The sequence below is a fragment of the Streptomyces kronopolitis genome, from assembly GCF_050953795.1.
Taxonomy (GTDB): Bacteria; Actinomycetota; Actinomycetes; order Streptomycetales; family Streptomycetaceae; genus Streptomyces; species Streptomyces kronopolitis_A.
Genome location: NZ_CP191850.1, coordinates 576,402 through 691,744 on the forward strand (window position 1 = coordinate 576,402; position 115,343 = coordinate 691,744).

Here is a 115,343-nt window from a genome sequence, read left to right on the forward strand (position 1 = left end):
CGATTCTCCCCGGACACCCGGCAGCGCGTAGAAGTATCCGCCCCCGAAGGGCTTGATGTAGTCCGTCAGTGGCTCACCGGCCAGTCTGCGCTGCACGGTCTCGAACTGGCGGGCCAGGTCCCGCTGGTAGCAGCAGAACAGCAGGCCCATGTCGAGGTTGCCGTTGCCGTCCGTCCCGTTGTCGTAGTTGTAGGCACGGCGCAGCAGGCGCTGGCCCGCGGTGTCGGCGGTGCGCGGGTTGGCCAGCCGGATGTGGCTGTCCAGGGGGATCACATCGCCCTTGGGGTCCCCGGGGTAGTGCGGGATGTCGTGTTCGGCGTCGCCGTCCAGGGGTGCGCCGGTCTCCCGGGCGCGGCCGAACATCCGCTCCTGTTCGGTCAGCGACACCCGGTCCCAGAACTCCACCAGCATGCGGATCAGCCGCACGACCTGGTAGCTGCCGCCGACCGCCCAGTCCGGCTCGCCCGCGCCCCGCCCCACCCACACCAGTTGGTCCATCTCCCGGGCGGAGCCGGCGTCGGGGTTGGCCGTCCCGTCCTTGAACCCGAGGAGGTTGCGGGGCGTCCCGGACGGCCGGGGCGGCGAGGTGAAGCCGTCCAACCGCCAGCGCACCTGCATCCCGCCGCGGGTGTGCCGGGCGAGGTCGCGCAGGGCGTGCAGCACGGTGTCCGTGTCGTCGGCGCACAGCTGGAGGCTCAGGTCGCCGTGGCACCACTCGGGCCGCAGGTCGTCGTCGGGGAAGGAGGGCATGGTGGTCAGGCGGCGCGGTGCCCGGCCGCGCAGCCCGAAGCGGTCGTCGAAGAGGGCGGCCCCCACGCCGACCGTCACCGACAGGGCGCCGGCGGGGACCTGGGGCCCCAGCAGGCCCGAGTCGGCGGGCGGGCCGGTGATGCCGACCGGTGCCGGCTCTCCGCCGCCGGTCAGGAAGCGGGCGCGGGCCGTGACGGTCCGCAGCAGGTCGGCCAGCTCGCTGCGGCTCCCGGCGGTCACATCGAACGCGGCGAACGCCGTGACCCGGCGCGGCGGGGCGGTCACCGATGCCTGATGGGTGCCGTGGAACGGGACCGGCAGCGCGGCGTCCGACAGCAGTCCCGGACCCGGCACGGGCAGCGCCACCGGCCCGCCGTCCGCCGGCGGGGCGTCGGCGGACGCGGTGCCGCCGGCCGCCAGACCGGCACCGGCCAGCGCCGCCCCCCGCAGGAATCCCCGTCGCCCGACACCGTTCATGCCCCTCACACCGTTCTCCGTGCGTCGCACAGCGTCGCCACCGACGCCAACCGTTCCACCAGGTCCCCGAACACCGCGTTGACGTGCTCCCGCGCGGCCCGGTCCAGCCGGCCCGGCGGAGTCCACCGGCCGTCGTGCCGGAAGCCGTCGAGCAGCCGGCGGGTGCGGTCCAGGTCGTCGTCCAGCTTGCGCAGCCCGGGGTAGCGGGTGACCAGCAGCGGGTGCAGCCGGCTGAGGACGGCGCGGGTGCCGTCGATGTTGGCGCGCGCGGTGGCGAGGTTGCTGCCGCTGCCGTAGTCGGTGCGCCCGGTCAGCTCGAACTCGACGGTGTTCTCCAGGATTTCGTGGGCCCGCAGGCCGAGGTCCGCCGGGTCCATCCGCTCCTGGGCCCAGTCGTCCCGGAGCGTGCGGACGGTGGCGAGGAGGGCGGCGGCGGGGGCGCGCAGGGAGGCGGCCGGGGCGTCGTGCCACAGTCCGTATTCGATGCGGTGGAAGCCGGTGAACTCCGGGTCGCGGTCGCCGCGCGGCAGGCCGGCGCCGGTGCCGTTGATCTTCTGGTCCGCGTCGCCGAAGGTGCCGTACGCCGCGCCCAGCCGTTCGTAGGCGAGGTGCGCGGACAGCCAGGCCCTGCGGGCTCCCGCGAGGTCCCCGCGGCCGAGGGCGTCACGCAGCGTTGCGGTCCGGCCGACGAGGTCGTCCAGGCCGCCCGCGACCCACTTCTGGTACTCCAGCGCCGGGGGAATCAGGTCGTGCTGGGTGAGCGGGGCGGCCGCCGGGCCCGGTCGGCCGCCGCCGGCGATCCGGACCGTGGGCCCGGTGACCGCGTCGGCGTCGTCCGGCAGACACATGAAGGCGTAGCTGCCCTGCCCCAGGGTGACCCGCAGCCGGCGGGTGGTGCCGGGGCCGATGCCCTCCGTCTCGCCGTAAACCGCCCCGGTCCGCGGGGACTTGAGGTAGACCTCGGCGGCGGTGCCGGAGGTGTTGTGCAGCTCGAAGACCTGCGTCCCGGAGCGGGGACGGTCCCAGCCGCGGCCGCAACCGCTCGACGAGACCTCGACGGCGGTGTGCGGCAGCCCGTCGGCCGCGGTCCCGGCGTCGCCCGCCGCGTCCCCGGGGCGGCCGGCCAGGACGAGGGTCGCCAGCACTCCCCCTGCCAGGAGTGCGCCCACGGTGACCCGGAAGCGCGCGGACCGCAGCCATGCGGGGCCCGATCGTGGCACTCCCAGCCTCCCGGGGGTCGTTCGCGGCACGCGCTCGCGTACCTGACGCAGACAAATCGCCGCCACGGCTCCGGCGAGTCTCCTGCCGGGCCGAGGGCAACGCTGCACATGCTATGCAGCACACGCCGCCCGAACACCCATTCCCCCGAAGAGATGCCAGAACTTCCCCCGCGGTTCACCGGGCCGTCGCCGCGCACGGCCGCCGGCCGGGCCGCCGGGCGTCCTCGCGGGAGGGTGCCCGGCGGACGGACGGGAGGGGCCCGGAAACCCCGCCGGCCCCCTCCACAGCACCACCCGATTGGCCCAATGGTCCGGCCGCCCGGGCCGGGGCGGTGCGCCGCCGGGAATGCCGGGCACCCCGCACTCCCGGGCCCGCTGGGCCGATCGCGTGGAAAGGCCGTCCGGGGCATCCCTGTGTTTCGATCCTTGGAATGAACGGGCGCTTTCCGCCCGCGGCCGTGTGCTGCCGTGCGTGGGCGTCCCGTGCTCTTCAGCGCAAGCGGTGATTCCGCTCGCCCCCTCCTCACGTCGGGAGTTCGCCATGGAATCCGGTGCGAAGGTATGGAACTGCCCATTCGACTATGCCGAGGCTCTTGAATTCGACCCCACGCTCAAGCGTCTGCTGGAGGAGGAACCGGTTGCGCGTATCCGGCTGCCGTACGGCGAGGGCGAGGCGTGGCTCGTCACCCGGTACGAGGACGTCCGCACGGTGACCACCGACCGGCGCTTCAGCCGCAGCGGTGTCATCGGCCGGGACTTCCCCCGTATGACGCCGGAGCCGATCGTCCAGGACGAGGCGATCAATGTGATGGACCCGCCGGCCAGCAGCCGGCTGCGGAGTCTGGTCTCCAAGGCCTTCGCGCCGCGCCAGGTGGAGCGCATGCGGGCCGGCACCCAGCACGTCGTGGACGAGCTGCTGGAGCGGATGGCCGCGCAGGGCTCGCCGGCGGACCTGATGGAGAGCCTGGCCTCACCGCTGCCGCTGACCACCATCTGTGAGGTGCTGGACATCCCCGAGGCCGACCGCGGCCAGTTGCGCGCGCATGCCCGGACCATGATGAACGTCAGCCTCGACAACCGGGACCGGGCCGTGCGGGCCAAGGCCGATATGCGCGGCTACTTCAAGACGCTGACCGCCAAGCGCCGTCAGCACCCGGGGGACGACCTGATCAGCGCGCTGGCCACCGCGCGTGACGGCGACGAGATCCTCAATGACCAGGAACTCACCGTCATGGCGATGGTGCTGCTCATCACCGGCCAGGACACCACCACCTACGAGATCGGCAACCTCGCCTACACCCTGCTGACCCGGCCCGCGGAACTGGCCATGCTGCGCTCGCGGCCCGAGATGCTGCCGCGCGCCATGGAGGAGATGCTGCGGTTCATCCCGTTCCGCAAGGGCGTCGGCATCCCCCGGGTCGCCACCGAGGACGTGGAGTTGAGCGGGGTGACGATCCGTGCCGGGGACATCGTGCACGTCTCCTATCTGACGGCGAACCGGGATCCGCGGAAGTTCGACCGGCCCGACGAGCTGGACCTGGAGCGTGAGGGCAAGCCGTCCCACATGACGTTCGGCTGGGGCGGGCACCACTGCCTGGGCGCCCCGCTGGCCTTCACGGAGCTCGAAGTCGCCCTCACGGCCCTGCTGGAGCGCTTCCCGGACCTGCGGCTGGCGAAGCCGGCCGAGGAGGTGCGCTGGAACACGACCTCGATCTGGCGCTATCCGCTGGAGTTGCCGGTCGCCTGGTGACCGCGGCCGGCGCAGCGGAATGCAGAACTCACCCGGCCGGCGTACGGTTACTAGTCGGAAAGATGATCCATCTGCACGGGGAGAGGTCATTCTTCGACTGGCCCGCCGTTTCCCTCAAGAGTCGTCGACCCCGGGCCCGTGGGCCCGCCAGCGGTTCTCCTGTCCCGGGTGATCCGGGAATGTGTTCCGCGGCGGTTTTCACCGGCCGAATACGACTCGCCATCCACGAGGGGAATTTCCGAAAAGGCGGTCCCTGGTCTGCAAGGAGTGCATCCCATGGCGGTTCTGTGCAAACCTGCAATCGCGGTCCCTGAGTACGTCATCACCCAGGACGACACCCTCGAACTCGCACAACGGCTGCACAAGGATCATTCGCAGCTGAGACTCGTGCTCCGGCTCATCGAGCACACCGGTGTCCTCAAACGGCATCTGATCCAGCCGATCGACAAGGTGCTCAAGCACCCGGGTCTCGACGCCCGCAACGCGGTGTACGAGCAGGAGTCCAAGGCCCGTGTCCCCGCCGTGGTGCGCACGGCGCTCGACCAGGCCGAACTGGAGCCCCAGCAGATCGATCTGATCGTCTATGTGTCGTGCACCGGGTTCATGATGCCGGCGCTGAGCTCCTGGCTCATCAACACCCTGGGCTTCCGGCCGGAGACCCGGCAGATGCCGATCGCCCAACTCGGCTGCGCCGCGGGCGGCGCCGCGGTCAACCGGGCACACGACTTCTGCACGGCCTACCCGGACGCGAACGTGCTGATCGTGGCGTGCGAGTTCTGCTCGCTGTGCTACCAGCCGACGGATCTGGGCGTCGGATCGCTGCTGTCCAACGGGCTGTTCGGGGACGCGGTCGCCGCGGCCGTGGTGCGGGGTGACGGCGGCGCCGGCATCAGCCTGGAGCGCAACGGCTCGTACCTGATCCCGAACACCGAGGACTGGATCTCCTACGCGGTGCGCTCCACGGGATTCCACTTCCAGTTGGACAAGCGCGTGCCCGGCACCATGAAGCCGCTCGCCCCCGCCCTGCGCGCCATGGCGGAGCAGCACGAATGGAACGCGGGCGACCTGGACTTCTACATCGTCCACGCGGGCGGCCCGCGCATTCTGGACGACCTGTGCCACTTCCTGGACGTGCCGCCGGAGGCGTTCCGGTTCAGCCGCGCGACGCTCACCGAGTACGGCAACATCGCCAGCGCGGTGGTGCTCGACGCCCTGGGCCGGATGTTCGAGGAGGACTCGGCGCTCGACGGTCAGCGTGGTCTGCTGGCGGGCTTCGGGCCCGGCATCACCGCCGAGATCTCCCTCGGCACGTGGACCTCGGCCCCGGTGCCGGCGAGGTGAGCGCGGCCTCTCGGTGCGCCCGGTGGTGTCCCGCCGGGCGCACCGCCGGGTCCGCGTCCGCCGGGTCCGTGCCTGCCGGGTCCGTGCCTGCCCGGTCCGTGCCCGGCCCGACCGGTGGCCGGAAGCGCACCAGAACTGGCACATACATCCCTTTTGCGTTGAATGGGAATATCTTTACAGATATATCGGCACGCTTCATGCAGCGCCGGCGCCCGGTGGCGGGCGGACCGGGCGCCCGCCCCGCGGCGGAGCCCGAGCACCGTACCCCTCCGCTGCCCCCTGATCACGGGCCGCTTCCGGGAGTGGGCCGCAACGCGAGGAGAAGAAGACCATGGCACGTGCAGTGGGTATCGACCTGGGTACGACGAACTCGGTGGTCAGTGTGCTGGAGGGCGGCGAGCCCACGGTCATCACCAACTCCGAGGGCGCCCGGACCACCCCCTCGGTGGTGGGGTTCGCCAAGGGCGGGGACGTCCTGGTGGGCGAGGTGGCCAAACGGCAAGCCGTGACCAACGTGGACCGCACCGCGCGCTCGGTCAAGCGCCACATGGGCGAGGCCGACTGGCGCTTCCCGGAGCACGGGGACATCGACGGCAAGCGCTTCACCGCCCAGGAGATCTCCGCGCGGGTCCTGCAGAAGCTCAAGCGCGATGCCGAGGAGTACCTGGGCGAGGACGTGACGGACGCCGTCGTGACCGTGCCGGCCTACTTCAACGACGCCCAGCGCACCGCCACCAAGGAGGCCGGGGAGATCGCCGGCCTGAAGGTGCTGCGGATCGTCAACGAGCCGACCGCGGCCGCGCTGGCCTACGGGCTCGACAAGGAGAACGACCAGACGATCCTGGTCTTCGACCTCGGCGGCGGCACCTTCGACGTCTCGCTGCTGGAGATCGGTGACGGGGTCGTCGAGGTGAAGGCCACCAACGGCGACACCCACCTGGGCGGCGACGACTGGGACCAGCGGATCGTCGACCATCTGACCAAGCAGTTCAAGAACGCCTACGGCATCGATCTGTCCAAGGACAAGATGGCCACCCAGCGGCTGCGGGAGGCCGCCGAGAAGGCGAAGATCGAGCTGTCCGCGGCGACCGAGACCACGATCAACCTGCCGTATCTGAGCGCCTCGGCCGACGGCCCGCTGCACCTGGACGAGAAGCTCACCCGCTCCCAGTTCGAGCAGCTCACCGCCGATCTGCTGGAGCGCTGCAAGTCGCCGTTCCACAACGCGGTGCGGGACGCCGGGATCGAGGTCTCCGACGTCAATCACGTGATCCTGGTCGGCGGCTCGACACGGATGCCCGCGGTGACCGAGCTGGTCAAGGAACTGACCGGCAAGGACCCGCACAAGGGCGTCAACCCGGACGAGGTCGTGGCCCTCGGCGCCAGCCTCCAGGCCGGCGTGCTCAAGGGTGAGGTCAAGGACGTCCTGCTGCTGGACGTCACCCCGCTGTCCCTCGGCATCGAGACCAAGGGCGGCATCATGACCAAGCTGCTGGAGCGCAACACCACGATCCCGACCAAGCGGTCCGAGATCTTCACGACGGCCGAGGACAACCAGCCGTCCGTGCAGATCCAGGTCTACCAGGGCGAGCGCGAGATCGCGGCGTACAACAAGAAGCTCGGGATGTTCCAGCTGACCGGTCTGCCGCCGGCCCCCCGCGGGGTCCCCCAGATCGAGGTCTCCTTCGACATCGACGCCAACGGCATCATGCACGTCACGGCCAAGGACCTGGGCACCGGCAAGGAGCAGAAGATGACCGTCACCGGCGGCTCCTCGCTGCCGAAGGACGACATCGACCGGATGGTCCGCGACGCCGAGCACCACGCCGAGGAGGACCGCCGCAAACGGGAGACCGCGGAGACCCGCAACCAGGCCGAGCAGCTCGTCTACCAGACCGAGAAGTTCCTCAAGGACAACGAGGGGAAGGTCCCCGGAGAGATCAAGACCGAGGTCGAGGAGGCCGTCGGCGAGCTGAAGGAGAAGCTCAAGGGTGAGTCCGCCGAGGGCGACAACACCGCCGAGATCCGCACGGCCACCGAGAAGGTCGCCGCCGTCTCGCAGAAGCTGGGCCAGGCCATGTACGCGGACTCGCAGGCGCAGTCGCAGGCCGCCGGGGCGGGCGCGGAAGGCTCCGGCGAGGGCGGCGCGGCGGCCGGCGGCGAGCAGGACGATGTCGTCGACGCGGAGATCGTGGACGACGACAAGCAGGAGGGAGGCACCCGATGAACCGCCCGCCCCATGTGCGTGGCTTCCGCCACCCGCCGCTGGCGCTCGTCGGACACGGGCCCGAGGAGAGCCCCGGGCCGCTGCCGCCCCGTCCGGCCGAGGGGGAGGACGCGGCCGGGCGGGAGTCCGGCGGCGAGCGGACCGAGCGGCCGGTGCCCCCGGAGGCGGTGCTCGGCGCGGAACTCCGGGAGCGGACCGCCGATCTCCAGCGGCTGAAGGCCGAGTTCGACAACTACCGCAAGCGGGTGCACCGTGACCGCCAGGCGGTCGGGGAGATCGCCGTCGCCAATGTGCTGAGCCGGCTGCTGCCCGTGCTGGACTCGCTGGCCGGGGCCAGGGAGCAGGGCGAGGTGACCGGCGGCTTCCGGCGGATCGCCGAGTCGCTGGAGAGCGAACTCGCGGCGCTGGGCCTCCAGCCGGTCGGCGCGGCGGGTGCCCCCTTCGACCCGAAGATCCACGAGGCGGTGACCTACACCCCCGACGAGCGGCTGGAGCGCGCCCTGTGCACCGCGGTCCTGCGTCAGGGCTACCGGGTCGGCGACCAGCTGCTGCGCCCGGCGCAGGTGGCCGTCACCGGGCGGTCCGCCGGCCGGCCCGCGGTCACCACGGGAGGCCACAACCACCCGGCGCCGCACGGGCATTGCAACTGACGGCCCGTCACCCTACCCTTCCGGCACACCCCCACCGCACCGGGGCGCTCGTACGGTTCTCACCTCTACGACGCGTACGCGGTGCAGCGGGGCGGCACGCCGCGAGCCGCGTGCCGGAAGGACCGCCATGTCCGACGAGAGCGCTCGCAGGAACTCCCTCACCCGCCGCACGCTCCTGGGCGGGGCCGCCGCCGCGGGCTTCGCGGCGGCCGCGGGCATGCGCCCCGCGTACCGCATCCCCGCGGGCAGCGCCGCGGCCACCCTGACCACTCCTCCCGACTTCCCCGCCGGCGTTCCGCTCGCCCAGCAGGCCTTCCGCAACTGGTCGCTGGAGATCGTGGTCGAGAACGTCTGGACCGCGTCGGCCCGTACGCCCGACGAGGTCGTCACCCTCGCGAACTGGGCCCACCAGCACGGCTACCGGCTCCGGGCCCGCGGCAAGGGCCACACCTGGTCACCGCTGGTGCTGCCCGCCGGGGCCGACACCAGCCGTACGGTCCTGATCGACACCACCACTCACCTCACCGCGGTCGATGTGCGCGGCGGCAGCCCCGGCAGCGTCACCGCGCAGACGGGGGCGACCCTCGATGCCATCCTCGCCCGCCTGGAGGAAGCGGGGCTCGGCCTGGCCACCACCACCGCGCCGGGCGATCTGACCCTCGGCGGGGTACTCGCCATCGGCGGGCACGGCACCGGGGTACCCACCGCCACCGAGAACCCGCCCGCGGGCTCCGGCTTCGGCACGCTGAGCGCGCTGGTCACCTCGCTCACCGCCGTGGTGTGGAGCGCGGCGGACGGCCGCTACGTCCTCAAGACCTTCACCCGCGGCGAGGCGGACCTGCGCGCCTTCCTGGTGCACCTGGGGCGCGCCTTCGTCACCGAGGTGACGATGACCGCCGCGGCCAACACCCGTATCCGCTGCCAGAATTGGTACGACGTGAACGTGGCCACGGTCTTCGGGGCGCCCGGCACCGGCGGGCGCACCCTCGGCTCCTACGTGGACCGCACCGGCCGCGTCGAGGCCATCTGGTTCCCGTTCACCGATGTGCCGTGGCTGAAGGTGTGGAGCGTGGCACCGGACAAGCCGCTGTTCGCCAAGCAGCTCGACGGGCCCTACGCCTACACCTTCGCCAACCGCGTCACCGAGGACATGTCCAAACTGCTGGGGCAGATCGCCGCGGGCGGGGGCGACAAGACCCCGGCGTTCACCAAGCTCGCCATGTCCATCGTGGGGTCCGGGCTGATCGTCACCGGTACCTGGGACGTGTGGGGCTGGTCGAAGAACAGCCTGCTGTACGTCGAGCCGACGACGCTGCGGATCGTCGAGGCGGGCTGGGCGGTGCTGACGTCGCGGGCGAATGTGCAGCGCGTGGTGCACGAGTTCCACGCCCGGTACCAGAGCCTGCTCACCACGTACCAGAACCGCGGCTCCTACCCGGTCAACGGCCCGATCGAGCTGCGCATCACCGGGACGGACCCCGTCGACGGGCCCCTGCTGTCCCCGGCGCGGGTGCGGCCGGACCATCCCGAGTGGGACACCGTGGTGTGGCTCGACTTCGCCACCTACCCCGGTACGCCCGGCGCCGGGCCCTTCTTCCGTGAGCTGGAGCAGTGGATCTGGCAGAACTACACCGGCTATGCGACGGTGCGGCCCGAGTGGTCCAAGGGCTGGGCGTACACGGACGACGGGCCGTGGAGGGACTCCTCCGTGGTGGGCGGCACGGTGCCGGCCGCGTTCGACGACTGGCGCACCGCCCGGCAGACGCTGAACTCCTACGATCCGGCGCGGGTGTTCTCCAACGCCTTCCTGGACACCCTGCTGCCCTGACGGGGGTGGCCGTTGCCTAGGAGTAGGCGGGGCGCAGGGTGAGCGCGCCGCCGGGCCCGGCGGCGGTGCACGGGGCGAAGCCGGCGGCGAGGGAGTCCAGGAGCCCGCGCAGCCACCGGAGGTCCTCCGCGGAGACCGGGCACAGCCGCAGCCGGCGGGACCGCAGCGGGGCGATCCGCAGTTCGCGGAGCCGGCCGGTGTCCGCGTCCAGCGACACGAAGTACAGCAGCCGCAGGTCGTCCCGGTAGTGCTCGTAGCCGGTGATGCCCTCGTAGTCGTCGATGAGGTCGCCGCAGCCGTGGATCACCAGCTTGCCGCGGTAGGCCTCCAGGGCCCGGGGGTGGTGCGAGGAGTGCCCGTGGACGACGTCCGCCCCGCCGTCGAGCAGCGCGTGGGCGAAGGCGGCCTCGTCGCGGGGCACGTGATAGCCCCAGTTGGGGCCCCAGTGGACCGAGGCCACCACGAGGTCGCCCGGCTGCCTGAGCTGCCGGATCCGGTCGGTGAGGGCGGCCGCGGCGGCCCGGGAGGGCCCGGGCACGAAGGCGACCCCGGAGCGGTCCGCGGTCGCCGCCCAGCTGTCGGGGATGCCGCTGGAGGGCATCCCGAAGGACAGGACCAGCACCCGGCGGCCGCCCGCGACGGGGACGATCGCCGGACGGCTCGCGGCCGCGGCGTCCGCGCCGGCCCCGGCCGTCCGCAGCCCCGCCGCCGCCAGCGTGGCGAGCGTCTCCGCCAGGCCGCGGCGGCCGAAGTCGAGGACGTGGTTGTTGGCGAGGACGCAGACGTCCGGGCGGGCGGCGGCCAGGCACGGGAGGTTCGCCGGGTTCATCCGGTAGTGGATCGCCTTGCCGGGGGCGAACCCGGAGTGCCGGGTGACGCCGGTTTCCAGGTTGAGCACCCGGGCGGCGGGCGCCGCCGCGTCGAGCAGGCGCAGCGCCTCGCCCCACGGCCAGGAGAAGGCCGCCGGGCGGGGAACGGGGCCGTTCGCCGCCTCTGCCAGGGCGACGTAGTCACGGGCGTCGCGGGTGGCGGCCTCGCGCAGCTCCGGGTCTCCGGGATGCGGCAGGATCTGGTCGACCCCGCGGCCCAGCATGACGTCACCGCAGAGGAACAGCGTGAGCACGTCACCGCCCATTCCTCCAGGCTAGGCCCTGACGGGCGGGGCTTCCCGGCGGACCGTGGGGCGCGTGACCGGCTGTCCGGTGAAGAAGTGCACGTACTCGTGGCGCAGCCGGAAGCCGGCGTTCCAGGCGAGGAGCCGGCTGGGGCGGTGGTCGCGCGAGCAGGTCCAGCTCGCGGTGCGGCCGCGGGCGGCGACGTCCCGGCACAGGGCGGTCACACAGGCCAGGGCCAGGCCCCGGCGGCGGTGGTCGGGGGCGGTGAAGCAGGCGAGGTCCTCGTAGGCGGTGCCCCGGACGTGGGTAGCGGCGACGGCGAGCATCCGGTCCCGGTCGAGGGCCGCCCGGCCGAGCCCGGAGGCGGCGAGCGCGGCCGGGCCGCCCCAGGTGGCGTGGATCCACGCCGCGTCCGCGGTGAGGGCGGTGAGCGCCGGCGCGTCCCCGGGTGCCAGCCTGCGCACCGTCACGCCGTGCGGCGGGCGCGCGGCCGGGACCGGGACCTGATGGACCCAGAGCATCCGCTCCCACGGCACGATCCGGCCGAAGGCCCTGCCCAGCGCCGGTCGGAAGGGGCCGGCCGCCCGCACGTAGTGGGCGTCGAAGACCGCGAGGGCGCCGGGGGCCAGGGCGACCGGATCGCCGCGGAGCAGCACCTGGCCGGCGCAGCTCACGGCGACGGTGCGGGGGTCGGCGGCGCGGTCGGCCCACCAGCGGCCGGTTCCGGTGGCCCGCACGTGCTCGGCCAGTGCGGCCGTTCCCGGGGCTCCGGCGGTGAACCAGGCGCAGGGCGCGGGGAGTTGGTCCGGGGCGAGTTCGATCACGGCGTTCCTCGGGTGTCGCGGGGCGGCCCGGGGCGAATCTCCCCGCCGCCCGGTGCGCCGCCGGGCGGTCCACGGGCGGCTCCGGCCATCAGGACAGTACGGGAGGACAAGTACATTTCAGGTGCTCTCCCCGCCAAGGAGGGGGCGCGGATACACCGAACGGACGCCACCGCCCCGGGACGTACGGACCGCTCCCCCGGGCCCGTCCGCTCCGGGGCCCGAAGCCCGTCGTAGCCGTCCGGTTCCGCCCGGTGGCCGGCCCGGCTGGGGCCTGGACTGCTCCACGGTGCGGTGTGTCACAGTGGGAGGTGACTCGGCCGCGCGATCGGTATGGGCAAGAGAGGGCATGGTCATGTCCCTGGATTCGGACCGTCTAGACGCGGTCACCGCGCACCTGCGGTCCCCTCCTCTGCGACGTGAGGAGTACGAGGACCTCTTTGGTCAGGCGCCGGTGATCTTCGCTGCGCTGAGCGGCCCGCAGCATCTCCTGGAGGCCGCCAATCCTGCGTTCTTCGAGACGATCGGGGGCAACCGCGACCGTACGGGCACGCCGCTCGGGGAGCTGGTCCCGGAGCTGGCCGCGCAGGGCGTCCTCGACCGGATCGACGCGGTGTACCGCAGCGGCGTCGCCCACCGGGCCCGCGCCGGACGGCTGATCCTGGGTGCACCGGGAGCGGAGCGGGAGGGGTTCTTCGACTTCACCTACGAGCCGCGCCGGGACGCGGTCGGCAGGGTGGACGGCGTGGTCGTGATCGCGGTGGAGACCACCTCGTACCACCACGCCCAGCTGCTCGCCGCCGAGCAGCGGGTCCTGCTGGAGCGCATCGCGCGCGACGCCCCGCTGGCCGAGATCCTGACGGGCATGGCCCTGGCCATCGAGGAGCTGTCACCCGGCATGCTCGTCTCGGTACTGCTCAGCGACGACGACGGCCGGCATCTGTGGCACGGCACCGGCCCGAGCCTGCCCGACTTCTTCAACGCCTCGGTCGACGGCATCGCCACCGGGGAGAGCGTGGGCTCGTGCGGCACCGCCGCCTATCTGCGGGCCCCGGTGATCGTCACCGAGATCGCCACCGACCCGCTGTGGGAGGGCATCCGCGATCTGGCGGCACGAGCCGGGCTCGCGGCGTGCTGGTCCACCCCGATCATGAGCGCGGACGGCCGCCTGCTGGGCACCTTCGCGATGTACCACCGCACCCCCAAGGCCCCCGACGAGCAGGACCTCGCCCTCAGCTCGGCGTTCGCCCGCACCGCCGCTCTGGCCATCGAGCGCCATCAGGCCACGGAGGCCGGCCGCGCCGCGCAGGACCGCGAGAAGGAGGCCCGCGAGGACCTGGCCTTCGTGCTGGACGCCAGCACCGCCATCACCCGCGAGCCGCATTTCACCGACTGCCTGCAGTGCCTGGCCCGGCTGACCGTGCCGACGCTGGCGCCGCTGTGCACCGTCCATGTGGTCGAGGACGGCCGGACCCGGCGGATCGCGGTCGCCGCCGCCACCGGCGCCGACGAGGACTTCCTCGCCTCCCCCGGCGTGCGCGACCGGATCGACGAGGCGGTGGCGCACGTCCTGGCCTCCGGCAGCACGGAGACCGACCGCTCGGGCGCCCGCTCCGGGCTGCCCGGCACCGCCGGATACGTCTGCGTGCCGCTGGCCACCCGCGGCCGCACCTTCGGCGTGCTGACCCTGCTGGCCACCGGCCGGCCGCTGGACGACCACATCATCGCGCTCGCCGAGGAGCTGGCCAGCCGGGCCGCCGCCAGCGCCGACAACGCCCACCAGTTCTCCGACCGCGTGCAGCTCGCCCGCGACCTGCAGGCCGGCCTGCTGCCGCCCGAGCTGCCCACGATCCCCGGGGTCGAGCTGGCGGCGTCCTACCACCCGGCGGGCGAAGGGCTCGATGTCGGCGGTGACTTCTACGACGTCTTCCCGCTGCCCGACGACCGCTGGGCGGTGATGATCGGCGATGTGCGCGGCCGCGGCGCGGCGGCGGCCACCACCACGGGGATGGTCCGCCACACCGCGCGTGCCGCCGCCCGGCTGCTGCACGACCCGGCGGCCGTGGTCGGCGCCATCAACGACGCGCTGACCGGCAGTTCCATCAGCGCGGACGACTTCGTCTCGCTCGTCTACGGGGAGCTGTCGCCCGGCGCCTGCCCGCTCACCCTGGAGCTGCTGCGTGCCGGGCACGTCCCGCCGCTCGTCCGCCGCACCGACGGCACCGTGGAGCAACTCGCGCAGTCGGGCCTGCTGTTGGGGGTCGCCCCGGAATTCGACGGCACACCGTGCCGGGTGGAGCTGTATCCGGGCGACAGCCTGGTCCTGGTCACCGACGGCATCACCGAGGCGCGCTCGGCCGACGGCGAGTTCTTCGACGAGCACCGGCTGGCCGAGGCCCTCCTGGGGTGCGGCTCCTCCGGAGCCCCGGCTCTCATCGCGGCGATCAATGCCGCGGTGACCGCCTTCGCGGGCCCCTCCACCCCCGATGACCAGGCCGCTTTGATCCTGACCGCGGTCTGAGCCGGCCCGGCACCGGCCGGCGGGCCGAACGCCGCGGCCCGCTCCCCCTGCCGCGGCGGGCGGAACGTGCCTATTTTGGGCTCATGGACCACGCGCTGCGCGACGACTCCGCCGACGCCAACCCCCTGCGCCGGCTCACCCTCGACGAGCTGCGGCTGCGCACGAGCATGAAGTGGCGCACCTACCCGGACGACGTGCTGCCGCTGTGGGTGGCGGAGATGGATGTGCCGCTCGCTCCCCCGGTCGTCCGGGCGGTCGGCGAGGCGATGGCTCGCGGCGACACCGGCTACCCTGCCGGGACGGCGTACGCGCAAGCCCTGGCCGGCTTCGCCCGGGCGCGCTGGGGCTGGGACGGGGTCGACGTGGCGCGCACCGCGATCGTGCCCGATGTGATGCTGGGCGTCGTCGAGATGCTCGGGCTGGTCACCGGCCCGGGCGACCCGGTGGTGGTCAACTGCCCCGTGTACGCGCCGTTCTACCAGTTCGTGACGCACATGGACCGGCGCGTGGTGGAGGCCCCGCTGGGCGAGGATCTGCGGATCGACCTCGACGTGCTGGAGGAGGCCTTCCGGCACGCCCTCGCGGACGGGGGCCGGGCCGCGTATCTGCTGTGCAGTCCGCACAATCCCACGGGCACGGTGCACAGCGCCGGGGAGCTGTCCGCGGTGGCGGCGCTGGCGGACCGCTACGGCGTACGGGTCGTCGCCGATGAGATCCATGCGCCGGTGGTGGCCCTGGACGCCGCCTTCGTGCCCTATCTGAGCGTGCCCGGGGCGGAGCGCGGCCTCTCGCTGATGTCGGCGTCCAAGGCGTGGAACCTGGCCGGGCTCAAGGCCGCGCTCGCCCTCGCCGGGCCCGCCGCGGCCGACGATCTGGCCCGCCTGCCGGAGGAGGTCAGCCACGGCCCCAGCCACGTCGGCATCCTGGCCCACACCGCCGCGCTGCGGGAGGGCGGCGACTGGCTCGACGCGGTGCGCGGTGGCCTCGACGACAACCGGCGGCTGCTGGCCTCCCTGCTGGCCGAGCGGCTGCCCGGGGTCCGCTACCGGCCGGCCGAGGGCACGTATCTCGCCTGGCTCGACTGCCGGGCGCTCGGCCTCGGCGACGACCCCGCTGCGGTCTTCCTCGAACGGGGCAGGGTGGCCCTCAGCCCCGGCCCGCACTTCGGCACGGGCGGCGCCGGTCATGTGCGGCTCAACCTGGCGACCTCCCCCGACCTCCTCACCGAGGCCGTCCGGCGGATGGCGTCGGCGCTCGGCTGACTGCCCCGCGACCGCCTCCCGTACCGCCGGCCGACGGCCTTACGACGGTGCCGCCCCCGTGTCCGGCACGGGAACTCCCCGTCCCTCCCCGGCACTTGACAGTCCCATCCACCGGGACACAGTCTCGGTCACGGGGTTGGTTGAACGCCGCAACTGCTGTCAGTGCCGCACAAGTCCCAGTGACAGGGCCGGAATCGGCTGGCTAGTGTCACCGGGCGAGTCTGCCGCGCAGCACGAACCGGAAGGGCCGAGGGCGACGATGAGCAAGGCAGTGACGCCGGGGTCCGGCCGGGCATCCGACGGCGGCGGCACGGGCGAGCGGGCGGCCGGCACGCTGGACCGGGGGCTGGCGATCCTGACCCATGTGGCGCGCCACCGCGGCAGCTCGACCGCGGAGATCGCCCAGGCGCTCGGGCTGACCCGCAGTACGGCCTACCGGCTCGTCGACCGGCTGCGGGAGCAGGGCTGGCTGACGCAGGCACCGGCCACGACCCGGTGGCAGCTGGGGCCGGCGGCGGTACGGCTGGCGTCCGCTGCGGTGGCCTCGACCACCCTGCGGGACGCGGCCGCGCCCGCGCTGCGCACCCTCGGCGAACTCACCGAGGAAACCGTCAGCCTCGGTGTGCCCAACGGCCTGACCATGGTGTTCGTCCACCGTGAGCGCGGCACCCGGCCGGCCACGGTGACCGCGGAGCTGGGCGCGGCCCGCCCGTTGCACTCCACCGCACTGGGCCGCGCCTACCTGGCCGCGCTGCCGCAGCAGAAGCTGGAGGACAGCCTGATCGAGCTGGTCCGTGACCCGCTGTCCCCGGTGACCGCGGCCACCGTCTCGGACCTGCACGCCGAGATAGAGCGCACCCGCGAGCGCGGCTGGTCCCAGGATCTGCGGGAGTTCGACGAGTCGAGCTGCTGCTGCGGCGCCGCCGTCCACGACCACACCGGGATGCCGGTCGCCTGCATCAGCGTGGCCGGGGTGGCCGAGCGGATGGAGCCGCTGATCCCGGCGTACGGGCCGCTGGTGGCGCGGGTGTGCCGGGAGCTCTCCCACGACCTCGGCTATCTGCCGCCCGTCTGCTGATATCCCGGGCCGCCGGCCCCGGCACCGTGGCACACCGCGGTCCGCACCGGGTTGACCAGGCACCCGATCCCCTCCACCTCCGACTCCAGCACATCTCCCTGCCGCAGCGCGCGCGGCGGGTGCATGAAGTCGCCACAGCCGGCCGGGGTTCCGGTCAGTACCACGTCGCCCGCCCGCAGGGTGAAGAACCGGCTGAGGTAGGCGATCAGCGCGGGGATGCGGAAGACCATGTCGGCCGTCGTCCCGTCCTGCACCGTCTCGCCGTTGACCCGGGTGCGGATCCGCAGCCGGTGCGGGTCGGGGATCTCGTCGGCGGTGACCACCACGGGCCCCAGGGGGCAGAAGGTGTCCAGGCCCTTGCCCCGCAGCCACTGCCCGTCGCGCTCCTGGAGATCACGCGCGGAGACGTCGTTGGCGACGGTGTAGCCGAAGACGTGGCGCAGCGCGTCCGCCTCGGGCACGCAGTGGGCCTCGCCGCCGATGACGACCGCCAGTTCGGTCTCCCAGTCGACGCGCCGGGTCAGTTCCGGATCGAAGACGATCGCCTCACCGCTGCCGATGACGCTGGAGGAGAGCTTGGGGAAGAGGACGGGCTCGGCGGGCCGGTCCCAGCCCATCTCCGCCAGGGTCCCCGGGTAGTTCGGCCCGACGCCGTACAGCGCGCCCGGGCGGTAGGGCAGGGACGGCACCGGATCCGCTCCGATCGGCAGCTCGCTCCACGACCAGGGCAGGACGCCGCCCGCGATGACCTCGGCCAGGGTGACGGAGGGCGGCGCCAGCCGCCAGGGGTGCTGCGGCGCGAGCCGGCCGACGAGCCTGCGGCGCCCCTGATGGATGAGGGTGGCCAGATGCATGGGTGCGCTCCAGGGCGATGGGCGCCCCGCGGCACGGCGGGGCGCGCTGCTCAGTGGGACGGACTACCGGACAACGGGGCACCCGGGCCCGGGGCGTGACGGCGCCCGCAGCCGGGCCATTGGGCCGCTACCGGCCGGGGAGGCGAGGGCCGCGCCGCTCGGGCCGGCGGGGCGAACGCCCGGGACAGCGGGTTTTCGGTCCTCGGGGGCGGTCCTCGCCCGTTCCCCGGTACCGGCCCGCCGTGTGACCTTCCTTGCCATGCCCCCTCCTTCAACACCGCACCGGTTCCCACCGGTTGGGACGTGGGGGCACGAGGCGGGATGTGGTGTGCCGACGGTAAGCGAGACCCCGCGCCGACCGCAATGGCCGACTCCCGTTCCGGGGCAGGGCGCCGGGACGGAAGCACGGCGTCCGGGCCGTCCGGGGCACGGTTGCCACGGCGCCGGGTGCGCCCAACCGGCCGCCGCCGCCCGGCGGGCAGCCGTTTCCGCCACCGGTCCGGCAACCGTTTTGGACTGCGGGAGGTTTCTCCATACGATCCGTCGATGATCACAAGAAAACGGCTGGCGGCCGGGGTGTGCGGGCTGCTCGCCGCGATGACCGTCATGCTTGCCCCCACACCCGCCAGCGCCGGTGAACCGGACGCGAAGTCCTCCCCCAAAGTCGAGTTGACGCTCGATGTGAGCGGCTCGATGCGGGCGCGCGACATCGACGGCCAGAGCCGGATGGCCGCGGCCAAGCAGGCGTTCAACGAGGTGCTGGACGCGGTGCCCGGCGATGTCCAGCTCGGCATCCGCACCCTCGGCGCCAACTACCGCGGCGAGGACCGCAAGGTCGGCTGCAAGGACACCCGGCAGCTCTACCCCGTCGGGCCGCTCGACCGGACCGAGGCGAAGACCGCCGTCGCGACGCTCACCCCCACCGGCTGGACGCCGATCGGCCCCGCCCTGCTGGGCGCGGCCGACGACCTCAAGGGCGGTGACGCGAGCCGCCGGATCGTCCTCATCACCGACGGCGAGGACACCTGCGCGCCGCTCGACCCCTGCCAGGTGGCGCGGGACATCGCCGCCAAGGGCATCCACCTCACCGTCGACACCCTCGGGCTGCTGCCGGACGCCAAGACCCGCAACCAGCTCAGCTGCATAGCCGAGGCCACCGGCGGCACGTACACCTCGGTGGAGCACACCAAGCAACTCCGCGACCGGGTACACCAGTTGGTGGACCGGGCGGCTCGTCCGGCGGCCACCCCCGTGGCGACCGAGGGGTCGGGGCAGTGCGCCGGCGCCCCGCAGCTCAAGCCCGGCCTCTACAGCGACCGCGAGAAGTTCGCCGAGCACCGCTGGTACCGCGTCGACGTCCGGCCCGGCCAGGAGCTGCGCGCCTCGGTGAGCATCGCCGCCGACCGGGCCGTCAACAACGACTACGGGGTGCTGCTGCGGGCCTCGACCGTGCACGGCCGGGAGATCGTCCGCGGCGCGGAGGCGGGCGACGGCCGGACGGACGTGATCTCCTCCGGGCTGCGCTATCCGAAGCCGCCGGACGAGTCCACGGACGACGGCACGCCCGCGGCGGAGACCGTCTGTCTGCAGGTCAGCAACTCCTTCTCGGCGCCCGCTTCGGTCAAGACCGACCCCGGCCTGCCGGTCGAGCTGACCGTCGACGTGGTGGACGGCCCCTCCGACGCCTCCGACGCCGCCTTCTTCGGGCTCGGCCACGGCTGGTGGCTGCTGATCACGCTGGCCCTGTCCGGGCTGGTGGCCGGTCTGCTGTGGGGCTGGATCTCGCGCTGGCGCGTCACCGTCTGGAGGACCAACTGATGCGTACCGTACGCACCCTGATGACCGCCGTGCTGGCGGGCGCCGCCCTGTTCGGCGCGGCGGGCACCGCCCTCGCCGACAGCCCGTCCCCCTCCGCGAGCAGCAGTGCCGACGGGGAGCCGGCCGCGCCGACCGAGGCCGGCACCTCCTTCCGCACCGCGACCGCCATCCGGCCGGACCAGCCGGCCACGGCCGACGCCTCCACCGGCGACTACCTCTACTGGGTACTGCCCGTGGACGCGGGGCAGCGCGCCACCGTCAAGGCCGAGGTGACGCTGCCGCAGGCCGCCGCCCGGCACGGCGCGGCCACCTGGCGGCTCGACGTCTATGACGGGCTGCGCCGCCGCCAGTCCTGCGTCTACGGCGCCCAGACCAGAACGACGGCGGCGGAGTCCGGCTCGGTCGAGCTCTCCTGCACGCTGCGCACGGTCCGCGCCTGGGCGGAACCGTGGGCGAACGACCCGCTGCCGGGCAGCTACTACGTCCGGCTGACGGTGGTCGACCTGCCGAAGGACGACCTCGGCCTGCCGGTGCACGCCGAGGTGAACGCCACCACGGCCGACACCGGTGGCGCCCACGCGGTGGACGGCGCGCTCGCCGCGCCCCTGGTGCCCGGCGCCGCCACCGCCACGCCGCAGGACGGGGAGAGCCCGGCCGGGCAGCAGCCCGTGGCGGCGGACGGGCCGGACGGCGGCTGGTCGTCCGGCCGGTGGTCCGACCGCTGGATCTGGACCGCGGTGGGCGGGCTGCTCGCGGCCCTCGCCGGGATCGCCGGCTATCGGCTGACGCGGGGCTCCGGCCGCCCGTCACGCATACCGCCGGGCGCCTGACCGCGAGGGGGCGGCCATGACACGGTCACGGCCGCCCCCGAGGCCCGTCGGGGTTCAGCAGTCGCAACAACTGCAGCAGTCACAGCAGTCGCAGTCGCAGTCGCAGCAGTCACAGTCCTGGCAGCACCCCTCGCGCTTCTTCCGTGACCACGGCCCCTCGTACTCCGCCGCGCAGCAGAGCTTGCAGGTGCAGCACAGCCCGATGGCGACCGCGCAGCCGGCGAGGAAGCCCCGGGGCTTCTTCGGCTGGTGCGGGAACTTCGGCAGCCCGCCGCCCGCTCCTCCCCCGTGGCCGCCGCCCGCGCCGCCGGGCGGCACCGGACCGCCGCCGTGCGCGTGCTGCGGGCCGTTCAGCTGCTGACCGTGGACGTAGGGGCCGGCGGCGGGCGGCACCTGGCCGTATCCGGGCGGGCCACCGTATCCGTTCCCGTTCGGCCGGGAGCCCTGTCCGCCCTGGGGACCCGGCTCGCCGTGCCCCTGGTGGGCGCAGGCGGCCGTCCCGAAGGCCCGGTCGACCGAGCGGCGCAGCTCGTGCACCAGCAGCGCGTGCACCAGCCGGGCGTCCGCGAACTCCGCCTCGCGCAGCGCGCGCCGGATGCCGTCCAGCGCGTCGTCACACAGCCGTCGGGCCTGTGCGGGGGTGGCGCCGGTGGCGGTGAGCGGATTCCAGGCCCCCTCGGCGGCATCCGCCGCGCGGTCCTCCACGGCGTCGAGGAGGTGCGCCAGCCGTCCGAAGAGCCGGCCCGCCTCGGCCAGCGGGGCGGCGTTGCCGGGCCGGCCCGCCAGGACGGCGGTGTGGGCGAAGGCGGCCGCGGTGGCCGTCTCGGTCGGTTCGGTGACCACCGTCAGCGGGGTGCCGGGACCGGCCGACTCCTCGATGGCCGGCTGCCGGTCGACCGCGTCGACGAGCAGCGCGGTGTCGAAGCCGAGGCCGGCGCCGGTGCGTGCCCCGGCCCGGTCCCACCCCGCGGCGACCCGGCGGGCGGCGGCGGCCACCGGGCGGCGGCGCAACAGCCCGTTCCGGTCGGCGACATGGTCGCGGATCTTCGCCGAGGCGAGCACCAGGGACACCGACGCCGCCAGGCGGGCACCCTCCCCCTTCGCCACCTCGGCGGTCCGCATCCCGCGCAGCGGGCAGGGCCCGGCGGTGCGGCGCGATATCCGAGCGGGTCCGGACTGGGCGTCCGTCAGGACGGAGACGATCAGCCCGTCATAGTTCGTGACGACCCGGGCGAACTGGCCGTGGTCGCCGCGCAGGGCGAGACAGAGCCCGCACAGATGGGCCGTCCACTCGGCTTTGAGCCCTTGGGACAGACGATGGGTGCAGGGCCTGACGATGCCGAACACGTGGAAACCCCCGTAAGACGTCGGCTGGAGCGGCCCGAGCCGGTGCGGCGGGCCTGGGTCGACAACGCAAGAGCGTAGCGAGTGGGTCGCTGAGCTGGACACACACCCCTGGAAGCGGGGAGATGCCGGTCAGCTGACGGGCCGTCATTTCGATTGCCACCAGCGGGCGGTGACGCGGTCGCTCCGCCCTGCCAGGGGAGGGCGCGGGCGGAGCGACCGCCGGGGGCCCAGGTCCACAGGCAGGCCGGGCCGGGCCGGGAATCGGGGAAATCCCTCGGCTCACCACTGAGTACGGACCGCGCCGCGGCTTTGTTCACACGGTTCGCGATCGGCCGGGTCCGGTGGGTGCGGGCCTCATTCCGGAGCCGGCCCGGTGGCCCCCATCCCCGCGTGGGGACGCATCCGCACGGCGAGTGCGGCGACATCGTCCTCGGCGTGCAGCCCGTCGAGGCGGAGCAGCACCTCGTCGAGCACCTGCGCCACGCCCGCCCCGGCCGGCAGCCGCATCCCGGCCAGCCGTGACAGCGAGACGTCGATGTCCTCGCCGCGCCGCTCCACCAGGCCGTCGGTGAACATCACCAGGGTCTCCGCGGGGGTGAAGCGGCGGGTGAGGAGTTCATAGCCGCCCACGCCGGTCCCCAGCGGGGGCCCCACGGGGACGTGCAGCAGGTCGGTGCTGCCCGAGTGGCCGACGACCACCGGCGGGAGATGGCCCGCGCTGGCGAACGCGGCGCTCCGGCGGGCCGGGTCGAGCCGGGCCAGCAGACAGGTCGCCGGGCGGCGGCTCTCCTCCTCGGCCACGGCGCTGTCGAGCCGCCGCAGCACGCGGTGCGGCGGCAGATCGGCCGAGGCGACGGAGCCCAGATGGGAGCGGTAGGCGTTCATGTCGACCGCGGCGTCGAGCCCGTGGCCCATGACGTCGCCGATGGCCAGCAGGGTGCGTCCGTAGTGGAGTCGCACCGCCTCCAGCCAGTCGCCGCCGACCAGGGCGCTGGTGCCGGAGGGCAGGTAGCGGGTGGCGAGTTCCAGATTGGGGTGCGGCCGGCCCGGCGCCGTCAGGAGCGCCCGCTGGAGTTCGGTCGCGGTGCGCTGGACGGTGGCGTGGTGGCGGGCGTGGGCGAGCCGGGCGGCCGCGAAGCGCGCCACGGAGTGCACGGTGGCCGTCTCGTGCGCGGTGAATGCGCCGCCGGCGCGGAGGACCAGCAGCGCGCCTTGGTGCCGGCCCTGCGCGGTGAGCGGCACGGCCAGCGCCTGGACGGTCAGGCCACCGGGCAGCGCCCCCGACGCGGCGACCGGGTGGCCCTCGTCCAGCGCCCGCCGCGCGGGAGGGCCGCCGGACTCCCCGTCCTCGTCCGGGAAGCGGGCGCCGAGCACCTGTACCAGGCCCGCCGTCGCGACCCGGTGCAGTTCCGGCGGGGACGGGGGCCGCTGGCCGGTGCCGTCCCCGGAGAGCAGGTCCACCGCGGCGGCGTCACACAGATGCCGGCAAAGGAAGCGGGTCAGCTCGGTGCAGGTGGTCTGCTCGTCCAGGGTGGTGCCGATCGCCTCGGCGGCTTCCTCCACCGTGTGCAGACGGGCGAGTACGCCCGCCGGATCGGCATCCAGGTCCGATTCCGAGCCGTCCCCGTTCGACACAGGCCACCTCCACGGCGCTGCGGCCCGCCGTGAGCGGGACGCTCCTCCTGCACCCATACCACCAGCATCCCGGCGGCACGGCCCGCCACGGCGGGCGCGCCGCTCCCTTGTGCGGCCGGCCACCCCGTGCGGACCGGCGGCGGCAGGCCGGCCCGGGGGCCCCGCGCCGCCGGTCCTGGGGGCGGTCGTCAGCTGAGGACGCCGGTGCCCAGCAGGCCGAAGAGGAGCACGCCGACCAGGATGCGGTAGACGACAAAGGAGTTGAAGGAGTGCTTGGCCACGAACTTCAGCAGCCAGGAGATCGAGGCGTAGGCCACGACGAAGGAGACCACGGTGCCGATGGCCAGGGGCGCGACGGCGGCGCCGCTGCCGACGGCGTCCTTCAGCTCGTAGATACCGGCACCGGTGAGCGCCGGGATGCCGAGGAAGAAGGACAGCCGGGTGGCCGCGACGCGTTCGAGGTCGAGGATCAGGGCGGTGGACATGGTCGCGCCGGAGCGGGAGAAGCCGGGGAAGAGCAGGGCGAGGATCTGCGAGCAGCCGACCCACATGGCGTCCTTCAGCGAGGTGTCGTCCTCACCGCGCTTGTGCCGGCCCATCTGGTCCGCGGCCCACATCACCCCACTGCCGATGATCAGCGAGCCGGCCACCACCCACAGGGACGCGAGCGGGCCCTCGATCAGCGGCTTCGCCGCCAGGCCGACGACGACGATCGGGATGGTGGCGTAGATCACCCACCAGGCGAACTTGTAGTCGTGGTGGTAGCGCTCCTCGCGGTTGCGCAGACCCCGGAACCACGCGCCCACGATGCGCACGATGTCCTTGAAGAAGTAGACGAGTGCCGCGGCGATCGCGCCGACCTGGATGACGGCGGAGAAGCCGACGACGGCCGTGTTGTCGACGGGGATGCCCATCAGCCCCTCGGTGATCTTGAGGTGACCGGTGGAGGAGACCGGGAGGAATTCCGTCACCCCCTCGACGGCTCCGAGGACGACGGCCTGGCCGATGCTGATGGCGCTCATGTGATCCATTTCTGGGAACGGTGCGGACGGTGGACGCGGGTGCGCCGCGGTGAGCCGGGTGCGGGGCGGTGCGGCCGGGTGCGTGTCGGGTACCCGGGGGCATCGGCGTCGTCGGCGATGTTCCCGGCGGGGCCGGGGCGGGTACCGGGGATGCCTCCGGCGTCGCCTGCACACGGATGTGTCCCGGCACACAGGTCGGTGAGCTGACTGTACTGGGGGTTGCCCCGTACGGCCGAAAGCACCGGGTCCACGAGCCGGCGGCGGGCGGGTGCGGCGGACCGGGAGCGGCTGCGCGGCGGGCCGGCGGGCGACGGCGGGGAGAGAAGGGTCACCACGGCGGGCCGGGGTGACGGACCGCCACCGGGGTCCTGAGCGGCGGCGGGGCGACTCCGACCGGCTACGGCAGGGGCGTGCGCGGCGGGACACGGAGCCATGCGGTCAGTTCCTCCCGTGAGGGGCGGGGTGCGTTCCGCGCCCCGGACGTCTACAGTGCCACCCGGTGGTCTACAACACTGTAGACGAACAGCGTGACGTCCCCGCCCCGGCGGCACCGGCTCCCCGTGTTCCGTGGGCCCCGCCACGGGCGGGGAAGCGCTCGGCGGGGCACGCCGGCGGCCCCGCATGCTCACCTCCGGAGCACTTCACAGCAACGCCTCGTAGGGTGCCCCACCGTCCACAACAGCCCACCGGAGGAGCCAGGATGCCGCTCACCGTGATCAGTACGGCCGTCGCCCCCACCACCACGGCGAGAAGGCCGCGGCGGCCCACTGATCGCTGGGAGGCCGTGTCGTGACCCTCGCTCCCCGCTCCGCTCCCGCACCGCGCGCCGGCGGGGCCGCACCCGAACGGCCCGCCGTCCCCGCGCCCGCCACCACCGCCGCGGGCGACCAGGCGCCGCCCGCCCCGGAGAAGCCGCGCGACGCGTTCTTCGACAACGCCAAATATCTGGCCATCGTGCTGGTGGCTCTCGGCCATGCCTGGGAGCCGCTCTACGCCACCAGCCGCAGCGCCGCCGCGCTGTACCTCTTCGTGTACGCCTTCCACATGCCCGCGTTCACCGTGATCTCCGGCCATTTCTCGCGCAGTTTCGATGTGCGCCGCGACCGGCTCCAGCGGCTGATCACCGGCATCGTCGTCCCCTATCTCCTGTTCCAGACGGCCTATGCGCTGTTCCGGTACGCGGCCGGCGACATCCCGAGCTTCTCGGTCAGCCTGGCCGATCCGTGGTTCCTCACCTGGTTCCTGGTCGCCCTGTTCATCTGGCGGCTCACCGCGCCGCTGTGGCGGATCGTGCGCTGGCCGGTGCCGCTGGCCCTCGCGATCGCCGCGGCGGCCTCCGTGTCGGACCTGGGCAGCGATCTGGATCTGCAACGGGTCCTGCAGTTCCTGCCGTTCTTCGTCGTCGGCATGCGGCTGAAGGCGGAGCACTTTCGCCGGCTGCGCTGCCGGCCGGCGCGCCTGGCCGCACTGCCGGTCCTCGCGGGGGCGCTGGTCTTCGCGTACTGGGCCGTGCCGCGGATGAACGACGCGTGGTTCTACCACACCGACAGCGCGCAGAAACTGGGCGTGCCCTGGTGGTGCGGCATCCTGATGCAACTGGGCATGTTCGCCTGCTCGCTGGTGCTCGCGGCCTGCTTCCTGGCCTGGGTGCCGGGCCGCCGGGCGTGGTGCACCGCGCTGGGCGCCGGCACCCTCTACGGCTATCTGCTGCACGGCTTCCTCGCCAAGGGCTCGCGCTGGTGGAACTGGTACGACGCCGACTGGATCCACACCCCCTGGGGCGCCGTCCTGGTCACCCTGCTCGCCGGCGTGGTCGTCACGCTGCTGTGCACCCCACCGGTCCAGCGCGTCTTCCGCTTCGCCATGGAGCCGGAGATGCGCTGGGCGTTCCGGCCCGCACCCCGGCCCGGCGCGCGGGGCGGTGCGACATGACCCGACGGGAAGGACACCGCTGAATGACGAGGACCGCTCCGCGCATCCTGATCGTCGAGGACGACCACGGCCTGCGCGATGTCCTGGCCCGCGGCCTGCGCGACGAGGAGTTCGAGGTGGTGACCGCAGCCGACGGCGCCGCCGCGCTGCGCACCGTCGACGCGTCGGTGGACGCGGTCGTGCTCGACGTCGGGCTGCCGGACTCCGACGGCCGGGACGTCTGCCAGGCGATGCGGGGAGCGGGCCGCGCCGTGCCGGTGCTCTTCCTGACCGCGCACGGAAATCTCACCGACCGGCTCGCCGGTTTCGCCTCCGGGGGCGATGACTACCTCGCCAAGCCGTTTCACCTCGACGAACTGGTGGCCCGCCTCCGGGCGGTGCTGCGCCGCGGGGGCGGCGACGGGGCCCTGGTCGCCGGCGGCGGGGCGCTGCGGCTGGACCCGGTGCGCCACCGGCTGACCGTCCACGGCGCGGCGGTCGCCCTGACGCCCACCGAATTCCGGCTGCTGGCCTGCCTCATGGCGGATCCCGGCGCCGTCGTCCGCCGCCGGGCCCTGCTGCGGGCGGGCTGGCCGGTGGGCGCCCAGGTCAGCGACAACACCCTGGATCAGTACCTGTGGCGGCTGCGCCGCAAGCTGCGCGCGGCGGACAGCCCGCAGGGCATCGAGACGGTCCGCGGCATCGGCCACCGGTTCGCATGAGGCTCCCCCGGCGCACCCTGCGCGGCCGGCTGGCCCTGATGGCCCTGTTCACCGGCACCGTGTGGGTCGCCGTCCTGACGGCGGGCTTCAACCTGGCGCTGGACAAGCGGCTGCACGAGCAGGCGAACGACGTGCTGCGCACCCGGGCGCAGGCCGTGGCGGCCACCGTGGAGGCACGGCCGGACGGGCGGCTGGTGGTCCACGAGCCCGCCCGGGACCAGGCGCTGGACTCCGGGGTGTGGATCTACCAGGGCCGCCGGATCCGGGAAGCGCCGCCCGGCGCACCCGGCGCGGTGCGGCGGCGGGCGGATCAACTGGCCGGCGGGCACGAGACGTTCGCCGAGACCGGAGCCGGCGACGGATCCGGCGGGACGCGGCTCTACGCCCTCCCCGTGGCGGCCGCCCGAGGCCCCGGGCAGGCCGGCACCGTGGTCGCCTCCGTCAGCCTGGACCCCTACCGCAGCACGGCGGACACCGCGCTGGCCGGATCCGTGGCGCTGGCGGTGCTGCTGCTCGCCACCGTCCACCTCCTGACCCGGCTCGTGGTGCGGCGTGCCCTGCGGCCGGTCGCCGAGATGAGCGCGCAGGCCGCCCGCTGGAGCGAGGCCGGCGCCGTCGAGCGGTTCGGCGCGGCCGGCCGGCCCGCCGAACTCGCCTCGTTCGCCACGAGCCTGGACGCCCTGCTGGACCGGCTGGCCGCGGTGCTGCGCCATGAACAGCACCAGGCCGCGGCGCTCTCCCATGAACTGCGCACCCCGCTGGCCCGGATCACCGCGGAGACCGACTGGCTGACCCGGCGTCCGCGGACCGCGGCCGAGCAGCACACCGCGCACGAGGCGATCGCGCACGCCGCCGCGACGATGCGGCAGATCTGCGACACCCTGCTCGCCGAGGCCCGCACCCGCGGTGCCCCGACCCCCGGCAGCTGCCGCTTCCCCGCTCTCGCACGGGACCTGGCACGGCGCTTCGCCGCGGACCACCCCGAAGCGCCCGCGGTGGCGGTGACCGGCGATGCGGCGACGGCGGGCGTACCGGCGGCGGTGGCCGAGCGGATCCTTCTGCCGCTGCTGGACAACGCCCGCCGCTACGCCGTGCACACGATCACCCTGCACTGCACGGCCGGCGCCGGCCGGGTCACGCTCCAGGTCGGTGACGACGGGCCCGGCGTGCCCGCGGAGTTCCGCGGGGCGCTCTTCACACCGGGCCGCCGCGCCGACCCAGGGGACGGGCACGACGGCGCCGGCCTCGGCCTGGCCCTGGCGCGTCGGCTGGCCCGCGCGGCCGGCGGCGACCTCACCCTGGCCGCCGACGGCCCCGGCGCGCGGTTCGCCGTCACCCTGCCTGCGGGCTGACCTCCTCGCCCGTGGTGACGTCCCGCTTCGTGCGGATCAGGTGGAGGACGAGCCCGAGGATGACGGCCAGGAACAGCACGCTGGTGCCGACGGTGCCCAGGCCGAGGCCGCCGCTGTGCCGCGGCTGGGAGAGGTAGTCACCCATCGAGGCACCGAGCGGCCGGGTCAGCACGTACGCGATCCAGAACGCCCAGATGGTGGGGAGGTCCAGCGTGAAGCGGGCCAGCGCCACGGTCGCGATCAGCGCGGCGAAGACGACGGCGGAGAACCAGTACCCCAGGTCCAGCCGCTCGGCGGTCAGATCGCCCGCCGAGGTGCCGAGCGCGAAGGTGAACAGGATCGCCGACCAGTAGAAGGCCTCCCGGCGGGGCGTGCGGACGGTGTGGATCGACAGGGTGCGCTCGCTCAGGTACCAGGCGAGGAAGGTCAGTGTGAGCAGGACGGCAAACACCGCCGTCGTCGTCTCCAGCGGCACCCCCAGGTTGTCGGTCAGGTTGTCGCTGATCAGCGTGCCGACCACGCTGATCAGGACCACCGCGAGCCAGTACAGCCCGGCGCGGTAGGAGCGCGCCCGGAACTGGAGGACCAGGGCGACGGCCAGCAGGGCGGCCATCAGGTAGGAGGTCTTGGTCAGGCCCATGCCGAGGTTGTCGTTGAGCAGGTCGGCGGCGGTCTCCCCGACCGTGGTGCACAGCACCTTGATCACCCAGAAGTAGACGGTGACCTCGGGGACCTTGTTCCGCATCGGCGGCCGGTGCCGGGCGGGCGGCCCGGCGGGGTGCGGGTGGGTATCGGTTTCGGTACGCATACCGCCGCACGCTGGCAGGTGCCGCCTTAACGCCGCCTGACCGGCGCACGGCCGCGCTGCCCCTGGTGTCACGGCAGATAACATCAGTAACTGTGGCGTGGCTCATACGTGCGGTGGCGGCTCCTTTCCGGGCCGGCCGGGTGCTCGACATCGGCGGGACCGGAGGCGTTGCGCGAGGGCAGTCGGCCCGATGAGCCCGGGCCACCCGAACCCAGCAGAGGCACCACACATGGATCCAGCGGCCGCGGCTTCGTCACCCCCTACGGGCATCAGCCTGCGCCAGCTGCTGATGGCGCTGGGCGAGCCCCTGGTGGAGCTGCAGGCCGCGCCCGCCGGGCTGGACGTCGAGATCCGCAGCGTGGCGCTGCTGGACCCCGAGGACCCGCCGCTGGCCCACCCCGGTGAGCTGGTCCTCGCGATAGGCGCCCGGGGCCGGGCCGCGTTCCCCGCGCTGCGGGCCGGCGGGCGGGACGGCGCCGCCGCCGTCGCGGTGAAGCTGGACGCCCCCGGGCAGGCCGCGGCGCTCAGCGAGACCGCCGTCGAGGCGGGCGTGGCGCTGCTGTCCGTACGGGGCGAGGCCCGCTGGGAGCAGGTGGACGCGCTGGCCCGGGCGGCCCTGGAGAGCGCGCCGCAGGGCCGCCCCGGCGAGGGGGTCGAGGAGGGCGACCTGTTCTCGCTCGCCCAGACCACGGCGGTCCTCACCGGCGGCATCGTCAGCATCGAGGACACCGCCAACCGGGTGCTGGCCTACTCCCGCTCCACCGACTCCGACGAGGTCGACGATCTGCGGCGGCTGTCCATCCTCGGCTGGCAGGGCCCGGAGGCGTATCTGGCGCGGCTGCGGAAGTGGGGGGTCTTCCAGCGGCTGCGCGCCTCCGACGAGGTGATCTGCATCGACAGCCACCCGGAGCTGGGGATCCGCCGCCGGCTCGCGGTGGCCATCCGGTCCGGCGAGCGGCAGCTGGGCACGATCTGGGTGCAGGAGGGCTCGACGCCCCTGACCGAGCAGTCGGACCAGGCGCTGCTGGGCGCCGCCCGGGTCGCCGCGCTGCATCTGGTGCGCCGCCGCCGGGAGCTGTCCGCGGACCTGACGCTGACCCGTACGCTCGCGGCCGGGCTCCTGGAGGGCAGCACCGGCCCGCAGCCGCTGGCCAGCCATCTGGCGCTGGACGCCGCCCGCCCGGCCGCCGTCCTGGGCTTCTCGTACGGGACCGCCGGGTCCGCCACCCCGGAGCTGACCCGCGCCGAGGTCAGCAACCTGATCTCGGTGCACACCGCGGCCCGGCACCGCAGCGCCCTGGTCACCCAGGTCGACGCGCGGATCTACGTGCTGCTGCCGCAGCTGCCGCGCAGCATCGACACCGGCACCCTCCGCGGCTGGGCGCAGGCCATCGCCGAGGCCGCCGGCCGCCATCTGGGCCTGTCGCTGCGGGGGTCGGTCGGCTGCATCGTGCCCGGGCTCGGCGAGGTCCCCGACTCGCGCCGGGAGGCGGACCGGATCCTCGACGCGATGGTGAGCGTCGGTGTGGCCACCACCGTCGCCGCGCTGCCGGACATCCAGGCGGAGGTGCTCGTCAGCGAGGTGCTGGCGCTGCTCGCCGCGCACCCCGAGATGCGCGATCCGCGGCTGACCGCCCTGGTCAGCCATGACAGCCGGAACCAGGGGCAGTTGGCGGAGTCCGTCCTCGCCTATCTGAACGCGTTCGGCGATGTCCGGGCCGCCGCCGCGGAGTTGCATGTGCACCCCAACACGCTGCGCTACCGGATCCGCCGGGCCGAGGACCTGACCGGCCTCGACCTGGGCCGCCCGGACCAGCGGCTGCTGGCGATGCTCCAGCTGCGGCTGCCGCCCGCCGGCTGAGCCGGTCAGCCGGCGCGGACCGCCTCCCGGGCCTCCCCCGCCGCGGGCACGTGCCCGCAGTCGTCCCCGGCCGGCACGGGCCGGCCGACGAGTCCGTGGGCGGGCAGGTCGACGTAGTCGCGGTCGGCGTCGGCCACCACGTGCCGGGGCGCCCCCTCCCCCGGCCCGGACGTCAGATGGGCGGTCACATAGGCCGCGCTCGTCCGCACGACGTCGCGGGTCAGCCCGAGCGGGAGCAGTGCGCGGGTCTCGGCGATCGTCTCGTCCTCGCCGGCCCGCAGCACCACCCGGACGTCGGGCGCCACGGCGTGCGCGGCGACCGCGACCGCGACGTTGTCGAGCTCCTCGGAGCCGACGGCGGCGAGGGCGCACGCGCGGCCCGGCCCGAGGCGCGCCAGCACCTCGCGGTCCTCCCCGTGCGCCAGCACCACGGGTATCCCCATCGACCGCGCGAGGCGGAGATTCGGGGCGGCGGGCTCCCGCTCCACGCCGACCACCGGCACCCCCAGTTGACACAGCGTCTGGCACAGCCGCAGCCCCACCTGCCCGAGCCCCACGACGATGACGTGCCCGGCCCGGGGCAGCACCCGCGGCCCCAGCACGCCGACCAGCCGCGGGCCGAAGAGCCGGTCGACGATGCCCGCGGTCAGCAGCGCGGTGAAGCCCACCGTCACCAGCATCGCCGGCCCGGAGGCCACCTCGTAGCCGGGATGACCGTCGTGCGGCGCGGCCGGGCCCACCCCGGCGACGACCCGGGAGGCCTCCAGGAAGGCGGTGGCGGCGGGCCGGTGGAAGACGGTGACCAGCCAGGTCCAGTCCGGCGCCAGGAGATCGGCCGGGGAGACCGGGACGCAGGAGTGCAGCAGCAGCCGCAGCTGCTGCGCCACGGTGCGGTCGAAGACCGTGACGACGAGGCGGACGCGGTCGCAGACGTGGCGGATGGCCAGGGCGTGGCGCAGCGCGGAGAGGTCGTCGCCCACCAGGACGGCGACTCCGTCGGGCCGCGCGGCGAGGGCGCGGCGCAGCTCCCGGTCGTCGGGTGCGGCGAGGTGGTCGACCCGGTGGCCGCTCGCGTCGAGTGCGGCACAGACCCGGCGCGCCAGGGTGGTCGCCCCGATCACCACGTACCGCCGGCTCCCGGCCGCCTGCGGACCCGTCCCCACCGGCGGCTTCGCAGCCGCGGCGCACGCTTCACCCGGCGTTCCGCCGGCGGACTCCCCGCCGTCGTCCCCCACCGGTGGGATGGGGGACGAAGCGGCGTCCGGGGCGGGTGGCGTCTGTCGGGGCGGGGGGCAGGGCGGGCATGGGGTCCCCTTGCGCGTCGGGCGGCGGTATGACCGAACTCACGCCAGAGAAGGCGCGGTCCGGGGCATCTGTGCCGGAGGCCAAGGCTTCGCGGGCGGCGTTGTCCGCTCGCACCAGCGGCCGCGCGGAGCCCGCCCGCACCAGGCCGATCGCCCGCTCCCATAACGGGCCGAACGTCGCGTGCGGTGAGGTGAGCCGCTTTTCCCGCGTCGGCACATTGGCCGGACGGACAGCCCTGCGGAACGAATTTGTCCGTTCTTACAAATACGCCACGGCGCACCGCCACATACGCTTGCGCAAATCCAATCCGGACGTGATGCGGCTCACCTCTCATGAGGAGGCCGGGCAATAGCGTGGCGGCGCGACAAGCGCCCCCCACCCGCGCAGGCATCCGAAGGCCGCGGACCCGCTCGTCGCGCCTTCGAACTCCGTCAGGGCCATGATCGCCACCTGCCAGCACCCGGCCCTGTCGTGCATCCGGCTACCGAGGCGATCAGCAGTCACCACGTGCATGACCCTCCAACCCTCAATGGATGTCCAGATGACTACTTCTCCCTCCAGCCCTGTGGCTGCCCCGCCCGGACCTCCGGGACACGGGCCGGCTCCAGAGCAGTCCGGTCTGCAGTCGGGCCTCAAGAACCGCCATCTGTCCATGATCGCCGTGGGTGGAGTCATCGGCGCCGGTCTGTTCGTCGGCTCCGCCTCCGGCATCGCCGCGGCCGGACCCGGCATCCTGCTCTCGTACGCCCTGGTCGGCGCGCTGGTCGTGTTCGTCATGCGGATGCTCGGCGAGATGGCGGCGGCGAACCCCACCTCCGGTTCCTTCTCCGCCTACGCGGACCGGGCGCTCGGCCGCTGGGCCGGCTTCTCCATCGGCTGGCTGTACTGGTTCTTCTGGGTCGTGGTGCTCGCCGTGGAGGCGACCGCCGGTGCGGCGATCCTCACCAGCTGGGTCCCGGCCGTCCCGCAGTGGGCCTGGGCGCTGATCGTGATGATCGTCCTCACCGCCACCAACCTCGCCTCGGTCGCCTCGTTCGGTGAGTTCGAGTTCTGGTTCGCCGGCATCAAGGTCGTCGCCATCGCGGCCTTCATCGTCCTCGGCGGCCTGGCGATATTCGGGGTGCTGCCCGGTTCGGGCCACGCGGCGACCGGCTTCGGGAACCTCACCTCGCACGGCGGATTCCTGCCGCACGGACCCAGCGCGATCCTCACCGGCGTGCTGATGGTCGTCTTCTCCTTCATGGGCAGCGAGATCGTCACCCTCGCCGCCGGTGAGTCCGAAGACCCGCAGCGTGCGGTCACCAAGGCCACCAAGAGCGTCATCTGGCGGGTCGGCATCTTCTACCTGGGCTCGATCCTCGTGGTCGTCTCCCTGCTGCCGTGGAACGACCCCTCGATCGCCAAGAAGGGCTCCTACGTCGCGGCCCTGGACTCGATCGGGATCCCGCACGCCGGCGAGATCATGAAGGTCATCGTGCTGACCGCCGTGCTCTCCTGCCTCAACTCCGGCCTGTACACCGCCTCGCGGATGGCCTTCTCGCTCGGCCAGCGCGGCGACGCCCCGAAGGCCTTCGCCCGGACGAACCTCCGTGGTGTCCCGCAGGTCGCGATCCTGGCCTCGGTCCTCTTCGGCTTCATCGCGGTCGGCTTCAACTACCTGTGGCCGGACACGGTCTTCCAGTTCCTGCTGAACTCCTCGGGCGCGGTCGCGCTCTTCGTCTGGCTGGTCATCTGCTTCTCGCAGCTGCGGATGCGCGGCATCATCCTGCGCGAGAACCCGGACAAGCTGATCGTCCGGATGTGGCTGTTCCCGTACCTGACCTGGGCGACGATCGCGATGATCTCGTTCGTGCTGGTCTACATGCTCACCGACGACAGCGAGGGCGGCGGCCGCATCCAGGTGCTGCTGTCGCTGCTCCTCGCCGTGCTGGTGGTCGCGGTCTCGCTGGTCCGCGACCGGCTCGGCCGCGGTGCCGCCGAGAAGGCCGCCGTCACCTCCGGCTAGCCGAAACGGTCCGTGCGGTACGGGCAGAGGCGCGGTTTCCCCGCACCTCTGCCCGTACCGCGCTTCGGCACCGCCGCACCGGACCGCGTACCCTCGTCCGCACCCACGCCCCCGAGCACAGGGAAGTACGCCGCAGACATGCCCGCCTTCAGACGCCGCAAAGGCAACCTTCCCCGCCTGGTCCCCGAGCTCGACGACGCCCCACTGGGCCAGGTGCGCAGACGCGTCGAGACGGCTTGGTCCCGCGGTTCGCTGGACACGGCTGTCATGGCCCTGATGGCGAACCTGATCGACGACGCCGGCGAGGACTGGGACCGCAAGGCCCACCGGCTGTCGGTGCTCGCGCGGTCCGCCGGGCGGTCGCTGCCCGGCATCTGGCGCCAGCACCGCCCCGAGCACCACGGCGCCCTGCTGCTCCACGCCTGGTCGGATCTGATCCAGGCTCGGCAGCAGGGCGCCGTCGTCGATCTGGACGTCACCCGCGAGACCTGCCTCCAGGCGGCCGCGCTGATACCCGCCGACCCCACCCCGTGGACACTTCAACTGGCCGTGCTGCGCCTGGAGCGGCGCCCGTCCACCGAGCTGTCGGCGATCTGGCGCGAGATCAAGGCCCGCGATCCCTGGAACCGCGAGGCGCATCTGCAGGCCCTGGGCTATCTGTCGCCGGACGAGTGCGGCTCCAGCGCCATGGTGCTGGATCTGCTCGACGGCGTCCGCTCGGCCATGCCCTCCGACGCCCCGGCCGCCGGACTGGAGCTCACCGCGTTCGTGCACAGCCATCAGCGGGCGGTCGCCGGCGGCGGGCTGTCCGCCGTGGGGGCCGCGGAGATCTGGCGCCGCCCCGACGCCGCCCGGGCGCTCGACCATGCCGCGCACTACTGGACGAGCCCGGGATTCCTCACCCACGCGGCCGCCCTGGCCGATCTCAACCTGCTGGCCTACGCGTTGCTGAAGTCCTCCCGGACGGCCGAGGCCGGGACCGTGCTGCGCGCCACCTCGGGCGTGGCGACGCCCTGGCCGTGGAGCCTGGAGGGCGAACCGCTGGAGCGGTACGCGCACTACCACGGGCGGTATGCGAGCGAGGACCCCGAAGCGAAGCGCGGGGGCCGGCGGCGCTGACCCCCGCGGACCGCGACACGGCCCGCGGCGGCCGCTGACCCACCACCGAGGGGCGCGAACGAGGGCGCGGGGCATCTGTGCGAGCGCCTACCCGGAACGGGTGTTTTTGTCGGCTCTTGCGGCGTATCGGGACTGCCCGACCCACTTCCCGGGGATCCCCTGACGGAAGAGGGTGGGAGGTCCGCATGCGCGACAGCGTCAGCACAGGCCGCCCGGTGGCACGAGGCGGCCGGCGCGTGCCGCTGCTCCTGGCGCTGCTGGCCCTGCTGTTCGCCGCGCTGACGCCCTGCTGTGTGCACGGCCCGGCCCTCGACCCCACCGGCTGCCCGCTCCGCCCCGCCTCCCCCGCCGCCGCCCCGGCCGAAGGACCCTGCCTCCCCTCGGGGCCGGTGCTCGCGTCGGACGAGAACGGGGGCAGACATCCGGGCGGCGGCGTGCGGCGCCTGTGCGACGCGACGGTCTGCCACCCGCGCCCGCACCCGCCCACCGGCCCCGGCGGCAAGACGCTCGGGGACTCTCCCGTGGCGGAGGTCGGCCCGGCCCCGGGGGGCACCTCCTTCGCGGCGGTCCGCACGGCCGCCGCCCCTGCCGCGCCGAAGCGAGCGGCCGTCCTGCGCTGCTGAGCCGGCCCGTCCGCACTCAACTCCCCCTGTCCGCACGGGACCCGGGGCGAGTGCGGCCTGCCGCCGTCAGCGTTCAGGACTTCCACCGCAGGAGATGTGGCATGCCCCTCGACGTCTTTGCCGCGCTCGGCGCGCTCGTCCGCGCCGAAGCCCGGCGCAGCGCACCGCAGCCCCGGTCCGCACCCCCCGGCGAGACCGCCCCCCGCCCCCCGGCCGGCCCGACTCCCCCGCCGGACGGCCGGGCGCCCACCACCCCCGACGGCCCGTCCCGCGCCCGCGGCTGCCTGCTGGCCCGGATGCTGCGGAGGCTGGCCGCGCGCTTCCGCTAGGGGACTTCCGGACCTCCCGGCACGGCACCGGCGGCCCGGCCCGCGGCACCGCTTGTCCGCCCCTCCCGGGGGCGCGATCCTGGAGTCATGGCCACCGTCGCAGGCCCGGACACGATGCACGGCTGGGCCGTTCGGCGCCCCGGCCCGGTCGCCTCCGGGCCGCTGGCCGCGATCCGCCGCCCCGTGCCGGAGCCGGGCCCCGGTGACCTGCTGCTCCGGGTGGAGGCCTGCGGGGTGTGCCGTACGGATCTGCATCTGGCGGAGGGGGATCTGCCGCCGCACCGTCCGTCGACGGTGCCGGGTCACGAGATCGTCGGCCGGGTGAGTGCCACCGGAAGCGCGGTGACGGGCTTCCGGGTCGGCGACCGGGCCGGCGGGGCGTGGCTGCGCGGCACCTGCGGCGTCTGCCGCTACTGCCGCGCGGGGCACGAGAACCTCTGCCCCGACTCCCGGTACACCGGCTGGGACGCCGACGGCGGCTTCGCCGAGGCCGCGCCGGTGCCCGCGGACTACGCCTACCCGCTGCCGGACGACCGGGACGCCGCGCTGCTGGCGCCGCTGCTGTGCGCCGGGATCATCGGCTACCGCGCGCTGCGGCGCAGCGCGCTGCCCACGGGCGGCCGGCTCGGCCTCTACGGGTTCGGTGCCTCGGCGCATCTGGCCGCGCAGATCGCCCTGGCCGAGGGCGCGACCGTCCATGTGCTCACCCGGTCGCCGCAGGCCCGGGCACTCGCCCTGGAACTCGGCGCGTCCTCGGCGGGCGACGCCTACGACCGCCCGCCCGAACCGCTGGACTCGGCGATCCTCTTCGCGCCGGTCGGCGAGCTGGTGCCGGTGGCGCTGGAGGCGCTGGATCGTGCGGGGACCCTCGCGGTGGCCGGCATCCACCTCACCGACATCCCTGCGCTGACCTATCAGCGCCATCTCTTCCAGGAGCGCGCTCTGTGCAGCGTCACCGCCAACACCCGACAGGACGGCCGGGAGTTCCTGGCGGCCGCGGCCCGGATCGGCATCCGGGTCACGGTGAGCCGCTATCCGCTGAGCCGCGCCCCGCAGGCGCTCGCGGACCTGGCCGCCGACCGGGTACGCGGGGCCGCCGTACTGACGCCGGACTGAGCGGGGACGCGACGGCAGGGGCGGGCGGGCGGCCACGGACGGACGAGCCCTTCCCCGCCCCCACCGCGCCCCGGCCCCCGCCGAGTAGCTCCCGCCTCCCCGCGTGCCGCACCATGGAGACAAGGCGGTAATTTCCGGCTTGTCCGATGAGGCGGTGGCGGGGCTGACGCCCTGGCCCCCGAGGGCGGATACGGCGACCGTGGCTTATGACGACGGCTTCCGGCGTACGGAGGCGGTGCAGGCAGTGACCGCACGAGTCCTTGGGTCTACCGGGGCCGAGCTGACCGCCGTCTTCGTGCCGGCCGAAGGAGGCGGCGAACTCCAGCTGGCCGAGATGGTCGGGGGCTCCGGCGCCCCCTACGGGCTGCCGACCCGCTACCCGCTGGCCGGCGCCTCACCGGTCGCCACGGTCTTCCGTACCGGCGTCCCCCTGTGGCTGAGCCCGGCGGAACTCGCGGAGTACGGCACCGATCCAGGGAGCCGACCCCCCACAGCAGCCGGGACGACCCCCTGGAGCGGTGCCGGCACCCCACCGGCCGAGGTCTCGCTGGCCGTGCTGCCGCTGGGCGGGGAGACCCGGCGGCTGGGGTGCCTGGTGGTGGTGGAACCGGCCGCGGAGGCCTTCGACGCCGACCGCCGGCACCTGCTGGAACTGCACGCCGCTCAGGTGGCCGCCGGGCTGGAGGCCGTGGGGGCCCGGGTCATGGCACGGACCGAGCGGCGGTCGCTGCTGGGGCCGGGGCTGGACACCCTGCGTGGCGGCGCCTTCACCCTGCTGCTGCGCACCGGGCACATGACGGCGGACCGCAGGGTGCTGGAGCTGTTCGGTATCGCGCCCGAGCAGTTCGACGGGCAGGTGGAGACCCTGCTGGCGCACACCGCACCGGACGATGTGCCCGCCCTGATGTCGATCGTGGAGCCGGGCGGGCTGCCCGTCGCCGGCCAGCAGCTGTCGATCCGGATCCGCCGGACCAACGGCGAGCTGCGCTGGCTGAGCCTGCGCTGCCGGGTGCTGGTCGACACCGACGGCGCCCCGGAGCGCATGCTCGGGGTGGTCGCCGACGCCTCGTATCTGCGCCCCACCGCCGACGAGGTCTCCCTCGTGCAGCGACTGTCCGCCGCGCTGGCCGGCGCCACGACCGTGCGGGACGTCAGCCGGGTCGTGGTCGCCACGCTGCGGCTGCCGCTGGCGGCCCGCCGGGTGGCGGTGGCCGAGCTGGAGGCGGACCGGCTGGTGGTGTCCGTCCTCGATCCCCCGGAACCGGCGGACTGGCCCGCCGTGTGGCGCGCCGAGTGGCGGTCCGAATGGCCCGACACCTCGTGCCAGTCGATGCCGACGCTGGAGAGCGTGCTGCGGGCCGGGCACGTGGCCCTGTGGCCGCGCGGGGCCGCCCTCGAACCCGGTCTCGCGGATCTCGGACCCGGTGGCCTCGCCGTCCTGCCACTGCCGGCCGAGGGCCGCGTCGTCGGGGTGTGCCTGCTGGGCTGGGACGAGGAGCACGCCTTCGGGCCGGAGGAACGGTCGCTGCTGACCGCGACCGCCGGCCTGGTGGGCCAGGCCCTGGTCCGCGCCCACGCGCTGGACGCCGGGCACGAGCTGGCCACGATGCTCCAGCGCAGTCTGCTGCCCCGCAAGCTGCCGTCGCTGCCCGGCGGGGTGGCCGTCGCCCGCTATCTGCCCGCCACGATGGGCCTTGAGGTGGGCGGCGACTGGTACGACGTCATCCCGCTCGCGGACGGCCATGTCGCGCTCGTCATCGGCGACGTCGAGGGGCACAGCGCCGGCGCCGCCACGATCATGGGCCAGATGCGGACCGCCATCAGGGCCTACGCGGTGGAGGGCCATCCGCCCGACGTGGTGGTCTCGCACGCCAACCGGCTGCTCCTGGGCATGGAGACCGATCTCTTCGCCACCTGCTGCTACGTGGACCTGGACATGGAGGAGGGCATCGCCTGGTTCGTCCGGGCCGGGCACCTGCCGCCCCTGCTGCGGCTGCCCGACGGCAGCACCGAGGCGCTGGGCATCGAGGGCGGCCCGCCGCTGGGCGTCTCCGCGGAGGGCGAGTTCCCGCTGACCGAGGTCGGGCTGGCCGCCGGCACCGTGCTCGTGCTGCTCACCGACGGCCTGGCCGAGTCGGCCACCCTCCCCCTCGACGAGGGCATCGGCAGGGTGCGGGCGGCGCTCGCCGCGGCCGATCCCGCCGATGCCGGGCGGCTGGCCGATGAGCTGCTCGGCGGCGCCAAGCGGCGCGATGACGACGTGGCACTGCTGGTGCTGCGCTACGACGGGATGCGGGTGCGCCCCACCCGGGTGCGCTGGGCGGTGTGGCGGCTGCCCGACGCAGTGATGCACGCCCGGCGCTTCACCGCCCGCACCCTGCGCTCCTGGGGTGTGACCGACGAGGTCGACGTGGCCCTGCTGGTGGTGTCCGAGCTGGTCACCAACGCCATCGCGCACACCCGGGGAGAGGTCCGGCTGGATCTGACGCTGGCCGCGGACCGGCTGCGGGTCGCGGTGAACGACGCCTCGCCGCGCGCCCCGGTCAAACCGGCCAGTGTGGACTGGGAGGCGACCGGCGGCCGCGGGCTGCTGCTCGTCGAGGCGATGTCGGCCTCCTGGGGTTCGGTGCCGCTGAGCGGCGGCAAGCAGGTGTGGAGCGAGATCTCCCTGCCGCCGGGCGAACGGCACGGCGAGGTGGATCCGTCGGACGCGGCGGCCCGTTCGGACGCCCCGGCGCGCGGCGGGGAGGTGCGCTGAGATGCGTGCGCGGCGGCGCGCGGCCGGGGTGATCCTGGCCGGGCTGTGCCTGGCCGCGGGGCCGGTCGCGTGCGGACAGGCCGGCGGGGTGCACCAGCCGGGCGCGCCGTCCGGCGGGGCCGTGCGCATCGGGGTGCTGCTCCCCGACAACACCTCGCGCTTCTACGAGTTCGACAAGCCGCTCATCGAGAAGGAGATCCACCGGCTGTGCCGCGAGTGCACCGTGGAGACCGAGAGCGCCCAGCACGACGTGGCCACCCAGCAGCAGCAGATGGACGCGATGATCACCAAGCGGGTCGAGGTGCTGGTCCTCGACGCGGTCGACTCCAAGTCGCTGCGCTCCTCGGTCGACGACGCGCACCGGGCCGGGATCCCCGTCGTCGCCTACGACCGTCTCGTGGAGGGACCGGTCTCGGCGTACGTCTCCTTCGACGGCGCGAAGGTCGGCCGGCTCCAGGGCGAGGCGCTGCTCAAGGCGCTGGGCGGCAAGGCGCACCGCGGCCAGATCGTCATGATGAACGGCGCGTCGACGGACCCCAACGCCGCCTGGTTCAAGCGGGGTGCGCTGGCCGCGCTCCACGGCAAGGTGAAGATCGGCAAGGCCTACGACACCGCCGGCTGGCGGCCGGAGAACGCCAACCTCAACATGTCCGCCGCCCTCTCGGCGCTCGGCCCCGACAGCGTCGCCGGTGTCTACTCCGCCAATGACGGGCTCGCCGCCGGCATCATCTCGGCCCTGCGGGCCGCCAAGGTCAGTCCGCTGCCGCCGGTCACCGGCCAGGACGCCGAACTCGCCGCCATCCAGCGCATCGTGCGGGGCGATCAGTACATGACCGTCTACAAGCCCTTCACGCCCGAGGCCGACACCGCGGCCGCCATGGCCGTCGCCCTGGGACGCGGCAAGAACCTCGGCACCCTCACCACCCACAAGGTCAACAGCCCCACCACCCGGAACATCCCGTCCGTGCTGCTCACCCCCATCCCGGTGACCGCGGGCCACATCAAGGACACCGTGGTCAGGGACGGGATGTACACCGTCCGGCAGATCTGCACCCCCAAGTTCGCGGCCGCGTGCCTGCGGGCGGGACTCACCAGATAAGGCAGGTGCCCATGGAGCCCGGCGCGCCCCTCCGGCGACCTACGTCGCCGCCGCTGCTGGCGCTGCGCGGGATCTTCAAGCGGTTCGGTGCCGTGCAGGCGCTGGCCGATGTCGATCTGGAGGTCCACGCCGGGCAGGTGGTCGCGCTCGTCGGCGACAACGGCGCGGGCAAGTCCACGCTGATCAAGGTGATCGCCGGGGTGGATCCGGCCGACGAGGGGGTGGTCGAGTGGGACGGGCATCCCGTGCAGGTCACCCGGCCGCACGAGGCCCAAAACCTCGGGATCGCCACCGTCTACCAGGACCTGGCGCTGTGCGACAACCTCGATGTGGTCGGCAACCTCTTCCTCGGCCGGGAGATCCACCGCTTCGGGGTCCTGGACGAGGTCGAGATGGAGCGCCTGACCCTCGACCTGCTCGACACCCTCGCCATCCGGCTGCCCGATGTGCGCCTGCCGGTCGCCTCGCTGTCCGGCGGGCAGCGGCAGACCGTCGCCATCTCCCGCTCGCTGCTCGGCGCGCCGCGGCTGGTACTGCTCGACGAGCCCACCGCGGCGCTGGGCATCGAACAGACCGCCCAGGTCCTCGACCTCGTGGAGCAGTTGCGCGAACGCGGGCTGGGGGTGCTGCTCATCAGCCACAACATGGGGGACGTCAAGGCCGTCGCGGACTGGATCGCGGTCCTGCGGCTGGGCCGCAACAACGGGTTCTTCGACGTGACGACCACATCCCACGAACAGATCATCTCCTCCATCACCGGAGCCACCGACAACGCCGTGACGCGGCGCGCCTCGCACGGGTGGGAGGCATAGGCGTGAGCCGGACGTGGACGCTGCGCAAGCAGAAGCAGACCGGCGCGCGGGCCGCCGGGGCCGTGACCGACGCCGACCGGCGGCAGCTCGCGGCCGGCGGCACCGGCGGCCAGAACCCCCTGGAGATCCTCAAGCGCCGCTTCCACAGCGGTGAGCTGGGCTCGGTGCCGGTCGTCCTCGGACTGGTCGTGGTGTGGATCATCTTCGAGAGCCTCAACGAGAACTTCCTCTCACCGCGCAATCTGTCCAATCTCAGCGTGGACATCGTCGGCCCCGGCATGATCTCGGTCGGTGTCGTCTTCGTGCTGCTGCTGGGCGAGATCGATCTGTCGGTCGGCTCGGTGAGCGGTCTGGCGGCGGCCGTGTTCGCGGTGCTGAGCGTCGACCACGGCATGCCGGAGGCGCCGGCCGTGCTGCTCGCGGTGCTCGGCGGCACCCTGATCGGCGCTCTGCAGGGGTTCTTCCTCGCCAAGGTCGGGGTGCCGGCCTTCGTGGTCACCCTCGCCGGGCTGCTGGGCTGGAACGGCCTGATGCTCTACCTCCTGGGCGCCAGCGGCACCGTCAATATCGACGAGAACGGTCTGGTGGCGGGGCTGACCAGCCACTACTTCACCAATGTCGCCGCCGCGTACGGGCTGGCGGCGCTCGGCACGGCCGCCTTCCTCCTCGTCTCGTACCGCGATGTGCGGCGGCGCCGGGCGGCCGGTGTGCCCGCCCGGCCGATGAGCGAGATCGTGCTGCGCACGGCCGTGCTGGCGGTGATCTCGCTGGCCGCCGCCTGGGTGCTCAACCAGTTCCTGGGGCTCCCACTGGCCCTGCTGATCTTCCTCGTGATGCTGGTGGGGCTCGACTGCGTGCTGCGCCGTACGCCCTACGGCCGCATGATCTTCGCGCTCGGCGGCAGCGTGGAGGCGTCCCGGCGCACCGGCCTCCATGTGAGCCTGGTCCGGATCTCGGTCTTCATGATCTCCGGGACGATGGCGGCGATCGGCGGCCTGTTCCTGGCCTCGCGGGTCACCTCGGCCAGCCAGACCTCCGGCTCGGGCAATCTGCTGATGGACGCCATCGCCGCCGCGGTCATCGGCGGCACCAGCCTGTTCGGCGGCCGCGGCCGGACCTGGTCGGCGCTGCTCGGCGTGCTGGTCATCCAGTCGATCGCCTCCGGGGTGGCCCTGATGGGCATCCAGACCGCCGTCCAGTTCATGATCACGGGCGGGGTGCTGCTCATCGCCGTGGTCATCGACTCGCTCTCGCGGCGGGCGCAGCGGGCGCACGGACGGGTGTGACGCCGCCGGGGCGGTGGAGTTTGCGCCGCGCCCGGTCACGGAAGACCTCAGCCGATGTCCGCCATCCTGCACGCCCTGTCCCTCACCGGATCCATGACCTGGGAGATCACCTGGGCGCTGATCCTGGGCTTCGCACTGTCCGCCGTCGTCCAGGCCGTGGTGCGCCGCTCCACCGTGGTCGGTCTGCTCGGCGACGACCGCCCCCGCACCCTGGCGACGGCCTCCGGGCTGGGCGCCGCGTCCTCGTCCTGCTCGTACGCCGCGGTGGCGCTGGCCCGGTCCCTGTTCCTGAAGGGCGCGAACTTCACGGCCGCGATGGCCTTCGAGATCGCCTCCACGAACCTGGTGATCGAACTCGGCGTGATCCTGGCGCTGTTGATGGGCTGGCAGTTCACCGCCGCAGAGTTCATCGGCGGCCCGGTCATGATCGTGCTGCTCGCCGTGCTGTTCCGTCTCTTCCTGCGCGACGCGCTGCTGGTCTCGGCCCGCCGGCAGGCCGAACGGGGCCTGGCCGGGTCGATGGAGGGGCATGCCGCGATGGACATGTCCGTGCGCCGCCGCGGGTCCTTCGCCCGGCGGCTGCTGTCCGCCGAGGGGTACACCGCGACCGCGCACGTCTTCGTCATGGAGTGGGCCGCGATCCTCAAGGACCTGGTGATCGGCCTGCTGATCGCCGGTGCCGTCGCCGCCTGGGTCCCGGACGACTTCTGGCGCGCCTTCTTCTTCGAGGGGCACCCGCTGGCCGCGAAGCTGTGGGGGCCGCTGATCGGCCCGGTGGTGGCGATCGCCTCGTTCGTCTGCTCCCTCGGCAACGTGCCGCTGGCGGTGGTGCTGTGGAAGGGCGGGATCAGCTTCGGCGGGGTGGTCGCCTTCATCTTCGCCGACCTGCTGATCCTGCCGATCCTGAACATCTACCGGAAGTACTACGGGGCCCGAACGGCGCTCTTCCTGCTGGCCACCTTCTACGCGGCCATCGTGGTGGCCGGCTACGTCGTGGAATTCGTCTTCGGCGCCCTGGGGCTCATCCCCCGTCAGGCCGACGCCAGGATCCCCACGTCCGGTGTCTCCTGGGACTACACCACCTGGCTGAACATCGCCTTCCTGCTGCTCGCCGCCGCCCTGGTCCACCGCTTTCTGCGCACCGGGGGCCGGTCCATGCTGCGGGAGATGGGCGGCGCCCCGCCCGACGGCCCGGCGCCGCGCCCCGCGCCCGGCGGCGGGACCGGCGAGAACTGACGAAGGGCGGTCCGGTAGGTGACGAAAGTCTCATGACGCGGCCGCCCGCGGCGCGCAGCGTGGGGAGTAGGCGCGGATCGACCTAGCGCGCCGGATCGGATCGAGACCATGAAGGATGTCATCACCGCAGGGGTGGACGGCACGCCCGAATCCCTGTCGGCGGTCCTGTGGGCGGCGCGCGAGGCACAACTGCGGCAGGCGCGTCTGCGGCTGCTGCACGCCTGGGTGCTGCTGGCGCCCGAGACGAGGGCCCGCCCGCCGGCCGACCGCGACCAGAACTACTGGCCCCACCGGATGATGCACGACACCGCGGCGGAGGTGCGCTCCCGCTTCCCGGACCTCCCGGTGGAGATGGCGCTGGTGCCCAAGGACCCGCTGGACGCCCTCCGCGAGGCCGCGGAGGCCTCGGACCTGCTGGTCCTGGGCGCCCAGGATCTCGGCCCGGTGTCCCGCTACGCCCTCAGCGAGCTGGGGCTGAAGCTGGTGCCGTGCAGCGACGCGCCCACCGTGCTGGTGCACGCCCGGCACGAGGCCGCGGCGCCCGGGCGGGAGAGCGCCGTGCTGGTGGGGCTCAGCCTGCACGACCCGTGTGCCTCGCTGCTCGACTTCGCCTTCGCCACCGCCTCCCGGCGCGGGGCCACCCTGCGGGTGCTGCACGGCCGGCACCTGCCGTCGTACGCGTACAACCGCGGCGGAGGGGTGGAACCGTCCGCCGCGCGGGAAGCGGCGGCCGACGCGCACGAGGAGCTGTCCGCGGCGCTGGGCCCCTGGCGGGAGAAGTATCCGGACCTGCCGGTGGACGACCGGGTGGCGATGGAGAGCCCGGCGCCGGCGCTGGTACACCACTCCGCGGACGCGGAGCTGCTCATCGTCGGCCGCCGCCACCGGCACCGCTACCGGCTGCCCGGGCCGCGGATCGGCCGGGTCGTCCAGTCGGTGGTCCATCGCGCGCCGTGCCCGGTGGCCGTGGTGCCGCACGACATGACGCCGTCCAGGGGCTGAGACGGCCCGCGCCCGCCGCGGGCCGAGGCGCCGCGGAAGGCGGATGATGGCGGTGAGGGCGCCGACGCCCGAGACCGGCCGCCGGTGATTGCGGCCCCGGTCGCGCCCGTCCGCGGGCCCGGAAGGCGGTGCCCGGGAGGAAGCGGAGGCAATCCATGGGACACACAGTCGAGTGGCCCCTGCGGCTGTACCTCGTCGAGGAGGACGGCCGGACCACGGCGCGCGTGGCACTCCACACCGGAACGACCACGCTGACCGGCCAGGGCACGGCCCGGTGCAGCCCCGACGACCGTGACGTACCGGAGATCGGGGACGAGCTGGCGGCCGGGCGGGCGCTGCGGGACCTCGCCGGGCAGCTGCTGCGGGTGGCCGACAAGGACCTCCAGGGCGTCGGCGCCGCACCGCCGCGGCGCGAGCGGCGCGTCGCCTACGGCTGGACCGGCGCGATGGCGTGAGCCCGGTGCGGGCACCGGTCCTTCCGCGGCCGGCGGCCCGCCGCGGAAGGAGTCGGCCATGTCGGAGGCGACCAGCACCGACCTGTACGAAGTGACCATGGCCCTGTCGTACCTGCGCGAGGGCATGACACGGCCGGCGACCTTCAGCTGCTTCGTGCGGACGCTGCCACCGGAGCGGGGCTTTCTGATCGCCGCCGGTGCCGAGACGGTCCTCGACTTCCTGTCCGGATTCCACCTCGGACACGAGGAGATCGAGCTGTTCGCCGAGGCGCTGCGGCGCCCGGCGAGGGAGCTGGCGCCGCTGCTGGGCATGCGCTTCACCGGCGAGGTCCGCGCGGTGCCGGAGGGGCGGGTGGTGCTGGCGGGTGAGCCGCTGCTGGAGATCACCGCCCCGCTGCCGCAGGCACAGCTCGTGGAGACCTTCGTGCTCAACAGCCTCACCCATCAGACGACGATCGCGTCCAAGTGCGCACGCTGTGTGATCGCGGCGCAGGGCGGTGACCTCGTGGACTTCTCGCCGCGCCGCACCCACGGGACCGCGGCCGGCCGCCAGATGGCCCGGCTGAGCGCGATGACCGGCTTCGCCGGCACCAGCAACATCGCGGCGGTGCACGCCGAGGACCTGACGGGGGTGGCCACCATGGCGCACTCCTACGTCGAGGCGTTCGAGGACGAGGAAGCGGCCTTCACCGCCTTCGCGCTGTGCCACCCCGGCCCGGTGACCCTGCTCGTGGACACCTACGACACCGAGTCGGGGGTCGCGGCGGCGGCGCGGGTGCTCAACGCGCTGGGGCGCGGCGACGGATCGGCCATCCGCCTGGACAGCGGGGACCTCGCGGAACTCGCCCGCCGGGCCCGCGCGATCCTCGACAACGCGGGGCTCCCGCAGGTCCGCATCGTGGCCAGCGGCGGGCTGGACGAATACGCCGTGCACGACCTGAGACGTGCGGGGGCGCCGATCGACGTCTACGCGGTGGGCACCCGGGTCGGGGTGAGCGCGGACGCGCCCTCGCTGGAATCGGCGTACAAGCTGGTCGCCTACGACGGGCGCCCGGTGATGAAGCTGTCCACGGCGAAGACCAGCGCACCGGGCCGCAAGCAGGTCTTCCGCCGCCCCGGCTGCCACGATGTGATCGCCCTGGCCGACGAGCCGCTCCCGGCCGGCAGCGCACCACTCCTGCAGTCGCTGATGCGCGACGGGCGGCGCAGCACGGCACGCGGCCGGCTCGCCGACGCCCGGCGGCGCGCCGTGGCCGATGTCGCCGAGCTGCCCGCCACCGCCCGGTACATCCGGGGGCCGCACGCCGCGCGGGCGCAGCTGTCACGGCGCCTCGTCGCCCTGACCGAGCACGTCCGGCGGCGGATCGAGCGGGAGGTGCTGGCCCCGTTCGGCACGCGCGCCTGAGCCGCCGCTCTGCCGTAACGTCGTGTCATGGCGGACACACGCGGCAACGGTGCGGGGAAGCTGTCACGGTCGGTCTACGAGGCCGAGCTGCGCCGGCTGCAAACGGAACTGGTCAGGCTCCAGGAGTGGGTACGCGGCGAGGGCGCCCGGCTGGTGGTGGTCTTCGAGGGGCGGGATGCGGCCGGCAAGGGCAGCACGATCAAGCGGGTCACGGAGTACCTCAACCCCCGGGTCGCGCGGATCGTGGCGCTGCCGCGGCCCACCGAGCGGGAGCGCACCCAGTGGTACTTCCAGCGCTACGCGGAACACCTTCCGGCGGCGGGCGAGATGGTGCTGTTCGACCGCAGTTGGTACAACCGGGCCGGTGTCGAGCGGGTCATGGGGTTCTGCACACCCGCCGAGCACCAGCGGTTCCTGCGCCAGTGCCCGGTCTTCGAGCGGATGCTGGTGGAGGACGGGATCCTGCTGCGCAAGTACTGGTTCTCGGTGAGTGACGAGGTGCAGGAGCAGCGTTTCCGGCGGCGGCTGGAGGACCCGGCCCGGCGCTGGAAGCTCTCCCCCATGGATCTTGAGTCGCTGACCCGCTGGGAGGAGTACTCGCGGGCCAAGGACGAGATGTTCGTCCACACGGACCTCGCGGAGTCCCCCTGGTACGTCGTCGAGAGCGACGACAAGCGGCGGGCCCGGCTGAACATGATCGCCCACCTGCTGTCGACCGTGCCGTACCACGAGATCGCCCCGCCGGCGCTGGACATCCCGCCGCGGCCACCGGCCACCGGCTATCAGCGGCCGCCCCGGGACCTCCAGACGTACGTGCCCGATCACGCGGCCCGTCTGGACCCGTGAAGCGGGCGTGCAGCCTCCGCGTCACGGGTGCCGGGGGACGACCGCCACGGGGCAGTCGGCATGGCACAGCGCGTGGTGCGCGACCCGGCCGGGCTGGACCCCGAAGTGGCCGTGGCGGCGCTGCACCCCGACCACCAGCAGATCCGCGGCGGCGGCGCGGTGCACCAGCACCTTGTGGGCCGGTCCCTCGACGGTGGCGCGGCGCACCCGCACCGCCGGGTGCGCCGCGACCGCCTCCGCCAGCGCCTCGTCGAGCAGCTCCGCCGCCCGCGCCTCCTGGACGTGCGGGGGGCTCCCTGCGGCAAGCGGGGCGTCGTCCGTCCCGTGGACGGGGAGCGGCCAGGCGCAGACGGCCAGGAGGGTGCAGTTGCGGGCCTCGGCCTCGCGGAAGGCGAAGCGGACGGCCGTGGCGGCCGCGGCGGGGTCGTCGACCCCGAGGACGATGCGCCCGTGGGTGCCGGCCAGTCCGGCGGCGTCACCGCGCACCACGATCACCGGGCACTTGGCGCGGGCCGCGACCGTCAGGCCGACCGACCCGAGCAGCAGTCCGGTGAACTCCCCGTGCCCCCGTGAGCCCAGGACCAGCGCCGACGCATGGAGCGCCTCGTTGAGCAGGGTGGTGACCGGATCGCCGGGCAGTACCTCGGCGGTGATCGTGAGTTCCGGGTTCCGCCGGCGGGCGTGCTCGGCGGCGGAGGCCACCACGGCCTCCTCGAAGACCTGCTCGCCGGGGCGCTCGGGGTCCTGGGCGGGCGCGGCGCCCTCGTAGTGCTCCCAGCTGGAGGCGTGCACCAGGCGCAGCGGGAGGCCGTGGCGGGCCGCCTCGTCCACCGCCCAGTCCAGTGACCGGAAGGCGGAGTCGGATCCGTCGAGCCCCACGACCAGCGGATGCCCCATGGCCGCCACTTCCTTCCCGGCACCGGCGCGGACCCGGTGCCTACTGCCACCGTCGCACCGTGCTCCGCGGTGTGCAGGGTCCGGGGCGGCGGCGCCCGGTGCGCCGCGTCCCGCAAGCCCCCGCCGGGGGCCGTTCGGCCCCTGCTGCCGGCGGGGCCCGGCATGGCACGGTCGGGACAGACGCAGGGGGTGCGTGATGACTCTCAGCGCATTGCTCCGGCCGTGGCGGCGCGGTCCGCTGCGGAGGCGCTCGGATGTGGCGGAGGCCTGGCTGGCGCTGGTCACCGGCGTGCTGATCGTGGTGGGCGCACCGGCCGCCGGGCTGGCGGCCGGCCACGCGGTCGACGCCGGCGCGGACCTGCGCCAGCAGGGCGGGCACGCCGTCACCGCGGTGCTGACCGAGGACCCGCCGGCCCGCATCGGGGCGGACCTCACCGGCGGTCTCGGCACCCGCACCCACGCCACGGTGCGCTGGACGGCCGCCGACGGCGGGGCCCGGACGGGCCGGACGGCGGTGGCGCCGGACCTGCGGGCCGGCGACCGGACGACCGCCCGGCTCGACCGGCACGGGGCGCTGATCCGCGACCCCGTCACCCCGGGCCGGGCCTCCGGCGAGAGCATCGCGATCGGCACGGTGACCGGGACCTCGGCCGGTCTGCTGCTCCTGGGCGCCGAGCGGGCCGGCCACGCCCTGCTGAACCGCCGGCGCTACGCCCAGTGGGAGCGGGAGTGGGCGGCCGAGGACCCCCGGTGGGGGCAGCCGGCGGCCTGACGCAGGGCGGCGGCGCCGCCGGGACGGGTGCGGGGCGGGCTGCGGCGCGCCCCGGGCCGGGAGCCGTGGTGCCATGGAAGGGACACTGCGACGAACGGAACCGTCACCATGACCGGTGCGCCGTCCCTGGCAGCGCCGCTGCGCTCGCTGCGGGCCGTGGTCTTCGACACCGACGGGGTCATCACCGACTCCGCCGCGGTGCACGCCGCGGCCTGGAAGGAAGCCTTCGACGCGTGTCTGTCGGCCGCGGGCGGGCAGCGCCCCTTCGACCCGGTGGACGACTACCTGCGCCACGTCGACGGCCGTGCGCGGGAGGACGGCGCGGCGGAGTTCCTGCGGGCGCGGGGGCTGGAGCTGCCCCTCGGGGACGTGGACGACGCCCCGGGCACGGCCACCGTCCGGGCCGTGGCGGCCCGCAAGGACGAGCTGTTCACCGCGCGGCTGCACGCCCGCCCCGTCGCCACCTGGCCCGGCACGGTGCGCCTGCTGCACGCGCTGCGGGACCTGGGGGTGCCGTGCGCCGCGGTCTCCGCGTCCCGCCATGCCACCGAGCTGCTCACCGCGGCCGATGTGCTCCCGCTCTTCCGCATCGTGGTGGACGGCAACGAGGCGCACCGGCTGGGGCTGCCGGGCAAACCCGACCCGGCGCTCTTCGTGGAGGCGGCCCGCCGGCTCGGCGTCCCGGCCCACGACACCGCCGTGGTGGAGGACGCCCTGGCCGGCGTCGAGGCCGGCCGCCGCGGCGGGTTCGGGCTGGTGGTGGGCGTGGACCGGACCGCCGGACCGCACAGTGCCGCCGCGCTGCGCCGGCGCGGCGCCGATGTGGTGGTGTCCGACCCCGGCGAGCTGCTGCTGCCCGGGGAGGGCGGGTGAGGCGCGCCTGGATCTGGTCGTACGAGGGGTACGACGCGGGCACCGAGCGGCTGCGGGAATCGCTGTGCACGCTCGGCAACGGCTACTTCGCCACCCGCGGTGCGGCGTCCGAGGTGCTCGGCGGCCCGGCGCACTACCCGGGCACCTACGCCGCCGGCTGCTACAACCGCCTCACCTCCACCGTCGACGGCCACACCGTCGAGAACGAGGACATGGTCAATCTGCCCAACTGGCTCCCGCTGCGCTACCGGATCTGTCCCGCCGGCTCGGCCCCCGGCCCCTGGCTCTCCCCCGACCACCCCTTTCTGACCGAGCACCGGCAGACCCTGGACCTGCGGCACGGCACCCTGACCCGCTGGTCGGCCTACGAGGACGAGGCCGGGCGGCGGCTGTGCGTGGAGCAGTGCCGCCTGGTGCACATGGGAGATCCCCATCTGGCCGCGCTGCGCACGTGTTTCACCGCGGACGGCTGGTCGGGGGCGGTGGAGGTGGAGTCGGGGATCGACGGCGCGGTCCGCAACGCCGGGATCGCGCGCTACCGCGACCTGGCCGACCAGCACCTGACGGGCTGGGAGACCGGTGACGAGCGGCCGGACACGGTGTGGCTGAGCTGCCGGACCCTCGACTCGGACATCCGGATCGCGCTGGCCGCCCGGACCCGTGCCTCGGCCGGCCGCGACGGGATGCCCCGGCCGCGGCTCTCCGCCCTGCGGGCCTTCCACTCGCTGGTGTTGCCGGTCGTCGCCGGCACCCCCGCGGTCGTGGAGAAGACGGTGACGCTGTACACCTCCCGCGACCCGGCGATAGACAGCCCGCTGCACGCGGCGGTGGACGCGGTGGCCCTGGCCCCGCACTTCCGTGCGCTGCGGGCCTCGCACCGCCGGGCCTGGGACACCCTGTGGCGCCAGGCCCGGCTGGAGGTCCCCGGGGAGGCCGGGGCCATCCTGCGGCTGCACCTCTTCCATCTGCTGCAGACGCTCTCCCCGCACACCGCGGAGCTGGACGTCGGGGTGCCGGCCCGGGGTCTGCACGGGGAGGCCTACCGCGGGCACGTCTTCTGGGACGAGCTGTTCGTGCTGCCGTTCTTGAACCTGCATCTGCCGCAGGTCTCCCGTGCCCTGCTCGACTACCGCTACCGCCGGCTGCCCGCCGCCTGCCACGCGGCGCGGGAGGCCGGCCGCGGCGGGGCGATGTACCCGTGGCAGAGCGCCGGCGACGGCCGGGAGGAGACCCAGCAGTTCCACCTCAACCCGCGTTCGGGGCACTGGCTGGCCGACCGCTCCCGGCTCCAGCACCACGTCGGCTCGGCGATCGCGTACAACGTGTGGCAGTACGGACAGGCCAGCGGCGACACGGAGTTCCTGCACACCCGGGGCGCGGAGATGCTGGTGCAGATCGCCCGCTTCTGGGCGTCGGCCGCGGAGTGGGACGCCGTTCTCGGCCGGTACCGGATCCGCGGGGTCGTCGGCCCCGACGAGTACCACGACGCCTACCCGGGAGCCGACGCGGCGGGGGTGGACGACAACGCCTACACCAATGTCACCGCGGCCTGGGTGCTGTCGCGCGCCCGCGAGCTGTGCCGCACGCTTCCCGAGGCCACCCAGCGGCAGCTCTCCGAGCGGCTCCAGCTCGCCCCGGAGGAGCCCGAGCGCTGGGACGACCTCGCGCACCGGCTCCATGTGCCCTACCACCGCGGCGTGATCAGCCAGTTCGCCGGGTACGAGGAGCTCGCCGAGCTGGACTGGGCGGGCTACCGGCGGCGCTACGGCGACATCCGCCGGCTGGACCGGATCCTGGAGGCGGAGGGCGACACGGTCAACCGCTATCAGGCCTCCAAACAGGCCGATGTGCTGATGCTGGGCTATCTGTTCTCGCCGGCGGAACTCGCCGAGCTGTTCCGGACGTTGGACTGTCCGCTCGACGACGACATCTGGCACGCCACCGTCGACCACTATCTGCACCGCACCAGCCACGGCTCCACGCTCAGCGCCCTGGTCCACGCCTGGGTCCTGGCCCGGGTCCACCGTCCGGACGCCTGGGCGTACTGCGAGGAGGCGCTGACCGGGGACGTGGCGGACGTCCAGGGCGGCACCACCGCGGAGGGCATCCACCTCGGGGCGATGGCCGGCACCCTGGATTTCGTCCAGCGCGGCATGACCGGCCTGGAGACCCGCGACCAGGCCCTGTGGCTCGACCCGGCGCCGCTGCGCGAGCTGTCGAAGTTCGGGGTGCGCATCCGCTACCGCCGCCACTGGGACATCGATCTGCGCATCCGTGCCGAGCAGGTGCGGATCGCGGTCCCGGCCTCGGAGTGCGCGCCGGTGCGGGTGCGGCTGCGCGACCGCGCCTTCGCCCTGGCCCCCGGCACCTCCCGCCGGCTGGACCTGCCCGAGGACCCCTGACGCGGGGAGCCGGGCGGGCCGCCGGCGGGCGGCGCGCGCAGGGCACGGCTCGTACGGCGGACGAGCCGTGCCACCGCCGGGACGGGAGCGTCGTCAGCGTCGCAGCGGCCCCTCGCAGCTGTAGTCGGCGCTGCCGGCCCGGCCCGAGGACCAGATGTCGGTGGGTCCGAAGTCGCAGTTCATGTCGGCGAAGTTGTTCCCGGCGGGCTTGGTGCGTTCGAGGATGAAGTAGTCGACGGTGCCGGCCATGTCCTTGAAGACCTGGTCGGGGCTGCCGGAGTTGACGAGGTTGGCGGTGATCCGGCCGGTGCACAGGAAGCGGCCCGTGCCGGGGTCGCCCTCGTCCTTGCAGGTGGGCGTGTTGGCGGTGGCGGCGGCGAAGGCGCCGCGGACCTCGTCGGGGGTGGCGAACTTCAGCGCGGCGTTCGGGGTGAACGTGGTGTCGGGCACGTAGAGGTCGTCGAGGTGGGCGATCTGGGTGTCGAGGAAGGCGTTGTACTCCTGCTGCAGCCCGGCGTCGGCGCCCATGCGGTTGCGCCAGGCGTCGAACGCGGCCGGGTCGTCGTCCCGCAGGTGCCGGTACATCTCCTGGAGCAGCGCCGGGTGCGCGCGCCACAGGAACTCGAAGAACGTCCCGGCGTAGGAGTAGAAGCGGAAGCCGTCCTTGTCGTAGGTCGCGTGCAGCATCTGGTCGACGGTCATGCGCGGGGTGCCGCCGGAGGTGTCCGCGATGATGTCGCGGACGAGGGACTTGCGTACGGCGATGCCCTGGTCGCGGGTCGAGCCGTCGAAGAACTCGGCGCTGCCCTCGTCCATGGCGGTGGTGCGGTCGCCCTCGTACCAGGGGCCCTCGCCGAACGAACCGGGCACCGCGAAGCGGCCGTTGAGGTAGTGGACGTACTCGTGCCGGAAGAGCTCCTCGAGGGTGAGGGTGGAGTCCTGGGGGACGCGGCGCTGGTAGGTGTAGAACGTCGCGCCCTGTTCTATGTAGACGCCGCCGTTGTTGGTGCCCATGCCGGTGAGCAGCGGGTGGTAGACCTCGTAGTCGTGGCGTGAGGCGTAGAGCACGATGGTGAGCGTGGTGTTGGGGTCGCCGGCCAGCGGCGTCTCGGTGCCGAGCACCCGGTGGAACTGCGCCTTGACCTGCTTGGACGCATAGTAGAGCTGGTCGACGACGGAGCGGTCGAGGGCGGTGCGGACCTTGATGCCGCCGTTGTCGTAGGTGTACGTCTGCGGGAAGATCCGCTTTTCGATGTCGTCCTTGCACACGTGGTACTGCCGGCAGGCGTTGAAGTAGGTCAGCCAGCTCGCGACCTTGGCCCAGGGTTCGCTGCCGTCGCCGAAGTTCCGCACGGTGGTGCCGAGGAGGGTGCCGAGGTCTGCGATGACGGCCCGCTTGAGGGAGGCGATCTCTCCGAAGCGGCCGTACTCCCCCAGCGCGTCGCGGACGACCCAGGCGTTGGGTGTGTCCTTGAGGTGGGTGTACTGGGCGAAGGCCTTGAAGGCGGCCCGGTATCCGGGGTCGGTGGCGGCCGCGTACTGGAACGCGGTGTCCTTGTTGCCGGGGTAGACCCCCAGGTAGTTCACGGAGAGCGCGGCGAGCGCGGCGTTGCCCCAGGACGGGTCCTTCTGGGTGGCGGTGTGCGCCGGGTCCATGGTGGCCAGGACCCGCTGGATCAGGTCGAGTTGGTGCTGCCGGAGCCCCGGGGCGCTGGCGGCGTACAGCGCCTCGCGCAGGGTGTCGGCGTTGGTGCGGGTGACGTCGAAGGTGCGGGCCGCGCCGCCGAAGGCGTCGACCGCGCGCCGTACGGCGTCGACGGTGGGGGCGTCGGTGGTGTCGATCTCGTCGTGCGAGAAGTCCTGGTAGGCCACCGCGTGCAGATACGTGAACATCTCGTACAGGTGGCTGGTGTTCTTGCCGTCGTGGGCGGCGGCCAGACCACTGATACGGCGGGCCACGGCCTGGACGTGGGCGTCGGACATGACGGGGGCGAGCCGGGGGTCCCAGGTCCACAGGAGGCCGCGCAGGCAGTCGTCGGCGGTGACGGCCGGGTCGGCGAGAAAGTCCGCGAACTGCTCGGGGCCGAGGCCGGTGATGCCGTCGAGGGTGCAGGGCGCGACCGTGGATCTCTCCCGGTGCGGCGCGGTGGGCGGCGCGGTCTGCGGGCCCGGGATGCCGCCCTTGCCGGTCAGGGAACGGGGCGCCGGGACGGGCGCGGCGATGAACTCGGGTGTTTTGGCCAGGCGTTGGACCTGGTCGAAGGGGTTGGCGGAGGCGGGTGGCCGGGGTGCGGCCGGCTGCGCCCGGTGCGGCCGTGCGGGGGCGACGGACGGGTGGGGTGCGGCGGCCCGGGCCGGCTGGACGGTGGGCAGGGCGAGGGTCGCCGCGAGGCACGCGGCCAGCAGGATGCTGCGCGGCAGACGCGAAGGGGGCACCTGAACCTCCGGAAGGGGGTGGGGGGTTGGGTGGCAGTCGAGGCCATGGCCTTCACTCCACAAGGTGTGACCCATAACATAGTAATGTGAAATTGCACTGACAAGGCTTCAGGAACTTTCTTTCCCGGAGGTGTCCACATGACCTTGGAACGCACCCCGCTCCACACCGGGAGCCACGACTTGCCGGTGTCGAGCGCCCTCGCCGACTTCATGACCGGCGGATGGGCCGCCACCCCGCCGCCGGACGACATCCGCGTCCCCGGGTTCGCGCGGTTCGCCGGCCGCCGGGCCCGCCTCGCCGCGCGCTTCCCGGGCGAGCGACTGCTCGTGCCCGCCGGGGAATTACGGGTCCGCTCCCACGACTGCGACCACCGCTTCCGGCCGCACAGCGCGTACGCCTGGCTGACCGGACTGACCGGCGAGGACCAGCCGGGCCATGTCCTGGTACTGGAACCGGACGGCGAGCCGGTGCTGTATCTGCGGCCACGGCCCCCGCGGGACACCGGCGGCGCGTTCTACCGGGACCGCAAGTACGGCGAGTTCTGGGTGGGCCGCCGCCCCGATCCGGCCGAGGCCGAACGGCACACCGGCCTGCGCTGCGCACCGCTGGACGACCTGGACGACCCGGCCCGCCACCGCCCCGGCCGGAACGCCGCACACGACGCCGAACTCGCCACCGTGCTCAGCGAGTTGCGGCTGGAGAAAGATCCCTGGGAGGTGGCGCAGCTCCAGACGGCCGTCGACCACACCGTCACCGGCTTCGAGGACGTCGTACGGTCCCTGCCCGCGGCCCTGCGCCACCCGCGCGGCGAACGCTGGATCGAGGGCGTCTTCCAGCTGCGCGCCCGGGCCGAGGGCAACGGCACCGGCTACGAGACCATCGCCGCCGCCGGTGCCCACGCCTGTGTGCTGCACTGGATCCGCAACGACGGACCGCTCGACCCGCAGCAATTACTGCTGCTCGACGCGGGGGTGGAGACCGACGCGCTGTACACCGCCGACCTCACCCGCACCCTGCCGCTCTCCGGGCGCTTCTCCCCCGTGCAGCGCCGGGTGTACGAGCTGGTACTCGCCGCCCAGGACGCCGGGATCGCCGCCCTCGAACCGGGCGCCTGCTTCCGCGACTTCCACCGGGCCTGCTCGACCGTCCTGGCCGAGGGGCTGGCCGACTGGGGGGTGCTGCCCGTCCCGGCGGCCCGGGCGCTCGCCGCCGACAGCGGGCTGTACCGGCGCTACACCCTGTGCAGTTCCGGCCATATGCTCGGACTCGATGTCCACGACTGCGGCCGGGCCCGCGCCGCGCAGTATCTCGACGGCGTCCTGACGGAAGGTCAGGTCCTCACGGTGGAACCGGGGCTCTACCTCCAGCCCGACGACGAGACCCTGCCGGCGGAGCTGCGCGGCATCGGGGTCCGCATCGAGGACGATCTGGTGATCACGGCGGACGGTGCCCGGCTGATGTCGGGCGCGCTGCCGCGGACCGCCGACGGGGTGGAGGAGTGGATGGACGGGCTGCTGCACGGGAGCGGCTGACCCGGCAGCGCGCCCGCAGCGGGTCAGCCCTGGCGGACGCGCCGCTCGCCCTGGGGGCGCGGCAGCAGCGGTTCCTCGCGTGCCCGGGCCCACAGGGAGCGGACATGGCCGAGGTGGCGGGCCATGCAGGCCTCGGCCGCCTCGGCATCGCCGGTCAGCATCACGTCGAGGAGTTCGAGATGCTCCTCGGCGGAGGGCAGCAGCTGATCGCGTTCGTCGAGGCGGGTGAGGCCGTAGAGGCGGGAGCGTTTGCGCAGATCGCCGACCGTCTCGACGAGGCGCTCGTTGCCGCTGAGGCCGAGCAGCGCGAGATGGAAGCGGCGGTCGGCCTCCAGATAGCCGATGAGGTCGTGCGCGCGGGCGGCGGCGACGATCTCCAGGGCGGCCGGGCGGAGGGCTTCGAGCTGGTGCCGGGCGGCGGTGCGGGTGACCTGGCCGATGACCGGGACCTCGATCAGCGCACGGATCTCGGTGTACTGATCGAGGTCGCGCTCGCTCACCTCGGTGATCCGGAAGCCCTTGTTCCGCACCGGTTCGACCAGGCCCTCGCGGGCCAGATCGAGCATCGCCTCGCGCACCGGGGTGGCGGAGACCCCGAAGTCCGCGGCGAGGCCCGGGGCCGAGTAGACCGATCCCGGGCGGAGTTCGCCCGCTATCAGGGCCGCGCGCAGCTGATGGGCGACCTGATCGCGGAGCCGCTCCTGCGCGGTGATCAGGCTGCGGTGCTTGAGTTCACCCATCGTGGTCCTCCGAGTTGCTGCGGAGTGCCAGCGTACAATGTCACGTTGCGCGAACCGGCTGGTGGCGGCGGCCGGTCCGCCGCCCCGGCCGGGCGCTCCTCAGAGCAGGAACCCCGCGGGGAACGGGTCGGACGGATCGAGGAAGTACTGCGCGGTGCCGGTCACCCAGGCCCGTCCGGTGACGGTGGGAACGACGGCCGGCCGCCCGCCGACCGTGGTCCGCGCCACCAGCCGCCCGGTGAACTCCGTCCCGATGAACGACTCGTTGACGAAGTCCTGCCCCAGGAACAGCTCACCACGGGCGTGCAGCTGCGCCATCCGCGCGGAGGTGCCGGTGCCGCAGGGCGACCGGTCGAACCAGCCGGGATGGATGGCCATCGCGTGCCGGGAGCGGGTGGCGCTGGATCCCGGTGCGGCGAAGTAGACGTGCTTGAGGCCGCCGATGCGCTCGTCCTCGGGATGCACCGGCCGGTCGGTGGAGTTCACGGCGTCCATGAGCGCGAGCCCGGCGGCCAGGATGTCGTTCTTGCGGTCCCGGTCGAAGGGCAGTCCGACGCTGTCCAGCGGCAGGATGGCGTAGAAGTTGCCGCCGTAGGCGAGGTCATAGCCGATCGTGCCGTAGCCGGGGACGGTGACCTTGCGGTCGAGCCCGGCGCAGAAGGCCGGCACGTTGGTGAGCGTGACGGCCGTCGCCGCGCCGTCCGTGACCCGCACCTCGGCCGTGACCGGCCCGGCCGGGGTGTCGAGGCGCACGGTGGTCACCGGCTCGCGCACCTCCACCATGCCGGTCTCGACGAGGACGGTGGCCACCCCGATCGTGCCGTGCCCGCACATCGGCAGCGCGCCGGAGACCTCGATGAACAGCACGCCCCAGTCGGCGTCGGGGCGGGTCGGCGGCTGGAGTATCGCCCCGCTCATCGCGGCGTGGCCGCGCGGCTCGTACATCAGCAGCGTCCGGATGTCGTCGCGGTGCTCGACCAGGTGCGCCCGGCGCTCGGCCATGGTGGCGCCGGGGAGGGTGCCGACGCCACCGGTGATGACGCGGGTGGGCATGCCCTCGGTGTGGGAGTCGACGGCGTGGAAGACATGGCGGGTGCGCATGGGGGTCCTCTCAGTGGTGGCCGTCGGCGAGGAGCTTCTCGGTCGCGGCGCGCAACCCGTCCGCCTGCCCGGACGGGAGCGGGAAGCGGGGCGGGCGGGTCGGGCCGCCGTGGTGGCCGGCGAGGTCCATCGCGAGCTTGATCGCCTGCACGAATTCGGGCTTGGAGTCCCAGCGCAGCAGCGGGTGCAGGGCGCGGTAGAGCGGCAGCGCGGTGTCCAGGTCCCCGCCGACGGCGGCCCGGTAGAGGGCGCCGCAGGCCTCCGGCAGCGCGTTGGGACAGCCCGCGACCCAGCCGACGGCACCGGCCAGGGCCAGTTCGAGCAGGACATCGTCCGCCCCGATCAACAGGTCCAGCTCCGGGGCGACCTCGGCGATCTCGTACGCCCTGCGCACATCACCGCTGAATTCCTTGACGGCGACGATGCTGCCGTCGGCGTGCAGTTCGGCCAGGAGGCGCGGGGTGAGGTCGACCTTGGTGTCGAAGGGGTTGTTGTAGGCGACGACGGGCAGGCCGACCGCGGCCACCTCGGCGAAGTGGGCGCGGACGGCGGCGTCGTCGGCGCGGTAGGCGTTGGGCGGCAGCAGCAGGACGGAGCCGGCGCCCGCCTCGGCGGCCTGCTCGGCCCAGCGGCACGCGGCGGCGCTGTCGTACGCGGAGACGCCCGGCATCACCCGCTCCCCCGCGCCACCGGCGGCCGCCACCGCGGTCCGTACGACACGGGCGCGCTCGTCGTCGGTCAGCGTCTGGTACTCGCCGAGGGAGCCGTTGGGGACGACGCCGTCACAGCCGGCCGCGAGCAGCCGGGCGACCTGGGCGGCGTAGGCGTCGTGATCGACGGAGAGCTCATCGCGGGAGGGGTGGACGAGGCGGAAGGGGAGGGTGGTGGCGACCATGATGCCGTGCCAGGGACGGGTACGGATGACCATGTGCAGTCTCCTTCTATGAGGTGTGACATTTTACTGAGCTGTAGCGGGTTGCCAAGGCCACCGGCCTCACCTACCGCTCTTCGCGGCCGAGTTCGCCCAGCGTGATCGGGCAGGCCAGCAGTCGTCGGCCGGGTTCGGGCGCGTGCTCCCCCGCGAGGTGCGCCACGGCGGGGCCGCACATCCGGCCCTGGCACCAGCCCATGCCGGCGCGGGTGAGCAGTTTGACGGTGCGGGTGTCGCGGGCGCCGAGTGAGCCGACGGCCTCCCGGATGCGTCCGGCCGTGACCTCCTCGCAGCGGCAGATCTCGGTGTCGGCGCCCAGCCAGTCGGACCAGCCGGACCGCGGCGCATGGGCGGCGGCCATGACCCCGGCGAACCGCCGCAGCCGTTCCCGGCGCCGCCGCAGCGCCCCGCCGACGGCCCGCCCCGCGATGTCGTACGCCGCCGACTCGCCCTCGACCAGGGCGAGTTCGGCGCCTCCCACGCCGCCGGTCTCGCCGGCGGCCCAGACCCCCTCGACCGTGGTCCGCTGCCGGTCGTCGAGCACCAGGGCGGCGGTGCCGTCGGGGGTGCGGCGGGTCGCACAGCCCAGCGCGGTCGCCAGATCCAGCTGCGGGACGAGTCCGTGCCCGACGGCGAGCGCGTCGCACGGGATGCGCAGCCCGGTCCCGGCGACCGGCCGCCAGTCCCGGTCGAGACGGGTCAGCGTGACCGCCTCGACCCGGTCGGTGCCGTGCACGGCGGTGACCGCGCTGCGGGTGCGCAGGCGGACGCCGTACCGGCGCAGGGTGGCGGCGTGCCCGATGCCTTCCACGAGCTTGCGCGGGTTGGCGGCCAGGGTGCGCGGCGCCCGGGCGTACCCGGCGTAGCCGCCCGCCTCGGCGACCACCGGCACCGTGGCCCCGGCCGCGGCCAGCGACCCGGCGACGGCGAGCAGCAGCGGGCCGCTGCCCGCGACCACGACCCGCCGCCCCGGCACCACCAGCCCCGCCTTCAGCATGGCCTGCGCCCCGCCCGCGCCCACGACGCCGGGCACGGTCCAGCCGGGGAAGGGCAGTTGCCGCTCGTGCGCGCCGGTGGCCAGCAGCACCGTGCGCGCGGCCACCTCGGCCCGCGCCCCGGCCCCGTCGGGCCCGGTCACCGCGTGCACGGCCCAGTGCGCCGCCTCGCGGGTGACGGCCCAGACGTGGTGCTCGGTGACGTACCGGATCCGGCCGGCCGCCCGGTGCGCGGCCAGCCGTCCGGCGCGCCGGGCGAACGCGCCCCAGGAGTGGTGCAGGGCCTGCGGGCGGGCCGCGCCCAGCCCGGCGGCCGGCTGCCGGTAGAACTGTCCGCCCGGCCGGGTGGCGGCATCGACCAGCGCCACGGTCAGCCCGAGGTCGGCGGCGGTGACGGCGGCGGCGAGCCCGGCCGGCCCCGCGCCGATGACCGCGAGATCGTGGATGTCAGACGGTGAGATCGGCACGCCCGTGTCCCTCCTGGGTGGTGATCGCGTCCCCCGGCCGGGCCGGCACGAGGCAAGCCCGTTGATTGGGGGTGCCGTTGACGGTGGCCAGGCAGTCGAAGCAGGAGCCGATCCCGCAGAACGCGCCCCGCGCCCGCCCGCCCCGGCGGGTGGTCCGCCAGGAGAGCACCCCCGCCGCCCAGAGCGCGGCCGCGATGCTGTGCCCGGGCAGCGCCGGCAGCGCCCGCCCGTCGAGGGTGATCTCGAACTCCGGTCCCGGCGCGGCCCGTACGAGGTCGGCGGGGGTGGGGCGGGGGCGTCGGATGCGGGGGCGGGGTCGGTTCATGCCGGGCTCCGGTGGACGGGGGTGGCGGCGGTGGGGTGAGGATGCGGCAGCGTCAGGGCCGCGCACGGCGCGGCTCCGCTCATCGCGGCTCCGGCCCTTCGGTGAAGCGGTCCGGCCGGAACGGTGTCGCGTCCAGCGGCCCGGCGGTGTCCGTCAGCGCGGCGGCGATCAGCCGGCCCGTGGCCGGGGCGAGGCCGATGCCCGCGCCCTCGTGGCCACAGGCGTGCAGCAGACCCGGGGCGCGCGGGTCGGGGCCGATCGCCGGGAGGTGGTCGGGAAGGTAGGGGCGGAAGCCCTGGTACGTACGGATCACCCGGACGTCCGCCAGGACGGGGAAGAGGGCCGCGGCCTGGGCGGCGAGCCGGCGCAGGACGCCGGCCGGGAGGGTGCGGTCGAAGCCGACGCGTTCGCGGCTGGCGCCGATGAGCACCGGACCGGCCGGGGTGCCCTCCACAACGGCGGAAGTCTGCAGCGCGGCCGAGCCGCTGGCGACGTCGGCGACATAGTCCGCGGCGTACACCTTGCGGCGCACGACACGCGGCAACACCTCGGTGACCAGCACAAATCCGCGGCGCGGCAGGACGGGGACGGTCACCCCCGCGAGCGTGGCCAGCCGGCCGGCCCAGGTGCCGGTGGCGTTGACGACGGCAGGGGCCAGGAGGTCGCCGCGCGGGGTACGGACACCGCGGACCGCTCCCCCGGGCCCGCGCAGCACAGCCGTGACCTCGGCCCCCAGGTGCAGTCGCGCGCCGGAGGCACGCAGCAGGTGGGCCGCCGCCAGCGCGGGCTGGACCTGCGCGTCCTGCGGGTAGAGCACGCCGCCGGCGAGACCGGGGGCCAGATGGGGTTCGAGGTCCCGCAGCCGCTCGCCCGGGACGTCCGCGCTCTCCACCCCCGCCGCGCCCTGCACCGCGCGCAACGCCCGCAGGGACGTCAGAGCGGGTTCGCCGGCGGCGACGACCAGTCCACCCTTCGTCTCGTACTCGATCTCCGGGGGGAGTTCGTCGGCCAGTTCGCGCCACAGGCGGGTGGAGAGCAACGCGAGTGCGAGTTCCGGGCCCGGCTCCTTGTCGGAGACCAGCAGGTTCCCCTCGCCGGCGCCGGTGGTGCCGCCCGCGACGGCTCCGCGGTCGACCACGGCGACGGAGAGACCGGCACGGCCGGCGTAGTACGCACAGGCGGCGCCGACCACACCGGCGCCGACGATCACCACGTCCGGAGCGTCCTGAAGGCGTCTGTGTCTCGTGGGCACGTCAGTAATATGTCACACAACACAGTCTGAGAAAAGGGTACTTCGCGCACTTCGACCCCTGAACCGCCCCTGAGTCGGCTCCGGCGAACGGAGACCCGATGTGGTTTCCCGCACGGCGGGCACCCGCTCACCACCTCCCCACACTCCGCGATTTGCCGGATCTTGAGGATGAATGAGGCGACTTGCCCACCCCTCGACCGGCACCGGTGACGACACTGTGACGGTGGATGCCCTGATCCAACATCAGGGATATGACTAAGCTTTGCCGCATCAGTTCCTGCTCTTGACGCTCTTTCAGCAGCGGAGGACCACGGACGACCGGGGGACGACGCATCGTGCACGTCCGACCCGGGTCGGACGTGCGCCCCCGGCCGTAAGACCGCCGCTGCCGACTCCGCTCCGCCTCCCGGCGTTCGACCGCCGCCGCTCCACCCATCACCGCTTCGTCCACCGCCGCTTCGTCCACGGGTCGCGACTCCGGTACCGCCCTTCCGTTCCTCGTTCTTCACGCCATCGCTTCACTGTTTTCGGGGGATTGCCGCCATGTCGCTCATGCTGCCGAACTGGCTCGAGTGGGTCCTTGAAATGCTCGGCTACGACTGGCCGACCGGTGACGAGGACAAGATGATCGAATCCGCCGATTTCTGGCGGGAGTTCGCACACACCGTGGAGCAGCTGCAGTCCGAGGGCGTCACCGCCGCCGGCAATGTGCTGTCCGCCAACTCCGGTGACAGCATCGATGGCTTCAGCACGACCTGGGGGAAGTTCTCCGGCAACGGTTCCGGCCATCTCGACGACGCCCGTTCCGCCGCGGAGGTCATCGCCTTCGCCCTGGAGGCCGGTTCCGGGGTCATCATCGGGATGAAGGTCGCGGTGATCGCCCAACTCGCGATCCTCGCCGCGGAGATCATCGCCGCACAGGCCGCGGCCCCCTTCACCTTCGGATTGTCCGAGGTCGCCGCGGCGGGCGCCACCCAAGCCACCCGGCTGATCGTCCGCCGCATCCTGAAGGAAGCCGGCGAGGCCCTGGTAGAGGCCATCGTCGAGACGGTGAAGGAGCCCGCCGTGTCCGCGCTGGAGGCCATGGCCTCCGACGCCATCGCGCAGGGCGTGAACATGAACTTCGGGGCCCAGAACGGCTTCGACGTGGGACGCAGCGCGCATGCCGGCGCCGAAGCCGGCGCGGACGCGCTGAAGAACTCCGGCCAGACCTTCGCCGAGTCCCTCCGCGACGGCGCCGGGTCCCGGGCGGGCCACCACGTCAACAACGGTCTCGATCACGCCGCCGGACGCGGCGGGAGCGACCACGGCGGCGAGGGCAGCGGGGGCAGCGACGGGGGTTCCCACGAGTCGAGTGAGTCGAGTGGGTCCGGCGAGTCGAGTGGGTCGGGCGGCTCGGGTGAGTCCGGGGGCTCCGGTGAGTCCAGGGGCTCCGGTGAGTCCGGCGGCTCTGGTACTTCCGGGGGTGGGGGCCACTCCGGGAACGACGGTACCTCCGGGGGCGGGAGCCGTTCCGGGAGTGGGGCCGACGGTGGTGGGTCCGGTACCGATGGTGGTTCCGGTACCACGTCCGGGGGTGGGTCCGGGTCCAGCACGGGGTCCGGGTCCGGGTCCGGATCTGGTGACTCCAGCGGTGGTGGACACGGTTCGGGGGACGGCAGCGGTAGCGGCGGAAGCGCCACTTCCGGCGGTTCGTCGCACGTGCCCCGCCCGCTGAGCGACTCCGGCGCGCACACCGGCTCCGGAAACGACACCTCCCCCACACCCGACAACTCCACCGGCCGCCCGGACGGCAGCCACCACGCTCCCTCCGCGCAGCCGCTGCCGCCCCCGGATCAGCGTTCGCCGTTCGACCCCGGCTACCAGGGCGGCCATGACAACCCGTACGGGTCGGCCACGGACTCCGGTACCACCCCCGACACGGCCGGCACCCATGACTCGGGGGCCGCCTCCCACTCGGGCCCCGCCCCGGACTCCGGTGGCCCCGGCCCGGACCATCCCCGCCCGGACACGGACTCGGCGAGCACCCGGCCCACCCCTGACCACACCCCGGACTCCGCACGCCCGGACACCGGCCCGGTCGGCACCCATCCCAAGCCGGACCACACGCCCGACTCCGCACGCCCCGACCCGGTCGGCACCCACCCGACGGCTGACAACACCCCGGACTCCACTCGCCCCGACACGGAGCCCGTCAGCACACACCCCACTCCGGGCACGCCCCCGCCCGACACCGCATCGGCACCCGACCCGGCTCCCGCGCACGACTCCGGGCCGACTCACGACTCCGGCCCGGCCCACGACTCCGGAACAGCTCATGGATCCGGTCCAGTTCGCGATTCCGGGCCCGCTCATGATCCTGGGTCGGCGCACAACTCTGGTCCGGCCCACGACGCCGGCACCGCTCACACGCCTGGCCCCGCCCATGACCCCGGCTCGGCTCACGACTCCGGGCCCGCTCACAACCCCGGCCCCGCCCATGCCCCCGGCCCGGGCCACAACCCAGGCCCCTCTCACGACTCCGGGCCCGCCCACGGTCCCGGCCCGGCCCACCACTCCGGCCCCGCCGAGAGCCCCACCCCGGCCCACAACCCCGCCCCGGCCGCCGACCATTCCTCCAACGAACACCCCACCTCCGGGACCTCCGACGGGAATTCACACCGCGAAACCGGTCAGCAGCCGGAGCCGTCGCAGTCGTCGCCCTCTCCCGGCCCCGTCGCCGGTAATCCGCCCACGAACACCGACGCCTCCCCGCACGGCGACGGCGCGCACGGCGGCTCGCAGGGTGGGGACGGCTCCGGTGCGCACAACGGGGACAACTCGGGTGCCGGCACCGGCGGGCGTCCCGCGACGCCGCACGTGAGCGTGCCCTCCCAGGGTGCCCCGGTGCAGCATTCGCCGTCCTCCGGCCCGTCCGGCCAGCACCGCGACCCCTCCCCCGGCGACCCCACGCCACACCGCGGTGACGACGACACCACCGTCACCACCCAGTCCGCCGACACCATGACCGCGCCCCCGCCCACCCAGCACGCGGCGGACCCCGGCACCACGCACAACCCCACTGCCACGCCCGGCTCCACGCAGTCGCCGCAGCACACCCCGCCAGGCACCGGCCCGGTCATGGGGGCTCCGACCGTGCCCACCCAGGGCGGTGGCCACTCCGCCGCCGGTGCCCCACCCCGTGGCGGAACACCCCAGAGCCCCGGTTCGGGCCCCGGCTCCTCCAGCCCGCGCCCCGACGGCTCGCGGCCCGCCCCGCACATCCCGCCGCAGCGCACCCAGGACCGCCCCGCCTACACCCCACGCCCCGACACCTCCCGGAACGGGCGTCCCGACCCGCGCCTGCCACGCCCCGACGCCGACCGCCCGGGCTCCGGCCAGTCACCCAACGACCGTCCGCACAACGGGACTCCGGCCCACGACGGTCCGGTCAGCGACCGCCCGGACCACGGCCGCCCGGACAACACCCCTCCCGTCGGAAGCCGCCCGGACGGCACCCCGCCGGCCGACAGCCCTCCGGTCAACGACCGTCCGGGCAACGACCGTCCGGGCACTGACCACCCCGGCAACGACCACCCCCAGGGATCCCACGACCCGACGGATCAGCACCCCGACGGGAAGCCGGACCCCACGCCGGACCCCACGCCCGCCGCCGAGACCCGCAACCGCGAGCGCCCGGGTGGGCTCGAAGGGCCCACCGACGAGCACCAGCAGCACGTCGAGAACTCCATCCCCCGGGACGAGACCGGCGCCCCGCAGCGTCACCCCGACCCCGCCGACGGCAACTGGCTCAGCTCCCTCAACCACCCCGGCCCCGACGCCCCGGGCCGCAACAACAACTGCGTCGACTCCGCGCTGGCCGCCGCCGACACCTACTCCGGCAACCCCACCGCCGCCGCCCACCGCACCCCCGACCACAACCCCGACGGCACCCCCTCCGACCGCGGCGAGACCAACGGCCGCGACCGCATCGAGAACACCCTCGGCGGCCGCTTCCACGACTACGGCAACGGCAACGACGCCTTCCACCGCCTGGAAAACGACCTCCACCACTCCGGCCACGGCTCCCAGGCCGTCATCATCACCCAGGACTCCCACGGCCGCGCCCACGCCTGGAACGCCGTCAACCACCACGGCAAGATCACCTACGTCGACGCCCAAACCGGACAGCACAGCGACAAGCCCCTCCACAACGGCGACAACGGCGTCCACGCCATCCCCCTCGCCCCCGACCGACGACCCACCCAGGACGGATCGCAGCACGGCGACTCCCACCACGACGACGGCTCCGGTCACGACCGGGACGGCCAGGGGGAGCGCCGGCCGGCCGCGGAACCCGCCGGCTCGGACGGCAAGAAGCGCGAGCGTTCTCCCGGGGACATGGAGATCGACGGCGGAGACACCACCAAACGGCCGCGGCGGGACGAGGCGGACGATTCCGTCCAGTCCGATGAGGCATCCGACGAGTCGTCCGATGACGAGATGTCCGATGTCGAGATGTCCGATGCCGACCACGACGAGCACGACCCGGACGGCGAACGCCGACCGCCCACCGACCCCGACGCCGACCACGACGGCGACAGCAGCGGTCACGACAGCGACGACAGCGACAGCGACAGCGACGAATACGACGGCCGGCTTCGCGACGAGCCGGACACCACCCCGTTCAGCGCGACCCGGGGACAGGAACTGGTCGACTCCCAACAGGAGGACTGGGACGACAGCGATCTGGGACGCATGGTCGAGCGCGCACGGCTGGACCACGACTACTTCCATCAGTACGCGGTGCCCGGCTCCGCCGCCGACCAGCACTCGGGACAGAACAACTTCGGCCTCGCGCCGTCCGCCAACTACGCGGCATTCCGCTACGTCGTGGAGCCCGGCTCCACCGAATATGTGATGCTGGCGCGCAGCTTCGGGACCAGCGGCAACGTCACCAAGGTCGACGACCAGCCGTGGACGGGAAAGTCGAAGCACTCCGAGCGCGCCGCGATCGAGTACCTCCAGCACATGCAGTCCACGCTCCCCGACGGTCAGCGCATCCGGGTCACCGAGGTCTACACGGAACGCGCCCCCTGTGCGCAGAAGGGCTGTGCCTCCCTGATGTACCGCGTCCTCGGCAAGGTGCCGACGACGCACACGCTGCCGCACCCCGACGACGGCACGGGTGCGCGGGAGATGCGCACGCACCTCAACGACCTCAAGAGGCGGCGGCAGGAGATCCTGGACGACGACGACCGCCACCACGCCGCGGGCCGGGCTCCGGCCAACGCCCCTGACAGCCCCGCGCCGTCGGACGACGAGTAAGGTTGCGGACCATGGAATTTCGCCTGGCAGGCCGCTCAAGCGCCGCACATTCGCTGGTCTCGTGGCTCGCCTCGGAGGCACCCGACGACCATGTGCGCATCGTCACGGGCGACGCCGGCTGCGGCAAGAGCTGGCTGACGGCCTGGCTGGCGATGGCGGCCGACACGGAGGCCCGGGCGTTCCTCGACCCGTCCGTGGCACCGGCCGCGCCGCCCGACGCCTTCGACCTCGTGCTGGAGACCCGGGGCCGTACGCAGCGCGAGATCCAGGCGGAGATCGAGCGGGCGCTGCTGCCGGGCAGTGCGCCCGACGGCCCCTTCCCGGCCGGGATGTGGCTCCCCACGCCCTCGTTGTACCGGGCGGCCAAGCGCCGTGGCACCCCGTTCACGGTGGCGCTGCTGGACACCGCGCTGGCCGGGCGTACGTCGCTGAGCCAGGTGCCCGAGCGGCTGACCGACGAGGTGCTGCTCCCGCTGGTGCAGCCGGGCGGCGCGACCCGCAAGCGGCTGGACAACGGCGCCGAGCCGCTGCGGATCCTGCTCGACCTGCCGAGGGCGCAGGCCGAACGCCTGGTGCGGCGGGCCAAGTTGCCCGCGCACGCCCTGATCGATCTGGACAGTGCCGCCTTCGCGCCGGACCGTGCCGCGTTCCGCGCGTGGGTGCGTGACCTGCTGTCCGTGGCGGGCTCCGCCTACGAGGGCGAGGAGGCCGCGGCCGACGCCGCGGCCGACGCCGTCACCGCGAGTGCCTGGCCCAACTTCCTGCTCGCGGAGACGCTGTCCATGGATCTGCGGGCGCGCGAGGAACCCTGGGTTCCGGACGACGCGGCGCCGTTGCCGACCTCGCTGGAGGACGCCTGGCGCTTCTACCTGTCCTCCTTCGGGGAGGCCGCCGACGAGGTGGGGCTGGCGCTCACCCCGGTGGTGCTGGCCGAGGGGGACACGGGGATGCCCGTCCCGCTCGCCGCGCGTGCCGTCTCGGCGCTCAGCGGCCGGCCGACGTCCGAAGAGGCGCTCACCCGGGTGGTGGCCGCGTCGACCGCCTACATCGCGGAGGAGTTCGTCACGACGGGCCCCGACGACGGCCCCGGGAGCGCCCCCGCCGACGGTCCCGGCGCGGAATCCGCGCAGCCCGGTACGGAGTCCGCCTCGGGCCCCGGCCGGGTGCGTCATCTGCGGCTGCGTGACACCGCGCTGGCCGCCGCGGCCCGCAGGTCCTACGGGGCCGCGCTCCCCGAGCTGCAACGGAGGATCGCCACGGCGCTGGCCCCCCGTGCGGTGCTCACGGAGGCGGAGCGGGCCGGCGCCGGGCTGGAACCGCTCTCGCCCGAGGCCCGCTATGCGCTCGGCCCCGGCCTGGCGCACGCGGCCGAGGGGGGCGTGCTCGACGACGTCCTGGCCGATCCCGCCGTGGCGTTCCTCGTGGATCTGCCGTCCTTCGACGACGCGGACGGTCACGCCGGCCGGTCGCCGCTGCCCGAGGTGCGGGCCCGCCGGCGCGCCCTGGGGCAGGCCTCGCGGCTCTACGGGGGGCCGCGGACCGGTCATGTCTCGGAGCACGCCTCGCGGCTGGGGCTCACCGCGTCGGTCTGCTGCGACCACGAACTGGCGGGCTGGCTGCAGCGGAACACGGTCCCTCTGATCTGGCGCACCCTCTGGTCGCACTGGCGGCCGCTGGGTGTCTTCGAGCCCGCGGAGTTCGACGGCGCCTGGCCCGGCCCGGTCGTGCTGCACGGCCGGCGCAGCGTCGAGGGCGGGCAGCAGTTCTGCACCCGCAGTGAACTGAACGGGCACTACCAGTGGTGGACGCTCGCGGACGGGACGCCCGTCGGGGAGTCGTCCACGAAACCGCCGGAGGTGTCCGAGGAGCCGTCCGGGGACGGCGGGACGGCTGACGGGCCGATGGAAGTGGTGCTGGACGAGCTCGACCCATGGGTGGGGGTACGGCCGGCCGGCGAGGAGTCTCCCGACGCCACGACGCTGGTGTGCCCCGAAGGACACGTCGGCGAGGTCCATCCGCTGCCCTCGGAGCGTGCGTTGCTGCTGGGCCGCAGCGGGATGATGCTCGTCGAGGTGGCGCAGGGGAAGCCGGGAGAGCGGGCGCTGCCGCCGCGGCCGCGCGGGCTCTCGTCGTGGTGGAGCGTGGACGACGCGCTCTACGGGGGCGGCGCGCTGACCTCTGAGCTGCTGGCGCCGCTGTTCTCCGTGGTCGGCCGGCCGGTACGGGCCGATCCGGAACGGCTCGGCCCGCTGGCTTCGCTCCCGGACACCGCCCGGCTGCTCACCGAGGTCGGCCTGCCGGCCGCCGAGTTCTGGTTCGAGGGGCTGGACCGGTTCGTGCCCACGCTGCCGCGCGCCGGCGGCGGGGACGACGACAGCGCCGGCGACGGGCCAGCGGCGAGTGGCCGTGTGGCGGCCTCCGTCCTCGGCTACGTGGGCGACGAGAGCACCCAACTGTGCGTCGAGCACGGCACCGGGCGCGTCATGCTGGCCAGCGGCGGGACGTTCGTGTGCCTGGTGAACAGCTCGCTGGATGCCTTTCTGCGCTGCTGGACGGTCGCGCTGAAGGCCGTCGTCGCCTCGAACGGCCGGGACGAGCAGGAGGAGCGGGAGTTCCGGGAGCATGTGCTGCGCCGGCTCGGCCGGATCGATCCCGCGGGTACGCGACGGGCGGTGAAGGGCTCGCTGACCACGATGTGGCCGCAGCTTGTCAGTGACAGCACGTACCTTCTCGAATAGCGCGCACGGGCGGTCGCCGGCCGGCGAGGGCGGTACGGCCACGGGTAAAAGGGACTCTTGCAGATGAGCAGCAATCACACGAACGGCGGCGGGGCCCCGCTGGGCACCGGTCTCGGGTACACCGCGGTGTGCCGGTACCGCGACGGCGAGGGCGCGGAGCACACACAACTGGCCCGCAGCGGGCCGGGACGCCCGCATCCCGAGTGGCAGTTGGTCGACCACCTCGCACAGCTGGGCATCCGTCCCGAGGACGTGGTGGAGCTGTACACCGAATTGCAGGCGTGCGCGCTGCCCGGCGGGAATTGCGCCGCGCTGATCGTCCGTTCCTGGCCGGCGGTGCGGGTCAGCCACACCGTGGACTACGGACCGGACGCCCGCTCCCGGGCCAGGGGCCAGGAGAAGCTGTACGAGCACGCCGCCGGCCTGGCCCGGCGGGAGGGGAAGCCGCTGGCCGCGCGTCCCGGCCGGCTGCCCCTGCCGACCCGGCCGGAGGGTGCGGCGGCCGCGGTGTCCGCCGATCCCGCGGCGGCCCGTGGCGAGGTGCTCGACGCATTCGGCGCGGAGGCGGTGGTACGGCGCGACGCGGAGGAGCTCGCGGACAGCGCGCTGCCCGGATCCGCCGTCGAGGCCCTCACCCGGACCGGTCTGCCCGCGGAGTTCGCGCCGTTCTTCCGGATGGCGCCCACGTCCCCGGCCGTGGTGGATCTGCCGGCCTGGGCCGAGCTGGGTGGCGACCCGCTCAAGCCGCATCTCAAGGAGTTCTACGACTCCTACGGCTACCTCCGGATCGGCGAGGACTTCGGGCGGGAGATCTGCGTCGAGCCGGGGACGGGCAAGGTGTGGGCCGTCGAACTCCGGTCGGGCTGGGCCTCGTTCGTCAATTCCGACCTGGAGTCCTTCGCCCGCTGTCTCGCCCTGCTGAAGCGGCGCTGGGCACCGCGGCGCGAGCTGAGCCCGGCCGCCGCGGCCCAGGACACCGCCCGTTTCCAGCAGGACCTGGCCGCCCTCGACCCGCAGAGCCTGGCGGGTCCGGCCCGCTGGTGGGCCATGATCGTGGAACAGATGTGGGACGGGTTGCTCTGAACCGGAGGCGGGTGGCGGCGGGCCCCGCGCGGTCCGACGCCACCTTCCCTCGATCTGCGGATTTCGTTGATCTGAGAGATTGCAGCAACGGATTCCCGCGCGATCTGGCCATGTCGCCATGGGATCAGTAGTATCCGGAGTCAGGGCCGGATGCCCCGGCGATCGGCGCGCCCCTGGTCGGGGCGGGCCGCCGTGAGGTGCCCGGGCCGTGCCCCGCACCCCTCGGAAGGGCCGTGATGACCTCCCCCTCGCCCGGCCGGACGCTGCCGGAGACCGCGCGCACCCGCCACCGCCGGCTGCGCGAGCAGGGCAGCCTGGACCGTGCCGCACTCGACGCCGTGCTGGCCGCCGGCTTCCTGTGCCACCTCGGCGTGCTCGTGGACGGCACGCCGATGGTGGTGCCCACGGTCTACGGCGCGGACGGCGACACGCTGTATTTCCACGGGTCGGTCGCCAGTCGCAGCCTGCTCGCCTCGCCCGGCGCCGAGGTGTGCGTGACGGTGACGCATGTCGACGGGCTGGTGCTGGCCCGCTCGGTGTTCGAGCACGGGGTCAACTACCGCAGCGCGATGGTCCACGGCACGCCCCGCCCGGTCACCGACCCGGAGGAGAAGCTCGCCGGGCTGCGCTGTCTGACCGAACAGGCGGCTCCCGGCCAGTGGGACTACGCCCGGCGCCCGAGCCGCAAGGAACTCGCCGCCACCTCGCTGCTCGCCCTCTCCCTCGACGAGGCGTCGGTGAAGATCCGGACGGGGCCGCCGGACGACGGCGACGGTGCGGACGCCGAACTCGGCCTGTGGGCCGGTGTGCTGCCCCTGCACACCACCTGGGGTGCGCTCGAACCGGACCCGGTGCTGCCCGCGGGGGTCGACCCACCGGCGCATCTCGCCGACCGTGCCACGTCCCCGGCCGGCCACCCCGGGCCGGACGCCGCCGGCTGACCCGACCGTCCGCGCCTCCCGGCGGCGTCACCGGCATCGGACACGGCACCCCGCCGGTCCTCTAGCGTGGAGGAATGGACGAGACCGGAGCGTCGCGGACACCGCCGGGCAGCGACGAGACCGCTTTTCCCGCCTTTCCCGCCTCTCACGCGGCGCGGTGCGGCGGGCTCGCCGAGCTGGACGCGCAGCTGGTCCGGTGCCGGGCCTGTCCGCGGCTGGTGGCCTGGCGGGAGCAGACCGGCGCGCAGCCGCGGGCGGCGTTCCGGGACTGGGAGTACTGGGCGCGGCCCGTCCCCGGGTTCGGGCCGTCGGACGCGCCGCTGGCCGTGGTCGGGCTGGCGCCGGCCGCGCACGGCGGCAACCGTACCGGCCGGATGTTCACCGGGGACGCCTCCGGCGACTTCCTGTTCGCGGCGCTGCACGCCGTCGGCCTCGCCTCCCGGCCCACCGCGACGCACCGCGGCGACGGCCTGGAGCTGTACGGGGTCCGGGTCACCTCGCCCGTCCACTGCGCGCCGCCGGAGAACAAGCCGACGCCCGACGAGCGCCGCACCTGCCGGCCGTGGCTGGCGGCGGAGCTGGAGCTGCTCAGCCCCCATCTGCGGGCGGTGCTGGTGCTGGGCGCGTTCGGCTGGCAGGCGCTGCTGCCCGTACTCGGTGAGGCGGGCTGGCCGCTGCCGCGCCCCCGGCCCGCGTTCGGCCACGGCGTGCGGCTGACCCTGCCCGCGACGGAGAACCGGCGCGAACTCCAGGTGCTGGGGAGCTATCACCCCAGCCAACGCAACACGTTCACCGGCCGGCTCACCTTCGAGATGCTCACCGCACTGCTCGCGCGCGCCGCCGGACTCGCGGGGCTGGAGCGTCCGGGCGGCTGAGGCGCCACCGGGCCGGGGCTCCGTGGGGCCGGCCGGTGGTCGCCGGATGCGGAGGGAAAGCGGGAGCGCCCGGCCGCCCTGCCCTGTCACCGGGCGCCGTACACCGGGCCCGGCTTCTCGGCGGTGGCCAGCAGGCGCCGGGCGGCCTCGCCCGCTCCGGCCGGTGTCCAGCGGCTGCCCGCGTCCTCGGTGGGGCCGGGCCGCCAGCCCGCCATCACCGTGATCCGGCCGCCCTCGGCCTCGAAGACCCGGCCGGTGACGCCGGCGCTGTCGGCGGAGGACAGCCAGACCACCAGCGGGGAGACGTTCTCCGGGGCCATCGTGTCGAACTCCCCGTCGGCCGGGGCCGCCATCGTCGCGGCGAAGGTCCGCTCGGTCATCCGGGTGCGGGCGGCCGGCGCGATGGCGTTAATCTGGACGCCGTAGCGGGCCATCTCGGCGGCGGCGACGAGGGTGAGCCCGAGAATGCCGGCCTTGGCGGCGGAGTAGTTGCCCTGCCCGACGCTGCCCAGCAGCCCGGCGCCCGACGCGGTGTTGACGACCCGGGCGGCGGGAGTGCGGCCGGACTTGGCCTCGGCCCGCCAGTGCGCCGCGGCGTGCCGCAGCGGCAGGAAGTGGCCCTTGAGGTGGACGCGGATGACGGCGTCCCAGTCGTCCTCACCGAGGTTGACCAGCATCCGGTCGCGCAGGAATCCCGCGTTGTTCACCAGGGTGTCGAGCCGGCCGAAGGTGTCCAGGGCGGTGGCGACGAGGGAAGCGGCGCCGTCGGTGGTGGTGATGTCGCCGCTGTGGGCGACGGCCCGGCCGCCCTGCGCACGGATCTCGTCGGCGACCCGCTGGGCCGGTCCGGCCGAGGTGCCGGCACCGTCGGCGGCCACCCCGAGGTCGTTCACCACGACGTGGGCGCCCTCCGCGGCGAGGGCCAGCGCATGGGCCCGGCCCAGGCCGCGGCCGGCTCCGGTGACGACGGCGACCCGTCCGGCGCAGATTCCGGTCATGTCGGTTCTCCTTGGCGGCTTCGGTTCCGGTGAGGGGCCTCGGCGGGGCGGGCGGCGTGGGCCGGTCCCCGCCGGTCGGGGCCGGGGTTGCCCGGCCCGCGTCACGGGCCTCCCGGGGTGGGCTGGTTGACGGTGGCGGCGTCGAGGAAGGCGGGGCGCTCCCCGCCGCCGTGGACGAGCAGGCTGGCGCCGCTCAGATAGGCGGCGCGGTCGGAGGCGAGGAAGACGCAGGCGTCGCCGATCTCGGCGGGTTCGGCGAGCCTGCCGGCCGGGACGGTGGCGCCGACGGCGGCGAGGCCCGCCTCGTCGCCGTAGTGCAGGGCGGACAGTTCGGTGCGCACCATGCCGAGGACGAGGGTGTTGACGCGGATCCGGGGCGCCCATTCGACGGCCATGGAGCGGGCGAGGTTCTCCAGCCCGGCCTTGGCCGCGCCGTAGGCGGCGGTGCCGGGCGACGGGCGGGCGCCGCTGACGCTGCCGATCATGATGACCGCGCCGCCGGCCGGCTGCTGCCGCATGACCTCGTACGCGGCGAGCGAAGCGGTCAGCGGCGCCAGGAGGTTGAGGGCGACGACCCGGGCGTGCCGGGCGGCGTCCGCCTGGCCGAGCAGCCCGTAGGGGGTGCCGCCGGCGTTGTTCACCAGGCAGTCCAGCCGGCCGTGCGCCGCCGCGACGCGGCCGAAGAACGTCTGGACGGCCTCGGCGTCGCGCAGGTCGACGGGGTGGAAGCGGGCGCTGCGCCCGGCCGCCGTGACGGGGGCCTCCGGTGGCCGGCGGGCGCAGATCACGACGTCGGAGCCGGCCCGCAGGAAGGCGCGGGCGATGCCGGCACCGACTCCCCGGGTGCCGCCGGTGACCACGGCGAGCTGTCCGGACAGATCGAGGGTCAGGCTCACTCGGCACCCTCCCGCAGCGCGCGGTCCGCTGCTAACTTCACTACCTAACAAACGCTTGGTGGAAAGGTAGCTGATCCGTCCATGGGTGTCTCCACCTCCAGGCCGGACCCCGGCATCGCCGTGGTCACCGTCGACTTCCCTCCGGTCAACGCCCTTCCCGTGCAGGGCTGGTACGACCTGGCCGGCGCCGTACGGGCCGCCGGCCTCGACCCGGACATCCGCTGTGTCGTCCTCGCCGCCGAGGGCCGCGGCTTCAACGCCGGTGTCGACATCAAGGAGTTGCAGCGCGACACCGCCGCCGGCGGCCACGGCGCCCTGGTCGGGGTCAACCGCGGCTGCGCCGAGGCGTTTTCGGCGGTCTACGCGTGCGAGGTCCCCGTCGTCGCGGCGGTGCACGGCTTCTGTCTGGGCGGCGGCATCGGGCTGGCCGGGAACGCGGACGCGATCGTGGCCAGCGAGGAGGCCACCTTCGGGCTGCCGGAGCTGGACCGCGGCGCCCTCGGCGCGGCCACCCATCTGGCCCGGCTGGTCCCGCAGCATCTGATGCGCGCGCTCTACTACACCTCGCGCACCGCCACCGCCGCCGAACTCCGCGCGCACGGCTCGGTGTGGAAGGTCGTCCCGCGCGCCGGACTGCGCCGTGCCGCGCTGGATCTGGCACGGGAGATCGCCCGGAAGGACGGTGCGCTGCTCCGCCTCGCCAAGGCCGCGATCAACGGCATCGACCCCGTGGACGTCCACCGCAGTTACCGCTTCGAGCAGGGCTTCACCTTCGAGGCGAACCTCAGCGGCGTCGCCGACCGCGTCCGCGACACCTTCGGCGCACCGTCCGGCGCGCCGGCGAAGGAAGGCTGACCGTGACCGACAAGACCATGACGCCCGAGGACGTCGTCTCCCGGCTGCGCAGCGGGATGACCCTGGGGATCGGCGGCTGGGGGGCACGCCGCAAGCCGATGGCGCTGGTGCGGGCGCTGTTGCGCTCCGACGTCACCGATCTGACCGTGATCTCCTACGGCGGTCCCGATGTCGGACTGCTCGCCGCCGCGGGCCGGATCCGCCGGCTCGTCGCGGCGTTCGTCACCCTCGACTCGATTCCGCTGGAGCCGCACTACCGCGCGGCGCGCCAGCGTGGTGCGTTCGAGCTGACGGAGATCGACGAGGCGATGTTCCTGTGGGGCCTGACCGCCGCCGCCCACCGGATGCCGTTCCTCCCCGTACGGGCCGGTCTCGGCTCGGACGTCATGCGGGTCAACCCGGGGCTGCGGACGGTGACCTCACCGTACGAGGACGGGGAGACCTTCGTCGCCGTGCCGGCGCTGCGGATGGACGCGGCGCTGGTCCATCTCCACCGCGCCGACCGGCTCGGGAACGGCCAGTACCTGGGTCCCGACCCGTACTTCGACGATCTGTTCTGCGAGGCCGCGGACCAGGCCTATGTCTCCTGCGAACGGCTCGTGGACGACTTCGCCACGGCCGCCCCGCAGACCCTGCTGGTCAGCCGGCACTCGGTGGCGGGAGTCGTCGAGACCCCGCACGGGGCGCACTTCACCTCCTGCGTCCCCGATCACGACCGTGACGAGGCCTTCCAGCGGCTCTACGCGACCACGCCCTGGCCGCGGTTCGCCGAACGGTTCCTGTCCGGCGACGAGCAGGCCTACCAGTCGGCCGTCCGGACCTGGCACGAGGAGCAGCAGTGAGCCCGACCACCACGGCCACCCGCGCCGAGTTCTGTGTGATCGCCTGCGCCGAGGCCTGGCGCGACAACGGGGAGGTGCTGGCCAGCCCGATGGGCCTGATCCCGTCCCTCGGCGCCCGGCTCGCCCGGCGGACCTTCTCCCCCGATCTGCTGCTGACCGACGGGGAGGCGACGCTCGTGGGTGCGGACGGGACGCCCGAGGGCTGGCTGCCCTACCGCCGGCACCTGGCCATGGTGACCGGCGGGAAGCGGCACGTGATGATGGGCGCGAGCCAGCTCGACCGCTTCGGCAACCAGAACATCTCCTGCATCGGCGACTGGCAGCGGCCGTCCCGCCAGCTCCTCGGTGTGCGCGGCGCACCCGTCAACACCCTGAACAATCCGGTCAGTTACTGGGTACCGACGCATTCGACGCGGGTCTTCGTCCAGCGGGTCGACATGATCTGCGGGGTCGGATACGACAGCGCGGCCGCCGCCGGCCCCTCCGCGACCCGCTACCACCGCATCCCTCGGGTCGTCTCCGACCTCGGCGTCTTCGACTTCGAGACCCCGGACCACTCGATGCGGCTTCTCTCCGTGCATCCGGGGGTGACCGTCGCCCAGGTCCAGGAGGCCACCGGCTTCCCGCTCGCGCTGCCCGCCGAGGTGGCGCACACCCGCGAGCCCACCGCGGCCGAACTCGCCCTGATCCGCAGGGAGCTGGACCCGGAGGGGCTGCGCGAGCGCGAGGTGCCGCAGGGATGACACCGCACCGGATCGAGACCCCGCTGACCCGGCTCGTCGGGGTGCGCCACCCCGTGGTGCAGACCGGCATGGGGTGGGTGGCCGGGCCCCGGCTGGTGTCGGCCGCGGCAGAGGCGGGCGCCCTGGGGATCCTGGCGTCGGCCACCATGACCACCGGGCAGCTGCGGGCGGCGGTCCGCGAGGTGGCGTCCCGTACGGAAGCCCCCTTCGGGGTCAACCTGCGGGCGGACGCGGCCGATGCGGGCGAGCGGGTGCGGATCCTCGTGGAGGAGGGCGTACGGGTCGCCTCGTTCGCCCTGGCTCCGTCCCGTGAGCTGATCGCGCGGCTCAAGGACGCGGGCGTCGTCGTCATCCCCTCGGTCGGCGCCCGCCGCCATGCCGAGAAGGTCGCGGCCTGGGGCGCGGACGCGGTCGTCGTGCAGGGCGGCGAGGGCGGCGGGCACACCGGGAGCGTGGCCACCAGCGTGCTGCTGCCGCAGGTGGTGGACGCGGTCGACATCCCGGTGATCGCCGCGGGCGGCTTCTTCGACGGCCGGGGCCTGGTCGCGGCGCTGGCCTACGGTGCGGCCGGGATCGCCATGGGGACCCGCTTCCTGCTGACCTCGGACAGCACCGTGCCACCGGCCGTCCAGGCCCGCTATCTGGCGGCCGCCGTCGGCGACATCACGGTCACCACGAAGGTGGACGGCATGCCGCACCGGATGCTGCGCAGTGAGCTGGTCGAGACGCTGGAGCGCGCCGGACGCACCGCCGCGTTGCTGCACGCGCTGCGCCGGGCCGCCGCGTTCCGGAAGCTGTCCGGTCTGAGCTGGGCGCAGCTGATCCGTGACGGTCTGGCGATGCGGCACGGCAGGGACCTCACCTGGAGTCAGGTCCTGCTCGCGGCCAACACCCCCATGCTGCTGCGGGCGTCGATGGTCGAGGGCCGTACCGACCTGGGGGTGATGGCCTCCGGGCAGGTCGCGGGGGTGATCGGGGACCTGCCGTCCTGCGCGGAACTCGTGGACCGGATCATGTCCGAGGCGCACGCGACGCTGACCGCGCTGCCGGGACCACCCGGTTGATGACCTGTCAGAGCCGTTCGATGATGGTGACGTTGGCCTGGCCGCCGCCCTCGCACATGGTCTGGAGGCCGAACCGGCCGCCGGTGCGCTCCAGTTCGTGCAGCAGCGTCGTCATCAGCCGGGCCCCGGTCGCGCCGAGCGGATGGCCCAGGGCGATGGCGCCGCCGTTGACATTGACCCGGTCCGGGTCGGCGCCGGTCTCCTCGATCCAGGCCAGGACCACCGGCGCGAACGCCTCGTTGATCTCGACCAGATCGATGTCGCCGATCGACATGCCCGCCTTCTTCAGCGCGTACGCGGTCGCCGGGATCGGTGCGGACAGCATCCGGATCGGGTCCTCGCCGCGCACCGACAGATGGTGGATGCGGGCCCGCGGGGTCAGACCGTGCGCGGCCACCGCCCGGTCGGAGGCCAGGAGCAGGGCGGCCGCGCCGTCGGAGACCTGGGAGGAGACCGCCGCGGTCAGCCGGCCGCCGGGGACGACCGGCGGCAGGGCGGCCATCCGCGCCAGGGAGGTGCCGCGGCGCGGGCCCTCGTCGGCGGTGACCTCCCCGTAGGGGACGGTCTCGCGGTCGAAGCGGCCCTCGTCCAGGGCGCGGACGGCCCGCCGGTGCGAACGGAGCGCGAACTCCTCCATGGCGGAACGGGAGAGGCGCCAGGCGTCGGCGATGAGTTCGGCGCCGTGGAACTGGTCGACGGGCGCTTCCCCGTAGCGCTCCCGCCAGCCCGCGGAGCCGGCGAACGGGCCGTCGGTCAGCCCCAGCGGTTCGGCGGCCCGGCGGCTGGCGAAGGCGATCGGGACCTGCGACATGTTCTGCACCCCGCCCGCGACGACCAGGTCCTGGGTGCCGGAGAGCACGGCCTGCGCCGCGAAGTGCACGGCCTGCTGGGAGGAGCCGCACTGGCGGTCGACGGTGACCCCGGGCACGTGCTCGGGCAGCCCGGCGGCCAGCCAGCAGGTCCGGGCGATGTCGCCGGCCTGCGGCCCCACCGCGTCCAGACAGCCGAAGACGACGTCCTCGACGGCGGCCGGATCGACGCCGCTGCGCGTCATCAGCGCGGTCAGCACGTGCGCGCCCAGATCGGCGGGGTGGACGGCCGAAAGCCCGCCGCCCCGCTTCCCGACCGGCGTGCGGACCGCTTCGATGAGATAGGCCTCGGGCATGGTGGTCTCCTGGTTCCGATTCTGCGGAGTCGGCGGCCGGCCGCGCAAGGCCCGGCCGGCGCTCCCCGTCTCAGGCGCGCTGGGAGCTGACGGACACCGTCTCCCCGGTCATGTACGAGGCGTAGTCGCAGGCCAGGAAGGTGATGACGGTGGCGATCTCCCAGGGCTCGGCGTAGCGGCCGAACGCCTCCCGTTCGGTCAGTTCCGCCAGCAGCTCGGGGGTGGTCACCTTCACCAGATGCGGGTGCATGGCGAGGCTGGGCGCGACCGCGTTGACACGTACGCCGTACTCGGCGGCCTCCACGGCGGCGCAGCGGGTCAGCGCCATCACGCCGGCCTTGGCCGCGGCGTAGTGGGCCTGGCCGCGCTGGGCGCGCCAGCCGACGACGGAGGCGTTGTTGACGATCACGCCGCCGCGGCCGGCCGCCCGCATCCGGCGCAGGGCGCCCCGGGTGCAGCGGAAGGTGCCGTTCAGGGTGGTATCGAGGACCGCGTCCCACTGTGCGTCGGTCATCTCGACCAGGTCGGCGGTGCCGCCGAGCCCGGCGTTGTTGACCACGATGTCGAGGCGGCCGTGGCGCTCCTCGGCCAGCGTCAGCAGGGCGCCCACCTGGTCCTCGTCGGTGACGTCGCACGGCAGGGACGCCACCCGGTCGGCGCCGAACTCCTCGGCGAGGGCCTCGGTGCTCTCCGTCAGGCGGCGCGCGTGGCGGTCGCCGAGGACCACCCGGGCGCCCTCTTCGAGGAATCTGCGGGCGGTGGCGCCGCCGATGCCGGCGCCGGCGGCCGCGGTGATGACGGCGGTCCGGCCGTCGAGCAGCCGGTGGCCGGGCACGTAGGGGGGCGAGGTCATGCGCGAGCCTCCTGGGCGGGCCGGGGCGGGCCCGGCGAGGGCGTGCCGCCGGGTCCCGGGGAGCGTGGCGGCCCTCGCCCGGGAGCTCTCGGCGGCGGGGGCCTCGACGCTGTTCCTGACGGTACGTTAATCTACCAAACACTTGTTAGGGAAGGAGTGCGGATGTCCGCCGCCCACGACGACGAGCCCCGGCCCGGCACACGCCCCGCACCACCCGCCGCCCTCCCCCTCCACGGGCCGCGCCCCCGCACCGCACCGGGGCCGTCCGCACGACGGGCGGCAGTGTGATGGACCTCGAATTCACCGCCGCGGAACGGGAGTTCCGGGATGAGGCCCGGTCCTGGCTGACCCGCCACGTCCCCGCCGTGCCACTGCCGTCACTGGAGACCGCCGAGGGTTTCGCGGCCCACCGGGAGTGGGAAGGCCGGCTCGCCGCGGACCGCTGGTCGGCCGTCTCCTGGCCCGAGGAACACGGCGGCCGCGGCGCCTCGCTCCTCCAGTGGCTGATCTTCGAGGAGGAGTATTACGCGGCGGGCGCCCCCGGACGGGTCAGCCAGAACGGCATCCACCTCCTCGCCCCGACGCTCTTCGCGCACGGCACCGACGAGCAACGCACCCGTCTCCTCGGCCCGATGGCACGCGGCGAGGTCATCTGGGCGCAGGCCTGGTCCGAGCCGGAGGCGGGGTCGGATCTGGCGTCGCTGCGCGCGAAGGCCGTCCGGACCGCCGGCGGCTGGCGCTTGAGCGGGCAGAAGACCTGGTCGTCCCGGGCCGCGTTCGCCGACCGCGCCTTCGGGCTGTTCCGCAGCGATCCGCACGCCCCCCGGCCGCACCAGGGCCTGACGTATCTGATGTTCCCGCTGGACGCGCCGGGTGTGACGGTCCGTCCGCTGGGCCGGCTGGACGGCAAGCCCGCCTTCGCCGAACTCTTCCTCGACGAGGTGTTCGTGCCCGACGCGGATGTCATCGGCGAGCCGGGCCAGGGCTGGCGGGCCGCGATGAGCACCGCCGGAAACGAGCGCGGCCTGACGCTGCGCAGCCCGGGCCGTTTCACCGCGGCCGCCGAGCGGCTGGCCGCGCTGTGGCGCGAGGCTCCCGAGGCACTCGCCGGGCCGCTGACCGACCGGGTCGCCGATGCGGTGATCGGCGCCCGCGCCTACCAGCTGTTCGGCTACGCCCAGGCCTCCCGCCTCACCACCGGGGACGACGGCACGCCCGCCGGCGACCTCGGCGCCGCCGCCAGCCTGAACAAGGTCTTCTGGTCCGAGCTGGACCTCGCCCTCCACGAGACCGCCCTGGACCTGCTCGGCCCGGCCGGGACGCTCGCCGACGACGCCGACGAGGCCCCCGCGCAGGGGCGTTGGGCCGAGGGGTACACCTTCTCCCTGGCCGGGCCGATCTACGCCGGCACCAACGAGATCCAGCGCGACCTCATCGCCGAGCGGCTGCTCGGCCTGCCGAAGGGACGCCGGTGATGCGGTTCCTGCCGAGCGCCGAGCAGCGGGAGTTCGCCCGCGCGCTGGACGGCATGCTGACGGCCTCGGACACCCCGGCCGTGACCCGGGCCTGGGCGGAGGGGGACCACAAGCCGGGCCGCTCGCTGTGGGCGCGGCTCGCCGAGGCGGGCGTGTTCGGGCTCGCGGTGTCCGCCCGGCACGGCGGGATGGGACTGCTGCCCGTCGAACTCACCATAGCTTTCGAAGAGTTGGGACGGCATGCGGTGCCGGGGCCGCTGGTGGAGACGGTGGCGGCGGCCGCGCTGCTGGAGCGCCTCGACGCGGGCGCCGCCGGCGCGGAGTGGCTGCCGCGGATCGCCGCGGGCGAGGCGCTCGTCGGGCTGTGCGCCGACGGCCCGTACGCCCTGGACGCGGACGCCGCCGACGCCGTCCTGGTCGTCGAGGGCGACAGGATGCACCGCGCCGAGGGCCACGGCCCCCCGCAGGCCTCGCTCGACCCGGCCCGGCGGCTGTTCCGCCCGCTGGGCGGGCCGGTGCTCGCCCACGGCCCGGCGCTGGCCGCGGCCGCCGTCCACGCCCTGGACCTCGCACGGCTCGTCACCGCCGCGCAGTCGCTCGGCCTGGGGCGCGCCCTGCTGGCGCAGACGGTCTCGCACGTCACCCGGCGCACCCAGTTCGGGGTGCCGATCGGCTCGTTCCAGGCGGTCAAACACCGGCTCGCCGACACCCTCATCGCGCTGGAGTTCGCCCGGCCGCTGGTCCACGGGGCGGCGCTGGCGCTGGCCGCGGGCGTGCCGTCGGCCGGCCGGGAGGTGGCCGCGGCGAAGGTGGCGGCGGGCGAGGCCGGTCACGCGGCGGCCCGCACGGCACTGCAGCTGCACGGCGCCCTCGGGTACACCGACGAGCCGGCCCTCTCCCTGTGGATCCGCAAGGCCCGCCCGCTGCGGGACGCCTGGGGGACACCGGCCGACTGCCGACGCCGGGTGCTGGCCGGCTGACCGGGCCCGGCGTCCGGGCGGCGGGCCGCTGCCGGCGGGGCGCCGGCCGCGTGGCTACGTGCCCCGGCCGTCCCGCTCGTCGACACCGGTGAGTTCCGTGAGTTCGGTGAGTTCCCTGAGATCGGCGAGCATCGCATCGGCCAGATCCCGTTCCGCGGCGTAGTACCGCTGCGACCACTTCGCGACGAGCGAGGGCGGGACCCCGGCCTCCCCGGCGCGGGCGTCCGCCCCGTCCGTCTCGGCACGCTGCCGCATGGACTCCGCGTACTCCCGGTGCCGCCCCAGCACTTCCCGCATCCGGTCGGCCTCCAGCAGATGGCCCAGCCACAGCCGCAGCATCACCCCGTGCTTGAGGACGGGGGGGTCCACGGGCGCCTCGCGCGCCCAGTGGCGGACCGCCGCCATCCCCTCGTCGGTGATCACATAGACCCGCTTGTCGCGGTGGCCGGTCCCCTGGGCGACGCTCCGCGCGCTGACGTAGCCGGCCTTCTCCAGCCGCTTCAGCTCGCCGTAGATCTGGCTGAAGGAGGGGCTCCAGTAGAAGAAGCGCAGCGAGCGGTCCGACCATTTCTTGAGGTCGTAGCCGGACAGTTCGTCGCCGAAGGAGAGCAGTCCCAGCACCGCCCAGCCGGTCGCCGGCAGTGCCGGTTGCTCCGCCTCGCCGGTCTTCTGCGCATCCGCCCGCTTCTGCGTCACGGTCGGCAGTGTACGGTCCCGGCCCGTCCGGCACCGGAGCGGACTGCGCCAACTCCCCTGCGGCGGCGTGCGGCTGAGGGATCCCTGGCCCGTGACCGGGTCCGCGTCGCCCGGGGCGGCCCGCCGGACGGCTCCGCGCGGGTGACGCCACGCTTTCGCGCACGCGCCGCGGGCCGGACGCCCGGCGCCCCGCCCCGGCACCGCACCGTGCCGGGCCCCGGCCCGCCCCCGGTCCGGCCGCCCGCACGGTGCAGAGCCGGACCCGCTGGCCAATAGTGGAGAGGTGAACCCGCAGCAGGGAAGCTCCCCGCCGTCCGGCCCGCGGCGCCCGGCCGGCGGACCCGTCCGGGCGCCGCTCGGCGGACTGCGCCACCTGCGCGAGCGCGGCGCGCACGCCCTGCGCGCGCACCGCTCGGTGGTCGGCAACGCCGTCCGGGTGACGACGGCCTCCTGCCTCGCCTTCTACCTCTGCCGCTACGCGTTCGACCTGACCCCGATGTCCGTCTACGCCACCTTCACCGTGGTGTCGCTGGGCGCGCTGGCCCGGATCCCGGGGTCGGGGCCGCAGCGCGCCGCGACCACCCTCATGGCGATCCCCGCCGGGCTCGCGCTCATCACGCTGGGCACCCTGCTCGCCGTGCAGACCTGGTCGGCCGTCCTCGGCATGCTCGTGATCGGCTTCATGGTGGCGTACGCGGGGACCACCGGGCCGCGGATCGCCGGGGCGGCCCCGGGCATGCAGCTGCTCTACATCCTGCCGTGCTTCCCGCCGTACGCCCCGCAGGACCTGATCCAGCGGCTGTCCGGCTTCCTGCTGGGCGCGGTGCTGCTCGCGCTGGCGCAGCGGTTCCTGATGCCCGAGCCCCGGACCCCGCCGTTCCGCCGGCTGCTGGCCGACGCGGCCGACGCCGCCGCGGCCCTGGCCGAGCACCACGGCGGGCCCCTTCCCGGGGACACGCTGGCCCGGGCGCACCGGACCGGAGAGGCGCTCCGGCCGTCGTGCGTGCCGCCCGCCGACATGCCCGCCTCCCCCACCCTCGCCCACAAGGCCATGGCGCACGCCGCCGAGGCCGTCCGCACGCTGCTGGCCCGGCTGGAGACCCTGCACACGGTGGCCGGGCCGCACCGCGCGTACCACCCGGAGACGGTCACGCTGTTGTCGCGCATCGCCGCCGCCGCGCGCGAGACGGCGGAGGCCCTGCGGCGGGGCACCCGGCTGCGGCCCGGTGAGGGGCCCTCGGCCGCGGCCCTTCAGGAGGAGCTGACCCCCGTCCGCGCCCACCGGGCGGTGGCGACCCTGGACCGGCTGGGCGCCGACGACCGGCTGCTCTATCTGCGCCGCCGGTCGCAGGTGGTGCAGGCCGCCGACTGCGCCGTGGTCCTCGTGCTGGCCACCCGGCTGCTGCTCGGCGACCGGACCGTCGACCGCAGTCCGGCCGGGCACAGCTTCAGCTACGCGCGGGTGCACGTCACCCGGCTCTGGTGGCAGCGCCTCACCATCCACCTCACGCCCCGCTCGGTGATCTTCCAGAACGCCTGCCGGTTCGCGCTGGGCCTGGCCGCGGCGCGGGCCATCGCCGGCATCCTGGACCTGCAGCACGGCTTCTGGGTGCTGCTCGCGACGCTCACCCTCACCCGCACCACCACGCTGGAGACCTGGTCGGCGGTGCGGCAGGCGCTGCTGGGCACCCTGGTCGGCGCGGTGCTGGCCGCCGGGCTGCTGGTGGCCGTCCACGACCGGAACACGGTGTACGCGGTGCTCTTGCCGGTGGTCATGCTGCTGGCGTTCACCGCGGGGCCGCTGCGCGGGCTGGCCTGGGCGCAGGGCGGGTTCACGCTGGTGGTGGCCACGCTGTTCGCGCAGGTCACCCCGTCCACCTGGCAGCTGGCGCCGGTGCGGCTGGTGGATGTGCTGGTCGGCAGCGTCATCGGGCTGGCCTGCGGTCTGGTGGCCTGGCCGCGGGGCGCGGGCCGTGAGGTGCGCAGGAGCATGGCGGCCCTGTGCTCGGCCATCGCCGATGCCATCGGCCAGACCACCACGGAGGTCGTCGAACGGGTCGGCAGCACCGACATCTTCGCCGTGAACCGGGCGCTGACCCTCGCCCGGGAGAGCCTGGCCCAGTACCAGTGCGAGCCGCGGGAGGACCCCGCCGGGCAGCCGGACTGGCCCGCGGTGCTGATCGCCGGGGCGGACGCGCGGCGCGGCGGACGGGTGCTGCCCGGCCGGCCCGGCCGGATCGTGCCGCACGAGGTCGGCGCCTGGCTCCACCACGCGGCCGACCACACGGCGGCCGACTACCGCGCCCTGGCCGCCCGGCTCCGCGCCGACCACGACGCGCCGCACGACGGGCCCCGGCCCCTGGACATCCGCGGCCTGTTGGCCCTCGCCCCGCCCGTGCCGCACCACGGTCCCGAGCGCGAGCGCCGCGCGGTCTCCGCCGCCCTGCTCCTCGACTCGGTGATCTGGCTGGACGCGCTCGGCGCCGACCTGAGCCACATCCACCGGGAGATGTGAGGGCGGCTTCCGTGCGCCGCGGGCCGGGTGGCGTTCCCGGCTCCGGCCCGGCCCGGGTGCGGACGGGGGTCCTGCCCCTGATCCTGAAGCAGTGGAGCCGTGTGTCGGCTGTGGCGTCGCATCTCCCCCAGCGACCGCCGGGGCACGCGCCACCCGCACGGGAACCCGGCAAGGCAGCAGGCCGCGGGAGCGCCGCGGGCAGCGGAACGGACGCACATGAGCAATGGATTCATGGGTCCGGAGGGTTACGGCCCGGACTCTTTCGGTGACTTCCTCGCGCGCTTCTTCGGCGCCGGGCCGTCCACGAACGGCGAGGGGGGCAAACCCGCGCCACCGCAGGCCGACATCGCGCGCATGATGAGCGGGCCCGCCCGGGACCTGGTGACCTCCGCGGCCGCCTACGCCGCCGAGCACGGCAGCCCGGAACTCGGCACCGAGCACCTGCTGCGGGCCGCCCTCGGCGCCGAACCGACACGCAGCATGCTCAAGCAGTCGGGGGCCGACCCCGACGCGCTGGCCGCCGAGATCGACCGCAGCGCGAGCAAGGGGCCCAAGCAGCGCAGCGTGGCGGTCACCCCCGCGGTCAAGCGGGCGCTGTTGGGCGCGCACGAGCTGGCGCGGGACAACGGGGCCTCGTACATCGGTCCGGAGCACGTGCTGGACGCCCTCGCGGCGAACCTCGACTCGGCCGCGGGACGCATCTTGAACCTCGCCCACTTCGATCCACAGGCCACCCCGCAGGGGAGCCACGGGCCGCAGCACTCCGGTGCCGAACACGGCGCCGCCCCGAAGCACGACACCCCCACCCTCGACAAGTTCAGCCGCGATCTGACCGACCTGGCCCGGGCGGGCCGGATCGACCCGGTCATCGGCCGCGGGGAGCAGATCGAGCAGACCGTCGAGGTGCTCTCCCGGCGGGGCAAGAACAACCCGGTGCTGGTCGGTGACGCGGGCGTCGGCAAGACGGCGATCGTCGAGGGACTGGCCCAGCGCCTCGCCGACGGGGACGTGCCCGAGACCCTGGCCGGCCGGCGCATCGTCGCGCTGGATCTGACGGCCGTCGTCGCCGGGACCCGCTACCGCGGGGACTTCGAGGAGCGGATGAACGCCATCATCGAGGAGGTGCGGGCACACCCCGGCTCGCTGATCGTCTTCATCGACGAGCTGCACACGGTCGTCGGCGCCGGCGGGGGCGGCGGGGACGGCGGTTCGCTGGAGGCGAGCAACATGCTCAAGCCCGCCCTGGCCCGCGGGGAGATGCACGTCATCGGGGCCACCACGCTGGAGGAGTACCGGCGGCACATCGAGAAGGACGCCGCGCTCGCCCGCCGCTTCCAGCCCATCCTGGTGCCGGAGCCGAGCGTCTCGGACACGGTGCAGATCCTGCGCGGCCTCCAGGACCGCTACGAGGCACACCACCAGGTCCGTTACACCAACGAGGCGCTGCTCGCCGCGGTCGAGCTGGCCGACCGCTACATCGCCCACCGCTTCCTCCCCGACAAGGCGATCGACCTGATCGACCAGGCGGGCGCCCGGGTGCGGCTGCGGTCGGGCGCCGCGGCCACCGACGTGCGCGAGCTGGAGCGCGAGGTGGAGCAGCTGACCCGGGACAAGGACCAGGCGGTGGCCGCGGAGCAGTACGAGCGGGCCACCGAGCTGCGCGACCGGATCGCCGAACTCACCACCCGGATCGGGGCCGAGCGGGGGGAGCCGCCGAGCGACTACCGGATCGTCCGGGTCGACGCCGAGGACATCGCCGAGATCGTGTCACGGCAGACCGGGGTGCCGGTGAGCAGCCTGACCCAGGAGGAGAAGGAGCTGCTGCTGGGCCTGGAGGGCCGGCTGCACACCCGGGTGATCGGGCAGGACGACGCCGTCACGGCGGTCTCCGAGGCGATCCTGCGCTCGCGGGCCGGTCTGGCCGACCCGGACCGTCCGATCGGCAGCTTCCTCTTCCTCGGCCCGACCGGCGTGGGCAAGACCGAGCTGGCCCGGGCGCTCGCGGAGTCGCTGTTCGGCAGCGAGGAGCGCATGGTGCGGCTCGACATGAGCGAGTATCAGGAGCGGCACACCGTCAGCCGGCTGGTCGGTGCGCCCCCGGGGTACGTCGGCCACGAGGACGCGGGCCAGCTGACCGAGGCGGTGCGCCACCACCCCTATTCGCTGCTGCTGCTCGACGAGGTGGAAAAGGCCCACCCCGATGTCTTCAACATGCTGCTGCAGGTCCTCGACGACGGGCACCTGACCGACTCGCAGGGCCGCACGGTCGACTTCAAGAACACCGTCATCGTGATGACCAGCAACCTCGGCTCCGACGCGCTCAGCGGCAGCCGCGGTGTGCTCGGCTTCGGCCCGGACGTCTCCGGGGCGGAGGCCGGCGACGGGGCGCGGGAACGGGCGCTGGGCTCGCTGCGCGAGCACTTCCGCCCGGAGTTCCTCAACCGCCTCGACGAGATCATCGTCTTCCGCCGGCTCACCGACGACCAGCTGCGCCAGATCACCGGTCTGCTGCTCGACGGGACCAGCCGCAGACTGCACGCCCAGGACATCTCCATCGAGTTCACCCCCGGTGCCGTGGACTGGCTCACCCACCGTGGTCACCAGCCCGAGTACGGTGCCCGGCCGCTGCGCCGCACCATCCAGCGGGAGGTCGACAACGCGCTCTCCCGGCTGCTGGTCGACGGTGCGCTGTCGGCCGGGGACGAGGTGCGCGTCGAGGTCAAGGACAACGAGCTGGCGTTCCGTACCGGAGTGAAGAAGTAGGCGCGCGGTGGGAGCGCTGGGGCCGCGGGAGACCTCGCCCGGCCGCAACGAGACGCCGGAGGAGCGATCGGACCGGCGGTGGACCGAGCTGCTCCAGGAGGTGCGGGTCATCCAGACCGGTGTGCAGATCCTCTTCGGCTTCCTGCTGACCGTCGTCTTCACCCCGCGCTTCGCCACGCTCGAACCGACCGACAAGGCCATCTACGTGACGACGGTGCTGCTCGGCGCGGCCACCACCGGCGCGCTGGTCGGCACGGTGACCTTCCACCGGCTGGTGGCCGGACACCGGCTCAAGTCCGAGACGGTGCTGTGGGCCTCCCGGCTGGCCCTGGTCGGGGTCGTCCTCCTCCTGGCCACGGTCACCTCCGCGCTGCTGCTGATCCTGCGCATCGCGATGCACAGCTCCGCCGTCCCCTGGATCGTCGCGGGGCTGGTCGGCTGGTTCATGATCTGCTGGTTCGCGCTGCCGGCCTGGATCCTGCACCGGTACTCGTCCAGGGAGTGAGCGGGCGCCGGGGACGGTGCCGCGTCAGGCGCGGCCACGGGCGCGGGCCGGGACCCCGGTGAGGGTCCCGGCCCGCGCCCGGTGTCGGCCGTGCGGCCGTGGGCACTCACGCACCCGCGGTGGCCTGGCCGACGCGGCGCGGCCGGCTGAGCAGCGCGGCGCCCGCGAGGCCGGCGGTGACGATCGCCAGTGCCACGGCGAGCATCTCGGGCCACATGCCGGTGTCGCCCAGGCCGCTGCCCAGCGGGGCGAAGACGCCGGCCCGGGACAGCGCGTGCAGGGCGATGATGATCATTGCCCCCGCGGCACAGGCCGTCCAGACCAGGGCGGTGTCCCGCATCAGCAGCAGCCCGGCCAGCATCAGATAGATGACGGCGATGGCCATCGAGAGCCCGGCGACCGCCGGCGCGCCCTGCAGATGCGAGGCGTTCACCGGCAGATGGCCCAGCCCGCACAGCGCCAGGGCCGCGGCCGCGGGCCAGCGCAGCACGGACCGCAGCACGCCGGGGACCGCGTAGCCCGGCTGGCGGGGTGCCTCGGCCGGGGTGGACCACGGACCGCCCTGCGGCATGCCGGCCGTGCGCTGGGCCCACGGCGGGCGGTTCGGCTGCGGCGGGGTGAGCGGGTTCTCGCGCTGCCCGGGGGCCATCGGCTGGCCGTCGCGGCCCAGGGGACGGACGTCGGGGTCGAGCAGGTGCATGGACGCGGTGGGCTCCGGTTCCCCGTACCCGCCGGGGCCGACGGGACCGTCAGGGCCGCCGGGGGCGGGCGGGAAGTGGTCGGCCATGGGGTAGCCGTCGCCGCCGGCCTTCGTGCGGTCGAACAGCTCGATCAGCTGGGCGACCTCCTCGACGGATCTGTCGGTGGCCACCGCGCGCAGGGCGTCATTGCTCGATTCCGCGGTGTGCGGAGTGGCGCGGAGCATGTCGAAGAGCGCGGCGACCTCGCTCACGGGACGGGAAATGACCGCCATGCGCAGCGCTTCATCGCCGGGGTTGGGAACGTCGCCACTGCGCTTGAGCAGTTCCACGAGGGCGGCGACTTCCTCCAGCGGTCGATGGGTGACCGCCTCCCACAAAAGGGTGCGGGCGGAGTTTTTCTCAGGGGTCATGGGCGGAAAGTGCTCGCCGGTTCCTGTCGAGGACAGTTCGGCGTCGCCCCCACAAAGAGCTGGTTCGGATGACATGGAGGGACTCCACTGAACGAGGGGGAGCGTCAAACACCAGAAGCGCTGACACTCGGCGGACTGTGCGCGTGCTGTGATTCAGCCAACGTCCCTGCGGACCGTTCCCGCCATTCAGGAAGGCCATCCGGTGGAGACACGCCGTGACGCCCGGGCGTGCCGCGGTCCCCGGACGCGGAACGGCCGGTCCGGCCGGGGCCGCGGCGCCCGCCAGGACCGGCCCGGCGGCACTCCGGCGTCCGCCGCTCCCCCGGTACGCCCGACGGCGGTATCCCGTACCTCACGGAGGGTGACTCGCCGGGGTTGCTGCGGGCTGCCGGGCCTGATGTGCTGGTAATGCGGCTTTCGCACCCCGTCCAAGGAGAGATCATGAGCCCCAGCGGAGAATCTCGCGGACGAATTCAGCAGATGCGCGACAAGGCCCAGGAATTGCAGGCAGCAGCGGAACGCGCCGGCGATCCCGAGGAGCGCAAGCGGCTCCAGGAGAAGGCACGCAGGCTGACGTCCCAGAGCGAGCAGGAAAGCGGAATGGCCAGCGGAGACATCTACCCCGCCGAGTGAGGCCGGGACCTCACCGGAAAACGGACCGGAATCGGACCGGAATCGGACCGAATGCAGCGGACGGGACACGGCGTGGATGCCGTGTCCCGTCCGCTGCATTCCACCGTGTTCCGCTCTCCTGTCGACCCGTGCGGTCCGTCGGAGCGGCTCCGGTCGGTCAGCCCTGCTTCGTGACGAATTCGGTGGTGTAGGTCTTCTTCAGGTCCACGGTGGCGTTCTTGAGGTTGGGGTTGAAGGCCTTCAGCACCCGCTCCACGGTCGCCGGGCCGTCGGCGGGCATCACCCCGTCCTTGGTGAACATCGGCAGCGTGTCCTTGATCGCCTGGGCGTACAGTTTCTCGCCGCCCTGCGCGTAGTCGGCCGGCATCTTGGCGGCGATCTGCTCGGCGGTGTGGGTGGACATCCACCGGAGGGTCTTGACGAAGGCGTGGGCCAGCTTGCGCACGGTCTCCTTGTGACTGTTCGCCCAGTCGGTGTTCATGTACAGGCTGGAGGAGGGGTAGGGCCCGCCGAGCGCCTTGCGGGAGCCCTCCGGGGTGCGCATGTCGAGCAGGACCTTGCCGAGGTTCTTGTCCACGAGCTGTGCGACCGTCGGATCCGTCGTCATCCCGCCCTGGATGGAACCCTGCTGGAGGGCGGAGAGGAAGGTCTGTCCGGCGCCGACCGCCACCGGGGTGAACTCGTTCGTCCGCACCCCGTTCTTCACCGCGAGGTACTTGGTCAGGAAGTCGGTGGAGGAGCCGAGTCCGGTGACGCCGAGCTTCTTGCCCTTGAAGTCCTTGGGCGAGGTGAGGTCACCGGCCGCCTTGTTGGACACCACCTCGACCTCGCCGGGGGCGTGCGCGAGCTGCACCACCGACTCCACCTGCTTGCCCTTCACCTGGAGATCGAGGGTGTGGTCGTAGAAGCCGACGACGCCCTGGACGTCACCGGAGACGAGCGAGGTGGTGGCCTGCACACCGGCCGGTTCGGTGAGCAGGGTGACGTGCAGGCCCTCATCCTCGAAGTAGCCGAGCTGCTGGGTGAGTCTGGCCGGCAGGTAGATGACCTTGTCGAGGCCGCCCACCATGATCTTGATCTTGCCGTTGCCGTCGTCGGAGCCGGCGGACGACGAGCCGCCGCACGCGGTGAGCGTGGTGAGGGCGAGGGTGGCGGCGGCCGCCGCGGCCGAGAGCTTCAGTGCGGTGCGCATGGTCACGTCCTTGTGAGGTGCGGGCAGGAAGGAGCGGGTGGGCGGGTCAGCGGCCGTCGCCGGCGTCGGCCGGCTTCCAGCGGAAGAGCCGCCGTTCGAGGAAGGCGAGCAGCCCCTCGGCCAGCAGGGCGACCACGGCGAGGATCAGCATCGCGGCGTACACCCCGGACGCGTTGAAGGTGCCCTGGGAGGCCGCGACCAGCAGGCCCAGGCCCTTGGTGGCGCCGATGTACTCGCCGACGATCGCGCCGATGAGTGCGAAGCCGAAGCTGACGTGCAGGCTGGTGAAGATCCATGAGGTGGCGGAGGGGATCACCACCTGGAGGGTGACCTGGCGGTTGCCGGCGCCCAGGATCCGGGAGTTGGCGACGAGGTTGCGGTCGACCTCGCGTGCGCCCTGGAAGGCGTTGAAGAAGACCGGGAAGAAGACCAGGACGACGGCCGAGGCGACCTTGGAGGCGGGTCCCAGGCCGAACCAGATGAGGAAGATGGGGGCCAGCACGATCCGCGGGAGGGCGTTGAGCACCTTGATGTACGGGCCGAGCACATCGGCGAGGAAGCGGATCCGGCCCAGGGTGATGCCCAGCACCACCCCGCCCAGGACGCCGATGACCCAGCCGAGGAGCGCCTCGTAGAGCGTGTACCAGACCTGCTCCCACAGCGAGCCCTGCGGAGTGCCGTGCAGCGCCCACTGGAGGGTCTGGTCCCAGATCTTCGAGGGCATCGAGAAGTTGAAGGGGTCGATGACGGCGGCGCGGGCCAGCCCCTCCCACAGCCCGAGCAGGCCGACCAGCAGCAGCACCCGGGTGCCGTACACCAGGTACGTGCGGTGGCGGGCGGCGCGCGCCCTGGCCGGCGAACGGTCGCCGCGGCCCGGCGCGATGCCGGACGCGGCCGGGGTGACGGTCTCAGGCGACATGTGCGGCACCCCTCTCACGGGTGATCCGGACCTCTTCGCCGAGCGAGGACCAGATCTCCCGGTAGATCTCCAGGAAGCGCGGCTCCAGCCGGATCGACTCGACCTTGCGGGGGCGCGGCAGGTCGATGGCGAAGACCTCCTTGACGGTCGCCGGGCCGGCGGTCATGACCACGACCTTGTCGGCGAGGGCGATGGACTCCTCCAGGTCGTGGGTGACGAAGACGACGGAGGCGCCGGTCCCCGACCACAGCTCCAGCAGTTCGTCCGACATCAGCGCCCGGGTCTGGACGTCGAGCGCGGAGAACGGCTCGTCCATGAGGAGGATTTCGGGGTCGTTGACGAAGGTCGCGGCGAGGGCGACGCGCTTGCGCTGCCCGCCGGAGAGCTGATGCGGATAGCGGTCCTCGAAGGACGCCAGTCCGACCCGGGCGAGCCAGTCCCGTGCCCGCTGCCTGGCCTCGGGTTTGGGGACGCCGCGGAAGCGCGGGCCGGCCATCACGTTCGACAGCACCGTGCGCCAGGGGAAGACCGCGTCCTGCTGGAAGACGAACCCGATCTTGTCGCCGATGCCCCGGACCGGCTCACCGGCGACCAGCACCTCGCCCTCGGTCGGCTCCTCCAGCCCGCTGACCAGGGTCAGCGTGGTGGACTTCCCACAGCCGGTGGGGCCGACGACCGCGACGAACTCACCGCGCCCGACGACCAGGTCCAGATCCCGTACGGCGGTGTGCGGCGCCCCCGAGGGTGTCCGGAACGTCTTGCTCGTACCCCGCAGCTCGATGGCGGGGCTCGTGTGCCTGTTCATGAGCCGGGAGGCTAGGAGTGACCGGGGCCACAGCGGCAGCCTTGTGGGCGCAAGCCGCCTTTCTGCGCGCAGACCCTGTTGTGCTCATTTTGCGCACGCTAGAACAGCTACGTCCTCATCAAGGGGTGCGCACACGCGCGGGCACGGCTTACCGTGCGGGCACCGCGATAAACGGGAAGTTTCGGTTCCGCGAGCCGGCGGAGGGCCGGAGACGAGGAGGCCCCATGCGCATCCGCCGGCCGCGCCGTGTCTTCGCGCAGGTGCTCACCGCGCAAGTCGCCCTCACCACCGGGGTCATGGTCCTCGCGACCGGCCTGTTCCTCGCCCCGCTCAGCGCCCAGCTGGACGACCAGGCGATGCGCCGCGCACTGTCCATCGCCCAGACCACCGCCGCCGATCCGGACCTCGCCCGCGAGCTGGCCACCACCACGCCGGACGCCCACGGGCCGGTGCAGGCCGACGCCGAGCGGATCCGCCGGGCGACCGGGGCGCTGTACGTCGTGGTGCTGGACACCCACGGCGTGCGCTGGTCGCACACCCACACCGCCGAGATCGGCCGGCACGTCTCCACCGACCCCAGCCGCACCCTGGCGGGCCGGCAGGTACGGCAGATCGACACCGGGACGCTGGGGCGGTCGGCCCGCGCCAAGGTGCCGCTGCGCGACGGCGGCGGCCGGATCGTCGGCGCGGTGTCGGTCGGGATCGCCTACGACAGCGTGCACAGCCGGCTGCTGGGCACCCTGCCCGCGGTGCTGCGGTACGCGGGCGCGGCCCTGGCCGTGGGGGTACTGGCCGCGCTGGTGCTCGCCCGTGGGCTGCGGCGCCGTACGCACGGGGTGGCGTTCGCCGACATCTCCGCGCTGCTCGACGAGCGGGAGGCGATGCTGCACGGCATCCGTGAGGGGGTGGTCGCCTTCGACCGGCACGGCCGGATCCGGCTGGTCAACGACGAGGCCGGGCGGCTGCTGGGCCTGGACGGGCGGGCGGCGGGGCGGCCGCTGGACGAGGTGCTGGCGCCGGGCCGGACGACGGATGTGCTGACCGGGCGGGTGGCCGGCGCGGATCTGCTGGCCGTGTGCGGCGGGCGGGTGCTGGTCGCCAACCGGATGCCGACGCCGGACGGCGGGGCGGTGGTGACCCTGCGCGACCGCACCGAGCTGGAGCTGCTCGGCCGCGAACTGGACGGCACCCAGGGGCTGTTGGATGCGCTGCGGGCGCAGGACCACGAGCACGCCAATCAGCTGCACACGCTGCGCGGGCTGCTGGAACTGGGCCGGCACGACACGGCGGTGGACTTCGTCACCGAGGTCACCAGCGCCCACCGGGCGTCCGCGGAGGAGATCGCGGAGCGGGTGCACGACCCGCTGCTCTCCGCGCTGCTCGTCGGCAAGGCGGCGGTCGCGGCTGAACGCGGCGTGCCGCTGCGGGTGTCGCCCGCGACGCTGCTGCCCGATGCCGTGGTCGACCCGCGCGATCTGGTGACCGTGCTGGGCAACCTCCTCGACAACGCGCTGGACGCCGCCGCCGGACACCGCCGTGCCGACCCGTTCGTCGAGGTGGAGCTGCGGGCCGAGGGCGGCACGGCGGTGCTGCGGGTCTCGGACACCGGAGCGGGGGTGCCGCCCGGGCTGCGGGAGCGGATCTTCGCCGAGGGCTGGTCCACCAAGGACGCCCCGCCGGCCCCCGGGGACGATCCGCCCGGGCGCCCGGCCTTTCACCGCGGCCGGGGCATCGGCCTGGCGCTGGTGCGCCGGCTGGCCGAGCGCTACGGCGGGATGGCCCGGGTGAGCGCGCGGGCGGGCGGCGGCGCGGTCTTCACCGTCGTCCTGCCCGAGGCCCTCACCCCGCCGCCCGGCGCCCCGGACCGTCCGCTCACGGCCGCGGGAGAGTCCAGGTGAGCGGCGTGCGGGGTGCGGGCGGTGGCGGCCGCGCGGGGGCACCGCGGCGAAGAGCCGGGAAGCGCGGAGCATGCCGATGATCGAGGTCCTGGTGGTGGACGACGACTTCCACGTCGCCGAGATCAACGCCGCCTATGTCGCGCAGGTGCCCGGCTTCCGGGTCGCCGGCCGTGCCCACACGGCCGCCCAGGCCCTGGCCGCCCTGGAGCGCACCCGGATCGATCTGGTGCTGCTGGACCACTACCTGCCGGACGAGACGGGGCTGGCCCTGGTGCGGCGGCTGCGGCAGCTGGGCCACCGCACCGACGTGATCATGGTGACGGCGGCCCGGGACGTCGCCACGGTCCAGGAGGCGATGCGCTGTGGCGCGCTGCAGTATCTCGTCAAGCCGTTCGGCTTCTCGGGGCTGCGGGCGAAGCTGGAGGGCTATGCGGCGCTGCGCCGGACCGTGGCGGGGGTGGGCGGCCGCGGCGAGGCCGGTCAGGAGCAGGTGGACCGGATCTTCGGCGCGTTCCGGGCGGCCGACTCCCCGCACACCGAGCTTCCCAAGGGCCACTCGGCGGCGACCGTCGAGCTGATCCGCCGGGTCCTGGACGAGGCCGGGCACTCGCTGTCCGCCCACGAGGTCGCCGCCCGCGCCGGCGTCAGCCGCTCCACGGCCCAGCGCTATCTCAAGCACCTCGAACGCAGCGGCCACATCACCCTGACCCTCAAATACGGCGACACCGGACGCCCCGAACACCGCTACCGGTGGGCCCGCGCCCGCTGAAGGCCGTCTGCCCGGCCGGCCCGCCGCCGTGCGCGACGGCCCGGCTGAGGGCCGGCCGGGCAGATGATCTGCGCCCGCCCCCTTGACAGCTCCCCCGGCCGGATCCGACGATCCCGGGGTGAACCTGTCAGACAGCCAGACAGCTGGCGGCACCCCCCGGCGGGTCAGTGCCATGGAAGCCGTGCTCCACCACTTGCGCGACGCGATCGAGCGCGGCGACTACGCGGTCGGCGACAAGCTCCCCTCCGAGGCGGAGCTGTGCCGGCGGCTGGAGGTGAGCCGGCCGGTGCTCCGCGAGGCGCTGCGCGCGCTCCAGACGATGGGGCTGACGGTCTCCCGTACCGGCAAGGGCACCTTCGTCGTCTCCGACGGCGCGGCGGCCGATCCGACCTTCGGCGACTACACGGCCAGTGACCTCCTGGAGGTCCGCCGTCACGTGGAGATCCCGGTGGCCGGCTACGCGGCCCTGCGCCGCACCCCGGAGGACCTCGATCACCTGACACACCTGCTGGAGCGGATGGAGGAGGAGACCGACACCACCGCGTGGGTGGCGATGGACACCCTCTTCCACCTGGCCGTCGCCGAGGCGGCCCGCAATCCGGTCTTCCGCAGGGTCATCGAGGAGATCCGCGACGCGCTGGCCCGCCAGTCGGCCTTCCTCAACGAGCTGGGCGGCCGGCGCGAGCAGTCCAACCGCGAACACCGGGCGATCGTCGAGGCCCTCGTCGACAGCTGCGAACAGGACGCCGCGGATGCCATGGCGCACCACCTGGCACGCGTCGAGACGACGCTGACCACCATCGTGCGGCCACCCCACCGCACGGCCCCCTCCACGGAAAACGAGGATCACGCGTGAGCGAACGACCCCTCCGGCAGGCGGAACGGCAGCAACGACACGCGACACCGGACACCCCACAGCAGCCGGCGGGCGGGCATGTGGACGCCGGCGACGCCGGTTATCAGAAGTCCCTCAAGTCCCGGCACGTCAACATGATCGCGATCGGCGGGGCCATCGGCACCGGGCTCTTCCTGGGCGCCGGCGGCCGGCTCGCCGACGCCGGGCCCTCACTCGCCGTGGCGTACGCGCTCTGCGGCCTGTTCGCCTTCCTCGTGGTACGCGCCCTGGGCGAGCTGGTGCTGCACCGGCCGTCCTCCGGCGCGTTCGTCTCCTACGCCCGTGAATTCCTGGGCGAGAAGGGGGCGTTCGTCGCCGGCTGGATGTACTTCCTGAACTGGGCGACGACCGGGGTCGCCGACATCACGGCGGTGGCGACCTACACGCACTACTGGGGCATGTTCTCCGAGGTGCCGCAGTGGGTGATCGCGCTGATCGCCCTCGCGGTGGTGCTGACCGTGAACCTCATCTCCGTGAAGATCTTCGGTGAGATGGAGTTCTGGTTCGCGATCATCAAGGTCGGCGCGCTGGTCGCCTTCATGCTCATCGGCATCTTCCTGCTGGTCACCCAGCACCCGGTCGGCGGCAACTCCCCCGGTCCCGCGCTGATCGCCGACCACGGCGGGGTCTTCCCGACCGGGACGCTGGCGATGCTGCTGGTGATCCAGGGCGTGGTGTTCGCCTATGCCTCGGTGGAGCTGGTCGGCGTCGCGGCGGGCGAGACCGCCGAGCCGGAGAAGGTCCTGCCCAGGGCGATCAACTCGATCATGTGGCGGGTGGGCGTCTTCTACGTCGGCTCGGTGGTCCTGCTGTCGATGCTGCTGCCCTGGAGTTCCTACTCCGCCGGCGAGAGCCCCTTCGTGACCGTGCTGTCCCGCGTGGGGGTGCCGGCCGCGGGCGGCGTGATGAACCTCGTCGTGCTCACCGCCGCGATGTCCAGCCTCAACTCCGGCCTCTACTCCACCGGACGCATTCTGCGGTCGATGGCGATGTCCGGCTCCGCGCCGCGGTTCACCGGCCTGATGAGCCGAAGCCAGGTCCCGTACGGCGGCATCCTGCTCACCTCGGGGATCTGCGTCCTGGGCGTGGGGCTCAACTATGTCGTGCCGAGCGACGCGTTCGAGATCGTGCTGAACTTCGCCGCGCTCGGCATCCTCAGCACCTGGGCGATGATCATGATCTGTCATCTGCGCTTCTGGCGGAAGACCCGGGCCGGGGAACTCGTCCGCCCCCGCTTCCGGCTGCCCGGCTCACCGTGGACCGAGTACGTGACGCTGGCCTTCCTCACCCTCGTCCTGGTGCTGATGTGGGCCGACGAGGGGGCGGGCCGGGCCACCGTGCTCTCGATCCCGCTGATCGTGGCGGCGCTGGTCGGCGGCTGGTTCGTGGTGCGCGGCCGGGTCGGCGCCCTGCGGGACGCGGCCGGCCGCGAGAGCGGTGCGGCGGCGGCCGCCGGCAGCGGACCCGTCCCGCGCCCCCGTCCGGACGACAACCCCCACAGCAGCGAATCCAGCGAGAGTTGATGATGAGTCAGAACATCGTCCGGCCGCTCCGCATCCCGGGCGCGGCGCCCGCGGTCCGCGAGCCGGCACACGTACCCGTCGCGCAGGTGGTGCGCGGCGGAATGATCGAGGGCGTCCACCACGGCTCGGTCGTGGTCCTGGCGGCCGACGGGAGCGTGGCGTTCCAGGCCGGCGACATCGAGGTGGCCTGCTACCCGCGCTCGGCGCTGAAGCCCCTCCAGGCGGTCGGGCTGCTGCGCGCGGGCCTGCCGCCGCTGGACGAGGAGTCGCTGGCGCTGGTCGCGGCCAGCCACTCCGGTGAGGAGCGCCATCTGGCCATCGCCCGGCGCATCCTGGCCGCCGCGGAACTGGCCGAGGACGACCTGCGCAACGTCCCCGACCTGCCGTACGACCCGGCCGTCCGCGACGAGTGGCTACGGCGCGGCCTGGGGCCGTCCCGCCTCGCGCAGAACTGCTCGGGCAAGCACGCCGCCATGCTGCTGACGGCCCGGACCCGCGGCTGGCGGCTGACCGACTACCTCGACCCCGGGCACCCCTTGCAGCAGGAACTCGCCGCGGCCGTGGAGGACCTCACCGGCCAGCGGATCGCCCGGACCACCGTCGACGGCTGCGGCGCCCCGCTGTTCTCGGTCTCCCTGCACGGGCTGACCCGGGCCGCGGCGCGGCTGGCGACGGCGGCGCCCGGCACCGACGAGGGCCGCGTCGCCGCGGCGATGCGGGCACACCCCGAACTGGTCTCCGGCAGCGGCCGCGACGTCGCCCGTCTGGTGCGGGCGGTGCCCGGGCTGCTCGCCAAGGACGGCTTCGAGGGAGTGCAGATCGCTGCCCTGCCGGACGGCCGGGCCGTCGGCGTGAAGATAGCCGACGGCGCCGACCGGGCCCGGATGCCGGTGACGGCGGCGGCCCTGGCCCGCTGCGGCGTCGACCCCGGCGTGCTCGCCGCCTTCACCACCGCCCCCGTCCTGGGCGGCGGCGCACCGGTCGGAGCACTCCGCGCGGTGCACGCCCCCGAGCCCTCCCTCCCCTGACCCTCCTGCTCCCCCTCCCCTTCGCACAAAGGACCATCAGCACCATGACTGCCGCCGGCCACCGCCGCGAACACGATCTGCTCGGCGACCGCGAGATACCGGCCGAGGCGTACTGGGGCGTGCACACCCTGCGCGCCAGGGAGAACTTCCCGATCACCGGTACGCCGATCGCCGCCTACCCGCATCTGATCAACGCGCTCGCCGCCGTCAAGGAGGCCGCGGCCCGGGCCAACGAGGACCTCGGTCTGCTGGACCGGGAGCGGGCCGATGCCATCGCCGCCGCCTGCCGGGAGATCCGCGCCCACGACCGGCTGCACGACCAGTTCCTCGTCGACGTCATCCAGGGCGGTGCCGGCACCTCGACGAACATGAACGCCAACGAGGTGATCGCCAACCGGGCGCTGGAGATCCTCGGCCACGACAAGGGCGACTACGCCCGTCTGCACCCCAACGAGCACGTCAACCTCAGCCAGTCGACCAACGACGTCTACCCGACGGCGGTGAACGTCGCCACGATCATCGCCGTACGGGAGCTGCTCGACGCGATGACCGTCCTGCGCGAGGCGTTCGCGGCCAAGGCCGAGGAGTTCCGCGACGTCCTCAAGATGGGGCGCACCCAGCTCCAGGACGCGGTGCCGATGACCCTGGGCCAGGAGTTCTCGGCCTACGCGGTGATGCTGGAGGAGGACCAGAGCCGGCTGGCGGAGGCCGTCCTGCTCATCCACGAGATCAACCTCGGCGCCACCGCCATCGGCACCGGCCTCAACGCCCCCAAGGGCTACGCCGAGGCGGCCCGCGACCACCTGGCCACCCTCACCGGACTGCCCCTGGTCACCGCCGCCAACCTCGTCGAGGCCACCCAGGACTGCGGCGCCTTCGTCCATCTCTCCGGTGTCCTCAAGCGCATCGCCGTCAAGCTCTCCAAGAGCTGCAACGACCTGCGGCTGCTCTCCTCCGGTCCGCGCGCGGGCCTCGCGGAGATCAACCTGCCGCCGGTGCAGGCCGGTTCGAGCATCATGCCCGGCAAGGTCAACCCGGTGATTCCCGAGGTCGTCAACCAGGTCGCCTTCGAGGTCATCGGCAACGACGTGACCATCACCATGGCCGCCGAGGCCGGCCAGCTCCAGCTCAACGCGTTCGAGCCGGTCATCCTGCACTCCCTCTCGGAGAGCATCACCCACCTCGGCGCCGCCTGCCGCACCCTCGCCGAGCGCTGCGTGAGGGGCATCACCGCCAACACCGAGACGCTGCGCGCGAGTGTGGAGAACTCCATCGGCCTGGTCACCGCGCTCAACCCGCACATCGGCTACACCGCCGCCACCGCCATCGCCCAGGAGGCCCTGGCCACCGGCCGCGGCGTGGCCGAACTGGTCCTGGAACAGGGCCTGCTCCCCCCAGACCGGCTCGCGGCCCTGCTGCGTCCGGAGGAGATCGCGGGCACCGGGGCGCCGGCCGCCACGGCATAGCGGAGGGACGGGCGGGTACGCGAGGGGCCCGGCTCAGGCCTGAGCCGGGCCCCTCACCGCACGACACGAGGTCGCTCTCAACGAGCCTTCATCCGCGGGCCGTTGACCGGACTGCGCCCAGATCCACCGGGGCCGGGACGCCCCACCCCGCGGGCTTGCTCCAGTCCCGCCACTTCTCCCACCAGCAGTCCCCGGAGGCGATCAGCGCCTCGACCTCCCGGGCCGCCGCCCGGACCGAGGCGGCCTCCTGGGCGGTGAAGCCCCCGCTGCGCGCACGCTCCTCGAAGTCCTCGACGTCCTTCCAGCGGTACGGGGAGCCGTCGCCCGGTATCCACAGATCCAGTTCCTGGTCCAGGGTGTCGTAGCCCGCTTCCGTACGCCGCATCGGTTCCTGGAAGTTCACGTACCAGCCGTCGAAGACACCCCCCGACCGGCGCGCCCAGACCGCATACCCGTCCCCGGCACGCTGCAGTTGCAGCACTCCGTCGGACTGCCAGTACGGCTCGAACGCGGCCCACGGATGGATGCCCCAGGAAAAGTCCCCGCCGCCGAAGGTCAGTTGCGTCCCCTGGTGCAGGTAGGTGGCGAGGGTGACCCCGTCGTCCGCGGCCACCTGCACGGGATAGACGATCCACTCCCGCCCGTCCAGGATCTCTCGCCGGACGATCACTTCACCCTCGGAAAACACACGGCTCATGAGAACGTGTCGGTCCTTCTCGCGTTGATCGATTACCCCGGCCGGCCAGTATGCCCGTGCCGCCGTTCGTGACGCGCACCGGCGAGGTGATGGGCGGTGCGCAGCAGCTCGCGAAGGGCCGGGGCGGTGCGCGGGCCCGGTGCAGGCCAGGCGGATCGTGCGCGCCGTCCATACGGGCCCGGTCCCGGGGGTCCTCGCGCTCCTCGACACTGCGGAACTGGGACGCCGAGGGCCTCGTCATCCCCGGCCGGCGCCCCCCGCGCGGCGCCCGGAGCCACTCCCCCGCCCACATTCGCGATGCCCGGATCGTGCACCAACTGCGCACCGCCGGCTACCGCATCGACGCGCTGCGGACGCCGCTGCCCGCACTGCGGCGCGGGCAGCGGTCGCACGACCTCGGCGCCGCGCTCGCGGCCCGGAACGCGAGCGTCGCGGCGCGCTGCCGTGCCCTCCTCGACGCGGCCCGCCGGGCGTGATGCCCCCGTGCGGGAGGCGGGGCGTCACGGGCTCAGAGTGTGACGGCGGCCCGCCGGTCGCGGCGCTGCTTGAGATGGCCCGCGGCGGCGAACGCCGCGGCCACGACGGCCGTGCCGGCGAGCTGCTGACGGCCTTGCGCGCCGGCGCACATGACGGCGAAGACGCCGAGGATGGCGGCCAGCGCCAGCCAGGTCAGATACGGGAAGCCCCACATCCGCACGGAGAGCAGTTCGGGCTGTTCACGCTCCAGGCGGCGGCGCATCCGGAGCTGGGTGAGGCAGACGACGGTCCAGACGACCAGCACCGCGCAGCCCGCGATGTTCAGCAGCCAGGCGAACACCGTGGTCGGCCAGATGATGCCGGCGATCACGGCCGCGAAGCCGAACACGCAGGACGCCAGCACGGCGGCCGCCGGCACGCCGCGGGTGACCCGGCCCAGGAAGCGCGGCCCCTGGCCCCGGGTGACGAGGGAGAACGCCATCCGCGACGAGCCGTAGATGTTGGCGTTCATCGCGGAGAGCAGCGCCACCAGCACCACGATCTGCATGATCGTGCCGGCGGCCGGGATGCCCAGCCGGTCGAGCACGGTGACGTAGGGGCCCTCCGTGGCGACCTTCGGGTTGTTCCACGGCACCAGGGTGACGACCACGGCCATGGAGCCGATGTAGAAGACGGCGATGCGCCAGACGGCGGTCCGCACGGCGCGGGCCACGTTCCGGCTCGGCTGGTCGGACTCGGCCGCCGCGATGGTGACGGTCTCCAGACCGGCGAACCCGGAAATGGTGGTCAGCAGCCCGGCGGCGAGTCCGGCGGCGCCGGTCGGGAAGAAGCCGCCGTGGCCGGTGAGATGGCGGGTGCCGGGTGCGTCGCCGAACACCCCGAGGATGCCGAGCACGCCCAGCACCAGGAACGCGACGATCGCGGTGACCTTGACGGCGGAGAACCAGAACTCGAACTCGCCGAAGTTCTTGACCGCGGTCAGGTTGCTGGCGCAGAAGAAGACCATGAAGAGCGCCACCCAGCCGTAGGCGGGGAGGAACGGCACCCAGCCGTGCATGATCGTGCCGGCCGCGGTGGCCTCGGCGGCCACACCGGCGCAGAGCATCAGCCAGTACATCCAGCCCGAGGTGGACCCGGCCCACGAGCCCAGTTCCGTCTCGGCGTGCACCGAGAACGAGCCGGTGGAGGGCCGCGCCGCGGACATCTCGCCGAGCATCCGCATGATCAGCATGACCAGCGCGCCGGTACCGATGAAGAGGAGGACGATGGCCGGTCCGGCCGCGGCGATGCCGACGCCGGAGCCCACGAAGAGGCCCGCGCCGATGACCCCGCCGAGCGCGATCATCGACAGATGACGCTGCTTGAGGCCGTGTGACAGCACGGCTTCGCCGCTCTGCACGGCCTGCGGGGAGCCCTGGGGTGACGGGGTGTGTGTCCGACTCATGGTCGTGCCTGTTCATTACGTGAGACGTTCGGTGAGCCCCAAGAGTGTGAAGGGGCACGACCCCACAGGAGGTGAACGCCCGCTATTCGGACGTTCCCGGCACACACGGTGAAGCCCGTGTCACGCAACGAAGGGGGGTCGGGAGCGACCCCGGCGTCCGCCGCGCCGCTCAGCGGTGCGCGGCGGGGGCGTACTGGCTGAGCAGCAGCGCGATGTCGTCCGTGCGGTGCGGGGAGCGCCGGGCATCCCGCAGCAGCCGGTCGGCCAGCTCTTCCAGGGAATCCGCGCGGGCGTGGGCCAGCGTGGTGCGCAGCCGGTCGATGCCGCTGGTGATGTCCGACCCGCGCCGCTCCACCAGCCCGTCGGTGTACAGCGCCAGGATCGAACCGGGCGCCACCTGCAGTGCGCACTCCGGATAGGCGGCCGGCTCCGCCACGCCGAGCAGCGGACCGCACGGCAGGTCCAGCGCCTCGGTGTCCCCGCCGGGCCGGCGCAGCAGCGGCGGGCAGTGCCCCGCGAGAACCAGGCGGGCGGCTCCCGAGCCGGCGTCCAGCCGCAGATAGCAGCAGCTGGCCAGGGGCCCGGGGTTCAGGTCGAGCAGCAGCCGGTTGGTCCGGGAGATCACCTCACCCGGCTGCTGGCCCGCGGCGGCGAAGGCCCGTACCGCACTGCGCAGTTGGCCCATGACGGCCGCGGCGGCGACGTTGTGCCCCTCGACGTCGCCGACGATGAGCGCGACCCCGTCGCGGGTGGGGATCACGTCGTACCAGTCGCCGCCGATGTCCATGCCGCGCGTCCCCGGGAGGTAGCGGCCGGCGACCCGGACGTCGGGCAGCGTGGGCAGCCGGTGCGGCAGCAGGGCGTCCTGCAGGCCGTGCGCGACGGCGAATTCGGCGTCGTAGAGCCTGGCGCGGCGCAGCGCGTGACCGATCACCCCGCCCAGCGCGGTGAGCAGGTCCCGCTCGCCGTCCGGGAAGCGGTGCGGGTCGTCGAAGCCGAGGACGCAGGCGCCCACGGGACGGCTGGAGGAGATGAGCGGCAGGAACGCCCAGGAACAGGAGGCGCTCGGACGGACCCCGGGGTAGGCCCGCGCGAACTCCTGCCGGGACTCGACGAAGAGCGGGGCACCGGCGAGCAGCGCGTCGGACACGGGCACGCCGGCGCGCAGCGGCGAGCCCTCGAACCGGTCGAGGAAGCCCGTGGGGTAGCCGCGCTGCGAGAGCAGCTGCCAGCGGCGCTCGGACAGGAGATACAGCGCCATCCGCTGGCCGCCGAAGGCGGGCAGCAGCTGCTCGGCGACGACGTCACACACCTCGTGGGCGGTGGCCGCCTCGGTCAGCGCACTGCCGAGCTGGAGCACCCGGTAGAGCGTGCCCAGGCGGGGTGCGGGCGGCGACGGCGTGCCGACCGCCGCCTCCTCGGCGACCTCCGCCCCCGGCGCGGCGTCCGCCGGGACCGGCCCCGTGACGCGCGCCGCCCAGCCCGTCATGCCGCGCGAGCCCGGGTGCAGGGAGAACACCAGCCACTGGTCGGGCGGCCGGCGGGCGAGGAAGGAGACGGGCTGCTGGGAGACCATGGTGGCCCGGTAGCGGTCCTCGTAGGCCGGATCGGCCAGCCACGGCAGGACCTCCCAGGGCCGCCGGCCGAGCAGGTCGTCGTGCCGGATGCGCAGCAGCCGCTCCAGGCCGTGATTCGCGTAGGTGACCCGCCCGTCCGGGGCGAGGGCGAAGAAGCCGTCCTCCAGCCGTTCGATCGCCTCGACGGCGGCCATTCCGGCGCCGGCGTCGAGGACGGCGCCCACCAGGTGGGCGCGTGCGCCGGGGCCGCCGGAGGCGTCCGGCACCCTGCCCCACAGCTCGACGGTGCGGTGGCCGTCGCCGTCCCGGATTCGCAGCGCGTGCGCCAGGACGCGGCCCTCCTCGACCGCGGTGCGGGCGGCTGAGCGCAGTCCGGGCAGGCCCGCGTCGTCGATCCTGGCGGCCAGGGTGGCCGCCCGCCCGTCGAACGCGGCGGGGGCGACGCCGAAGATCGCGCAGAGTTCGTCGTCCGCCACCAGGGCCCCGCTGTCGAGGTCCCAGTCGAAGAGTCCGACCCGCACGGCCGGGGCGGGCCGCGTCGGCGCCGTCACCGGACCGGCTTCGGCGTCGCTCTCCCCCAGCGCACCGCGCGAGCGCAGCCCGGCCAGCGCGGCGCCGAGACGGTCGGCCGTGGCGCGCAGCCGGCGCCGCTGCGCCTTCGACAGCCCCTCCGTATCCGGTCCGGCCGCCCACACCACCGCCATCGACCCGAAGACCTCATCCCCCGCCCGCACCTGCACGGAAGCGGATCCGAACGCGTAGGGCAACGCCATGGCGAGCTGCGGGAAGCGCCGCATGGTCTCCTCGGCCCCCGCCAGATGGACCGTCCGCCCCGACCGGTACGCCACCGCCACCGGGATGGCGCTGCTCACCGGAATCCGCCGCCAGCCACCGAGCAGCGAGGGCGGCGTTCCGGACACCGCGCTGAGCACCAGCGAACGCCGGTCCGGCGAGACCAGGAACACGCTCCCCGCATGGGCCCCGGTCACCTCGACAGCCCGGGCGACGGCCCCGATCAGAGCTTCGTCACGCTCCGGGGTACCGCCGGGACGCACCGCCCCCGACGGCCGCCCACTCGCCTCCGAACCACTGGGTGGCATGGCACCTTCCAGGGTGGCTGGAATCCCGCTTTGCTCCCGCTTGTCCATTTTAAGTGTCGGCCGCACACGGGAGGGGCGCCGCTTCACCGGCGACCGAGCGGGCGTCCGGCCCTCACGGCGCCCGGACCATGAGCACGGAAATATAAGAATCTGCTGCTTGTAGCCCCCAAATAGGGCTAAACGTTTACAGACGAGTAATTGCCCTAATGCATGACCAATGTCCGAACTTACCGACCGCATCGCCTCTCTTCCTGTGCACATCCAGATCCCCCGGACCTCTCCGGGGGCATCGGTCGAGGAGGAGCGATGGCAGGGCGGCGACGGCGGGTGCGCGCGGGCAGGACCGGGCGGCGGGTCCGGTGGGGGCGGCTGATAGCCGTGGTGGTCGCCTGTCTGCTGGTCGCGGGGGTCGCCCTCGGGTACTGGATCTACGACCAGGCCGTCAACGGGGTGCGGACCTCGGACGCGCTGGGCGACAAGGGCTCCCGCTCGACGGGCGGGAGCCAGAACATCCTGCTCATGGGTCTGGACAGCCGCAAGGACCTGAACGGCAATCCGCTGCCGAAGAAGATCCTGGAGCAGCTGCACGCCGGAGCCACCAGCGACATCGGCGGCTACAACACCAACACGCTGATCCTGCTGCACATCCCGGGCGACGGAAGCCGGGCCACGGGGCTGTCGGTGCCGCGCGACGACCTCGTCGACGTCCCGGGGTTCGGCAAGCAGAAGATCAAGGAGGCGTACGGACTCGCCAAGGCGCGGGAGGAGGACAAGCTCGCGGCGCAGGGGGTGAAGGACCACGCCGAACTGGAGAGCAAGGGCCGCGAAGCCGGCCGCCGCACCGAGATCGAGACCGTACGCACCTTCCTGGGCGTGCCCATCGACCACTTCGCGGAGGTCAATCTGGCCGGCTTCTACGACCTGGCCGGCGCACTGGACGGCGTGGACGTGTGCCTGAAGCATCCGACGAAGGACAAGAACTCCGGAGCCGACTTCCCGGCCGGCCGCCAGACGCTCGACGCCCGGCAGTCCCTGGCGTTCGTGCGCCAGCGGATGAATCTGCCCCGGGGCGACCTCGACCGCACCCGCCGGCAGCAGGCCTTCCTGCTGTCCGCCGTCCACAAACTGGAGGCCAGCGGCACGCTCGACAAGATCGGGCGCGCCTACTCCCTGCTCGACGCCGCCAAGCGCGACATCGTGATCGACAAGGGCTGGGCCCTGATGGACGCCGCCGACCAGATGAAGAATCTGGCCGGCGGCAACGTCTCCTTCCAGACGCTGAAGATCAAGGGCTTCGGTACCTACCGGCAGGAGTCGGTGAACCTCGTCGACCCGGAAGCGGTCCGCCGGGAGGTGCAGGAACTGCTGCGCCCCGCCCCCTCCCCGCGTCCCTCGTCCCCGCAGGGCGGACGGCCGTCGCCCGCCGCCCCCTCGCCCCGCCCGGACTCGGGTGACGCGGCGCAGCTGGGAGGCAACGGCGTGCCCTGCGTCGACTGACGGCGCCCGCCCGCGCGGCACCGCACGGCCCCCGACGGCGCCTACACGTGAGGAGGAAGAGGATGAGGCAGCCACGGCGGCACTCGGTCGTGCGGTCGGGACGGGCCACCGGCCGTCGTGTCCCGCTGTGCGCCCTGGACGCCACCATGGGCGCGGTCTCCACCGGACGCGCGTTCTTCTTCCGCGAACGCCTGGACGGCACGGCGATGCGGGCCTCACTGGCGAGGGTGCTGGCGTCCTACCCGCTGTTGAGCGGCCGGGCGGAACGGGACGCGCAGGGTGTGCTGCACGTGCGGTGCGATGACTCCGGCGTGCACGTCGAGGAGGAGAACTCCCCGCTCGGCGCCACGGGTTGCCCGCCGGGCACGGGCGGGCAGCCACCGCTGCGCGCCTTCCTGCCGAAGGCCTCGGTCGTCCGGCTCGTGGGGCGGGGCGTGCCGCTGCTCGCGGTGAAGCTCACGCATCTCGCGTCGGGCGGCACGGTCCTGGGCGTGCACATGAAGCACGTACTGGCGGACGGGACGGCCTACACGCAGTTCCTGCTGGACTGGGCCGCCGAACACCGCGGCCTCCCGCACCCGCCGCCGTGCCACGACCGCCGGCTGCTCGACGGCCTCGCGGACGGCGCGCCGCTGGGGGCGAGGGACCACAACAGCCGCTTCACGGTGGCCTCGCGCCGGGAGAAGTACGCGCTCCTGAGCCGGATGACGCTGACCGCGCACCAGCTCGGCACCGCGACCTTCCGGTTCGGCGCAGAGGAGCTCCACGCGATGAAGCAAGCGGCCACCGAGCAGCTCCCCCACGGCTGGATCTCCACCAGCGACGCGCTGACCGCGCACCTGTGGCACGCCCTCGGCCGCCTCCGGGACCGGACACCGGGCAGCGTGGAACGTCTCGGCGTCCTCGTCGATTTCAGCAGCTATCTGCACGACATCCCCGCCAACTACTGGGGAAACACCCTCACCTGCGCCGAACTGCGCATGACGGCCCGCGACATACGGCATTGCCCGCTGGGGACGACGGCACGGCTGATCCGGGAGAGCCTGTCGCAGAACATCGCCGAGCAGGCCCGGGACGACCTCGCCTATCTGGTGGAGCAGCGCACGGCCGGCCGGGACCGGAGGGTGCTGCCCCGGATGCTCTACCGCGCCTACACCGACATGCTCCAGGTGAACGACCGGGCCAAACTGCCCTTCTACGCCCTCGACTTCGGCGGCGGAACGCCGTACCGCTGCGAACTGCCGCAGGTGCCCATCCCCTGGGCCGCGCAGATCATGCCGACACCGGAGCGGGACGGGTCCCGCGAGGTGCACCTGAGTCTGCCCCGGGCCGCGGCGGACGCCCTGAACCGGGAGCGTTCCTGGCAGGCACGGCTGCACAAGTACGGCTGACGGCCCCGGCGGGCCCCGGCACGCACAAGGGGCGGTGGCCCGCGGGACGTACCCGCGGGCCACCGCCCTCAATCTCTGCTGTGCGGACCACCTCTGACCTGGGGACGGGGTGGCATCGTCACCGGAAGAAGGCCTCCTTGGCCTGTGTCGCGGCCTGGCGCAAGTCGCCCGAGCCGCGTGCGGCGCGGCCCTTCGCGGCCATCCGTTCGTTGCCCATGACACGGCCCAGGGCTTCCTCGGCGGCGCCCTTGGCCTGCTTGGTCCTGGCCGTCATCTTGTCGGTGGCGGTCATGGTCGCACTCCTTCTCGCGTTGGCGTGTGTCCCTGACACAAGATCGCCTGCCCTTGCCGCCACGGCCCAAACACCCCCACGCGCAAGGAAATGCGCGCGGCGGGCTCCGGTCAGTCCTGGGTGATGTGCGCGCTGACGATGACGCCGTCGGAGACCGTGTAGGTCCCGTGGTACACCCGGACCGAACCGTCGCTCTGGGTCGCGTGGAGCACGGCGTCGACCCTCCCGGCGCTGTCGGCGTTCACCGCGGTGAGCGAGATGGACGAGGTCGTGTCGTAGCCCGAGGACCACCGGGAGAACGAGCTGCCGCCGATGTTCTTGCCACCGAGCTCCCAGGCCGCCGTGAAATCGCGTGCGTTGATGTCCTGGTAGTACTCCCGCACGGTCGCACTCGCGTCCTCGGCGGTCGGCGAACTCTCCGGCTCGGTGGGGGTGTCGCCGACGGTCGGCAGCGAGGTGTCGGGCACGGCGGGCGGATACGCGTCGGTCGGCGGCGCGGAGGGCGAGGCCACGTCCGGGGACGGAGTGCCCGCCGGGACCGGGTCGACCGCCTGGTAGGACGGTTCCGAGGACGCGTCGGTGAGCAGATAGGCGGTCACCCCGCCCGCCACGAGCAGGCCCGCCACCAGCCACAGCAGCCACAGCGGGAGGGCGGTGGCCCCGATCCGGACATAGCCGTAGCGGGTGGGGGCCCCGGCGGGCGGTCCCGCCGCGGGTGACACGACGCCGTCGGGCGGCATGCCGCAGTTCGGGCAGGAGGACGCGGCCGGGTCCTCACGGCGCGCGCCGCAGTAGATGCAGGTGGACACGGTCATCTCCCCCGGAGTACCTCACGTTCTTCGGATCCTGGCCCTCGCGCGGCGACTACAGCCCGCGGACCGCCTCTTCGATGGTCACCGCCAGGGAGGCCAGCGCCGTGAACCCCGGCACCGCATCGACGAGCCCCTTGGCGAACAGCTTCAGCTTGCCCCGTCGCGGAGTCTGTGACGTGGCCTCCTCCCGGGCGTCCTCCGCGGCCTCGATCAGGTCGGCCCGGTCGGGGTGCTCCGACCTGCCGAGCTCGTCGATCAGCCGGGAGAGCAGGGCGCCGAGGTCCTGCGGCGAGGGCTGCTGCCCGCCGGTCCGGGTCAGCCCGCTGTCCCGCACCTCGGCGCGCGCGTTCCGGCCGCTGGCCACAGCACTGCCGACGACGTGCGAGCCGCCGGTCGCGATGATTCCGTCGTTCCTCTGCATGGTGATTCCCCATCCCTACGCGGTATCCCTACGCGGTGTGTCAGTCCAGGTTGAGCAGCGGGATCTTGCCCAGCACCGTGGAGACGCGGGACCTGTCGCCGGAGGCGACGGCGCTGGAGTCCACCCGCCCCCCGCCGGACGCGATGATGCCGTTGTTGATGATCATTTGCTGGCGCTGCACCAGCTCGCCCACGTCGATTCCGTGCTCCTCGGCGAACTCGACGAGCGCGTCCAGGACCCGCTTCTCGACGGTCTTCACGACCATGCCGCTGTCGGCCTTCTGGAAGTAGCGGCTGTGCTCCGTGGCGGCCGCCTGCCGCCGCACGCTCTGCCGTGCCCCGTAGTCGAAGCGGCGCAGCCGGGTGATCAGTTTGTGCTGCCGGCGCAGACGCCGGGACAACCCGTAGTCGGGCGCGAACCCCGAGACCGCCCGCACGGGCGCGGCCAGCAGCACGAACACGGTGCTGACCAGCGTTTCGGACAGCAGGGTGAAGACCTCGGACACGGACGGGCGGGGCATCAGGGTGTCGATGACGCGGTAGCGGTCGCGCAGCGGGTACAGCACCGTCGGGACCGCCTCCACGAAGAGGTGGGAGTCCGAGCGGACGAAGCGCAGGAAGAGGGAGGTGACCGCCTCGCCGCCCCAGCCGGTGGAGTGCACGGCAAGGTAGGGGCGCGCCCCCTCTTCCGGCGTCCGCTTCAGCGAGTCCAGCAGCGCGGACGGAATCCGGGCGACGGGCCGGCCGAGCGGATCGGGCAGGAACCGCGGGTCCGTCAGGAGGGACCCGCCGTCGACGAAGACCCGCTCCTCGATCTCCAGGCAGGGCAGGGCGAGGGTGGCGACCCGTGCGGCGATGTGGGCGTAGAGATCCGCCACGTCGAACTCCCGCGGCCGGCCCTCGGGCCGGCCCGAGGTGGTGACGTCGAAGGTCAGGGACCACGAGTCGCGGGTGAGGCCGTAGCCGATGAACGGTGAATAGCCGCTGTAGGTGGTGACGTTCCCGCCGGCGTAGGCGCCGATCTGCCGCAGGCGGGTGGCGATGTCGTCGTTGAGGGGTGCGGGCGCGTCCGCGGGGTCGAACCGGTCCGGGCGCAGGCTCTGCAGATGACGGCCGTAGCGCGTCGAGAGCTCGAAGGAGAACAGGGTGACCCAGGCGAGGAACAGCACCAGCAGGGTGAGGCCGCCGTCGCCGACCCAGAGGGTGAAGACGAGGGCCAGCAGGAGCAGGACGGTCAGCACGAGGTCCCGGCCGTGGCGGCGCGTGTTGGCGAGGTAGGCGTGCCGCAGCGCCACGGGCACGTCGCACGCCGGGGCGGGCGCCACCCCGAGCCGGGGTTCCGCGGCGACCTGTTTGATGAGCGACTTGGCGTATTCACGGTCCAGGTAGGCGGCCGCGCAGATGTACCGGGTCACGTCGCGGCCGCCGCCCCACCGCGGCACGGCGGTGCGGTCGCGGCCGGCTCCCGTGGCGAGCGGTGCCGTGGCCGCGGTCGACGCCTCCGGCGCGGGACGGGCGGGCATCGGAATCGTCGCGGTACGGTCGCCGGGCCCGGCCGCCGCACCGCACTTGGCGCACCACGCGGCCCCCGGATCCAGGCCCTGGCCGCATCCTGCGCACGCCGTCGAATGCGTCATCGCTCCCCCGTGAAATGAGACGACCTCACGTCCGAAAAGTGCACCACAAAGACAGCTGAGGCGACGTCAGAGTCACTCTTCGAGTCACTACCGTTACAGAGCACCGACATCTCGCGCGCCGCACGCGCCCGCGGCGGCGCCCGGCGCGCGGCACCGGGCGGTCCGGAGGCAGGATGGCCTGGGTGGCCGTCGCGGCACGCGGGCGCGGGTGACGCGCCCGGGATCCGTCCGAGGCGTGCGGCGGGCCCGGTCCGGGGCAGGGTTGCGGACAGCTACCGGGGAAACCGATCGGCACGAAGGAAGAGAAGGAAGAGAGAGCCCGATGCGTATCGCGCTGTGCCAGATGACGGCATCGACCGATCCGAAGCAGAACCTCGCGGCGGTGCAGGACCACGTCCGTCGTGCGGCACGCGAGGGGGCCCACCTGGTGGCCCTTCCCGAGGCGGCCATGGTGCGGTTCGGGGAACCGCTCGCGGCGGTGGCCGAGCCGCTGGACGGGCCGTGGGCCGAGGGGGTACGCGCGGTGGCCCGGGAGACCGGGGTGACGGTGGTGGCGGGCATGTTCACCCCGGCCGGCGACGGGCGGGTGGCCAACACCCTGCTGGCCACCGGGCCCGGGGTCGAGGAGTCCTACGACAAGATCCATCTCTATGACGCGTTCGGCTTCCGGGAGTCCGACACGGTCGCGCCGGGCGACCGCGTGGTGACCATCGACGTCGACGGGGTCCGGGTGGGCCTGGCCACGTGTTACGACCTGCGCTTCCCCGAACTCTTCCGGGCGCACGCGGACGCCGGGGCCACGGTGTCCGTTCTGCCGGCCTCGTGGGGCGCGGGGCCGGGCAAGCGTGCGCAGTGGGACCTGCTGGTGCGGGCCCGCGCCCTGGACGCGACGGTGTGGGTCGCGGCCGTCGACCAGTCCGCCCCGGACCCCCAGGTCGATCCGGAGGCCCCCGCGAAGATGCCGCACGGGGTCGGACACAGCGCGCTGATCGGCCCCGACGGCACCGTGCGGGCCCAACTGGGCGCCGCGCCGGACCTGCTGGTCGGCGACGTGGACGCCGAGGAGGCGCTGCGCGTGCGGCGGGCCGTGGCGGTATTGGACAACCGGCAGCTGTAGGAGCCGGCCGCGGCGGTCAGGCGGCCAGC

93 protein-coding genes (2 of these 93 cut by a window edge) are annotated in these 115,343 nt (G+C 73.7%); 58 read left to right on the forward strand and 35 right to left on the reverse strand.

The window, feature by feature from the left end:
- Together efeB and ACQP17_RS02155 are read right to left on the reverse strand one after the other, a co-directional pair.
- Positions 1–1,227: the 5' portion of an iron uptake transporter deferrochelatase/peroxidase subunit gene (efeB, locus tag ACQP17_RS02150; RefSeq protein ID WP_433854658.1), read on the reverse strand. The gene continues 30 nt to the left of window position 1, outside the view; 1,227 of the gene's 1,257 nt are visible here — the first part of the coding sequence; it begins with the start codon at positions 1,225–1,227; its stop codon lies beyond the left edge, outside the window.
- 5 nt (positions 1,228–1,232) lie between these two features.
- Positions 1,233–2,447: an EfeM/EfeO family lipoprotein gene (locus ACQP17_RS02155; protein ID WP_433854659.1), complete on the reverse strand. Its 1,215-nt coding sequence runs from the start codon at positions 2,445–2,447 to the stop codon at positions 1,233–1,235.
- A gap of 541 nt (positions 2,448–2,988) precedes the next feature.
- Between ACQP17_RS02155 and ACQP17_RS02160 the strand changes: the two genes are divergently transcribed.
- The 5 genes from ACQP17_RS02160 to ACQP17_RS02180 all read left to right on the forward strand — a co-directional run bounded on the left by ACQP17_RS02160 (position 2,989) and on the right by ACQP17_RS02180 (position 10,243).
- Complete coding sequence (locus ACQP17_RS02160; protein ID WP_433854660.1) at positions 2,989–4,197, forward strand: cytochrome P450; 1,209 nt, start codon at positions 2,989–2,991, stop codon at positions 4,195–4,197.
- A 276-nt stretch (positions 4,198–4,473) separates the two neighbouring features.
- Positions 4,474–5,538 (forward strand): type III polyketide synthase, encoded by a 1,065-nt coding sequence (locus tag ACQP17_RS02165; protein WP_433854661.1) that lies wholly within the window; start codon positions 4,474–4,476, stop codon positions 5,536–5,538.
- 331 nt (positions 5,539–5,869) lie between these two features.
- Positions 5,870–7,765, forward strand: a complete 1,896-nt coding sequence (gene dnaK / locus ACQP17_RS02170; RefSeq protein WP_433854662.1) for a molecular chaperone DnaK — start codon at positions 5,870–5,872, stop codon at positions 7,763–7,765.
- A complete protein-coding gene (grpE, locus tag ACQP17_RS02175; RefSeq protein ID WP_433854663.1) occupies positions 7,762–8,415 on the forward strand; it encodes a nucleotide exchange factor GrpE in 654 nt (217 codons plus the stop codon). Before dnaK ends, grpE begins: the two co-directional genes overlap by 4 nt.
- Positions 8,416–8,542: 127 nt before the next feature.
- Positions 8,543–10,243 carry a cholesterol oxidase substrate-binding domain-containing protein gene (locus tag ACQP17_RS02180; RefSeq protein WP_433854664.1) on the forward strand — a complete coding sequence of 567 codons (1,701 nt, stop codon included), beginning with the start codon at positions 8,543–8,545 and terminating at the stop codon, positions 10,241–10,243.
- A 16-nt stretch (positions 10,244–10,259) separates the two neighbouring features.
- Here the strand turns inward: ACQP17_RS02180 and ACQP17_RS02185 are convergent, their stop codons facing one another.
- Positions 10,260–11,378, reverse strand: a complete 1,119-nt coding sequence (locus ACQP17_RS02185; RefSeq protein WP_433854665.1) for a CapA family protein — start codon at positions 11,376–11,378, stop codon at positions 10,260–10,262.
- 9 nt (positions 11,379–11,387) lie between these two features.
- Positions 11,388–12,182, reverse strand: coding sequence for a GNAT family N-acetyltransferase (locus tag ACQP17_RS02190; RefSeq protein WP_433854666.1), 795 nt, complete (start codon positions 12,180–12,182; stop codon positions 11,388–11,390).
- Positions 12,183–12,534: 352 nt separating this feature from the next.
- Between ACQP17_RS02190 and ACQP17_RS02195 the strand changes: the two genes are divergently transcribed.
- The 3 genes from ACQP17_RS02195 (at position 12,535) to ACQP17_RS02205 (ending at position 17,040) form a co-directional block, all read left to right on the forward strand.
- Positions 12,535–14,700: a SpoIIE family protein phosphatase gene (locus tag ACQP17_RS02195; protein WP_433854667.1), complete on the forward strand. Its 2,166-nt coding sequence runs from the start codon at positions 12,535–12,537 to the stop codon at positions 14,698–14,700.
- A gap of 83 nt (positions 14,701–14,783) precedes the next feature.
- Complete coding sequence (locus tag ACQP17_RS02200) at positions 14,784–15,962, forward strand: MalY/PatB family protein (RefSeq protein ID WP_433854668.1); 1,179 nt, start codon at positions 14,784–14,786, stop codon at positions 15,960–15,962.
- 259 nt (positions 15,963–16,221) lie between these two features.
- Positions 16,222–17,040, forward strand: coding sequence for an IclR family transcriptional regulator (locus tag ACQP17_RS02205; protein WP_433854669.1), 819 nt, complete (start codon positions 16,222–16,224; stop codon positions 17,038–17,040).
- Here ACQP17_RS02205 and ACQP17_RS02210 read toward each other — a convergent pair.
- Entirely contained in the window at positions 17,019–17,894 is an 876-nt protein-coding gene (locus ACQP17_RS02210; protein WP_433854670.1) for a fumarylacetoacetate hydrolase family protein, read from the reverse strand. The two genes, ACQP17_RS02205 and ACQP17_RS02210, sit on opposite strands and share 22 nt — an antisense overlap.
- A gap of 546 nt (positions 17,895–18,440) precedes the next feature.
- Here ACQP17_RS02210 and ACQP17_RS02215 point away from each other — a divergent pair.
- Both ACQP17_RS02215 and ACQP17_RS02220 read left to right on the forward strand, forming a co-directional pair.
- The gene (locus ACQP17_RS02215; RefSeq protein WP_433854671.1) at positions 18,441–19,712 is read left to right on the forward strand and encodes a VWA domain-containing protein; all 1,272 of its coding nucleotides are present in this window, start codon (positions 18,441–18,443) and stop codon (positions 19,710–19,712) included.
- Positions 19,712–20,542: a hypothetical protein gene (locus ACQP17_RS02220; protein WP_433854672.1), complete on the forward strand. Its 831-nt coding sequence runs from the start codon at positions 19,712–19,714 to the stop codon at positions 20,540–20,542. Before ACQP17_RS02215 ends, ACQP17_RS02220 begins: the two co-directional genes overlap by 1 nt.
- Positions 20,543–20,596: 54 nt before the next feature.
- Here ACQP17_RS02220 and ACQP17_RS02225 read toward each other — a convergent pair whose 3' ends face one another.
- The 3 genes from ACQP17_RS02225 to ACQP17_RS02235 all read right to left on the reverse strand — a co-directional run bounded on the left by ACQP17_RS02225 (position 20,597) and on the right by ACQP17_RS02235 (position 24,546).
- Positions 20,597–21,889, reverse strand: coding sequence for a DUF5685 family protein (locus tag ACQP17_RS02225; protein WP_433854673.1), 1,293 nt, complete (start codon positions 21,887–21,889; stop codon positions 20,597–20,599).
- A gap of 354 nt (positions 21,890–22,243) precedes the next feature.
- Positions 22,244–23,581 carry a PP2C family protein-serine/threonine phosphatase gene (locus ACQP17_RS02230; RefSeq protein ID WP_433854674.1) on the reverse strand — a complete coding sequence of 446 codons (1,338 nt, stop codon included), beginning with the start codon at positions 23,579–23,581 and terminating at the stop codon, positions 22,244–22,246.
- 131 nt (positions 23,582–23,712) lie between these two features.
- Positions 23,713–24,546 carry an undecaprenyl-diphosphate phosphatase gene (locus tag ACQP17_RS02235; RefSeq protein WP_433854675.1) on the reverse strand — a complete coding sequence of 278 codons (834 nt, stop codon included), beginning with the start codon at positions 24,544–24,546 and terminating at the stop codon, positions 23,713–23,715.
- Positions 24,547–25,335: 789 nt separating this feature from the next.
- On the opposite strand from ACQP17_RS02235, the gene ACQP17_RS02240 reads away from it, so the two are divergent.
- The 3 genes from ACQP17_RS02240 to ACQP17_RS02250 are packed head-to-tail and all read left to right on the forward strand — an operon-like array spanning position 25,336 to position 28,531.
- A complete protein-coding gene (locus tag ACQP17_RS02240) occupies positions 25,336–26,478 on the forward strand; it encodes an acyltransferase family protein (RefSeq protein WP_433854676.1) in 1,143 nt (380 codons plus the stop codon).
- A 23-nt stretch (positions 26,479–26,501) separates the two neighbouring features.
- A complete protein-coding gene (locus ACQP17_RS02245; protein ID WP_433854677.1) occupies positions 26,502–27,179 on the forward strand; it encodes a response regulator transcription factor in 678 nt (225 codons plus the stop codon).
- The gene (locus ACQP17_RS02250; protein WP_433854678.1) at positions 27,176–28,531 is read left to right on the forward strand and encodes an ATP-binding protein; all 1,356 of its coding nucleotides are present in this window, start codon (positions 27,176–27,178) and stop codon (positions 28,529–28,531) included. Before ACQP17_RS02245 ends, ACQP17_RS02250 begins: the two co-directional genes overlap by 4 nt.
- Here the strand turns inward: ACQP17_RS02250 and ACQP17_RS02255 are convergent.
- Positions 28,512–29,339, reverse strand: a complete 828-nt coding sequence (locus tag ACQP17_RS02255; RefSeq protein ID WP_433854679.1) for a COG4705 family protein — start codon at positions 29,337–29,339, stop codon at positions 28,512–28,514. The genes ACQP17_RS02250 and ACQP17_RS02255 overlap by 20 nt on opposite strands.
- Positions 29,340–29,568: 229 nt before the next feature.
- On the opposite strand from ACQP17_RS02255, the gene ACQP17_RS02260 reads away from it, so the two are divergent.
- Positions 29,569–31,200, forward strand: a complete 1,632-nt coding sequence (locus tag ACQP17_RS02260) for a helix-turn-helix domain-containing protein (protein WP_433854680.1) — start codon at positions 29,569–29,571, stop codon at positions 31,198–31,200.
- A 5-nt stretch (positions 31,201–31,205) separates the two neighbouring features.
- Here ACQP17_RS02260 and ACQP17_RS02265 read toward each other — a convergent pair whose 3' ends face one another.
- Positions 31,206–32,324, reverse strand: coding sequence for an NAD-binding protein (locus tag ACQP17_RS02265; protein WP_433854681.1), 1,119 nt, complete (start codon positions 32,322–32,324; stop codon positions 31,206–31,208).
- 209 nt (positions 32,325–32,533) lie between these two features.
- On the opposite strand from ACQP17_RS02265, the gene ACQP17_RS02270 reads away from it, so the two are divergent.
- The 15 genes from ACQP17_RS02270 to ppk2 all read left to right on the forward strand — a co-directional run bounded on the left by ACQP17_RS02270 (position 32,534) and on the right by ppk2 (position 48,596).
- Positions 32,534–32,857 (forward strand): hypothetical protein, encoded by a 324-nt coding sequence (locus ACQP17_RS02270; RefSeq protein ID WP_433854682.1) that lies wholly within the window; start codon positions 32,534–32,536, stop codon positions 32,855–32,857.
- A gap of 189 nt (positions 32,858–33,046) precedes the next feature.
- The gene (locus ACQP17_RS02275) at positions 33,047–34,510 is read left to right on the forward strand and encodes an amino acid permease (protein WP_433854683.1); all 1,464 of its coding nucleotides are present in this window, start codon (positions 33,047–33,049) and stop codon (positions 34,508–34,510) included.
- Between the two features lie 138 nt (positions 34,511–34,648).
- The gene (locus ACQP17_RS02280; protein ID WP_433854684.1) at positions 34,649–35,629 is read left to right on the forward strand and encodes a hypothetical protein; all 981 of its coding nucleotides are present in this window, start codon (positions 34,649–34,651) and stop codon (positions 35,627–35,629) included.
- A 185-nt stretch (positions 35,630–35,814) separates the two neighbouring features.
- Positions 35,815–36,252, forward strand: a complete 438-nt coding sequence (locus ACQP17_RS02285) for a hypothetical protein (protein WP_433854685.1) — start codon at positions 35,815–35,817, stop codon at positions 36,250–36,252.
- 101 nt (positions 36,253–36,353) lie between these two features.
- A complete protein-coding gene (locus ACQP17_RS02290) occupies positions 36,354–36,581 on the forward strand; it encodes a hypothetical protein (RefSeq protein ID WP_433854686.1) in 228 nt (75 codons plus the stop codon).
- 87 nt (positions 36,582–36,668) lie between these two features.
- Positions 36,669–37,697, forward strand: coding sequence for a zinc-dependent alcohol dehydrogenase family protein (locus ACQP17_RS02295; RefSeq protein WP_433854687.1), 1,029 nt, complete (start codon positions 36,669–36,671; stop codon positions 37,695–37,697).
- A 334-nt stretch (positions 37,698–38,031) separates the two neighbouring features.
- Entirely contained in the window at positions 38,032–40,455 is a 2,424-nt protein-coding gene (locus ACQP17_RS02300) for a SpoIIE family protein phosphatase (RefSeq protein ID WP_433859811.1), read from the forward strand.
- Position 40,456: 1 nt separating this feature from the next.
- Positions 40,457–41,554: a sugar ABC transporter substrate-binding protein gene (locus tag ACQP17_RS02305; protein ID WP_433854688.1), complete on the forward strand. Its 1,098-nt coding sequence runs from the start codon at positions 40,457–40,459 to the stop codon at positions 41,552–41,554.
- Between the two features lie 11 nt (positions 41,555–41,565).
- Positions 41,566–42,366 carry an ATP-binding cassette domain-containing protein gene (locus ACQP17_RS02310; protein WP_433859812.1) on the forward strand — a complete coding sequence of 267 codons (801 nt, stop codon included), beginning with the start codon at positions 41,566–41,568 and terminating at the stop codon, positions 42,364–42,366.
- Between the two features lie 2 nt (positions 42,367–42,368).
- Positions 42,369–43,652, forward strand: a complete 1,284-nt coding sequence (locus ACQP17_RS02315) for a sugar ABC transporter permease (RefSeq protein WP_433854689.1) — start codon at positions 42,369–42,371, stop codon at positions 43,650–43,652.
- A 54-nt stretch (positions 43,653–43,706) separates the two neighbouring features.
- The gene (locus ACQP17_RS02320) at positions 43,707–44,888 is read left to right on the forward strand and encodes a permease (RefSeq protein WP_433854690.1); all 1,182 of its coding nucleotides are present in this window, start codon (positions 43,707–43,709) and stop codon (positions 44,886–44,888) included.
- Positions 44,889–44,996: 108 nt separating this feature from the next.
- The gene (locus ACQP17_RS02325; protein ID WP_433854691.1) at positions 44,997–45,890 is read left to right on the forward strand and encodes a universal stress protein; all 894 of its coding nucleotides are present in this window, start codon (positions 44,997–44,999) and stop codon (positions 45,888–45,890) included.
- A 155-nt stretch (positions 45,891–46,045) separates the two neighbouring features.
- Positions 46,046–46,345 (forward strand): dsRBD fold-containing protein, encoded by a 300-nt coding sequence (locus tag ACQP17_RS02330; RefSeq protein WP_433854692.1) that lies wholly within the window; start codon positions 46,046–46,048, stop codon positions 46,343–46,345.
- 58 nt (positions 46,346–46,403) lie between these two features.
- Positions 46,404–47,750 (forward strand): nicotinate phosphoribosyltransferase, encoded by a 1,347-nt coding sequence (locus ACQP17_RS02335; RefSeq protein ID WP_433854693.1) that lies wholly within the window; start codon positions 46,404–46,406, stop codon positions 47,748–47,750.
- Between the two features lie 27 nt (positions 47,751–47,777).
- A complete protein-coding gene (gene ppk2, locus ACQP17_RS02340) occupies positions 47,778–48,596 on the forward strand; it encodes a polyphosphate kinase 2 (RefSeq protein ID WP_433854694.1) in 819 nt (272 codons plus the stop codon).
- A gap of 21 nt (positions 48,597–48,617) precedes the next feature.
- Here ppk2 and ACQP17_RS02345 read toward each other — a convergent pair whose 3' ends face one another.
- Positions 48,618–49,493: a universal stress protein gene (locus ACQP17_RS02345; protein WP_433854695.1), complete on the reverse strand. Its 876-nt coding sequence runs from the start codon at positions 49,491–49,493 to the stop codon at positions 48,618–48,620.
- Positions 49,494–49,689: 196 nt separating this feature from the next.
- On the opposite strand from ACQP17_RS02345, the gene ACQP17_RS02350 reads away from it, so the two are divergent.
- The 3 genes from ACQP17_RS02350 (at position 49,690) to ACQP17_RS02360 (ending at position 53,540) form a co-directional block, all read left to right on the forward strand.
- Positions 49,690–50,265, forward strand: coding sequence for an Rv1733c family protein (locus ACQP17_RS02350; protein WP_433854696.1), 576 nt, complete (start codon positions 49,690–49,692; stop codon positions 50,263–50,265).
- Between the two features lie 108 nt (positions 50,266–50,373).
- Positions 50,374–51,138: an HAD family hydrolase gene (locus ACQP17_RS02355; protein WP_433854697.1), complete on the forward strand. Its 765-nt coding sequence runs from the start codon at positions 50,374–50,376 to the stop codon at positions 51,136–51,138.
- Entirely contained in the window at positions 51,135–53,540 is a 2,406-nt protein-coding gene (locus ACQP17_RS02360) for a glycoside hydrolase family 65 protein (RefSeq protein ID WP_433854698.1), read from the forward strand. The genes ACQP17_RS02355 and ACQP17_RS02360 overlap by 4 nt, the downstream gene beginning before the upstream one ends.
- 93 nt (positions 53,541–53,633) lie before the next feature.
- On the opposite strand, the gene ACQP17_RS02365 is transcribed toward ACQP17_RS02360, so the two are convergent.
- A complete protein-coding gene (locus ACQP17_RS02365; RefSeq protein WP_433854699.1) occupies positions 53,634–55,976 on the reverse strand; it encodes a collagenase in 2,343 nt (780 codons plus the stop codon).
- A 138-nt stretch (positions 55,977–56,114) separates the two neighbouring features.
- Here ACQP17_RS02365 and ACQP17_RS02370 point away from each other — a divergent pair, with 138 nt between their 5' ends.
- Positions 56,115–57,509 (forward strand): aminopeptidase P family protein, encoded by a 1,395-nt coding sequence (locus ACQP17_RS02370; RefSeq protein ID WP_433854700.1) that lies wholly within the window; start codon positions 56,115–56,117, stop codon positions 57,507–57,509.
- A 23-nt stretch (positions 57,510–57,532) separates the two neighbouring features.
- Here the strand turns inward: ACQP17_RS02370 and ACQP17_RS02375 are convergent, their stop codons facing one another.
- The 6 genes from ACQP17_RS02375 to ACQP17_RS02400 form a co-directional block, all read right to left on the reverse strand.
- Positions 57,533–58,249: a GntR family transcriptional regulator gene (locus ACQP17_RS02375; protein WP_433854701.1), complete on the reverse strand. Its 717-nt coding sequence runs from the start codon at positions 58,247–58,249 to the stop codon at positions 57,533–57,535.
- Positions 58,250–58,348: 99 nt separating this feature from the next.
- A complete protein-coding gene (locus ACQP17_RS02380) occupies positions 58,349–59,350 on the reverse strand; it encodes a proline racemase family protein (RefSeq protein WP_433854702.1) in 1,002 nt (333 codons plus the stop codon).
- A 10-nt stretch (positions 59,351–59,360) separates the two neighbouring features.
- Positions 59,361–60,278, reverse strand: coding sequence for a dihydrodipicolinate synthase family protein (locus ACQP17_RS02385; RefSeq protein WP_433854703.1), 918 nt, complete (start codon positions 60,276–60,278; stop codon positions 59,361–59,363).
- A gap of 70 nt (positions 60,279–60,348) precedes the next feature.
- The gene (locus ACQP17_RS02390) at positions 60,349–61,743 is read right to left on the reverse strand and encodes an NAD(P)/FAD-dependent oxidoreductase (protein WP_433854704.1); all 1,395 of its coding nucleotides are present in this window, start codon (positions 61,741–61,743) and stop codon (positions 60,349–60,351) included.
- Entirely contained in the window at positions 61,724–62,068 is a 345-nt protein-coding gene (locus ACQP17_RS02395; RefSeq protein ID WP_433854705.1) for a (2Fe-2S)-binding protein, read from the reverse strand. Before ACQP17_RS02395 ends, ACQP17_RS02390 begins: the two co-directional genes overlap by 20 nt.
- A gap of 79 nt (positions 62,069–62,147) precedes the next feature.
- Positions 62,148–63,320: an NAD(P)/FAD-dependent oxidoreductase gene (locus ACQP17_RS02400; protein ID WP_433854706.1), complete on the reverse strand. Its 1,173-nt coding sequence runs from the start codon at positions 63,318–63,320 to the stop codon at positions 62,148–62,150.
- A gap of 543 nt (positions 63,321–63,863) precedes the next feature.
- Between ACQP17_RS02400 and ACQP17_RS02405 the strand changes: the two genes are divergently transcribed.
- The 5 genes from ACQP17_RS02405 (at position 63,864) to ACQP17_RS02425 (ending at position 74,264) form a co-directional block, all read left to right on the forward strand.
- On the forward strand, positions 63,864–68,627 hold the full coding sequence (locus ACQP17_RS02405) for a toxin glutamine deamidase domain-containing protein (protein ID WP_433854707.1): 4,764 nt from the start codon (positions 63,864–63,866) through the stop codon (positions 68,625–68,627).
- 11 nt (positions 68,628–68,638) lie between these two features.
- Entirely contained in the window at positions 68,639–71,365 is a 2,727-nt protein-coding gene (locus tag ACQP17_RS02410) for an SUKH-4 family immunity protein (RefSeq protein ID WP_433854708.1), read from the forward strand.
- Between the two features lie 63 nt (positions 71,366–71,428).
- Positions 71,429–72,448, forward strand: coding sequence for an SUKH-4 family immunity protein (locus ACQP17_RS02415; protein WP_433854709.1), 1,020 nt, complete (start codon positions 71,429–71,431; stop codon positions 72,446–72,448).
- Positions 72,449–72,684: 236 nt separating this feature from the next.
- Positions 72,685–73,389, forward strand: coding sequence for a pyridoxamine 5'-phosphate oxidase family protein (locus ACQP17_RS02420; RefSeq protein WP_433854710.1), 705 nt, complete (start codon positions 72,685–72,687; stop codon positions 73,387–73,389).
- 74 nt (positions 73,390–73,463) lie between these two features.
- Positions 73,464–74,264 carry a uracil-DNA glycosylase gene (locus ACQP17_RS02425; RefSeq protein WP_433854711.1) on the forward strand — a complete coding sequence of 267 codons (801 nt, stop codon included), beginning with the start codon at positions 73,464–73,466 and terminating at the stop codon, positions 74,262–74,264.
- Positions 74,265–74,350: 86 nt separating this feature from the next.
- Here the strand turns inward: ACQP17_RS02425 and ACQP17_RS02430 are convergent, their stop codons facing one another.
- Together ACQP17_RS02430 and ACQP17_RS02435 are read right to left on the reverse strand one after the other, a co-directional pair.
- A complete protein-coding gene (locus ACQP17_RS02430; RefSeq protein WP_433854712.1) occupies positions 74,351–75,262 on the reverse strand; it encodes an SDR family oxidoreductase in 912 nt (303 codons plus the stop codon).
- Positions 75,263–75,363: 101 nt separating this feature from the next.
- A complete protein-coding gene (locus tag ACQP17_RS02435) occupies positions 75,364–76,158 on the reverse strand; it encodes an SDR family oxidoreductase (RefSeq protein ID WP_433854713.1) in 795 nt (264 codons plus the stop codon).
- A gap of 81 nt (positions 76,159–76,239) precedes the next feature.
- Between ACQP17_RS02435 and ACQP17_RS02440 the strand changes: the two genes are divergently transcribed.
- The 4 genes from ACQP17_RS02440 to ACQP17_RS02455 are packed head-to-tail and all read left to right on the forward strand — an operon-like array spanning position 76,240 to position 79,662.
- Positions 76,240–77,013, forward strand: a complete 774-nt coding sequence (locus ACQP17_RS02440) for an enoyl-CoA hydratase family protein (RefSeq protein ID WP_433854714.1) — start codon at positions 76,240–76,242, stop codon at positions 77,011–77,013.
- Between the two features lie 2 nt (positions 77,014–77,015).
- Positions 77,016–77,855: a CoA transferase subunit A gene (locus ACQP17_RS02445; RefSeq protein WP_433854715.1), complete on the forward strand. Its 840-nt coding sequence runs from the start codon at positions 77,016–77,018 to the stop codon at positions 77,853–77,855.
- The gene (locus tag ACQP17_RS02450) at positions 77,852–78,598 is read left to right on the forward strand and encodes a CoA-transferase subunit beta (protein WP_433854716.1); all 747 of its coding nucleotides are present in this window, start codon (positions 77,852–77,854) and stop codon (positions 78,596–78,598) included. The genes ACQP17_RS02445 and ACQP17_RS02450 overlap by 4 nt, the downstream gene beginning before the upstream one ends.
- An 11-nt stretch (positions 78,599–78,609) precedes the next feature.
- The gene (locus tag ACQP17_RS02455) at positions 78,610–79,662 is read left to right on the forward strand and encodes an NAD(P)H-dependent flavin oxidoreductase (RefSeq protein WP_433859813.1); all 1,053 of its coding nucleotides are present in this window, start codon (positions 78,610–78,612) and stop codon (positions 79,660–79,662) included.
- 7 nt (positions 79,663–79,669) lie between these two features.
- On the opposite strand, the gene ACQP17_RS02460 is transcribed toward ACQP17_RS02455, so the two are convergent.
- On the reverse strand, positions 79,670–80,827 hold the full coding sequence (locus ACQP17_RS02460) for an acetyl-CoA C-acetyltransferase (RefSeq protein WP_433854717.1): 1,158 nt from the start codon (positions 80,825–80,827) through the stop codon (positions 79,670–79,672).
- Positions 80,828–80,897: 70 nt separating this feature from the next.
- Complete coding sequence (locus tag ACQP17_RS02465; RefSeq protein WP_433854718.1) at positions 80,898–81,680, reverse strand: SDR family oxidoreductase; 783 nt, start codon at positions 81,678–81,680, stop codon at positions 80,898–80,900.
- Positions 81,681–81,967: 287 nt separating this feature from the next.
- Here ACQP17_RS02465 and ACQP17_RS02470 point away from each other — a divergent pair, with 287 nt between their 5' ends.
- A complete protein-coding gene (locus ACQP17_RS02470) occupies positions 81,968–83,155 on the forward strand; it encodes an acyl-CoA dehydrogenase family protein (protein WP_433854719.1) in 1,188 nt (395 codons plus the stop codon).
- Positions 83,155–84,135 carry an acyl-CoA dehydrogenase family protein gene (locus ACQP17_RS02475; protein WP_433854720.1) on the forward strand — a complete coding sequence of 327 codons (981 nt, stop codon included), beginning with the start codon at positions 83,155–83,157 and terminating at the stop codon, positions 84,133–84,135. The genes ACQP17_RS02470 and ACQP17_RS02475 overlap by 1 nt, the downstream gene beginning before the upstream one ends.
- Before the next feature lie 54 nt (positions 84,136–84,189).
- Here ACQP17_RS02475 and ACQP17_RS02480 read toward each other — a convergent pair whose 3' ends face one another.
- Positions 84,190–84,831 carry a PadR family transcriptional regulator gene (locus tag ACQP17_RS02480; protein WP_433854721.1) on the reverse strand — a complete coding sequence of 214 codons (642 nt, stop codon included), beginning with the start codon at positions 84,829–84,831 and terminating at the stop codon, positions 84,190–84,192.
- Positions 84,832–85,114: 283 nt separating this feature from the next.
- On the opposite strand from ACQP17_RS02480, the gene ACQP17_RS02485 reads away from it, so the two are divergent.
- From ACQP17_RS02485 to ACQP17_RS02495, 3 genes are all read left to right on the forward strand, one after another.
- Positions 85,115–87,346, forward strand: coding sequence for an FUSC family protein (locus ACQP17_RS02485; RefSeq protein WP_433854722.1), 2,232 nt, complete (start codon positions 85,115–85,117; stop codon positions 87,344–87,346).
- Between the two features lie 216 nt (positions 87,347–87,562).
- Positions 87,563–90,109 (forward strand): ATP-dependent Clp protease ATP-binding subunit, encoded by a 2,547-nt coding sequence (locus ACQP17_RS02490; RefSeq protein WP_433854723.1) that lies wholly within the window; start codon positions 87,563–87,565, stop codon positions 90,107–90,109.
- Between the two features lie 7 nt (positions 90,110–90,116).
- Positions 90,117–90,614 carry a DUF6328 family protein gene (locus tag ACQP17_RS02495; protein WP_364881269.1) on the forward strand — a complete coding sequence of 166 codons (498 nt, stop codon included), beginning with the start codon at positions 90,117–90,119 and terminating at the stop codon, positions 90,612–90,614.
- A 106-nt stretch (positions 90,615–90,720) separates the two neighbouring features.
- On the opposite strand, the gene ACQP17_RS02500 is transcribed toward ACQP17_RS02495, so the two are convergent.
- Positions 90,721–91,725, reverse strand: coding sequence for a hypothetical protein (locus ACQP17_RS02500; protein ID WP_433854724.1), 1,005 nt, complete (start codon positions 91,723–91,725; stop codon positions 90,721–90,723).
- Between the two features lie 441 nt (positions 91,726–92,166).
- Here ACQP17_RS02500 and ACQP17_RS02505 point away from each other — a divergent pair, with 441 nt between their 5' ends.
- Complete coding sequence (locus ACQP17_RS02505) at positions 92,167–92,358, forward strand: DUF6381 family protein (RefSeq protein ID WP_364881275.1); 192 nt, start codon at positions 92,167–92,169, stop codon at positions 92,356–92,358.
- Positions 92,359–92,515: 157 nt separating this feature from the next.
- On the opposite strand, the gene ACQP17_RS02510 is transcribed toward ACQP17_RS02505, so the two are convergent.
- The 3 genes from ACQP17_RS02510 to ACQP17_RS02520 are packed head-to-tail and all read right to left on the reverse strand — an operon-like array spanning position 92,516 to position 95,274.
- A complete protein-coding gene (locus ACQP17_RS02510; RefSeq protein ID WP_433854725.1) occupies positions 92,516–93,550 on the reverse strand; it encodes an ABC transporter substrate-binding protein in 1,035 nt (344 codons plus the stop codon).
- A 46-nt stretch (positions 93,551–93,596) separates the two neighbouring features.
- The gene (locus tag ACQP17_RS02515) at positions 93,597–94,469 is read right to left on the reverse strand and encodes an ABC transporter permease (protein WP_364881281.1); all 873 of its coding nucleotides are present in this window, start codon (positions 94,467–94,469) and stop codon (positions 93,597–93,599) included.
- Positions 94,459–95,274, reverse strand: coding sequence for an ABC transporter ATP-binding protein (locus ACQP17_RS02520; RefSeq protein WP_433854726.1), 816 nt, complete (start codon positions 95,272–95,274; stop codon positions 94,459–94,461). Before ACQP17_RS02520 ends, ACQP17_RS02515 begins: the two co-directional genes overlap by 11 nt.
- A 224-nt stretch (positions 95,275–95,498) precedes the next feature.
- Between ACQP17_RS02520 and ACQP17_RS02525 the strand changes: the two genes are divergently transcribed.
- The 6 genes from ACQP17_RS02525 to aspA all read left to right on the forward strand — a co-directional run bounded on the left by ACQP17_RS02525 (position 95,499) and on the right by aspA (position 102,853).
- Positions 95,499–97,172, forward strand: coding sequence for a sensor histidine kinase (locus ACQP17_RS02525; RefSeq protein WP_433854727.1), 1,674 nt, complete (start codon positions 95,499–95,501; stop codon positions 97,170–97,172).
- Positions 97,173–97,248: 76 nt separating this feature from the next.
- Complete coding sequence (locus ACQP17_RS02530; protein WP_433859814.1) at positions 97,249–97,941, forward strand: response regulator; 693 nt, start codon at positions 97,249–97,251, stop codon at positions 97,939–97,941.
- A gap of 118 nt (positions 97,942–98,059) precedes the next feature.
- Entirely contained in the window at positions 98,060–98,797 is a 738-nt protein-coding gene (locus tag ACQP17_RS02535) for a FadR/GntR family transcriptional regulator (protein WP_364881289.1), read from the forward strand.
- Positions 98,794–100,359, forward strand: a complete 1,566-nt coding sequence (locus ACQP17_RS02540; protein WP_433854728.1) for an amino acid permease — start codon at positions 98,794–98,796, stop codon at positions 100,357–100,359. The genes ACQP17_RS02535 and ACQP17_RS02540 overlap by 4 nt, the downstream gene beginning before the upstream one ends.
- The gene (locus ACQP17_RS02545; RefSeq protein ID WP_433854729.1) at positions 100,359–101,387 is read left to right on the forward strand and encodes an asparaginase; all 1,029 of its coding nucleotides are present in this window, start codon (positions 100,359–100,361) and stop codon (positions 101,385–101,387) included. The genes ACQP17_RS02540 and ACQP17_RS02545 overlap by 1 nt, the downstream gene beginning before the upstream one ends.
- A 44-nt stretch (positions 101,388–101,431) precedes the next feature.
- Entirely contained in the window at positions 101,432–102,853 is a 1,422-nt protein-coding gene (gene aspA / locus ACQP17_RS02550) for an aspartate ammonia-lyase (protein ID WP_433854730.1), read from the forward strand.
- Positions 102,854–102,941: 88 nt separating this feature from the next.
- On the opposite strand, the gene ACQP17_RS02555 is transcribed toward aspA, so the two are convergent.
- A complete protein-coding gene (locus ACQP17_RS02555; RefSeq protein WP_433854731.1) occupies positions 102,942–103,550 on the reverse strand; it encodes a DUF402 domain-containing protein in 609 nt (202 codons plus the stop codon).
- Between the two features lie 56 nt (positions 103,551–103,606).
- Here ACQP17_RS02555 and ACQP17_RS02560 point away from each other — a divergent pair, with 56 nt between their 5' ends.
- Complete coding sequence (locus ACQP17_RS02560; RefSeq protein WP_433854732.1) at positions 103,607–104,026, forward strand: MerR family transcriptional regulator; 420 nt, start codon at positions 103,607–103,609, stop codon at positions 104,024–104,026.
- Positions 104,027–104,058: 32 nt separating this feature from the next.
- Here the strand turns inward: ACQP17_RS02560 and ACQP17_RS02565 are convergent, their stop codons facing one another.
- Positions 104,059–105,471 (reverse strand): amino acid permease, encoded by a 1,413-nt coding sequence (locus ACQP17_RS02565; protein ID WP_433854733.1) that lies wholly within the window; start codon positions 105,469–105,471, stop codon positions 104,059–104,061.
- A gap of 169 nt (positions 105,472–105,640) precedes the next feature.
- The gene (locus ACQP17_RS02570; protein WP_433854734.1) at positions 105,641–108,148 is read right to left on the reverse strand and encodes a SpoIIE family protein phosphatase; all 2,508 of its coding nucleotides are present in this window, start codon (positions 108,146–108,148) and stop codon (positions 105,641–105,643) included.
- A 306-nt stretch (positions 108,149–108,454) separates the two neighbouring features.
- Between ACQP17_RS02570 and ACQP17_RS02575 the strand changes: the two genes are divergently transcribed.
- Positions 108,455–109,645, forward strand: a complete 1,191-nt coding sequence (locus ACQP17_RS02575; RefSeq protein ID WP_433854735.1) for an LCP family protein — start codon at positions 108,455–108,457, stop codon at positions 109,643–109,645.
- Positions 109,646–109,707: 62 nt separating this feature from the next.
- Complete coding sequence (locus tag ACQP17_RS02580; protein ID WP_433854736.1) at positions 109,708–111,036, forward strand: acyltransferase; 1,329 nt, start codon at positions 109,708–109,710, stop codon at positions 111,034–111,036.
- 118 nt (positions 111,037–111,154) lie between these two features.
- Here ACQP17_RS02580 and ACQP17_RS02585 read toward each other — a convergent pair whose 3' ends face one another.
- From ACQP17_RS02585 to ACQP17_RS02600, 4 genes are all read right to left on the reverse strand, one after another.
- On the reverse strand, positions 111,155–111,328 hold the full coding sequence (locus ACQP17_RS02585; protein ID WP_433854737.1) for a CsbD family protein: 174 nt from the start codon (positions 111,326–111,328) through the stop codon (positions 111,155–111,157).
- A gap of 110 nt (positions 111,329–111,438) precedes the next feature.
- Positions 111,439–112,137 carry a hypothetical protein gene (locus tag ACQP17_RS02590; RefSeq protein ID WP_433854738.1) on the reverse strand — a complete coding sequence of 233 codons (699 nt, stop codon included), beginning with the start codon at positions 112,135–112,137 and terminating at the stop codon, positions 111,439–111,441.
- 55 nt (positions 112,138–112,192) lie between these two features.
- Positions 112,193–112,561 carry a hypothetical protein gene (locus ACQP17_RS02595; RefSeq protein ID WP_433854739.1) on the reverse strand — a complete coding sequence of 123 codons (369 nt, stop codon included), beginning with the start codon at positions 112,559–112,561 and terminating at the stop codon, positions 112,193–112,195.
- A gap of 40 nt (positions 112,562–112,601) precedes the next feature.
- Complete coding sequence (locus ACQP17_RS02600; protein WP_433854740.1) at positions 112,602–114,197, reverse strand: zinc ribbon domain-containing protein; 1,596 nt, start codon at positions 114,195–114,197, stop codon at positions 112,602–112,604.
- Between the two features lie 322 nt (positions 114,198–114,519).
- Between ACQP17_RS02600 and ACQP17_RS02605 the strand changes: the two genes are divergently transcribed.
- Positions 114,520–115,314 carry a carbon-nitrogen hydrolase family protein gene (locus ACQP17_RS02605; RefSeq protein ID WP_433854741.1) on the forward strand — a complete coding sequence of 265 codons (795 nt, stop codon included), beginning with the start codon at positions 114,520–114,522 and terminating at the stop codon, positions 115,312–115,314.
- Between the two features lie 16 nt (positions 115,315–115,330).
- On the opposite strand, the gene ACQP17_RS02610 is transcribed toward ACQP17_RS02605, so the two are convergent.
- Positions 115,331–115,343 carry the end of a GntR family transcriptional regulator gene (locus ACQP17_RS02610; protein ID WP_433854742.1) on the reverse strand. 614 nt of this gene lie beyond the right edge of the window, so only the last 13 of its 627 coding nucleotides appear in the window; the start codon falls outside the window, past its right edge; the stop codon is at positions 115,331–115,333.

Bases quoted from the DNA above. Each gene is read 5' to 3' on its own strand.
- ACQP17_RS02350 (WP_433854696.1), top strand. From the start codon at position 49,690: ATGACTCTCAGCGCATTGCTCCGGCCGTGGCGGCGCGGTCCGCTGCGG.
- ACQP17_RS02460 (WP_433854717.1), bottom strand. From the start codon at position 80,827: ATGCCCGAGGCCTATCTCATCGAAGCGGTCCGCACGCCGGTCGGGAAG.
- ACQP17_RS02270 (WP_433854682.1), top strand. From the start codon at position 32,534: ATGACCGAACTCACGCCAGAGAAGGCGCGGTCCGGGGCATCTGTGCCG.
- ACQP17_RS02310 (WP_433859812.1), top strand. From the start codon at position 41,566: ATGGAGCCCGGCGCGCCCCTCCGGCGACCTACGTCGCCGCCGCTGCTG.
- ACQP17_RS02520 (WP_433854726.1), bottom strand. From the start codon at position 95,274: ATGAACAGGCACACGAGCCCCGCCATCGAGCTGCGGGGTACGAGCAAG.
- ACQP17_RS02185 (WP_433854665.1), bottom strand. From the start codon at position 11,378: ATGGGCGGTGACGTGCTCACGCTGTTCCTCTGCGGTGACGTCATGCTG.
- ACQP17_RS02290 (WP_433854686.1), top strand. From the start codon at position 36,354: ATGCCCCTCGACGTCTTTGCCGCGCTCGGCGCGCTCGTCCGCGCCGAA.
- ACQP17_RS02235 (WP_433854675.1), bottom strand. From the start codon at position 24,546: ATGAGCGCCATCAGCATCGGCCAGGCCGTCGTCCTCGGAGCCGTCGAG.
- ACQP17_RS02525 (WP_433854727.1), top strand. From the start codon at position 95,499: ATGCGCATCCGCCGGCCGCGCCGTGTCTTCGCGCAGGTGCTCACCGCG.
- ACQP17_RS02275 (WP_433854683.1), top strand. From the start codon at position 33,047: ATGACTACTTCTCCCTCCAGCCCTGTGGCTGCCCCGCCCGGACCTCCG.
- ACQP17_RS02215 (WP_433854671.1), top strand. From the start codon at position 18,441: ATGATCACAAGAAAACGGCTGGCGGCCGGGGTGTGCGGGCTGCTCGCC.
- ACQP17_RS02330 (WP_433854692.1), top strand. From the start codon at position 46,046: ATGGGACACACAGTCGAGTGGCCCCTGCGGCTGTACCTCGTCGAGGAG.
- ACQP17_RS02565 (WP_433854733.1), bottom strand. From the start codon at position 105,471: ATGAGTCGGACACACACCCCGTCACCCCAGGGCTCCCCGCAGGCCGTG.
- ACQP17_RS02355 (WP_433854697.1), top strand. From the start codon at position 50,374: ATGACCGGTGCGCCGTCCCTGGCAGCGCCGCTGCGCTCGCTGCGGGCC.
- ACQP17_RS02570 (WP_433854734.1), bottom strand. From the start codon at position 108,148: ATGCCACCCAGTGGTTCGGAGGCGAGTGGGCGGCCGTCGGGGGCGGTG.
- ACQP17_RS02405 (WP_433854707.1), top strand. From the start codon at position 63,864: ATGTCGCTCATGCTGCCGAACTGGCTCGAGTGGGTCCTTGAAATGCTC.
- ACQP17_RS02605 (WP_433854741.1), top strand. From the start codon at position 114,520: ATGCGTATCGCGCTGTGCCAGATGACGGCATCGACCGATCCGAAGCAG.
- ACQP17_RS02475 (WP_433854720.1), top strand. From the start codon at position 83,155: ATGCGGTTCCTGCCGAGCGCCGAGCAGCGGGAGTTCGCCCGCGCGCTG.
- ACQP17_RS02410 (WP_433854708.1), top strand. From the start codon at position 68,639: ATGGAATTTCGCCTGGCAGGCCGCTCAAGCGCCGCACATTCGCTGGTC.
- ACQP17_RS02165 (WP_433854661.1), top strand. From the start codon at position 4,474: ATGGCGGTTCTGTGCAAACCTGCAATCGCGGTCCCTGAGTACGTCATC.
- ACQP17_RS02420 (WP_433854710.1), top strand. From the start codon at position 72,685: ATGACCTCCCCCTCGCCCGGCCGGACGCTGCCGGAGACCGCGCGCACC.
- ACQP17_RS02575 (WP_433854735.1), top strand. From the start codon at position 108,455: ATGGCAGGGCGGCGACGGCGGGTGCGCGCGGGCAGGACCGGGCGGCGG.
- dnaK (WP_433854662.1), top strand. From the start codon at position 5,870: ATGGCACGTGCAGTGGGTATCGACCTGGGTACGACGAACTCGGTGGTC.
- ACQP17_RS02545 (WP_433854729.1), top strand. From the start codon at position 100,359: ATGATGAGTCAGAACATCGTCCGGCCGCTCCGCATCCCGGGCGCGGCG.
- ACQP17_RS02195 (WP_433854667.1), top strand. From the start codon at position 12,535: ATGTCCCTGGATTCGGACCGTCTAGACGCGGTCACCGCGCACCTGCGG.
- ACQP17_RS02505 (WP_364881275.1), top strand. From the start codon at position 92,167: ATGAGCCCCAGCGGAGAATCTCGCGGACGAATTCAGCAGATGCGCGAC.
- ACQP17_RS02300 (WP_433859811.1), top strand. From the start codon at position 38,032: ATGGTCGGGGGCTCCGGCGCCCCCTACGGGCTGCCGACCCGCTACCCG.
- ACQP17_RS02345 (WP_433854695.1), bottom strand. From the start codon at position 49,493: ATGGGGCATCCGCTGGTCGTGGGGCTCGACGGATCCGACTCCGCCTTC.
- ACQP17_RS02490 (WP_433854723.1), top strand. From the start codon at position 87,563: ATGAGCAATGGATTCATGGGTCCGGAGGGTTACGGCCCGGACTCTTTC.
- ACQP17_RS02430 (WP_433854712.1), bottom strand. From the start codon at position 75,262: ATGACCGGAATCTGCGCCGGACGGGTCGCCGTCGTCACCGGAGCCGGC.
- ACQP17_RS02370 (WP_433854700.1), top strand. From the start codon at position 56,115: ATGACCTTGGAACGCACCCCGCTCCACACCGGGAGCCACGACTTGCCG.
- ACQP17_RS02510 (WP_433854725.1), bottom strand. From the start codon at position 93,550: ATGCGCACCGCACTGAAGCTCTCGGCCGCGGCGGCCGCCGCCACCCTC.
- ACQP17_RS02305 (WP_433854688.1), top strand. From the start codon at position 40,457: ATGCGTGCGCGGCGGCGCGCGGCCGGGGTGATCCTGGCCGGGCTGTGC.
- ACQP17_RS02180 (WP_433854664.1), top strand. From the start codon at position 8,543: ATGTCCGACGAGAGCGCTCGCAGGAACTCCCTCACCCGCCGCACGCTC.
- ACQP17_RS02210 (WP_433854670.1), bottom strand. From the start codon at position 17,894: ATGCATCTGGCCACCCTCATCCATCAGGGGCGCCGCAGGCTCGTCGGC.
- ACQP17_RS02530 (WP_433859814.1), top strand. From the start codon at position 97,249: ATGATCGAGGTCCTGGTGGTGGACGACGACTTCCACGTCGCCGAGATC.
- ACQP17_RS02260 (WP_433854680.1), top strand. From the start codon at position 29,569: ATGGATCCAGCGGCCGCGGCTTCGTCACCCCCTACGGGCATCAGCCTG.
- grpE (WP_433854663.1), top strand. From the start codon at position 7,762: ATGAACCGCCCGCCCCATGTGCGTGGCTTCCGCCACCCGCCGCTGGCG.
- ACQP17_RS02250 (WP_433854678.1), top strand. From the start codon at position 27,176: ATGAGGCTCCCCCGGCGCACCCTGCGCGGCCGGCTGGCCCTGATGGCC.
- ACQP17_RS02470 (WP_433854719.1), top strand. From the start codon at position 81,968: ATGGACCTCGAATTCACCGCCGCGGAACGGGAGTTCCGGGATGAGGCC.
- ACQP17_RS02335 (WP_433854693.1), top strand. From the start codon at position 46,404: ATGTCGGAGGCGACCAGCACCGACCTGTACGAAGTGACCATGGCCCTG.
- ACQP17_RS02515 (WP_364881281.1), bottom strand. From the start codon at position 94,469: ATGTCGCCTGAGACCGTCACCCCGGCCGCGTCCGGCATCGCGCCGGGC.
- ACQP17_RS02585 (WP_433854737.1), bottom strand. From the start codon at position 111,328: ATGACCGCCACCGACAAGATGACGGCCAGGACCAAGCAGGCCAAGGGC.
- ACQP17_RS02600 (WP_433854740.1), bottom strand. From the start codon at position 114,197: ATGACGCATTCGACGGCGTGCGCAGGATGCGGCCAGGGCCTGGATCCG.
- ACQP17_RS02230 (WP_433854674.1), bottom strand. From the start codon at position 23,581: ATGGGTGCAGGAGGAGCGTCCCGCTCACGGCGGGCCGCAGCGCCGTGG.
- ACQP17_RS02200 (WP_433854668.1), top strand. From the start codon at position 14,784: ATGGACCACGCGCTGCGCGACGACTCCGCCGACGCCAACCCCCTGCGC.
- ppk2 (WP_433854694.1), top strand. From the start codon at position 47,778: ATGGCGGACACACGCGGCAACGGTGCGGGGAAGCTGTCACGGTCGGTC.
- ACQP17_RS02205 (WP_433854669.1), top strand. From the start codon at position 16,222: ATGAGCAAGGCAGTGACGCCGGGGTCCGGCCGGGCATCCGACGGCGGC.
- ACQP17_RS02580 (WP_433854736.1), top strand. From the start codon at position 109,708: ATGAGGCAGCCACGGCGGCACTCGGTCGTGCGGTCGGGACGGGCCACC.
- ACQP17_RS02245 (WP_433854677.1), top strand. From the start codon at position 26,502: ATGACGAGGACCGCTCCGCGCATCCTGATCGTCGAGGACGACCACGGC.
- ACQP17_RS02385 (WP_433854703.1), bottom strand. From the start codon at position 60,278: ATGGTCATCCGTACCCGTCCCTGGCACGGCATCATGGTCGCCACCACC.
- ACQP17_RS02465 (WP_433854718.1), bottom strand. From the start codon at position 81,680: ATGACCTCGCCCCCCTACGTGCCCGGCCACCGGCTGCTCGACGGCCGG.
- ACQP17_RS02500 (WP_433854724.1), bottom strand. From the start codon at position 91,725: ATGACCCCTGAGAAAAACTCCGCCCGCACCCTTTTGTGGGAGGCGGTC.
- ACQP17_RS02380 (WP_433854702.1), bottom strand. From the start codon at position 59,350: ATGCGCACCCGCCATGTCTTCCACGCCGTCGACTCCCACACCGAGGGC.
- ACQP17_RS02425 (WP_433854711.1), top strand. From the start codon at position 73,464: ATGGACGAGACCGGAGCGTCGCGGACACCGCCGGGCAGCGACGAGACC.
- ACQP17_RS02595 (WP_433854739.1), bottom strand. From the start codon at position 112,561: ATGCAGAGGAACGACGGAATCATCGCGACCGGCGGCTCGCACGTCGTC.
- ACQP17_RS02295 (WP_433854687.1), top strand. From the start codon at position 36,669: ATGGCCACCGTCGCAGGCCCGGACACGATGCACGGCTGGGCCGTTCGG.
- ACQP17_RS02160 (WP_433854660.1), top strand. From the start codon at position 2,989: ATGGAATCCGGTGCGAAGGTATGGAACTGCCCATTCGACTATGCCGAG.
- ACQP17_RS02555 (WP_433854731.1), bottom strand. From the start codon at position 103,550: ATGAGCCGTGTGTTTTCCGAGGGTGAAGTGATCGTCCGGCGAGAGATC.
- ACQP17_RS02285 (WP_433854685.1), top strand. From the start codon at position 35,815: ATGCGCGACAGCGTCAGCACAGGCCGCCCGGTGGCACGAGGCGGCCGG.
- ACQP17_RS02395 (WP_433854705.1), bottom strand. From the start codon at position 62,068: ATGAACCGACCCCGCCCCCGCATCCGACGCCCCCGCCCCACCCCCGCC.
- ACQP17_RS02280 (WP_433854684.1), top strand. From the start codon at position 34,649: ATGCCCGCCTTCAGACGCCGCAAAGGCAACCTTCCCCGCCTGGTCCCC.
- ACQP17_RS02255 (WP_433854679.1), bottom strand. From the start codon at position 29,339: ATGCGTACCGAAACCGATACCCACCCGCACCCCGCCGGGCCGCCCGCC.
- ACQP17_RS02325 (WP_433854691.1), top strand. From the start codon at position 44,997: ATGAAGGATGTCATCACCGCAGGGGTGGACGGCACGCCCGAATCCCTG.
- ACQP17_RS02220 (WP_433854672.1), top strand. From the start codon at position 19,712: ATGCGTACCGTACGCACCCTGATGACCGCCGTGCTGGCGGGCGCCGCC.
- ACQP17_RS02375 (WP_433854701.1), bottom strand. From the start codon at position 58,249: ATGGGTGAACTCAAGCACCGCAGCCTGATCACCGCGCAGGAGCGGCTC.
- ACQP17_RS02320 (WP_433854690.1), top strand. From the start codon at position 43,707: ATGTCCGCCATCCTGCACGCCCTGTCCCTCACCGGATCCATGACCTGG.
- aspA (WP_433854730.1), top strand. From the start codon at position 101,432: ATGACTGCCGCCGGCCACCGCCGCGAACACGATCTGCTCGGCGACCGC.
- ACQP17_RS02415 (WP_433854709.1), top strand. From the start codon at position 71,429: ATGAGCAGCAATCACACGAACGGCGGCGGGGCCCCGCTGGGCACCGGT.
- ACQP17_RS02440 (WP_433854714.1), top strand. From the start codon at position 76,240: ATGGGTGTCTCCACCTCCAGGCCGGACCCCGGCATCGCCGTGGTCACC.